Consider the following 112305-nt stretch of genomic DNA (forward strand, 5'->3'; position numbering starts at 1 on the left):
GTTGATAGGCCAGATGTGGAAGCCCGGTAACGGGTGGAGCTGACTGGTACTAATAGGCCGAGGGCTTGTCCTCAGTTGCTCGCGTCCACTGTGTTAGTTCTGAAATAACGAACAGCTGTGTTTTCATCCGGTTGGTTCTAATTTCATAGTGTTTCGGTGGTCATTGCGTTAGGGAAACGCCCGGTTACATTCCGAACCCGGAAGCTAAGCCTTTCAGCGCCGATGGTACTGCAGGGGGGACCCTGTGGGAGAGTAGGACGCCGCCGAACTCCTTTTAGGAAGAGCCCCGTGCCCTTGTGGCACGGGGCTTTTTCGCGTTCCAACCCTTTAAAGTCGTGCCATGCGCTACGAACTTGTCATCTTCGACAACGACGGTGTGCTCGTGGACAGCGAGCCGATCTCCAACACCATCCTGGCCGGCTACCTCACGGAGCTGGGCCACCCCACCTCGTACGAGGAATCCCTGCGGGACTACATGGGGTCCGCCGTGCACCGCGTCCACGACCTCGTCCAGGAGCGGACCGGGACCAAGCTGCCCGAGGACTTCGACGTCACCCTCCACTCGCGGATCTTCGCCGCGTTCGAAGTGGAGTTGGAGCCCGTCCCCGGCGTCGACGACCTCCTGGGCAAGCTGGTCGCCGATGGCGTCCCCTACTGCGTCGCCTCCTCCAGCAGCCATCAGCGCATCCGGGTCAGCCACCGGAAGACCGGGCTCGACCAGTGGTTCGAGGAGGAGTGGATCTTCAGCGCCGAGGACGTCGGCCGGGGCAAGCCGGCGCCCGACCTCTTCCTGCTCGCCGCCGAGCGCATGGGCGTCGCGCCCGAGCGGTGCGCCGTCATCGAGGACAGCCCGCTCGGGGTCGAGGCGGCCCGGGCGGCGGGCATGGACGTCTACGGATTCACCTCGATGATGCCGGCGGACCGGCTGGCCGATGCGACCAGGTGTTTCTCCGACATGAGTCAGCTGCCGGAATTGCTTGCCTGACGCGTCTACCCACGGGTAGAAACTGGCTCTACGCTCGCCGCCATGACAGATGCACGGTTGCGGCACGGCAGGGCGTCCCTCGCGTTGAGCTTCTTCGTGCAGGGGGCCACCTTCGCCCTTCTGGTGACGCGGATCCCCGCCATCCAGGACCGGTACGGGATATCCGACGGCCTGCTGCCCGTGTTCCTCGCCGCCGTCCCGATCCTGGCCGGGGTGGGCAGCGTGCTCACCGAGAAGGTGGTCGCCCGGGTACGGCCGCGCGTGGTCCTGCGGTGGACGCAGCCCGTCGTCCTCCTCGCGCTCCTCGGCGTCGGCTCCGGCAGCGAGCTCTGGCAGGCCGCCGTCGCGCTCGGGGCGTTCGGTCTTGCCGTCGGCGCGCTGGACGCGTCCATGAACATGATGGGCGTCAGCCTCCAGCGGGCGTACGGGCGCTCCATCATGCTCGGCTTCCACGCCGCGTACAGCCTCGGCGGGATCGCGGGGGCCTCGATGGCCTGGGCCGGGGCGCACTGGGACCTCTCGTTGCTGGTCTCGTACCTTCCGGCGGTCGTGGTGATGCTGCCCGCGGCGTTCGCCGCGAGCCGGTGGTACGTCGAGGGCGCCGAGGAGACACCGGAGAAGGAGAAGGAGGCTGCCGGCGGTGCGGTCACGTTCCGGCTGCTGCTGCCCCTGTGCCTGGTCATGGCGTTCGCGTACATCGGGGACTCGACGGTCTCCAACTGGAGCGCGAAGTACCTCCAGGACGTCCTGGGCAGTTCGGAGCAACTGTCCACCGTCCCGTACAACGTCTACATGGTGACGACGCTGCTGGGGCGGGCCGTCGGGGACCTCGGGGTGCGGCGGTTCGGGGCGGTGGCCGTCGTGCGGGGCGGGACCGTGCTCGCGGCCGGCGGGTTCGCCGTGGTGGCCGTGGCCGGCGGGGCGTGGACCGGGATGCTCGGCTTCACGCTGCTGGGGCTCGGGCTGTGCGTGATCGTGCCGCAGACCTTCGCGGCGGCCGGGCGGATGTTCCCCGGGGCGAGCGACACCGCCATCGCCCGGCTGAACATCTTCAACTACGTGGGCTTCCTGGTCGGCTCCCCGCTCGTCGGGGCGCTCGGGGACGCCTGGAGCTACCGGGGCGCCATGCTCGTCCCCATGGTGCTGGTGCTGGCCACCCTCCTGTACGCCAAGTCGTTCGGCGCGGAACCCGCCCGATACGGTGGCGGGCATGAGCGGCCGCGCACAGCTGATGTGGGATGACGCAGTAACGGGCTACGACTTCGGGGAGAGCCACCCGATGGACCCGGTCAGGCTCGCCCTGACGATGGGCTTGGTGCGGGCGTTCGGGCTCGACCGGGCCGTCGATGTGGTCGCGGCCAAGCCGGCCGGGGACTCCACGCTGCGGCTCGTGCACCGCCCGGACTATGTGGCTGCGGTGAAGGCCGCCTCCGCCGACCCCCGCGCGGCCGACCAGAAGTACGGCATCGGGACCGTCGACGACCCCGCGTTCGCCGGGATGCACGAGGTGTCCGCGCTGATCGCCGGGCAGTCCGTGGCCGCCGCCGAGGCGGTCTGGCGCGGCGAGACCCGGCACGCGGTGAACTTCACCGGCGGGCTGCACCACGCGATGCCCGGCGGCGCGGCCGGATTCTGCGTCTACAACGACCCCGCGCTCGCCATCGCCCGGCTCCTGGAGCTGGGCGCCGAGCGCGTCGCGTACGTCGACGTCGACGTCCACCACGGTGACGGCGTGCAGGCGGCCTTCTGGGAGGACCCCCGCGTCCTGACGATCTCCCTGCACGAGCACCCGCGCACTCTCTTCCCGCAGACCGGCTGGCCGGAGGAGACCGGCGCCGGGCCCGGCGAGGGCGGCGCGGTGAACGTGGCGCTGCCGGCCGGGACCGGGGACGCGGGGTGGCTGCGGGCGTTCCACGCGGTGGTGCCCGAGCTGCTGGCGGACTTCCGGCCGCAGGTCCTGGTGACCCAGCACGGGGCGGATACGCACTTCGAGGACCCCCTGGCGCACCTGGCGGTCTCGCTGGACGCGCAGCGCTCGGTGATGGCCGCGTGCCACGACCTGGCGCACACGTACGCGGACGACGGGCGCTGGGTGGCGCTCGGCGGCGGGGGTTACGCGGTGGTGGACGTGGTGCCCAGGTCCTGGACGCACCTGGTGGGCATCGCCGCGCACGCCCCGGTGGACCCGGAGTCGGTGATCCCGTCGTCGTGGCGGGACGAGGTGTACGCGCGGACGCGGCAGTTGGGGCCCGCGCGGATGACGGACGGGCGGACGCCCTCGTGGTCGGCCTGGGAGGACGGGTACGACCCGGCGGACCGGCTGGACCAGGCGGTGCTCGCGACGCGGCGGGCGGCCTTTCCGCTGCGCGGGCTGCTGACCTGACGCCGGCGCGGAGGGCCTGATCCGGGCAGGGAGGGCACTCGGGGTTACGGGGGCGAGCACGGTTTACGCCGACTGTGGGGCGTAATCGGGCTTTTGGCCCCTGGGCGGGCCGGTTCGGGCAGCATCGGTGGGGTGTTGAGCACCGGAGCGCTGCGTGCGCATCTGCTGGCGGCCCGCCTGGCCGGGCCCGTGGCCACCTCGCGTGAGGTGAGCCTGCGGAGTTATCGGCTGTTCGCGGCCGGGGACCCCCGGGTGACGCTCGGCCTCCATCCCGAACGGGGCTGGGGCGAGGGCGAGTTGCTGGAGCTGATGGCGGACAGGTGCGGGGTCTCGGACGATCCCGCGCAGGTGTCCGGGTCCGATGTCATCGATCCGGAGCGGACGGTGGCGGGGCTCGACGCGTTCGCCGTACGGCTCGCGGATGCGGCGGCCCGGCGGGTGCCGGTGCTGTTCGGGACGGGGCACCCGCACCGGCTGATCGGTTTCTATGCGGCGCTGGCAGACGCTTTGTCGTCGGCGGGCTGCCCCGTTCTCACCCCCGCGCAGGGGCGATGTATCGACATAACGACTCGGTTTGGCGTACGCACGTACAGCCTCGACTACGTACAGGGTGTCGCGCTGGTGCGTGAACCCGGCGCGGGGGCGGCCGGTGGTGGCACCGGCGCACACTCCCATTCGCCGCTGCCCGTCCGGGTCGCGCTGGAGGCCGCCGCGGCCGGGCGCGGGCCCGTTCCGGAGTTGGTCGTCGGGGATCACGGATGGGTCTGCGGGGCAGGTCAGCTGGGCATCGAGGCGATGGGCCTCGCCGATACGGACGATCCCGCGCTGTTCGTCGGGGAGGCCGAGGGGCGGGTCGCGGTGGCCGTTCCGCTGGACGACGCGGTGCGGTCCGCGTACTACTTGCCGCTCACGCGCTATGTACTCAATCGCGCCCGTCTGTCACAGTAGCGGCCGATCGTCTCTCCTCTTCCCCACTCGCACCACCCGCCCCTAATCTGGGGAGTGAGCGCACAACGACGAAGAGTCACCGGAGGGGAAGCCGGTGCGCGTCTCGTGCGGAAGGTACAGGTGAGTCATGGCTGCTGACAGCGAGAGTCCTCTGAGCGAGGTCAAGTTTCTGACCGTGGCGGAAGTCGCCTCGGTCATGAGGGTGTCGAAGATGACCGTGTACCGCCTGGTGCACAGCGGTCATCTGCCGGCGATCCGGGTGGGCAGGTCCTTCCGGGTGCCGGAGCAAGCGGTTCACGAGTATCTGCGCGAGTCCTTCGTGGGGGTGGCATCGGCCTGACATTCCCCTCGGATTACGTCCCTCACGCGGTGGCGGGTAGGCTAGGCCGACGTAGGTCGTGTGGGCCCAGACGCCCCGCACCAGTGAAGAAGAAGTGAGCGAGGGTAGTCGTGGGCTCTGTTATCAAGAAGCGGCGTAAGCGGATGGCCAAGAAGAAGCACCGCAAGCTGCTCAAGCGCACGCGCGTTCAGCGTCGCAACAAGAAGTAAGCGAACGCAGTTCGTGAATCCGCAGCCCTCCCGCCGTTCCGGCGGGAGGGCTGCGGTGCTGTATGCGGGGGTGTCCACCGGTTACGGTGACGTCCTGACCGACCGAATACGGGAGACCGACGGAAGGCGCTGATCTTGGGGAAGGTCGTGCTCGTCACGGGAGCGGCCCGGCAGCTGGGCGGCCGTTTCGTCCGGCGCGTCCAGCGTGATCCGGACGTGGGGCGGGTGATCGCCCTCGACGCGGTGGAGCCGGAGCACGAGCTGGGCGACGCCGTCTTCGTACGGGAGGACATCCGCGGGCCCGCCGTCGCCAGAGTGCTCGCCGAGCACGACGTGGACACGGTCGTCCACCTGGACGTCAGCGGTTTCGCGCTCGGGGCCCAGGGGCGTACGGCGGTCAAGGAGACCAACGTCATCGGCACCATGCAGCTGCTCGGCGCCTGCCAGAAGGCCCCGGCGGTGCAGCGGCTCGTGGTGAAGTCCAGCACCGGGGTGTACGGTTCGGCGCCCCGCGACCCGGCGGTGTTCCACGAGAACACCCCGCCCAAGTCGCTGCCCGGCGGCGGCTTCGCGAAGGACGCGGCCGAGGTCGAGGGGTATGTACGGGGCTTCGCCCGCCGCCGGCCGGACGTGGCCGTGTGTGTGCTGCGGTTCGCGAACATCCTGGGGCCCGACGCGGATTCGCCGCTCGCCGACTATCTGTCGCTGCCGGTGCTGCCGACCGTCTTCGGGTACGACCCCCGGCTCCAGTTCGTCCACGAGGACGATGTGATGGACGTCCTGTCCATCGCGGCGAGCGAGCCGAGGCGCGGGACGCTCAACAGCGGCACGTTCAACATCGCGGGCGACGGGGTGCTGCTGCTCTCCCAGTGCGCGCGGCGGCTGGGGCGGCCGACGGTACCGATGCTGCTGCCCGCCGTCACCTGGGTCGGGCAGGCGCTGCGGGCGGTCGGCATGACGGACTTCTCGCCGGAGCAGATCCGGCTGCTCACCCACGGCAGGGTGGTCTCCACGGTCCAGATGCGCGAGACGCTGGGCTTCTCGCCGCAGTACACGACGGGGGAGACGTTCGCGGCCTTCGCGCGCAGCCGGGCGCCGGGCCTGCTGCCACCCCGTGCGGTGGGCAGAGCCGTGGACCGCGTGGCCGCGAGCGTGCCCCGGATCGCCGGGCCCGGCTCCGGCGACGACACCCACCCGACCCCGAGCGCCAGGTAGAGGAGCGCAGCGACGATGGCGGATGCCAAGGTCATTCCGTTCGACGACGACCGTTCGCGGCCGGGAGGCGTGCCGCGCGCCGCGCGCCGGAGGTCTCCGGTACGCGGCACGGGGTCGGTGAGCGCCCTGCCGGGGCCCTCGGGGGCCCAGGACGCCTCGCGGGAGCCGGAGGAGCCGCGTGCGGCCGGGGCGTCCGGCCGGGGCGACTGGGACCGGCGGATCGCGGGCGGGCTCGCCTTCCTGCGACGGCGGGTCACCGGTGAGTACGACGTGGACGAGTTCGGCTACGACGAGGAGCTGACCGACCAGGTCCTGATGTCGCTGCTGCGGCCGGTGTACGAGAAGTACTTCAGGGTCGAGGTGAAGGGCGTCGAGAACATCCCGGCCGAGGGCGGGGCGCTCATCGTGTCCAACCACTCCGGGACGCTGCCGCTGGACGGGCTGATGCTCCAGGTCGCGGTGCACGACCACCACCCGGCGGACCGGCATCTGCGGCTGCTCGCGGCGGACCTGGTCTTCATGCTGCCCGTGGTCAACGAGCTGGCCCGGAAGGCCGGGCACACCCTGGCGTGCGCGGAGGACGCGGAGCGGCTGCTGCGCAAGGGCGAGGTCGTCGGGGTGATGCCGGAGGGCTTCAAGGGGATCGGCAAGCCGTTCGGCGAGCGGTACAAGCTCCAGCGCTTCGGGCGGGGCGGCTTCGTGTCGACGGCGCTGCGGGCCGGGGTGCCGATCGTGCCGTGCTCGATCGTGGGCGCGGAGGAGATCTACCCGATGATCGGGAACGCGAAGACGCTGGCGCGGCTGCTCGGCTTCCCGTACTTCCCGATCACGCCGACGTTCCCGTGGCTGGGGCCGCTGGGGGCGGTGCCGCTGCCGACGAAGTGGACGATCCAGTTCGGTGAGCCGATCCCGACGGACGGCTATCCGCTGGAGGCGGCGGAGGACCCGATGCTGATGTTCAACCTGACGGACCAGGTGCGGGAGCAGATCCAGCACACGCTGTACAAGCTCCTGGTGCAGCGGCGGTCGGTCTTCTTCTGACGGCCGCCGCCGCACCGTTCCGTCCGGGCCCGGGGTCAGCCCTTCTCGTTCTCCGCGTCGATGCCGAGACCGCCGATGAGGCCCGGGAGCAGCGGCGGGATGGTGATGTCCGGCGACGGCGTCGAGCTCGGTGCCTGCTTCGACGGGCTGGTCGCGTCCGGGGACGGCGGGTCGAAGAGGCCGTCCGTACCGCCGCCGATCAGGCCGTCGGCCGGGCTGGATCCGGCGTCCGAGGGGCGCGGCGAGCTGCTGGAGCCCGTACCGCCGTCCTCGTGGCGGCTGCTGGACGACGAGGGCGACGGGGTGCGCGCGTCGGTGGAGGGGCCCGCTCCGGTGCCGGTGGATGCGGAGCGGCGGGACTCGGGGCCCTTCTGCGGAGCGCGCGGGAACAGCGACTGGAGCGGTGCGACCTCTTCGTCTATGGCGTCGAAGACCGAGCTGACCTCGTTGCCCACGTCGGTCAGCTGGACGGGGAGGCGGTCGCGGAGGCTGCTCCAGGTGTCGCGGTGGGAGCGGGAGAAGGAGTCCAGGGTCTGGATCGGACCGAGGGCGCCGTCCCGTTCGTACGCGGCGTGGAGGAGGCGGTGGCCCTCGGTGGCGTCGTGCGACATGCCGTTGAGGGTGCGCCTGATCTCGGCGAGCTGTTCGTGGTCGAGGTGGCCCGTGCGGGCGCGCTCCATGAGCCGGCGGGCCTCGCCGAGGCGCGTGGACGCCTGGTCGAGGTAGATCTCGCCGCGGTCGGTGTCGTCGCGGGTGAGGCCGAGGTGGAGGTCCTCCATGCCGCGCTTCAGGCCGTAGAGCGAGTCACCGGGGAGGGCGTCGGAGCTGGCCGCGGCCACTCCGCCGAAGGCGCCGGCGGCCACCCCGACGGTGAGCCCGCCGGCAGCGAGGCCCTTGGTCCAGCGGGATCTGGGGCGGAGTTTGCGGAGCGGGGAGGCGCGGTGGCTGCCCCTGCTCCGTTGTACGGGCACCGTAGGGCCCGCGGACGCGCCTCCCTCGGCGAACATGGCTTCCATGGCGGCGACGAGCTGGGCTCGCTGCACCACTTTGACCTCGGGGTCCAACTCCGGCTTCGGCAGCTCACCGAGGCCGTTCGCCAGGGCCAACAGCGGTCCTTGGTCGGCCTGTTCGGCCGGGTCCTCGGGCTGTACGGCCGCCGCACCGCGGAGCGACTGCTCCTCCAGGGCCTGGGCGAAGGCGTTCGCCCGCCGGTGTGCCGAAACGTTTGCGATCACTGGCGGCACCTCCTCTCGTCATGACGGTCGACTCCCCTGGGGATCCGGAAGGTTGCACACCTTGAGCGCTTCCACACGAATGAGTGAGCGTCTGCGGACATGGTGTGACGACAGGGGGCCTGCAACCGGCACAACGAGTGGCGCGGCACTTGGGTTACGCACGAAAGATGATCGGACCAGTGCGTGATGAACACAACGCCGGGACCGGCCCGGCGGAGGGAGGCGTCAGCGGGCATCGTCCGGAAGGAGCCGGGCGAGGGTGCGGACGGCGCGGTACTGGAGGGTCTTGATCGCACCCTCGTTCTTGCCCATGACACGGGCGGTCTCGGCGACCGAGAGCCCTTGCAGGAAGCGCAGGGTCACGCACTCCTGCTGCTGGGGGTTGAGGCGGCGTACCGCCTGGAGGAGCGCCGCGTTGGAGAGGGACTCCAGGACGGAGTCCTCGGGGCTGCGGGCGACCTCGTTGGCGTCGAGCATTTCGCCGGTGGTCACTTCCAGCCGGAACCGACTGGATTTGAAGTGGTCGGCGACCAGGTTCCGCGCGATCGTGACCAGCCAGGCGCCGAAGTCGCGGCCCTGCCAGGTGAACGTCGAGATGCGGCGCAGGGCGCGCAGGAAGGTCTCGCTGGTGAGGTCCTCCGCCGTCGCCTTGCTGCCCACGCGGTAGTAGATGTAGCGGTAGACGGTGTCGCTGTACTGGTCGTAGAGGCGTCCGAAGGCGTCCGCCTCGCCGGCCTGGGCGCGCTCGACGAGCTCCATCATGCGCGCGCTGTCGCTGTCGGCGGCGGGCCGCCGGACGGGGGCGGCGGTGGTCGCCGCCCCGCGGTTGCCGCGTCTTCCCACCGCCGCGGCGCGTTCGGCCAGGGCGTAGCAGGGGCCGGCAGGTACAGGGGCGGCGAATGCGGGTACGGCGTACGCGGTGGGGACGAAGCCGCGCATGCGTTCGGCTACTGATGCGCGCAGCGTAGCCAGGCCCGAGGCGTCAACCCCGACGTGTGGGTACACGGGACTCCCAGAGGCAGAGCTTCCATCACGAGCAGTGCGAAACCATCACTCGTCGTAGTGAGTGGCGGGTCCGGAATGCGTCTGAGGAGAATAACGCTTCGTACAGGCCGCACTACGCCCAGTTGCACAAATCATCGATTGCGTCGCTTCTGTGGCGGCTTTACGGCACATCAAGTCGCACGCTGTGATCACTTGTTGATCGAATTGCTTCGGAATCTGTCTACGGGGGCGACGGGTTGTGGCCGGTGAAAAGGGTGTGCCGCGTTGACGCGCGCGGGCACGGAGAGTCGGCGGACGCGGCGGACGGTCAGCGGCGTCGGCGGTGCAGGGCGACGGCCGCGGCCGTGCCGCCGGCGAGGGCGCCGACACCTGCGGCGGCCGGGATGCCGACCTTGGCCGCCTTGCGGCCGGTGCGGTAGTCGCGCAGCCGCCAGTCGCGGGCGCGGGCGTGCTTGCGGAGCTTGGTGTCCGGGTTGATCGCGTACGGGTGGCCCACCAGGGACAGCATCGGGATGTCGTTGTGCGAGTCGCTGTACGCGGCGCAGCGCGCCAGGTCCAGGCCCTCCGCCGCCGCCAGGGCGCGCACCGCCTCGGCCTTCGCGGGGCCGTGCAGGGGTTCGCCGACCAGGCGCCCGGTGTAGACGCCGTCGACCGATTCGGCGACGGTGCCGAGCGCGCCGGTCAGGCCGAGCCGGCGGGCGATGATCGTGGCGGTCTCCACCGGCGCCGCGGTGACCAGCCAGACGCGCTGGCCGGCGTCCAGGTGGGCCTGGGCCAGGGCGCGGGTGCCGGGCCAGATGCGGTCGGCCATGTACTCGTCGTAGATCTCCTCGCCGATGGACATCAGCTCGGAGACGCGGTGGCCCTTGACGATGGACAGGGCGCTGTCGCGGGCGTCCTGCATATGTTCCGGATCCTCGACACCGGCCAGCCGGAACCACGCCTGCTGCCAGGCGAACCGGGTGAGCTCGCGGCGCTCGAAGAACTTCCGCTTGTACAGGCCGCGGCCGAAGTGGAAGATCGCGGCGCCCTGCATCACGGTGTTGTCGAGGTCGAAGAAGGCGGCGGCCCGGTCGTCGCCGACGACGGGGAACTCGGGCTCCTCCGGCTCGGCCTCCGCGACGGCGGATTCGGCTTCCAGCGAGGACTTCCGCGCGGCTTCCGCCGCCGCCTCGCCTGCCAGCACGCTGCGAGCGGTGGCGGAACGCCTGCGGGGGGTGAGCCATCCAAGAGCGGCCATGCGGTCGAGCATAGTCAGTCCGCCCGGCCGTTCAGGTTCCACCGTGGTGCCGTGGTGTGAACTCCTGGTGTCCGCGGGCTCCGGAGCGGGGGCCGAGAATGAGAGGTATGAGTGCCTTGCTGCGTCGAAGGAAGAAGAATCCCGCCGAGCGCGTGGTGACCCTGGTGGGGAAGCCCGGCTGTCACCTCTGTGACGACGCCCGGGAAGTGGTGCGTGCCGTGTGCGAGGAGACCGGCGCCTCCTGGGAGGAGAAGGACATCACCCGGGACGAGGAGCTGTACCGGGAGTACTGGGAGCAGATCCCGGTGGTGCTCGTGGATAACGAACAGCACACGTTCTGGCGGGTCGACCCGGCGAGACTGCGCAGCGCGCTGCTTTCCTGACGGAAACCCGGTTACCATCGTGGGCGTTTTGAGTGGTCTCGGGGGCGTAGTCGTGAGGAGTGTGTACCGCTTTGCCCCCTTCGGGCCTGCAACGGGCTGATGCGATCCATGGTTCCTGGATCGCGCGACGGATGTGCGTGACCCCGGTCACTTTGACCGGACAAACCGGACACAATCTTTGTGCACGCGTTCACAAAGGCATAGCCTGCAATCGACGGGGCGGTCTTGGGACATACGGCCGCCTAAAGCCCCGCTCATCCCGCAGGAGCACCGTGGCAACTGGCCGAAATCACCGACCGGCGACCCGTAGCCGAGGAATTCCCGAGGCCACCGTCGCCCGACTTCCGCTGTATCTCCGCGCGCTGACCGCGCTCTCCGAGCGCTCGGTCCCCACGGTCTCCTCCGAGGAGCTCGCCGCGGCGGCGGGGGTCAACTCCGCGAAGCTGCGCAAGGACTTCAGCTATCTCGGCTCGTACGGGACGCGCGGCGTCGGCTACGACGTCGAATACCTCGTCTACCAGATCTCGCGGGAGCTCGGCCTCACCCAGGACTGGCCGGTCGCCATCGTCGGCATCGGAAACCTCGGCGCGGCCCTCGCCAACTACGGCGGCTTCGCCTCGCGCGGCTTCCGGGTCGCCGCGCTCATCGACGCCGACCCGGCGATGGCCGGTACGCCCGTCGCGGGCATCCCGGTCCAGCACGCCGACGACCTCGACCGCATCATCAGCGAGAACGGCGTCTCCATCGGCGTGATCACCACCCCGCCCGGCGCCGCCCAGCAGGTGTGCGACCGGCTCGTCGCCGCCGGGGTCACCTCGATCCTCAACTTCGCGCCGACCGTCCTCTCCGTGCCCGAGGGCGTCGACGTGCGCAAGGTGGACCTCTCCATCGAGCTCCAGATCCTCGCCTTCCACGAGCAGCGCAAGGCCGGTGAGGAGGGCGTCGACACCGCGCCCGACCCGGCGGCGCCGCCCGTGCGCGCCACCAGCACCGGCCGGAAGGGACCCGACGGGGACATGCCCGCCGTGATGCCGGCATGAGCCTGCTCCTCGTGGGTCTGAGCCACCGCAGCGCCCCCGTCTCCGTACTGGAACGCGCCTCGCTGGCCGCCGACACCCAGGCCAAGCTGCTCCAGGACACCCTGGCGGCCGAGCCGGCCGCCGAGGCCGCCGTCCTCGCCACCTGCAACCGCATCGAGCTGTACGCCGACGTGGACAAGTTCCACGCGGGCGTCGCCGAGCTGTCCACGCTCCTCGCCCAGCACAGCGGCGTCGGTCTGGACGAGCTCACTCCGTATCTCTATGTGCACTACGAGGACCGGGCCGTCCACCACCTGTTCTCGGTGGCCTGCGGGCTCGACTCGATGGTCGTCGGCGAGGGCCAGATCCTCGGCCAGATCAAGGACGCGCTCGCCCTCGGCCAGGAGCTGCACACCGCGGGCCGGCTGCTCAACGACCTCTTCCAGCAGGCCCTGCGCGTCGGCAAGCGCGCCCACAGCGAGACCGGGATCGACCGGGCCGGGCAGTCGCTCGTCACCTTCGGCCTGGAACAGCTCGCCGACGGCCCCGACACCGCCGCCTGGGCCAAGGGCAAGCGCGCCCTCGTCATCGGCGCCGGCTCGATGTCCTCGCTGGCCGCCGCGACCCTGGCCCGCTCCGGCGTCGCCGAGATCGCCGTCGCCAACCGCACCCGGGCCCGCGCCGACCGCCTGGTCGAGATCCTGAACCAGCCCGGCGGTACGGGGGTGCGCGCCCGGGCCGTGGAGATGGCCGAGGTGACCGGCGAACTGACACGTGCCGACATCGCCGTCTCCTGCACCGGCGCCACCGGACTCGTGCTCACCGCCGAGACCGTCGCCGGGGCGATCGGCCTGGACCACGTGCCCGATCCGGCGAGCGGCCTGATCCCGGCGCAGTCCACCGGCCCCGAGCGCCTGGCGCTGCTGGACCTCGCCATGCCGCGCGACATCGACGCGGCGGCCGGACGCCTCGACGGTGTGCGCCTCGTCGACATCGAGTCGCTCGCGGAGGCGTCGGCCGACGCCCCGATGGCCGCCGATGTGGACCAGGTGCGCACCATCGTCTCCGACGAGGTCGCCGCCTTCGGCGCCGCCCAGCGCGCCGCCCACATCACCCCGACCGTCGTCGCCCTGCGCACGATGGCCGCCGGCGTGGTGGCGGACGAGATCGCCCGGCTCGACGGACGCCTCCCCGACCTGGACGAGAAGCAGCGCGCCGAGATCACGCAGACGGTGCGACGCGTGGTCGACAAGCTCCTGCACGCGCCCACCGTGCGGGTCAAACAGCTCGCCAGCGAGCCCGGCGGCGCCGGGTACGCGGACGCGCTGCGCGAACTCTTCGACCTCGACCCGCAGACGGTCGCCGCCGTCTCCCGGGCAGACCTGAACGACCCGAATAGAGGGCGGTCATGACCGACAACTCACCCCTGCGACTGGGGACCAGGCGCAGCAAGCTCGCCATGGCCCAGTCCGGGCACGTCGCCGACGCGGTCAGCGAGGTGACCGGGCGCGCCGTCGAACTCGTGGAGATCACCACGTACGGGGACACCTCCCGGGAGCACCTGGCGCAGATCGGCGGGACCGGCGTCTTCGTCGCCGCGCTGCGCGATGCGCTGCTGCGCGGCGAGGTGGACTTCGCCGTCCACTCGCTGAAGGACCTGCCGACCGCGCAGCCCGAGGGCCTGGTGCTGGCCGCGGTGCCGGTGCGCGAGGACCCGCGCGACGTGCTGATCGCCCGGGACGGGCTGACCTTCGCGCAGCTGCCGTCGGGCGCCCGCGTCGGCACCGGCTCGCCGCGCCGCATGGCCCAGCTGAACGCGTACGCCCGAAGCCACGGCCTCGACATCGAGACTGTTCCGATCCGCGGCAACGTCGACACCCGGATCGGGTTCGTACGCGACGGCGAGCTGGACGCGGTGGTTCTCGCCGCGGCCGGGCTCAGCCGCCTGGGCCGCAGTGGTGAGGTGACCGACTTCCTGTCGGTCGACACCGTGCTGCCCGCTCCCGGCCAGGGAGCACTGGCGATCGAGTGCGCTGCCGGCAGCGCCGACCTCGCCGCCGCGCTCGCCGAGCTCGACGACCCGTACACCCGGGCCGCCGTGACCGCCGAGCGTGCCCTGCTCGCCGCCCTGGAGGCCGGCTGCTCCGCACCCGTGGGTGCGCTGGCCGACCTCCTGGCCGACGGTCAGGCTGTCAACGAACTGCGCCTGCGCGGTGTCGTCGGTTCCACCGACGGTGCCTCGCTGGTGCAGATGTCCACCACCGGTCCCGTTCCCACGTCGCACGACGACGCGGCGGCGCTCGGTCGCGAACTCGCGGCCGACATGCTTGCCAAGGGTGCGGCCGGTCTTATGGGGGAGCGAGCACTTTGAGCCCCACCGGCCCCGCCGCATCCGATTTCCCGGTCCACTCCGCAGGGCACGTCACCTTCCTCGGCGCCGGTCCCGGCGACCCGGGACTGCTGACCCTGCGCGCCGTCGAGGCGCTCGCGAGCGCGGACGTCCTTGTCGCCGAACCGGATGTTCTCGGCGTCGTCCGCTGCCATGCGCGGGCAGGGGTAAGCACCCCTGAGCTAGCGGTTGTTGACGCGCAGTCAACAGCCGCCGGGGTACCCGTTCTCAGGGATGCGACCAATCTTGTCATGGAGGCCGCGAAGGGCGGCAGGCGGGTCGTCCGTGCCGTGGCCGGCGACCCCGGCCTGGACGGGAACGCCGCCGCCGAGATGCTGGCCTGCGCCTCCGCCGGCATCCCCTTCGAGGTCGTCCCGGGCGTCGCGAACGCCGTCGGGGTGCCCGCGTACGCCGGGGTGCCGCTGCGGGACGCGCAGGGCGCGGACGTACGGTTCGTCGACGCCCGTACGGCCACCGACCGCTGCTGGAGCGAGGTGGGCACGAGCGACGCGACGTGCGTCATCTCGACGTCGCTCGACGCGGTGGCCGCCGCCGCCGGTGAGCTGGTCGCGGCGGGCCGCAAGCCCGACACCCCGCTGACCGTGACGGCCGGCGGTACGACGACCCGCCAGCGCACCTGGACGGCGACCCTCGGGACGATCGCCCAGGTCTTCAAGCAGGGCAAGGTGCTCCCCTCGCCTGAGGGGCACCAGCCGGTCATAGCCGTGGTCGGGGAGCGCAGCTCCGCCGCCCAGCGCGACCAGCTCGCGTGGTTCGAGTCCAAGCCGATGTTCGGCTGGAAGGTCCTCGTGCCGCGGACGAAGGAGCAGGCGGCCTCGCTCTCCGACCAGCTGCGGTCCTACGGCGCCGTGCCGCACGAGGTGCCGACGATCGCCGTCGAGCCGCCGCGCACGCCCCAGCAGATGGAGCGGGCGGTCAAGGGCCTGGTCACCGGCCGCTACGAGTGGATCGCCTTCACCAGCGTCAACGCCGTGAAGGCCGTCCGGGAGAAGTTCGAGGAGTACGGGCTCGACGCCCGGGCCTTCGCGGGGATCAAGGTCGCCGCGGTCGGCGAGCAGACCGCCGCCGCGCTGATCGACTTCGGTGTGAAGCCGGACCTGGTCCCGTCGGGCGAGCAGTCCGCCGCCGGGCTGCTTGAGGACTGGCCGCCGTACGACCCGGTCTTCGACCCGATCGACCGCGTCTTCCTGCCGCGCGCCGACATCGCCACCGAGACCCTGGTGGCCGGGCTGATCGAGCTCGGCTGGGAAGTCGACGACGTCACCGCGTACCGCACGGTCCGCGCCTCGCCGCCGCCGGCCGAGACCCGCGAGGCGATCAAGGGCGGCGGCTTCGACGCGGTGCTCTTCACCTCGTCCTCGACCGTGCGCAACCTGGTCGGCATCGCGGGCAAGCCGCACAATGTGACGGTCATCGCCTGCATCGGCCCCGCCACGGCGAAGACCGCCGAGGAGCACGGGCTGCGCGTGGACGTCCTGTCGCCGGAGCCCTCGGTGCACAGGCTGGCCGAGGCGCTGGCGGAGTTCGGCGCGCGGCGCCGGGATGCGGCGCGGGAGGCCGGTGACCCGGTGACCCGGCCCAGCGAGCGGCGTCCGGGTGCGCGCAGGCGGCGTACGACGACCTGATCCGGTGCTGTGACGGGGCCCGGCCACCTCTTCGGAGGGGGTCGGGCCCGGTGCTTTCCCGGCACCGGTGTCGGTAAGAGCGCGGGGCGCGCGGGTCTACGCTCGAAGGATGACTGTGTACGGAAACTTCCCCGGCTCGCGGCCCCGTCGGCTGCGGACGACCCCCGCGATGCGCCGGATGGTCGCCGAGACACGGCTCGATCCGGCCAACCTGATCCTGCCCGCGTTCGTCCGCGAGGGCATCGACGCACCGGTCCCGGTCTCGGCCATGCCCGGCGTGCAGCAGCACACCCTGGACACCCTGCGGAAGGCGGCCGTCGAAGCGGTCTCGGCCGGGGTCTCGGGGATCATGCTGTTCGGCGTACCGCTGGACGAGAAGAAGGACGGCCGGGGCACGGCGGGCACCGACCCTGACGGCATCCTCCAGGTCGCGCTGCGCGCGGTGCGCGAGGAGGTGGGCGACGATCTCATCGTCATGTCGGACCTGTGCCTCGACGAGTTCACCGACCACGGCCACTGCGGCGTGCTGTCCGCCGACGGCCGCGTCGACAACGACGCCACCCTGGAGCGGTACGCGGAGATGGCCCAGGTCCAGGCCGACGCGGGCGCCCATGTGGTCGGCCCCAGCGGGATGATGGACGGCCAGGTCGGCGTCATCCGCGACGCGCTCGACCAGACGGGCCACGAGGACGTCTCGGTCCTCGCGTACACCGTGAAGTACTCCTCGGCGTTCTACGGCCCGTTCCGCGAGGCCGTCGGCTCCTCGCTCCGGGGTGACCGCAAGACGTACCAACAGGACCCGGCCAACGTCCGCGAGTCCCTGCGCGAGCTGGCGCTCGACCTCGAAGAGGGCGCGGACATGGTCATGGTCAAGCCGGCCGGCCCCTACCTGGACGTCCTGGCGAAGGTCGCGGAGGCGTCGGACGTGCCGGTGGCCGCGTACCAGATCAGCGGCGAGTACTCGATGATCGAGGCCGCCGCCGAGAAGGGCTGGATCGACCGCGACGCGGCGATCCTGGAGAGCCTGACGGGCATCCGCCGCGCGGGCGCCCAGCTGATCCTGACGTACTGGGCGACGGAGGTCGCGCAGCGGCTGGGTCGTTGACGTCGGAGGGGTACGTAAGCGGGTCGCGATTGGTCGCGGCCCGCTTTTCACTGCGGTGCCCGTGAACGCCAAGCTAGTGAGAACCCTGCTTCTCACTAGCTACTCGTCTTTCATGCTTCACTTCTGCGAGAGGAGGCGCTAGGTTTAACTCATCGCGGTGAGGGGGCGTCAGCTCGACTCTCACGGCGCCAAACAGTGACGCCCTGCACTGCCTAATTGCGGTGGGCAGTACAGGGCGTAACACCAGGCTCTGCCCTGGGCTGTGTGCTATGCGGCGAAGCAAGCGGTGACAGGACTCCAAGGCGTACTAGGGAACCGTAACACGGTGGCCCGAACGAAGGAAGTGGGCGATGACGGCGAACGGCGAGAAGGAATTAATCGAGGCCATCTCCCAGGAACGGTTCCAGCCGTTCCTGGAGGAGTGCCATGGCGACGTGGCGGTGGCACTGCGGCTGTACGCCTGGGACGCGGAGGCGGCCCGGGCGCTGCACAGCCCTCTGCGTGACCTGGAGGTGAGCCTGCGCAACAGGATTCACCGGCAGCTCACCGGCAAGTTCGGACAGGACGACTGGTGGAACCTGCGGCGCGCGGAGCCGAACGACTGGGCGATGAAGGAAATCCGGAACGCCCGGGCGAAGCTGGTCGAACATGGCAAGAGCACCGCCCCGTGCGACATCGTCGCCGCTCTCTCGTTCGGCTTCTGGGTCGGACTGGTCAGCAAGGGTGGTTCCGGGAACTACGAGATGAAGTACTGGAACCCGGCGTTGCGGCACTGTTTCAAGGGGGTGAGCCGGACGGATCTCCACAGGCAGCTGGGTGTCATGCGGACCCTGCGCAACCGTGTCGCTCACCACGAGCGCGTCTATCACCGCCGGTTGGAGGAGGACTTCAGGACGGCCGTCGCGCTGACGGCCCTCGTCGCTCCCGCGCTGGCGGCCCGCCACGAGAAGTACAGCCAGGTCCCCGCGGTTCTGGCGCGCAGGGCCCGGGTCCTTTCGGGCGAGGAGGAGATTGTGCTGTGACGGAGCGGCGGCAGTACGAGCCGGTGACGCTCGGCGAGATCAAGGAGCTCGCCGAGGTCGGCCGGCCTACGGTCAGCAATTGGCGACGCCGTCACGCTTCCTTTCCCGAGGCGGTCGGCGGCTCCGAGAGTAAGCCGTTGTTCGACGCGGAGGAGATCGCGGGCTGGCTGGACGAGCGGCCCGTGCCCGATGGTGAACGGCACCCGGACGGCACCCTGCCGACATACGGCGAGCGCTTTCGCGAGGGACTCCGGCTGCGGCGATTGGTGACGCTCGGGCATGGCACGTTGCGCCCGGAGGAACTGATCGTCCGTGCGCTGGCAGTGGCCGCCATGGAGGGAGAAGGCGGCGGCAGCACGGAGGAGAGCCTGCCGTCGTCTCTGCTCCGCGACTTCGACATGGCCGGTAACGAGATCCTCCGTACGTTGCGCGAGCTGATGGAGGAACTGGGCGGCGCCGGAGCCGCCGCCGAGGCGGTGCTCCGGCTGGCAGGGCGTCTGGAGTCCGATCTCATGATGGACGCGACGCCCGGGCCGGTGACCGAACTGATGGATGCCTTGGCCCGGCCGGTGCTGTCGATCACGGGGCCCGTGACCGTGGTGAACCTGTGCGCCGGTACGGGGGACGTGCTTCTGAAGCTCGCCGCCGATGACGGGGAGAACCGGGTCGCCGCCGTGGAGCCGGACGAGTTGCGTCGCACCGTGCTGCGGTACCGGCTGCTCGCGCACTGGGCGGCCGGGGAGACCCTGGTGTGCTCGGACCCGGCGGAGCTGAATGAACAGGGATTCCCACGGGCGGATCTGGTCGTGGCCGATCCGCCCTATGCCGCCGGCGAACGGGAGCGGGACGAGGACGGTCCGCTGCGATGGGCGGTCGAGGCGGTCGAGCGTCTGAAGGAAGGGGGCAAGGGACTGGTGGTCGTCCCGTCCTGGACGCTGTCCCGCCCCCGCGGCGGAACCGGCACGGCGAACACCCGGATGCGGGACGACTTGCTCAAGTCCAGTGCGGTGGAGGCGATCGTCCAGCTGCCCCGTCGTATCCACACGTTCCGTACGGGGGCCGAGCACGCTTTGCTGGTGTTGCGGAGCACGCGGTCGGCGCCGACGGTCCCCGGTGTCCTGCTGATCGACGCCGACCGGCTGGCGCGCAGGGTGGGCGATGTGTGGCAGCAGAACGTCGAGGCGTTGCTGCGCAGTACGGGTACGCCCGTGCCTGAGGAGGCCCAGCGTGTGCCCGTGGCCAGCACCGGTCCCGGCAGTTCGTATCTGCTCGACGGACGCTCTCTGTTGCCCGCACACCGGCTCGCGTCCCCGGAGAAGGGCCTCGATCACTTCGCCGCAACGGTGGAGGCCCGGCAGAACGCGTACGTGGCGTTGCCGCACCTGAAACGGTGGATCGGTGACCTCGGCGTCGGGAAGAGGGAGCACCGTGCCGAGCACTTCAAGGTCGGTGGGCAGCTGAGGGCCGGGCAGCTCAGGCTCTTGCCTGGCCACCGCATCAAGGAGAGCGACATCGGTGACGCGGGCGTGCCCGTGATCGGCAGGGAAGAGATGCTGGGAGCCCTGCCGGTCGGGGGGCGGCGCATCATGCTGGAGGACCTCGCCGCCTACCCGCAGAGCCTGATGACGGAACGAGGCGATGTCTTCATGCTCACCGAGCACGGTGTCCGCACGCAGGTGGATGACGCCGGCGGTTGCGTCCTGCTGGCGCCGGTGCAAGGGCTGCGGATCGCTGCGTACCGGAAGTATCTGATGGACTTGGCGGCAGGCCGGACGGTCCGTCCGGAGGGCCTGTGGATGCGTCCGCACGCGTTGGCCCGCCTGCTGGCCGCACCGCGCAATCAACAGCGGGGCAGCGGATCGCTCGTGCGGCGGGTGAGCGTGAAGGACATGGACCTGCCGCAGCTTCCGCCGGAGGAGATTGCCGACCTTGAAGCGGTGCTGGCCGAGACGGAACGGCACCGTGCCGAGGTACGCAGACAACTGTGGGCGCTGGACACCCTGGCTGAGCGGCTGGCGGCGGGCGTCGCAGACGGCGACCTGCGCCTGCGTAAGCGGTCCAGTCCAGGCCCTGGGGCCTGACGGCGCCCTTTGTGAACGACGAGAGGAACGAGTGCTCCGTGCCACCCCGTAGCAAGAAGAAGACCGAACCCGCCGACATGAAGCAGATCCTGTGGCAGGCCGCGGACAAGCTGCGCGGCAGTCTGGATGCCGCCGCCTACAAGCACTTCGTGCTGGGCCTGGTCTTCCTCAAGTACGTCTCCGCCGCGATGGGCGAGAAGCGTGCACAGTTGGAGGCCGAGCTGCGGGAGGAGGGCGGCTGGAGCGAGGAGGACATCCTCGTCACGCTGGAGGAGCGGCGCGAGTACACGGGTGCGGGCATCTTCTACGTACCTCCGACCGCCCGTTGGGAAGCTGTTCTCGAACGGGCCGGCGCGACCGTGGAGGGGCAGACGGTTGGCGAGGCGATCGACGCGGCGATGCTGGCGATCGAGGCGCAGAACCCGGCGCTGAAGAAGACCCTGCCGAAGATCTACGCCGCCGGCCGGGTCGATGACGAGCGCCTCGTCGGGCTGATCCGTCTGCTGGACCGGCTCGCCTTCCAGGAGCAGCTGGGCGACGACGGCCGCCGCAAGGGTGCGCGGGACATCATGGGGGAGGTGTACGAGTACTTCCTGGCCGAGTTCGCGCTGAAGGAGGGCCGCAAGGGCGGGGAGTACTTCACCCCGGAGAGCGTGGTGCAGCTGCTGGTGGAGGTGCTGGAGCCGAAGCCGGGGGAGCGGGTGTACGACCCGGCCTGCGGGTCGGGCGGCATGTTCGTGCAGGCGGAGAGGTTCATCGAGTCGCACGGCGGGAATCCGCTGAACGTCGCGGTCTACGGACAGGAGCTCAACCAGACCACCTGGCAGCTGGCGCATATGAACCTGGCCATCCACGGGGTTGAGGCCAACCTCGGCGACGAGCCGGCCGACACTTTCCGCAATGACCAGCACCCCACGCTCAAGGCGGACGTGGTGATGGCCAACCCGCCGTTCAACATCTCCGACTGGGGCGGGGAGATGCTCGGCGTGGACAAGCGGTGGGTGTACGGGGCTCCGCCCGTCGGCAACGCGAACTACGCCTGGCTCCAGCACATGATCAGCAAGCTCGCGCCGAGCGGGCGTGCGGGCGTCGTCCTTGCGAACGGCTCGATGAGCAGTAAGCAGTCCGGGGAAGGCGACATCCGTCGGGGCATGGTCGAGGACGACCTGGTGATGTGCATGATCGCGCTCCCCGGGCAGCTGTTCCGGTCCACGCAGATCCCGGCGTGCCTGTGGTTCCTCGCGGAGGGGAAGGGGCGGCACTCGGAATGGGTGCGGGGGCGTAAGGGTGAGGTCCTGTTCATCGACGCGCGCGAGTTCGGTGTGATGAAGAACCGGACGCTGCGGGAGCTGACGCCCGACGAGATCGTCGGCCGCATCGGTGACACGGTGCGGGCTTGGCGGGGAGCGGGCGCGTACGAGGACGTGCCCGGGTTCTGCGCGAGCGTGGGCGTGGAGGCGATCGCTGAGCACGACTTCGTGCTGACGCCGGGGCGGTACGTGGGGACGGCGGAGGCGGAGGTCGACCCGGACGCGGAGCCGGTGGAGGAGAAGATCGCGCGGCTGACTGCGTTGTTGCGGGAGCAGTTCGCGGAGTCGGAGCGGTTGGCGAAGGTTGTGGATGAGCAGTTGGGGAGGGTGTGATGGCACAGCCCGAGCGTCTGGGAGACCACGTCGAAGTGGTCACGGGGTTCCCTTTCCGGAGTGACGAGTACGCCGAGAGTGGCACTCGTCTGCTGCGGGGAGACAATATCGGGCAGGGAAAGCTCCGATGGGCCGGAGCGAAGCGATGGCCGAATGACCGGGTCGCTGAGAGCGCTCGTTTCGCACTGAGTGCTGGTGACGTCGTTCTGGCCATGGACCGCCCGTGGATCGAGGCCGGTCTGAAATATGCGGCAGTTACGGAACGCGATCTCCCTTGCTTGCTCGTGCAGCGCGTCGCACGGCTTCGGGCGAAGGGGGATCTGGTCCAACCTTTCCTGCGCTATTTGATCGGCGGTCGCTCATTCACGGATTATGTCCTCGGAGTTCAGACCGGAACCGGAATCCCACACATCAGTGTGGGGCAGATTCGCGACTACCGTTTCACGTGGGTGCCGGTCGATGAGCAACGGGGCATCGCCGAGGTGCTCGGTGCGCTGGACGAAAAGATCGCGCTCAACGAGCGGATCCGCAGTACCGCTCTGGGCCTCGCCAGCGCCTGTTATGAATCGGCGGGAAAGAGCAGCCAGTCAGAGGCCGTCGGTGACCTGGCTGCCCTCTTCGATGGCCCGCACGCAACGCCTCGGAAGACGTCGGAAGGCCCCTGCTTCCTCAGTATCAGCAGTCTCAAGAGTGGTTACCTGGACCTGGCCGAATCCGCTCACCTCTCCGAGGACGACTTTCCCCGCTGGACCCGTCGAGTCCAGCCGCAAGCGGGAGATGTGCTTTTCTCCTACGAGACACGCCTGGGCGACGCGGCTCTCATGCCGGCCGGAATCCGGGCAAGCCTGGGACGCCGCATGGCGTTGCTGCGAAGTAAATCGGGCGCGGTCAGTGGGGCTCTGCTCCTCCATGCCTACCTGGCGCCCGCGTTCCAGGAGGAGATCAAGCGCCGTACCATCCACGGCGCAACCGTCGACCGGTTGCCGCTCAAGGAAATGCCTGGCTGGCGCATCAACCTTCCCGCAGTCGGTGAACGTGAACGCCTGTCAGCCAAGCTCGACGCTCTGCACAGCACCGTGATGCAGACGGCCGCCGAAAGCCGCACCCTCGCCGACCTCCGCGACACCCTCCTCCCCCAGCTCGTCACCGGCCAGATCCGCGTCAAGGACGCCACCCGCGTTGTAGAGGAGGCCGTATGAGAAGCACCCACCCCGCCGGCGAGCCCCCCCTCGACCGTCTCACCGAGAAGGAGCTGGAGTTGCACGCCCTCGGCGTCCTCGGCGAGATCGGGTGGCGCCACGTGCCCGGGGCCGAGCTGGGGCCCGCGTACGGCGGACGGAAGGGGTGGGGGGACCTCGTCCTGTACCCCCACCTCCGCAAGGCGATCCGGCGGCGTTACCCCCAACTGCCCGAGAGCGTGGCCGACGACGCCATACCGGCGCTCCTCGCTCAGCTCACGCAGCACGACCTCCGCGAGAACCACCGGTTCTACGAGCGGCTCACCGGCGGGGTCTCCGTCCCGTACGACGACCCCGCCACCGGCGACGAGCGTCATGCGGTCATCCGGCCGGTCGACTTCGGCGATCCCCACGCCAACGACTTGATCGCAGCCAGCCAGGTACGGATCAACAGCGTCAAGGACCGGACGTTCATATTCGACATCGTCCTGTACGTGAACGGCCTGCCACTTGCCGTCATGGAGCTGAAGAAGGCCGACAGCAAGGACAGTGCCCGGACCGCCTACGACCAGCTCCAGGGTTACCGCCGCGAGTTGAAGCAGACGGGCACGTTCGCCACGTTCCTCGTGATGCTCGCCTCCGACGGGATCACCGCCCGCATGGGCACGCCGTTCACGCCCTGGCAGCACATGGCCCCGTGGCACGCCGACGACCAGGACCGCATGCTGCGCAAGGACCAGCGCGAGGACGGGCGAGCGCTGGAGCGCATGCTGTACGGGGCGTTCGAGCCGGCCCGCCTCCTCGACCTGATCGGCAACTTCCTCTCGTACTCCGCCGAGAAGTCCGGCGACGTCAACACGGTGAAGCTCGCCAAGGCCCATCAGTACATCGCCGTGAACGCCGCCGTCCGGGCGACCGAGGCGGCCCTCGCGACCGACGGCCGGGCGGGTGTCGTCTGGCACACGCAGGGCGCGGGGAAGAGCGAGGAGATGCTTTTCTACGTGGGAAAGGCCGCCTCGACGCCAGAGCTGTCGAGTCCGACCTTCGTCATGCTGACGGACCGCATCGACCTCGATGACCAGCTGTACCGGACGTTCGCCGCCAGCGAGACCCTGCGCAAGCGGATCAAGGAGGAGCCACAGACCGCCGAAGACGCCGGGGAACTGCGCCGACTGCTGAACAGCCCGGAGCACAACGGCGGGGTCGTCTTCGCGACGCTCCAGAAGTTCCGGCTGACCGAGGAGGAGCGCACAGCCGGTGTCCGGCATCCGCAGATCTCGCCGCGCCGTGACGTGATCGTCGTCGTCGACGAGGCACACCGCAGCCACTACGACTTCATCGACGGCTACGCCCGCAACCTGCGCGACGCCCTCCCGAACGCCACGTTCATCGCCTTCACCGGCACCCCCATCAACAACAGCACGGGCAGCACGCAAGGCGTCTTCGGCGGGAACATCCACACGTACGACCTCACGCAGGCCGTCGACGACGGAGCGACCGTGCCCGTCTTCTACGAACCTCACCTCGTCAAGGTCGACATGATCAGAGGTGCCGACCTGGACGATCTGAATGCCCGCGCCGAGGGGCTGATCGAAGGGCTGAGCGACGACGAGAAGCGTGTCGCACGCCGGCAGTTCGGCCGGTACGAGGAACTGATCGGTTCTCCCTCCCGCATCCGGGAACTGGCCGGGGGCCTGCTGGAGCACTGGGATGCGCGCAGCACGGAGATGGAGAAGCTGACGGGCTACAAGGGCAAGGGCATGGTCGTCTGCGCCTCCCGCGCCATCGCCGCGCGACTGTTCGAGGAGGTGATCCGTCGTAGGCCGGACTGGAAGGGGGAACGTGACCCGAGGACGGGGCTGTTGACCGACACCACCGGGCGGATCCGAGTGGTCTTCACCGGGAACGCCGCCACCGACACCGCAGAAGTCGCCGACTACATCCGCACGCCCACCCAGCTGAAGAAGATCCAGGCGCGGGTGACCGACGCCGAGGACGAACTGCAGCTGGTGATCGTCCAGTCCCTGTGGCTGACCGGTTTCGACGCACCGCCCCTGCACACGCTTTACCTGGACAAACGCATGCGCGGAGCTGCGCTCATGCAGGCCATCGCCCGCGTCAACCGCACCTGGCCCGGCAAGCCCTCCGGGCTGGTCGTCGACTTTCAGGGCGTCATACGGGAGATCAAGGAAGCCCTCGCCGAGTACTCCGAGCAGGACCAGGCGGACCCCATGCTGGGCGCTGACCTCGCGGGCGCGGTCCAGATCGTCCGGGAGAGCCACCAGCAGATCGTGGACCTCCTGCATGGGTGCCGGTGGAGGAAGACGCTCGCAGTAGGCGGTCCCCGTTCATACCGCGAGGCCCTGGTCGAGGTGCTGGAGTTTCTGATCGCGCCCGAGGCGGGTCTGGGACCCGAACAGTCAACGCGCAAGCAGCGTTTCATGTATCACTCCGGGCTGCTCCGGCAGGCTTTCTCGCTCTGCCCGACCGACCAGCGCGTACAGGACCTGCTGCCCGACATCCGGTTCTTCGAGTCCGTGCGGAAGTCGCGGGAGAAGTACACGGCCGATGAGCGACAGGAGCAGGGCGCAGCCACGGCGGCGGACACGGAACTGCTCATCGCGCAACTTCACGCCTCGGTCATCGCAGCCGACGGTGTCGTGGACATCTACGACGCGGCCGGCCTGACCAAACCGGAACTGTCGCACCTGGACGAGTCCCTCCTGCGCAAGCTCCAGTCGTCGAAGCACCCCAACCTGGCCATCGAGGCTCTTCGGCGGGCTCTGCTCAAGGAGATCCGGGACGCCCACCCCCGTAACCTGACCCGGCAGGAGAGCTTCACGAGACGTGTACGTGCCGCGATGAACCGGTACACGAACGGGCTCCTGACAGCCGCCGAGTTCATGAAGTTCCTCGTCGAACTGGCGCAGGAGGTGTCAGCCGACCGGGGACGGGCCGAGGACCTCGGGCTGACCGAGGACGAGCTGGCCTTCTACGATGCGCTGGCCGCCGATCCCTCGGCGGTCGAGCAGATGGAGGACTCGGTCCTCGCGCGGATCGCGCACGAGCTCTACGAGCAGATCCGCAAGGACGTCACCGTCGACTGGAAGCTCAAGGAACAGGCCAGGGACCGGATCATGGCCCGCGTGCTCCGGCTCCTGCGGAAGTACGGATATCCGCCGGACAAGCAGCCTGCGGCGATCGAGCGGGTGCTGAAGCAGGCGGAGGACCTGGCCGAGGCGATGGCCTGAGCCGGGTTGCCTCCCCGGCGCGGGTCGCGTCCCGGGTCTCGGGGCTCGGGAGCCGGGAGTCGGGGTTCGGGCTTCGAGGGTCGAGCGCTGTTGTACAACCGGTAGGTAGAAGAAGGGGTTGGAGGAAACCTTCCCGCCCTCCCTACCCCGTCACGACGAGCAAGTGTGACTATGTGTGACCGCCTTTTGGTGCAGAGTCGCGGCTGCTTACGGTGCCGCCAGACGAAGCGACCCCGGTGCGGTGTGTCACCACCAGCCGGGGTCTCACCTCAAGATCGACGCCTGACACCGGGTGCGACGCCCGAGGCCACGTACGACGGCTCCGCGAGCAGCTGAAGGCGCGCTGAACCCGCCGTCTGGACCCGGCCAAGGTCACCTACGGCGTGTCCACCAGGCCCATGAAGAGCATCCAGGTGAACAGCACGGAGATGGGGGCGGTCACGGCGAGGAAGACCGAGGCCGCCGGCCTCTTGCGCATGCACACCCAGCTCGCGAGCAGTACGCAGAGGCTCAGGGCGAGGCCGCAGCAGGAGACCACGAAGGCCGGGCCGAAGCTCGCGTCGAAGCGGTGGGCCTCCTCTTCCGTGCACGAGTCGCAGGCCATCGGCATGAGCATGCTGGTGAGCAGCGCGTAGAACGCGACCGGGAGCGTGATGACCGTGGAGGCCAGCGGCGCGATCCAGGAGGTCCGGGGGAACTCGTCCCGGTCGTCGTTCAGGGCGTCGTCCTGAGCTTCGGCTTGTGACATGGGCACGATTCCACCAGGTGTGCGACGGCCGCACATGAGTTGTTCTACCTAGAGCCGCAACTGTCGTACCCCGTGCCTACGATCGCGGCATGAGAGCTTCCGGCACCTTCACCGTCAACTCCTTCGTCCCCTCCGAGCTGAAGCCCGAGCCCGAGGTGGTCACCGCGCTGCCCGTCGGGGTGGCGACCATCGTGAAGACCTTCGAGGGGGAGGTGGCGGGCCGGTCCACGACGCTGTTCACCGCCGCCTTCGACCAGGCGTCGGGGGTCGGTACGTACGTCGCCATGGAGTCCTTCGAGGGCGCGCTCGCCGGGCACGAGGGGACGTTCAACTTCGTGCACTCCGCCGCCACCAGCGGCAGCGACCGGGCGAACGAGTTCTTCTCGATCGCGCCGGGGAGCGGGACCGCCGCCCTCGCCGGGATCAGCGGGGGCGGCGGTCTCGCCGTCGACGAGGACGGTACGCACCGGATCTGGTTCGACTTCGAGCTCGGCGGTCAGTAGACGAGCGCCTGGTCCATCTCGCTCTGCCAGTAGGTGACGAAGCCGTTGTCGTCCCAGTAGGTCCCGGCGGGCAGCGTCAGCTCGGTCGACGCGGAGTTGATGGGCCCGTCGTTGCGGTCGGCGAAGGTGACGCCCAGGTGCTTGCTCGGGTACGGCTTCCGACCGTTCGGCTCGCCCGTCAGGCCGATCGCTGCGTACGCGGAGCTGCCCGGGTCCAGCGTCACCACGGCCTGCGGCCGGCTGTCCTGGAGCACCCGGAACACCGCCTGCGCGCCGTCGAAGCGGAGCATCGGCGCGTGGTACGCGTAGCAGGGGCGGTCGCCCGTGTTGGTGACGGTGAGCAGCAGGTGGTTGATCGGGCGGGTCACCTTGGTGACGGTGACCTTCGTGTTCGCGCCGGTGCAGGTGACCGGCGACTTGGGCTTCGGCGCGGGCTTCGGCTCGGACGCGGGCTTCCCGGCGGAATCGCCGGACTCCCCGGGCTTCCCGGCCGGCTGCGTCGCGGGCTTTCCGGCGGGCTTCGTGGTGTCGGATGCCGGTTCGGTGTCCGTGGGGGACGTCGAGTCCTTGTCCGGCGCGGTCGTCGGCGCGTCGTCGGTGGCCCGGACGGACGCCGCCGGCTTCTTCGCGTCGGTGCCGTCGTCCCCGCCGCACGCCGTGAGCGAGAACGCGGCGAGGGCGGCGGTCGCCGCGAGGACGGTGGTGCGGATGCGGTTGCTGCGCATGGTGGTACTCCCCGTGAGTGTGTTCCGTGCTGTGTGTTCGGTCGTGATGCGTGTTCGGTCGTGCCGGTGTGGTCAGTTCCGGCAGATCAGGAGCAGGACGATCGCGGTCGTCACGATCAAGACCCCGATCGCCAGCGCATCGGTCAGTTCGATGCGGAAGAGGGTTCGCACTGGTCGGCCCCCGTGGTCGCTGTGGTGTGGTCCGAGCTTGTGGCACGGCGGATTCCGGCCGCAACGCCCGACACACCATTGGGGATGCTGGAATGCCTGCGCGTACTGTGACCTGGGCAGATTCCACGTCCCTGGAACGGTGATCCGGGACGACCAGGAGGGGGAACGCCGCAGTGGCGACGCCGGAGGCCGAGGAACTAGCGGGCCTGCTGAAGAAACTGAAGGGCCGTTCGGGGCGCAGCTACGGGGTGCTCGCGGGCCGCTTGCACGTCAGTACGTCGACGCTCCACCGGTACTGCAACGGGGACGCGGTGCCGGGCGAGTTCGCGCCCGTGGAGCGGTTCGCGCGCCTCTGCGGGGCGAGCGCCGACGAGTTGGTGGAGGTCCACCGGCGGTGGATCCTCGCGGACGCGGCGCGGGGGCGGGGAAAGGCGGAAGCAGCTGTTCCGGCGCCGGTCGTGGAGCCCGAAGCCGTGCAGCCGGTGCCGGTGCCTGAGCCGGTGCCTGAGCCGACCGAGTCCGAGGCCGCCGAGCCCGAGCCCGTCGCGCCCGAGGCCGCCGAGCCGGAGCCCGTAAGGCCCGAGCCCGATCCCGATCCCGAACCCGTACGCGAGCACCCCGCCCCCACCCGCTGGCGCCGGGCCTCCGCCCGTACGCGCGTCCTCCTCGCCGCCGCGGCCGTCGTCGCGCTCACCGTGCCCACCGCCGTCGTCATCGGCCACCTCAAGCAGACCGGTTCCGACGCGGCCGCGGGCGCCCCGGGCGGGCACGGCACGACAGCCGGAAAGGGAGAGGACTTCGTCTCCCCGTCCCCGTACAGCCCCTCGCCCTCGGTCAGCGTGTCCGAGGGGCGGCCCAGCGCCTCCGCGAGCACAGGCTCGGCCGGTCCCTCCGCGCGCACCTCGCCGTCCGCCTCGCGCACCACCGGCGCGCCCGGGGGCGGGCCGGGGAAGCCGCCCACGGTGACCATCAGTTCGTACAACTGGGAGGAGCCCTGCGGGCAGTACTACCTGCTGGGCCAGGACCCGGCGACCGTGCCGCCCCCGCCGCCGCCCAACAGCACCCGGGGCTGGGCGCGGGCGCTCGGCGGGGTGGACGGCGGCGCCATGAAGCTGGAGCTGACCGTGCAGGGCACCTCCGCGCAGGCCGTCGTCCTGACCGGGCTCCGGGTGAAGGTGCTGAGCCAGCGGGCCCCCGTGCAGCAGTCGGCGTTCTCGATGGGCGAGGGGTGCGGCAGCGGCATCGAACCCCAGTCCTTCGACGTCGACCTGGACGACAGCCGCCCGGCGCTCAGGCCGGTCGCCGGGAAGCAGGGCGACGAGACCGTGCCCGCCAAGAACTTCCCGTTCCGGGTGTCGTCCAGCGATGTGGAGGTCTTCGACCTCGACGCGCACGTGGAGGGCCACGACGTCAGCTGGTACCTGGAGCTGGACTGGTCCAGCGGCGGCCGTACGGGCACCCTGCGCGTGGACGAGAGCGGCGAGCCGTTCCGTACGAGCAGCATCGCGGGGCGCCCGGAGTACTACTACCGCTACGACACCTCGGTCTGGGAAAAGCGCTGAGCGGTACGCGGCCCTTCCCGGGCCGCGTACCGCTCGAACGGGTCAGGCGCGCTTGCGGCGGCGGGCCATGACCACGAGGCCCGCACCGGCGGCGACGACCACGGCGCCTCCCACGGTGACGGGGACCATGTTGCCGCTCCCGGTCGTCGCCAGGTCGCCCTCGGGCTGCGAGGGGCCGGCGGACGGGGCCGGGGCGCCCGGGGTCGTCGTGCCCGACGGGGTGGCGGACGGGGTCGCGTCGCCGGACGGCGGGACCGACGCCGACGGGGTGGCGGTCGCCGGGGGCGTCGTGGAGGGCGTCCCGCTTGGGGTCGTGCCCGGCTTCGGGGTGCCGGGCACCTCGGGCAGGCAGCCGGTGAACGGGAAGTGGTGCGTCTCCGCGCCGCCCGAGCCGTGCAGCGAGGCCACCCAGACCGAGCCGTTGACCGGGGCGGCCGTGCCCAGCTCCAGGTGTGCGTACGGGGCGAGGACGCTGCCCGGCCAGGCGGCCTGGCTGTTCTTGACGACCTTCGTGGCGTTCGGGAAGTTCCAGAGCAGCTTGGCGCGGACCGCGCCGTCGTCCGCGCTCTGCGTTTTGTCGTCCAGGACGAAGTCCCGACCGCCCGACAGGAAGAAGCCCGTCGTGCCGGCCGTCTGCATGTCGTACGTCTGGCCGGTGACGTTGACGATCGTCGTCGCCCCGGCCGGGACCTTGACGAAGACCTCCTTCGCCTTCTCCAGCCGCGACGCCTCGACCGAGAACACGTTCCGGCCGGTGTCCGTGCCGGTCAGCGTCAGCCGGTTGCCGTCGAGGTCCGCGGTGGCGCCGGAGGTCGCCGGCTCCTCGGCCAGCGCGTCGGAGTACGACCGGAGCTTCGCGAACTCGCCGTCGAAGTCGATCAGGTCGGCCTTCTTGCCGAATGTGCCGTCGTGCATCTCGACCGCGCGGTCCTTGACCTCGCCGCCGACGACGGCGTTGCCCTTCATGACGACGGTGGCGGAACCGCCGTTGACGAGGTCGCCGCGCACGACGAGCGAGGCCCGGCCGGGCAGCGCGTCGACCTGGGCGGCCGTCAGCTCGTTGCCGACGCTGAACCCGCCCTTGAAGTCGGCGTTGCCGCCGACCGCCACGGCACCTTCGGCATCGGGGGAGTGGACGTCGTCCCCGAGGACGAACTCGCCGTACTTCCCGGCGATTCCGAAGGCGTCGGTCGTGCAGTCCGCCGGGGCGGGGGCGGCCTGGACGGCCGGAGCGACGGTGAGCCCGAGAACGAGGGCACCGCCGAGTGCCGCGAGGGCGGCGGAGGTCGGTATGCGCATGGTGCGTGGGTCTCCTGCGGAGCAGATATGAAGGTTCTGTGGCGACTTGGGCCATGATTCTCACAGTTACCGAAATTGGTCAAGACCAATGAGGGTATTTCTGTGCGGCGTTGATCCGAGGGAGTCGGGGAAGGTGGTCAGCCATGACGAGCGGCACGGACGACAGACCGGAACTTCACCACGGGCTCCCGGAGGAGCCCGTCCTCCACGAGGACACGGTCCTCGTGGATCGCGCCCACCGGCTCAGGCGGCGCCTGGAACGGCTCATCGGGATCGCCGCGACGGAAGGGAACGAACTGGTCCCGCTACGGAACGGGGACGCGATCTTCGCCGCGATGCTGGACAGCATCCGGCACGCCGAGCACACCGTGGACATGATGACGTTCGTCTACTGGCGCGGCGACATAGCGCGGGAGTTCGCGGCCACCCTGGCCGAACGGGCCCGCGCCGGGGTGCGGGTGCGGCTGCTGCTCGACGGGTTCGGCAGCAGGCTCATAGAGAAGAAGCAGCTGCGCGCCATGGAGGACGCGGGCGTCCAGGTCGCGTGGTTCCGCAAGCCGCTGTACCTCTCGCCCCTGAAGCAGAACCACCGCTGCCACCGCAAGGTCCTCGTGGTGGACGAGGAGACCGCGTACACCGGCGGCGTCGGCATAGCCGAGGAGTGGTGCGGCGACGCGCGGAACGAGACCGAGTGGCGTGACACGCACGTACGCCTACGGGGCCCGGCCGTCGACGGACTCGCCGCGGCCTTCGCGCAGAACTGGGCCGAGTGCCACGACGAACTGTTCGACGCGCGCGACCGGTTCCGGAACATCCCGCCGCAGGGCGACGCCGTGGTGCAGGTGGTACGGGGCTCGGCCAGCGTGGGCTGGCAGGACATGCAGACCCTGCTCCGGGTCGTCCTGGAGACCGCCGAGGAACGCGTCAGGATCGCCACGGCCTATTTCGCCCCGGACGCCTTCTTCGTGGAGCTGATGTGCGCGGCGGCGCGGCGCGGGGTCGAGGTCGAGATCCTGCTGCCGGGCCCGCACACGGACAAGCGGGTCTGCCAGCTCGCCGGACAGCTGTACTACGAGCGGCTGACGGCGTGCGGCGTGAAGATCTACCACTACCAGCCGACGATGATGCACGCCAAGGTCGTCACCGTCGACCGGGTCGCCGCGCTCATCGGGTCCACCAACATCAACCGCCGTTCCCTGGACCACGACGAGGAGGTCATGCTCGCGGTCCTGGACCGGGAGCTCACCGCCACGCTCGACGCCCACTTCACGGAGGACCTGAAGGCGAGCGAGCGCATCGAGGGCCGGAGGTGGCGGCGCAGGCCCGTCGTGCAGCGGCTCCGTGAGGCGTCGGTGCGGCCGTTGCGCCGTTTCCTTTGAGCGCACGTCCCTTTCAGCGCGCCATGGAAACGCGAATGACTTTTCCGCGCGGGGCGTGATCGCGGATGTCGGCCTTCTCGGTCAGCTTCAGGATCACGGGCCAGCCGAAACCCCCGGTACCGCCGCGGAGGTCGGGCGTTCGCTGCTGCGGGCGGTCCGGACTGGGGTCGGCGACGTGCACGTACAGCGTGGCATCGTCCGCCCCGAAGGCCAGCGCGGTCACCGCGCCGGCGTGCCGGAGCGCGTTCGTCACCAGTTCGGACACCAGGAGCAGCAGGTCCTGGATGGTCGCCGCAGCCGGACGCGGGTCGAGCGTCGCCACGAACGCCTTGGCCGCGGCGCGCGCGTCGGCCGCCTTGGAGGGCGGCGGGTCGGTCACCGTCATCGTGTGCGGCGCGGGAGACACCGCCGCAGAATCGAGGTCAGTCATTTTCTCCCCCGGAGAAATGATCGTCGAACGGTCTGAATTCTTCTTCTTCCCTCAGGTCCCAGGCGTATCCGGCTTTTTTCCAGTACGCGGGGCAGGCGATTGAGCACGTCGCCTCGGGGCATACGGGCAGGGAAATTCCGGCCCGGCGCCGGAAAGAGGCCATGGCCGAAGGGGACACCAGATGACCGACTCCGCCGACTCCGTCCGCGACGCACTCCTGGTCGGCAGGCCGGTGCCCGACCTCCAGCTCCAGCTGCTGATCCAGCTCCTCGACCGGGAGACCCGGTCCGGGCTGCCACTGACGATGGCCGTCCCCTCCGGGGTGCTCCACGGCGAGGTGATCGGCCACGAGTCCTGGAAGGCGGAATGGGCGCGGAGCCTGCGCCAGGTGGAGGGCGAAGGCGCGAACCTGCTGGCGGAGTTCCCCGAGACGGTGGACCAGGGGATCAAGGAGGCGCAGGCGGACGAGGAGACGGCCTTCCTGCCCCGGTGGATCCATCTGCGGGACGCGACCCTCGTCTGCGGCGGCGCGGCCCCGCTGCGGCTGCCGCTGTGGCGCGGCCGGCTGTCCGACGTATCGGGATGGACGCTGGGGCGGCCGGAGTAGCGGAAAGGGGCGGGGCCGCGACGGCCCCGCCCCTCCCGGCGCCTCAGAGCCGCTCGGGCGTCCGGATGCCGAGCAGCGCCATGCCCCGGTGCAGGGTCCGGGCGGTGAGGTCGCAGAGGAACAGCCGGTTCTCGACGACCTCGGACGGGTTGTCCTCGCTCAGCACGTGGCACTGGTCGTAGAACGTCGTGTAGAGCGACGCCAGCTGGTAGAGGTACGCGGCCAGCTTGTGCGGCTCGTACTGCGCGGCCACCTCGGCCAGCACCTCGCCGAACTGGTCCAGATGCAGGCCCAGCGTCCGCTCGGCCGGGGCCAGCTCCAGCTCCGGGTGCGCGACCGGCCTCGCGTCGCCCGCCTTGCGCAGGATCGACTGGATACGCGCGTACGCGTACTGGAGGTACACCGAGGTGTCGCCGCTCAGCGACACCATCTGGTCCAGGTCGAACTTGTAGTCCCGCACGGCGGAGGTCGACAGGTCCGCGTACTTCACGGCGCCCACGCCGACGTACCGGCCGTTCTCCACGATCTCCTGCTCGGACAGACCGACCTTCCCGGCCTTCTCCCGGACCACGGCGGTCGCCCGTTCGACGGCCTCGTCCAGCAGGTCCTCCAGCCGGACCGTGACGCCCTCACGGGTCTTGAACGGCTTGCCGTCCTTGCCGAGCACCGTGCCGAACGCGAGCTGGTGCGCCTTCACGCCCTCGTTCAGCCAGCCCGCCCGCCGGGCCGTCTCGAAGACCATCTTGAAGTGCAGGGACTGCCGCACGTCCACCACGTACAGCAGGGCGTCCGCCTTGAGGTTCTGCACCCGGTCCCGGATCGCGGAGAGGTCGGTCGCCGCGTAGCCGTAGCCGCCGTTCGTCTTCTTGACGATCAGCGGGACCTTGTTGCCGTCGGGGCCCAGCACGTCGTCGAAGAAGACGCAGAGCGCACCCTCGGAGCGGACGGCGACGCCCGTCTCCTCCAGGATCCGGCAGGTCTCCTCCAGCATGTCGTTGTACCCGGACTCGCCGACGATGTCGGGATCGCTGATCTCCATGTCCAGCTTGTCGAAGACCGAGTAGAAGTAGATCTTCGACTCGTCCACGAACCGCTGCCACATGGCCAGCGTCTCCGCGTCGCCCGCCTGGAGCGCGACCACCCGGTCCCGGGACCGCGCCTTGAACTCCTCGTCCGAGTCGAACAGGGCCCGCGACGCCTTGTAGAGCCGGTTCAGCGAGGACATCGCGGCCTCGCCGTCCTCCTGGCCGCCCTCGTGGTCCAGCTCGTGCGGGTGCTCCACGAGGTACTGGATGAGCATGCCGAACTGGGTGCCCCAGTCGCCGATGTGGTGGCGCCGGACCACGGACTCGCCGGTGAACTCCAGGATCCGCACCATCGCGTCACCGATCACGGCGGACCGCAGGTGGCCGACGTGCATCTCCTTGGCCACGTTGGGCTGGGCGTAGTCGATGACCGTGGTGCCCGCCGCCCCGTTCGCCGGGACGCCGAGCCGGTCGCCGTCGGCGGCGCGCGCGGCCAGGGTCCCAGTGATCGCGCGGTCGGTCAGCGTGACGTTCAGGAAGCCGGGGCCCGAGACCTCGATCTCCTTGATCAGGTCCGAGGCCGGCAGCGCGTCGGTGACCTTGGCGGCCAGCTCGCGCGGGTTGCCCTTGAGCTTTTTGGCGAGCGCCAGGATGCCGTTGGCCTGGAAATCGGCCCGGTCGCTTCGGCGCAGCAGCGGATCGGCGGTGCCCGCATCCGGCAGTGCTGCCGTCAGGGCGTCCGCCAGCTGCTGCTGGAGCGTGGAAGCGAGGGAATTGACCGAGGCCATGAGTCTGGCTGCCGTTTCCGTAGGGGACTGAGGATCGGTCCAGTATCCCACGGGGCGTAAAGCCGTTTTCGTACTGCGGCCCGCACCTGGGAGAATGGGCGGTGCCCCTACGAGTCCTACACGAGAGAAGGACGTGCCGACCGTGGCTCAGAGTCAGAGCAGCACCGAGACCGACTGGGTCTCCCGCTTCGCGGACGAGGTCATCGCCGAATCGGAGCGTCGTGCGCCTGGCAAACCGGTCGTCGTCGCCTCCGGCCTCTCCCCGTCCGGCCCGATCCACCTGGGCAACCTCCGCGAGGTCATGACCCCGCACCTGGTCGCCGACGAGATCCGCCGCCGGGGCCACACCGTGCGCCACCTGATCTCCTGGGACGACTACGACCGCTACCGCAAGGTGCCGAACGGCGTCCCCGGCATCGACGCGTCCTGGGCCGAGCACATCGGCAAGCCGCTGACCTCGGTGCCCGCCCCGGCCGGGTCCGCGTACCCGAACTGGGCCGAGCACTTCAAGGCCGCCATGACCGCGTCCCTGGACGAGCTCGGCGTCGACTACGACCCCATCAGCCAGACCGAGCAGTACCTCGCGGGCACCTACCGCGAGCAGATCCTGCACGCCATGCGCCACCGCGCGGACATCGACGCCATCCTCGACCGCTACCGCACCAAGAAGGACCCGGCGGCGGCGGGCAAGGGCGGCAAGAAGCCCCAGCAGAAGAAGGTCGACGAGGCCGAGCTGGAGGCCGAGGCCGGTTCCGGCGCGGCCGGCGAGGACGACGGCTCCGGCGGCTCCGGCGGCTACTTCCCGTACAAGCCCTACTGCGGCAACTGCGAGAAGGACCTCACCACCGTCACCTCGTACGACGACGACACCACCGAGCTGAACTACACCTGTACCGCCTGCGGCTTCGCCGAGACGGTCCGGCTCAGCGAGTTCAACCGGGGCAAGCTGGTCTGGAAGGTCGACTGGCCCATGCGCTGGGCCTACGAGGGCGTGATCTTCGAGCCCAGCGGCGTCGACCACTCCTCGCCCGGCTCCTCCTTCGTCGTCGGCGGCCAGATCGTCCGCGAGGTCTTCGACGGCGTCCAGCCGATCGGGCCCATGTACGCCTTCGTCGGCATCTCCGGCATGGCCAAGATGTCCTCCTCCAAGGGCGGCGTGCCCACCCCGGCCGACGCCCTGAAGATCATGGAGGCCCCGCTGCTGCGCTGGCTCTACGCCCGCCGCAAGCCCAACCAGTCCTTCAAGATCGCCTTCGACCAGGAGATCCAGCGGCTCTACGACGAGTGGGACTCGCTGGCCCGCAAGGTCGCCGACGGCACGGTCCTCCCGGCCGACGCCGCCGCGTACAGCCGCGCGATCGGCACGGCCGCCGGTGCGCTCCCGAGCACGCCGCGCCCGCTGCCGTACCGCACGCTCGCCTCGGTCGCGGACATCACGGCCGGTGCGGAGGACCAGACGCTGCGCATCCTCAGCGAGCTGGACCCGGCGAACCCGCTCGCCTCGCTGGACGAGGCCCGCCCGCGCCTCGACCGCGCCGAGAGCTGGATCACCACCCAGGTCCCGGCCGAGGCCCGCACGGTCGTGCGCGACGAGCCGGACGAGGAACTGCTCGGCTCGCTGGACGACCAGGGCCGCGAGTCGCTGCGGCTGCTCCTGGCGGGCCTGGACACGCACTGGTCCCTGGACGGCCTGACCACGCTCGTCTACGGCGTGCCGAAGGTCCTCGCGGGCCTGGAGCCCGACGCCAAGCCGACGCCCGAGCTGAAGACCGCCCAGCGGTCCTTCTTCGCCCTGCTCTACCGGCTGCTCGTCAGCCGCGACACGGGGCCGCGCCTGCCCACGCTGCTGCTCGCGGTGGGGGCGGACCGGGTGCGGAAGCTCCTGGGCGCGTAGTCCGGATGCGTCTAGGGGCCGTCTCCCGGGTGGGAGGCGGCCCCTCGTGCGTGACGCACTTACGCGATGTGGTCGGCTTCCAGCTCCGCGTGGAAGCGCTGCTTGAACTTCGGCATCAGCTGCCGGATCAGCGCCTCGCCGCGCGGGTGGCGGACGTTGTGCCCGTCCGACAGGTGTATGTCCAGCACCGCGACGCTCGGGTAGTCGTTGTTCTCGGCGATGAACGCCGAGAACACCTCGTACGCGATCTCGGCGAACTCCTCGTCCTCCTGCGTCCACTGCTGCGCGGACTCCTGGACCGGCTCCGGCAGGGGCTCCGGTACGGGGATCTGCTCGGGCTGCCCGCCGGGGACGGTGCTCCCGACCGTGCCCACGTTGCCCAGCGGCCGGGTGCGGCCGGGGCCCGTGGGGACCTGGTGCGGGACCGGGCCCTCGACCTCGAAGTCCGGGTCGTAGGTGCCCTCGTACACCTTGGCGGTCGCCTGCGCCGGGAACCAGGGGTTGTCGTTCTCGTCGGCGACGGGCTGGGCGGGGCCGTGCTGCGGCACCTCCGGGGTCGCCGTCTGCGGCAGCTCCGGGTGCTGCTGGGCCGTCTCCACGGCGGGGGCGGCCTGGGGCAGCGGCTCAGGCACGGGCTCCGGCACCGGCATCGCGGCCGGTTCGGGGGCCGGGGGCAGGAGCGCCGGTTCGATGCCGGCGGCGGCCAGGCCGGCCGGGCCGGTGTCGGCGAGCGGGACGCCGTACTTCGCGAGGCGCAGCGGCATCAGGGACTCGACGGGCGCCCTGCGCCGCCAGGCGCGGCCGTAGCGGGCCTGGAGGCGGGCCTGGTAGATCAGACGGTCCTGCTCCAGCTTGATGACCTGCTCGTAGCTGCGGAGCTCCCACAGCTTCATCCGGCGCCAGAGCCGGAAGGTGGGGACCGGCGAGAGCAGCCACCGGGTGAGGCGGACGCCCTCCATGTGCTTGTCGGCCGTGATGTCCGCGATCCGGCCCACCGCGTGACGGGCGGCCTCGACGGCGACGACGAAGAGGACGGGGATGACCGCGTGCATGCCGACGCCGAGCGGGTCGGGCCAGGCGGCGGCGCCGTTGAACGCGATCGTCGCGGCCGTCAGCAGCCAGGCCGTCTGGCGCAGCAGCGGGAACGGGATGCGCAGCCAGGTGAGCAGCAGGTCCAGGGCCAGCAGCACACAGATGCCCGCGTCGATGCCGATCGGGAAGACCAGCGAGAAGTCGCCGAACCCCTTGCTCAGGGCCAGCTCGCGCACCGCGGCGTACGAACCGGCGAAGCCGATCGCGGCGATCAGCACCGCACCGGCCACGACCAGACCGATCAGCACCCGATGCGTGCGCGTCAGCTGCATCGCAGCCACCCCCCATCCCCTCCCTGTTCCCTTGTCCTCGTCCGTTCTCGTCGCCGGTGGCTAGTTTCCGGCGGGCACAGCCTGGCACATGCGTACGAGAGGTGTCGCGGGGGGAGGGGCCGGGGCGGCCGCGGGTGTCGCTGTCAGGAGGCGGCCTTCGCCGACGAACTGGGCTTCTTGGACGGCTTCTTGGAGGAGTCGTCCGACGGCTTGTCAGTTGCCTTCGGGCTCTCGGTGCCACCGGCATTCGCCTCGGCGACGGCGGCGACCGCGTCCTTGGCGGCCATCGTGGCGCCCTTCAGAATCGTCTCGGCGTCCGGTGTCTTCGAACCGGCGTAACCCGCTCCGTTGTAGTTGACGACCACGACGACGTTCCCCGTACGGGCGACGATCGTCGTGAACCGGAAGTCCTCGTCCGTCTTGGACTGGTCGTACGTGATCTTCGTCGCCTGGTCGCCGATGCCGCTGACGGACCCGGCCTTGACGTTCTTCGCGCCGTCGGTCGCCTCGGACTTCTTGACCTGCTTGTCGAACCCGTCGCCCGCGCGGGCGGCCCCGCTGCCCAGGGTCTGGTCCGATGCGAAGCGGGTGAAGCCGACGTCCAGCCAGCGGTACTGGGAGCCCTTGACGCCCTTGTCGGCCAGTCCGTTCCAGGAGCAGCCGCCCCGGACGGACGCGTCGCTGGACTTGCTGCGCGTGCCGTTCTTGCTCTTGGCGGAGGGGACCAGGGACGTGACGGTCTTCGCCTCGACGGACGAGCAGGGATCGGGCAGCTCGGCGAACTTCGCCGCCTCGACGGCCGGTTCCGACTTCGTCGCGTCCGGCGAGGCGGAGGCTGAGGTGGCGGAGTCCGCGTCCTTCTTGTCGCCGGAGTCCGACGAGCAGCCGGCGACGACGAGCATCACCGGGACGGCGGCGCAGGCGAGTATGCGGGTGAGTCGCGGGGCTGATCGGTGCATGGTTCCTTCACTCGGATGGCGCGGCGGTCGGGGGACGGTGGTGCGGCGGTAGCCGTACGGAGACAGGCGGCCGCGGTCGGCCGCCGGTGGCTCCGGAGGGCCACGGTACGACGGACGGCGCCCGGATGCCGCCTTCGCCCGCGGGCGCGGGGAGCGGCGCGCGGGCGGGACCGGCGGGGTGCGGGCCGCCTCAGTCGTTGAACGATTCGACCAGCTGACGGGCCATTGCCTGGGCCTTCTCCTGGAGTTCCTGGCTGTCGGGGACCTCGGTGGGCATGGCCGGCTGGGCGGTGTACTCGACGGTCACGATGACGTTGGATGTGCGGAACACCACGCTGACGGTGCGGTGACGGGCGGGGGCGCCGGCCCGGCTGAGCGCGTCGTCCAGGAACGCGCTGTCGCCCAGCTTGTCGAGCAGCCGGGGCTGGAGGCTGCCGGCGGGGCTGCCGGGGGTGGTGCCGTCGGTGTCGCCGGCCGCGTCCTTGTCCGCCGCGCCGTCCGCGCTCTCGGCGCCGTCCGTGCTCTCCGTGCCCGCGTCCGGGGAGCCGGAGCCGGACGGGGAGGCGTCGGGGGTCTCCGGCGGCAGGGCGGTGTCGGGCAGGTCGGCGGCGGTCTCCTTCTTCGCGTACACCTCGCGGGCGCGGTCGTCGTCGCTCACGGCGGTGTCGTAGGAGACGACGCGCTCGAAGTCCAGGTGGATGCTGCGGGTGCCCTCGGGAGCGTCGGACTTCCAGCGGCAGCCGATCCGCCGGTCGGTGTCGTACGTGACCGTGGCGGAGCCCTCGAACACCTTGTCCTGCTGGGCCTCGGGCAGGTCCGCGGTGCCGGGCAGGAGGTCCTTGAGGGTGGCCAGCGGGACGGCCCGGCAGGCGTCGGGGAGCGTGCGGTACTTGCCGGGGGGCGCGGCGGAGATGGTGGGGGTGTTGCCCGGCTTGCCGTCGGGGGCGGCTTCGCCGCCTCCGGTATCGCTGGTGCAGCCGGCGGCGAGCGCTGCGATGAGCACGGCGCCGGTCGCGTACGCCATTCGTCGCACGGTCCTGGGCTCCCTTCGTGCGAAAAACGGTTGCCGCCCGATGGCGGCCGATGGACACAATGTGTATCGCACGCGCCGCTGTGAACGCCGGTCGGCCGACCTATTTGGCCGATCCTGGCGCCGGTTTTGCGCTTCAGACTTTTTCGGGGGAATCGAGGGGTTATGTCGTATGTAGAGGTACCGGGTGCGAAGGTTCCCATCCGGATGTGGACCGACCCGGCGTCGGTCGAGGACGTGGCGATGCAGCAGCTGCGCAATGTCGCCACGCTGCCCTGGATCAAGGGCCTGGCCGTCATGCCCGACGTCCACTTCGGCAAGGGCGCCACGGTCGGCTCGGTCATCGCGATGCACGGCGCGGTCTGCCCGGCGGCGGTGGGCGTGGACATCGGCTGCGGCATGTCCGCGGTGAAGACCTCGCTGACCGCGAACGACCTTCCCGGCGACCTGTCCGGCCTGCGCTCGAAGATCGAGCAGGCGATCCCGGTCGGCCGGGGCATGCACGACGATCCGGTCGACCCGTCCGACCTGTACGGCCTGGCGGCCGGCGGCTGGGACGACTTCTGGTCGCGGTTCGACGGAGTGGCCGAAGCGGTCAAATTCCGTCAGGAACGGGCCACGAAGCAGATGGGAACGCTCGGATCGGGAAACCACTTCATCGAGTTCTGTCTCGATGAGTCGGGTTCCGTCTGGCTGATGCTGCACTCCGGGTCGCGGAACATCGGCAAGGAGCTGGCCGATTTCCACATCGGCCGGGCGCAGGGACTGGCGCACAACCAGGGCCTGGTCGACCGTGACCTCGCGGTCTTCCTCGCGGACACCGAGCCGATGCGCGAGTACCGCAACGACCTGTTCTGGGCGCAGGAGTACGCGAAGCACAACCGCGCGGTCATGATGGCGCTGTTCCAGAACGTCGTCCGCAAGGAGTTCAAGAAGGCCAAGGTCACCTTCGAACCGGTCATCTCCTGCCACCACAACTACGTGGCGGAGGAGCGGTACGACGGGATGGACCTGCTCGTCACCCGCAAGGGCGCGATCCGGGCCGGCTCCGGCGACTACGGGATCATCCCGGGCTCCATGGGCACCGGTTCGTACATCGTGAAGGGCCTCGGCAACGAGAAGTCCTTCAACTCGGCCTCGCACGGCGCCGGCCGCAAGATGAGCCGGAACGCCGCGAAGAAGCGGTTCTCCACGAAGGATCTGGAGGACCAGACGCGGGGCGTCGAGTGCCGCAAGGACTCCGGGGTCGTGGACGAGATCCCGGGCGCCTACAAGCCGATCGAGAAGGTCATCGACCAGCAGCGCGACCTGGTCGAGGTCGTCGCGAAGCTGAAGCAGGTCATCTGCGTGAAGGGCTGAGGCAGGGGCCGGGGCGACCCGGCCCCGCCGTCCTCATGCCGTGCGGTGCACCTTCGAGTTGCTGGCCTGGGCACGGGGGCGGACCACCAGGAGGTCGATGTTGACGTGGCTGGGGCGGGTGACCGCCCAGTTGATCGTGTCGGCCACGTCGTCGGCGGTGAGGGGGGCGTCCACGCCCGCGTAGACCTTGGCGGCCTTGTCCGTGTCGCCGCGGAAGCGGGTGGTGGCGAACTCCTCGGTCTTGACCATGCCCGGGGCGATCTCGATGACGCGGACCGGGGTGCCGACGATCTCCAGGCGCAGGGTCTCGGCCAGCACGTGTTCGCCGTGCTTGGCGGCCACGTAACCGCCGCCGCCCTCGTACGTGGACAGGCCGGCGGTCGAGGAGAGGATGACCACCGTCCCGTCGCCGCTCGCGGTGAGGGCGGGGAGCAGGGCCTGGGTCACGTTGAGCGTGCCGATGACGTTCGTCTCGTACATCTGGCGCCAGTCCTGCGGGTCACCCGTGGCGACCGGGTCGGCCCCGAGCGCGCCGCCCGCGTTGTTGACCAGGACGGCCAGGCTGCGGAACGCGGTGGCGAACTCGTCCACGGCCGCGCGGTCGGTGACGTCCAGCGCGTAGGCCGTCGCCTGGTGGCCGGCCCCGGTGAGCTCGGCGGCCAGGGCCTCGATGCGGTCCTTGCGGCGGGCGGTGAGCACGACGCGGTAGCCGGAGGCCGCCAGCTGCCGAGCGGTCGCGGCGCCGATGCCGCTGCTCGCTCCGGTGACGACGGCGATGGGGGTTGCGGCCATGGTCGGGCTCTCCTCGGACGGCTGAACGGTACGGTCGAACGGGGCCAGGATAGGCAGGTCGGGCCGGGGTCAGTGGTTGCGGGGGGCGTACATGATCACGGCCATCCCGGCCAGGCAGACCAGCGCGCCGGTCACGTCCCAGCGGTCCGGCCGGTAGCCGTCGGCGGCCATGCCCCAGGCGATCGAGCCCGCCACGAAGACCCCGCCGTACGCCGCCAGCACCCGCCCGAACTCGCCGTCCGGCTGGAGCGTCGCCACGAAGCCGTACGTGCCCAGCGCGACGATCCCCGCGCCGATCCAGGCCCACCCCCGGTGTTCGCGCACGCCCTGCCAGACGAGCCAGGCGCCGCCGATCTCGAAGAGCGCGGCGAGGACGAACAGGGCGATGGAACGGAGCACGGACATGGGAGCAGGGTGCCATGGGCGGCGCGCCGCGAGACGCGCCGAACCGATCGGTAAATATGTGCAATTCGGGGTGATCGGTATCTTCAGGGCGTGTTTCTGACGCGCAGGGCTCTGCCGGGGGTGTCCGCCGCGGCGGCGATGGTGGCGGCCTCGGTGCCGCTCGCGGGCGGGACGGCCTCGGCGCACGGCGCGCCCGTGGCCCGGAGGCCCTCGGACGTCTCCGACGCGACCGTGCGGGTGCGGGCCTCCGTGCCGCTGGCCGCCCGCCAGGAGCTGCCCGGCGACTGCCTCCAGGAGGACCCGCGGACCGTCCTGTGCCGGACGGGCCCGCTGCGTGCCGACGGCCGCCGGCAGCGCCGGATCGCGCTCGGGCTCCGGCTGGCGGGGCTGCCCGACGAGGTCGTCGTCCGGGTCGGCACCGCGTACAACGGCGGGACGACGGACCGGGACGCCGGCAACAACGAACACGAGGTGCTGGCGCCGGCGACCGGGGACCCGTAGGTGTTCTGAGCGGTGACCAGGACGTCCCGGGGGATTCGAGGGATTCGTACACTCTCCGCATGCCGCCGAAGCCGTCCCCCCGCCGCAGCACCCTGCTGGCCGAGATGTCCGTGGTGTCGCGGCGCTACATGGCCGCGTACGCGCTGTTCAACCAGGCCGTCGCCGACCGGCTGGGGCTGCACCCGACCGACCTCCAGTGCCTCAACCTGCTCAGCCTGGAGGCGGGGCCCGTCACCACGGGCCGCGTCGCCGAGCTGACCGGGCTCACCACCGGTTCGGCGACCCGGCTGGTGGACCGCCTGGTCCGGGCCGGTTACGTGACCCGGGCGCGGGACACCGCGGACCGGCGGCGGGTGCTCGTGGCGACGGTGCCGGAGCGCATGGCGGAGTTCGGCGCGGTGTGGCAGCGGCTGAACGGCGGCTGGGACGCGCTGTTCGACGCGTACGACGACGACGAGGTCGCCCTGCTGCTCGGCCACATGCGGCGGACGGTGGAGCTGAGCACGGCGCAGATCGCGCGGCTTCGGGAGGGCGAGGCCTGAGGCGGCGCAGCCCTCAGCCCGCCACCGGCCCGAAGTCGCGCACCGCTTCCGCGACGATCGCCTCAAGCCGGGCGTGGTGCGCGCCCCGCCAGTAGACCCGCCCGCACTCGACGCACTGTGCGAACACGTCGTACGTACGGCGCGTCCCGTGCTCCAGGTGCGGACCCACCGTGTCCTTGTCGGCCGCCGCCAGCGGGCCGTTGCACGCGGTGCACCGGGTCCACGGGGCGAGCGCCGGGGCGAACCGCTCCAGGACGTCCCGCAGCTGTTCGTCGGGCCGGTCGCTGTAGACGTACGCCCCCGCCCAGAGCTCGCGGCGGTGCAGCAGCCCCCGGTCCCGGGAGAGCAGGACGCGCCGCTCCTTCGCGGAGAGCGCGGCCAGGGCCGGGTCGCCGATGTCCTCGCTCTCGTACGCGGCGTCGACGCCGAGCAGCCGCAGCCGCCGGGCGAGGGTGCCGAGGTGGACGTCGAGCAGGAAGCGCAGGGGCGCCCCCGGCACCTGCTGCGGGCGGGGCACCGGGCGGACCTCCACCAGCTCCCCGGCGGCCGGGACGTGCGAGGCGGGGGCCGGGCGGCCGTCCACGAGGAGCTCGCCGGCCTCGGTGAGCGGGATGCCCAGGGACTCCACGACATGGCCGAGCGTGGACGAACCGTCGGTGATCACCGGTGTCCGTCCCTGCCGGCGCCCGTGGGCCACGAAAAGCCTGAGCTCGGGGGCGACTTCGAGGTGGATCTCCGGTCCGTTCACCCGGTCAGGATGCCATCGGGGGCGGGCGCGCCGCCTGCGGATTTCAGGGGCGGAAGGCGGCGGCGTGCTCGGCGGCCCAGGTGGCGAAGGGGCGGGCCGGGTGGCCGGTCAGCTTCTCCACCCCGTCGGCCACCTCGGCGGGGACGCCGTCGGTGGCCGCCCAGTAGTCGAGCAGCCCGTCGGCGACCTCGGCGGGCATGAAGGACGCCATGGACTCCTTCCAGGCGGCCGGGCTCACCTCGTGGACCGCGGCCGGGGTGCCGGAGGCGTCGGCCAGGATGCGGACCTGCTCGGCGGCGCTGAGGGACGCGGGGCCGGTGAGGTGGTATGCGGCGCCCTGGAGCGCCGGGTCGGTGAGCGCGGCGAGGGCGGCCTCGGCGATGTCGGCCTCGTGGACGGGGCTGCCCTCGCTGCGGGGGTGGGGCAGGTCGACGGGGCGCCCGGAGCGGAAGGCCCCGGACCACCCGTAGGCGTTGGTGGCGAAGGCGCCGGGGCGCAGCAGGGTCGCGGTGAGCGGTGAGGCGAGCAGCGCCCGCTCCACCGCGTGGTGCGAGGCGGCGATCGGGTTGGCCGCCGGGTCGGGTACCAGGACCGAGCTGGAGGACAGCAGCACGATGTGGCGTACTCCGGCGGCCCGGGCGGCGGTGAGGAAGGCGTCGATGTGCGCGGGCTCCGCGTACAGGAAGACGGAGTCCACGCCCTCCAGGGCGGCGGGGAACGTGCCGGGGTCGCCGAGGTCGCAGGTGACGGCGGGGACGCCGGGCGGCGGGGTCAGCTCGGCGGCGTTGCGCGAGGCGGCACGGACGGGGTGGCCGCCCTGGTGCAGGAGGGTGGTGAGCGCGGCGCCGACGCGGCCGCGGCATCCGGTGACGAGCGTGAGCATGGGTCTCCTCGGGCATGCTTGAGTGCGTCGCGCATAAGTTGCGCGACGCAGGTAAATATCCAGGAGGCGGCGACGCCCGTCAAACGCATAAGTCTGTCTCCGGCCTCAGGCGTCCGGGTGCAGGTCCAGCCGCCAGTCGTGGGTGAGGAGCGGGTGGCCCGGCGGGTACTCGATCTCGCACTCGCCGAGCAGCGTGAAGCCGGCCCTGCGGCAGACGCCGTTCGACGGGCCGTTCTCCACGGACGGGTAGGCGTGCAGATAGCGGTGCTTGCGCTCGGCGCGCGCCGCGTCGGCCACCGCGCGCGTCGCCGCCGAGGCGATGCCCCGGCCCTGGAACTCCGGCAGGACCGTCCAGCCCGTCTCGTACACCTCCTGGTCCCGCCAGGGCCGTTCCCAGAAGCCGATGGTGCCCACGGCCTCCGACCCGTCGGCCAGGGCGACGCGGAACATCCGGCCCCGGCCCGTCCGGTCGGCGCTGAGCGCCACGTACCGCGCGTGGCGCGCTGTCAGCTGCGCCTCCGTCTCGGGCCCGCCCAGATGGGCCATCAGCTCCGGCGCGTTGGTGCGGCGGAGGAGGTCCAGGTCGTCGTCCGACCAGGGCTCGATCCGTACGGATGAGGCTGTGGTGCGCTTCACATCGGCCATGACCGCACTGTAGGACGCGGCGCTGACAGTGGGCGCCTCAGCGGGCGGACAGCGCCGTGGGCGGTACGCCGAGCGTCGCCGTGAAGTCCCGGACCAGGTGCGCCTGATCGCTGTAACCGAGGTCGGCGGCGAGGCCCGCCCAGTCCACGTCCGGGTCCGCCCCGGCACGCTCCAGCGCCTCGTGGATGCGGTAGCGCAGGATGACCCACTTGGGGCCGACCCCCACGTACGCGGCGAACAGCCGTTGCAGCGAGCGCGCCGACACGCCCTCGGCGCGGGCGAGTCCGTCGACGCGCAGGATCGTCCGGTCGGTGCGGACCAGGTCCACGAGGGCCATCGCCCGGTCGGCGCGCGGGTCGGGCCCGGGACCGAGCGCCAGCAGATACGCGTCCATCGCGGCGACCCGGTCGTCCTCGTCCGCCGGGTCCAGCACGGCGGCGGGCGGGGCGGGCGGCCCCGGTGGCGTGAACACGTCGGCGGCCGGGAGCCGCCGGCCGGTCCAGCGCGAGACGGGTGCCCCGGGCGCGAATGGCCGGAATCCACCCGGCCGGAACTGCACCCCGCAGACGCGCCCGCGCCCCTCCAGCTTCTGCGTGAACAGCTCCAGGCCGATGCCCGAGACCTCGGCGTACCCGGCGTCCTCGTCGCCGCAGCCCGGGTACCGCTCGAAGACGAGGTTGACACTCGGGTGCGGGACGAGGTGCGAGGCGTACGGCTGGGAGAGGTCCCAGTCGATCAGCCAGTAGTGCTCCAGATACCGCCGCAGCCCGGGCGCGGGCTCGCGGCGCCGGAACTGTACGTGCGCGAACAGCTCGGGCGCGTCGACGATCCCCCGGGTGTCGCGCCGAGGACCTTCGTGACCGGCCACGACGCGAGATCCTAGGGGGTGTCCTGTCGGTCGGGCGCGGACCCGGCCAAGATCGGCAAGACACCCCCTAGGGCTGCTCCCGGCCCTCGGCCAGCCGGGCGGCCTGCTGGGTGTACGGGGACGGCGGCGCGGGATGCCTGCGCCGCCACCACGTGCTCAGGGCCGTGTAGAGGCCGCTGGCGAGGAGCAGCGCGGGGATGGACAGGGTCAGGAGTGTGTCGCCCATGGCAGCCTCCTTCGGGAGGGCGGTGCCTCCTGCATCGGCAGGGCGGACGGGCCTCCTGAAGATCACTCTTCGGCCATTGAATGGCCGGATATGGCTGGCCTACATGTGTCCTTCGAGCACATGACCGCAGACGGGCCGGAGCCCGGCTCAGCCGCCGCTCACCACGTCCCGGACCGGGGCACCCCGGCGTCGCGCTGCCGTCAGCGCGACGGTTCGGCCCCCACCACCCCGGTCAGGGCCACACCAAGCAATACGCCTGGTGCCCCGCGTCGTGCAGCCGGTGACTGAAGTCCTGCCACTCGTGGAGGAGTTGGTAGACGTTGAACGCGTCGCTCGGGCCGCCGCGGTCCGGGACCGTGGACCAGATGAAGGCGGCGGCGCCCACCGACTCCTCGCCGACGCCGCGCAGGGGGTCGACCACGGTCATGGGGAGCTTGACCACCGCGTAGTCGGGGTGCAGGACGACCAGTTCCAGCGGGGGGACCTTGTGCAGAGGTATGCCCTGTATGCCGGTGAGGACCATCGCGGCCACCGTCTCCGGCTTGATCTTGGTGAACATGCCGCCCATGCCGAGCTCGTCGCCGCCGAGCTCCTCGGGGCGCATGGAGATGGGCACGCGTGCCGCGGTGGCTCCGTCGGGAGCACCGAAATACTTGTAGGTCACCCCCACCCGGCCACCACTTCCGCTCCCGGCTCCGTCGCCTGTCCGCGCCTCACCGGCCTGTATGCCCTGCGTGTGCTCGGCCTCGCGCCGCCGGTGCCGGCCCCGCCGGGCAGGCTCGGGCCCCGGGCCGTCCATCCCTTCGCCCACTCCGCCACCGCGATGCATATCTCATCCACCCGACTACTCACTAGGAGGCACAGCCCCCGCCGCGCAACCCGATCATCGTGTCAGTGACCTCCCCCACGGGCGTGCGGTGAAACACCTGTCCGCAAAGACCGTCCGTGGCTCTGACACCATGGCATGTGTGAGCTTTCCCTATGACGCCCCAGTTTCGCAGACGCTTTTCGACCGCGCGTCCCTCGTGACGCCCGGCGGCGTGAACTCTCCCGTCCGTGCTTTCCGGGCCGTGGGCGGTACGCCCCGGTTCATGGTGTCCGGTACCGGTCCGTACCTGACCGACGCCGACGGGCGGGAGTACGTCGACCTCGTGTGCTCGTGGGGGCCGATGATCCTCGGCCACTCCCACCCCGAGGTGATCGCCGCAGTCCAGGAGGCCGTCGCACGCGGCACCTCGTTCGGTACGCCCGGCGAGGGCGAGGTCGCGCTCGCCGAGGAGATCGTCGCGCGCGTCGAGCCCGTGGAGCAGGTGCGGCTGGTGTCGTCGGGGACCGAGGCGACGATGTCCGCGATCCGCCTCGCCCGCGGGTTCACCGGCCGGGCCAAGGTCGTGAAGTTCGCCGGCTGCTACCACGGCCATGTGGACGCCCTGCTCGCCGCGGCCGGGTCCGGCGTCGCGACCTTCGGGCTTCCGGACACCCCCGGGGTCACCGGCGCGCAGGCGGGCGACACGATCGTGCTGCCGTACAACGACCTGGAGGCCGTGCGCGCCGCGTTCGCCGCGCAGCCCGGCGAGATCGCGTGCGTGATCACCGAGGCCTCGCCCGGCAACATGGGCGTCGTCCCGCCGCTGGACGGGTTCAACGCGGGGCTCAAGGAGCTCTGCGCCGCCAACGGGGCCCTGTACATCTCCGACGAGGTGATGACCGGATTCCGTACGTCGAAGGCCGGCTGGTACGGCGTCGACGGGGTCCGCCCGGACCTGATGACCTTCGGCAAGGTCATGGGCGGCGGCTTCCCGGCCGCTGCGTTCGGCGGGCGCGCCGACGTGATGGCGCACCTGGCCCCGGCCGGCCCGGTCTACCAGGCGGGCACGCTGTCCGGGAACCCGGTCGCCACCGCCGCCGGGCTCGCGCAGCTGCGGCTGCTGGACGACGCCGCGTACGCGAAGGTGAGCGCGGTCTCCGCCGAGATCCGGGGTCTGGTGAGCGCCGCCCTGGACAAGGAGGGCGTCGCGCACACCGTGCAGGCGGCCAGCAACATGTTCTCCGTGTTCTTCACGGACGGACCCGTCCGCGACTACGAGGACGCCAAGCGGCAGGAGGCCTTCCGCTTCACCCCGTTCTTCCACTCGATGCTGGCGCAGGGCGTCTACCTCCCGCCGTCCGCGTTCGAGTCGTGGTTCGTGTCCACCGCCCACGACACGCAGGCCGTCGAGCGCATCGCCGCCGCCCTGCCCGCCGCCGCCCGCGCCGCCTCGGAGGCCACCGCATGAGCGAGAAGAATCCCGACGACATCACCGTGGTCCACCTGATGCGCCACGGCGAGGTGCACAACCCGGAGGGCGTGCTGTACGGCCGCCGGCCCGGGTACCACCTCTCCGAGCTGGGCCGGCAGATGGCCGACCGGGTGGCCGAGCACCTGGAGAAGCGCGACATCACGTACGCCGTCGCCTCCCCGCTGGAGCGCGCCCAGGAGACCGCGACCCCGATCGCCAAGTCGCACGGCCTGGACCTCGCCACGGACGAACGGCTCATCGAGGCCGCCAACGTCTTCGAGGGCAAGACCTTCGGCGTCGGCGACGGCGCCCTGCGCAAGCCGGACAACTGGAAGCACCTGACGAACCCGTTCCGCCCGTCCTGGGGCGAGCCGTACATCGAGCAGGTCGTCCGCATGATGGGCGCGCTCGACGCGGCGCGGGACGCGGCCCGGGGCCACGAGGCGGTCTGCGTCAGCCACCAGCTGCCGATCTGGATCGTCCGCAGCTTCGTGGAGCGGCGCCGGCTCTGGCACGACCCGCGCAAGCGGCAGTGCACCCTCGCCTCGCTGACCAGCTTCACGTACCGGGGCGACAAGATCGTCTCCGTCGGGTACTCGGAGCCGGCCCGCGATCTGGTCCCCGCGCACCTGCGGGCGGGCGCCAAGCCGGTGAAGGGCGCCTCGAAGGGCTTCGGGGCGTAGCGGGCCCGCGGGCCGGAGCCCCGCCCGGGTTGACCTGGTCGGGCGTTTTGTCGCCAATCGCCGGACCGAGCCGGAGTTAGTACCTCTGTTCGGTCAACGTCTGGGGCTGGTTTCGTAAAGAATTTTGTGCTATCCGGGGGAACCTCCGTGTGGCTCCTCCCATCTAAGCGATTGCCAGTTTGTATGGACTTCAGGCAAAACGACCGCAGATGGGAAGCCGCATGCGTGAGATCAGCCGAAGGGGATTGCTCGGAGCCGGTCTCGGCGCCGCGGCCGCCGCCGGAATGGCGGGGTGCGGCACCACCGGCGCCTCCGGCCCCGCCGCCGGGGACGGAAGCCCGAGCCCGGACAAGGGCGCCGCGGGACAGAAGGCGGCCGGCGGAACCTCGAAGGGCACCGGGAAGAAGAAGGACGTCCGCGCCATCGGCGACGGTTCCACCGCCTACACCGGCAAGCAGCCGAAGCAGCCGCAGGCCCCCGTCCCCCTGGAACCCGGGCAGAAGCCGCCGCAGTTCGTGATCTTCTCCTGGGACGGGGCCGGTGAGGTCGGCAACGGGCTCTTCCCGCGCTTTCTGGAACTCGCCCGCGAACACGACGCGTCGATGACCTTCTTCCTCTCCGGCCTCTATCTCCTCCCGGAATCGAAGAAAACGCTCTACCGTCCGCCGAACAACCCCCTCGGCGCCTCCGACATCGGCTATCTCACCGACGGTCACCTCAAGGAGACACTGAAGAACGTCCGGCAGGCGTGGCTCGACGGCCACGAGATCGGCACCCACTTCAACGGGCATTTCTGCGCCGGATCCGGATCGGTCGCCAACTGGACCCCCGCCCAATGGCAGAGCGAAATCGACCAGGCGATCTCCTTCGTCACCCAATGGCGCACCAACACCGGCTGGAACGACGAGGAATCGCTCCCCTTCGATTACCGCAAGGAACTCGTCGGCGGCCGCACCCCGTGTCTCCTCGGCCAGGACAATCTGCTGCCCACCGCCAAGAAGCTCGGCTGGCGCTACGACGCCAGCTCGCCCGGCGGCACCCAGGTCTGGCCCGTCAAGCGCCAGGGCGTCTGGGACCTGCCCCTCCAGGGCATCCCCTTCCCCGGGCACACCTTCGAGGTCCTCTCCATGGACTACAACATCCTCGCCAACCAGTCGCAGAACTCCACCAAGGGAATGCCATCCCGCTATCCCGGCTGGCGCGAACAGGCCACGCAGTCCTACCTCAGCGGATTCAAGCGCGCCTACGAGACGAACCGCGCACCCTTCTACATCGGAAACCACTTCGAGGAGTGGAACGGCGGCATCTATATGGACGCCGTCGAAGACACGCTCAAGCACATCGCCGGGAAACCGGATGTGCGCCTCGTCTCCTTCCGGCAGTTCGTCGACTGGCTCGACGTCCAGGACCCGGCGGTCCTCGACAAGCTCCGCACACTCCAGGTCGGCGAAGCACCCGCGGGCGGCTGGAACACCTTCTTTAAACAAGCCTGACAACGGGCTTTACGGGCACCGAGGGGGGCGCCCAAGATCCCCGGAACGGCCATGCGAAACTTTTCACATGAGCCATGGCCGCGCACCCCGACGCCGCTTCACGCTGCTCGCCGCCCCCCTGGCGGCCGCCGCGCTCGCACTGACGCTGACCGCGTGCGACTCCGGCAGCAAGACCAGCGGCGGCGGCGACACCAACTTCGTCACGGGCAACGGCGGCATCGCCACCGCGCCCCAGGGCGAGCGCGCCGACGCGCCGGACCTCGACGGCGAGACCGTCGACGGCAAGCAGCTCGATCTCGCCGACTACAAGGGCAAGATCATCGTCCTCAACGCCTGGGGCTCCTGGTGCGCCCCCTGCCGGCTCGAAGCGAAGTACTTCAAGCAGGTCGCCGAGGCCACCAAGGACAAGGGCGTGCAGTTCGTGGGCATCAACACCCGCGACAACTCCAAGAGCAACGCCGTGGAGTTCGAGAAGAACCACGGCACGCCCTACCCCAGCTTCTACGACCGGACGGGGAAGCTCCTGCTGCGCTTCCCCAAGGGCACCTTCAGGCTCCAGTCCATCCCGTCGACCGTCGTCATCGACCGGGACGGCAAGCTCGCCGCCCGCTTCGTCGGCCCGATGGACGACACCGATCTGCACAAGATGCTCGACCCGCTGATCGCGGAGAAGTGATCAGGTGAGCACCCTCGCCGCCGCCATGCAGAACAACACCGTGCTCAACGGTGCCCTGCTGGTCGCCCTGCCCATCGCCCTGCTCGGCGGACTCGTCTCGTTCTTCTCGCCCTGCGTCCTGCCGCTCGTCCCCGGCTACCTCAGCTACGTCACCGGGGTCAGCGGCGCCGACCTCGCCGAGGCACGGCGCGGCCGGATGGTCGCGGGCGCCTCGCTGTTCGTCGCCGGCTTCACTGCCGTCTTCGTCTCCGGCGGTGCCCTCTTCGGCTACTTCGGCGACACCCTCCAGGCCAACAGCGGCCCCCTCACCAAGGTGCTGGGCGTGCTGATGATCCTCATGGGCGCCTTCTTCATGGGCCTCATGCCGTGGATGACGCAGCGCGAGTTCCGTATCCACCGGAAGCCGGTGACCGGACTGGTCGGCGCTCCGCTGCTCGGCGCCCTCTTCGGCATCGGCTGGACCCCGTGCCTCGGGCCCACGCTCAGCTCGGTGTCCATCCTCGCGATGAACCAGGGCACCGCCGGGCGCGGCGCCATACTGACCGTGGCCTACTGCCTGGGCCTGGGCATCCCCTTCGTGCTCGCCGCCGTCGCCTTCCGCAAGGCGCTCGGCGCGTTCGGATGGGTCAAGCGCCACTACGCCTGGGTCATGCGCATCGGCGGCGGAATGATGATCGTGACCGGGCTGCTCCTGCTCACAGGCGCGTGGGGCAGCATGATGCAGGAACTACAGGGCTGGTCGGACGGCTTCCAGGTGGGGATCTGAGTACCAATGAGCAACACCACCTCCAACCGCTCCCAGGAGCGGGACCAGGAGAACGCAGCTGAGCTCGGCGCCGCCGGCTCCCAGCTCTCCACCGCCCCCCGCGAGGAGACCCTGGCGAACCTCCCCGCCATGGGCGTCATCGGATGGATCCGCTGGTTCTGGCGCCAGCTCACCTCCATGCGGGTCGCGCTGATCCTGCTCTTCCTGCTCTCGCTCGGCGCCATCCCCGGCTCGCTGATCCCGCAGAACAGCGTGGACGAGCTGAAGGTGCAGACGTTCAAGAACGCGCACACCGTCGTCACGCCGATCTACGAGAAGCTCCAGTTCTTCGACGTCTACAGCTCGGTGTGGTTCTCCGCGATCTACATCCTGCTGTTCGTCTCGCTCATCGGCTGCATCGTCCCGCGCACCGCCACCTTCGTCGGCCAGCTCCGCAGCCGCCCGCCCGGCGCCCCCAAGCGCCTCACCCGGCTGCCCGCGTACACCACCTGGCGCACCGAGGCCGACCCGGAGAAGGTCCACGAGGCCGCGCTCGCGATCGTCCGCAGGCGCCGCTACCGGGCCCACCTCGCCGGGGACGCCGTCGCCGCCGAGAAGGGCTACCTCCGCGAGGCCGGCAACCTGGTCTTCCACATCGCGCTCATCGTGATGCTCGTCGCCTTCGCCTGGGGCCAGCTCTTCAAGTACGAGGGCGCCAAGCTGGTCGTCGAGGGCGACGGGTTCTCCAACACGATCACCCAGTACGACAACTTCAAGTCCGGCTCGCTCTACGACGACGAGTCGCTGACCCCGTTCAGCTTCACCCTGGACGACTTCATCGGCACGTACGAGCGCAAGGGGCCGCAGATCGGCACCCCGCGTACGTACGAGGCGCGCGTGACCTTCTCGGACGGCGCGTACGGCAAGCCGGAGAAGCGGGTCATCAAGGTCAACGAACCCCTCGTCGTCCACGGCACCAAGGTCTACCTCAACGCCCACGGCTACGCCCCCGTCGTCTCCGTCAAGGACGGCCGGGGCAAGGAGGTCTACAAGGCCGCCGTCCCGCTGCTGCCGATCGACAACAACGTCACGTCGAGCGGCGCCATCAAGGTGCTCGACGGCTACCGGAACAAGAACGGCAAGATCGAGCAGCTGGGCTTCCAGGCGTTCTTCGTGCCGACCTTCGCCGGCAAGGGCCAGGGCACCATGTGGTCCCAGTTCCCCGCCGCCGACTTCCCCGTGCTCGCGCTCAACGGCTTCCACGGCTCCATCGGCGTCGACTCCGGCATCGCGCAGAACGTGTACCAGCTGGACACGAGCAAGATGAAGGAGTTCAAGGACGCCGACGGCAAGCAGCTGAAGCAGCGCCTCCTCGTCGGCGAGACGATGAAGCTGCCCGACGGGGCCGGCTCCATCACCTTCGAGGGCCTCCAGGAGTGGGCGAGCTTCCAGATCTCCGAACAGCCCGCCAGCGGCTGGGCGCTCACCGGCGCCGTCGCCGCCATCGCCGGCCTCGCCGGCTCCCTGTTCATCCAGCGCCGACGCGTCTGGATCCGGGCCGTGCGCGGCGCCGACGGCGTCACCGTGGTCGAGATGGCCGGGCTCGGCCGCAGCGAGTCCGCGAAGCTTCCCGAGGAGCTGGCCGACCTCGCGGTCACGCTCAACGCCGAGGCGCCCACCGCGCCCGGCACCGACAGCGACGTCGCCGAGGCGTCCTCCGTAGAACCCGCCGAAGGGGCTGAGAAGTGAATCTCGCCGCCGCAACCAACGAGAACCTGGCACACACCAGCAATGTGCTGATCTATTCGTCGATGGCCGTGTACACCCTGGCCTTCTTCGCGCACATCGCGGAGTGGGTGTTCGGCAGCCGCAGCAAGGTCGGCCGCACCGCCGCCGAGCTGACCGCCGAGCAGGGCTCCGCCGGCACGGTGAAGGTCCAGGTCGCCACCCGGGGCGGCGGCACCGCCGTCCTGGAGAAGCCCAAAGTCATCACCCGGTCCGCGACCGGCTCGCGGGACGTCCCGGACGGGCCCGGCGCCGCCGGCGGCACCTTCAAGGGCGACCTCTACGGGCGGATGGCGGTCTCGCTGACCATTCTCGCGTTCCTGGTCGAGGCCGGCGGCGTCGTCGCCCGCGCGCTGTCCGTGCAGCGCGCGCCCTGGGGCAACATGTACGAGTTCTCCATCACCTTCTCCACGGTGGCGGTCGGCGCGTACCTGATCCTGCTCGCGCTGAAGAAGAACGTCCGCTGGATGGGCCTGATCCTGGTCACGGCCATCCTGCTGGACCTCGGCCTCGCGACCACGGTGCTCTACACCTCCAGCGACCAGCTGGTGCCCGCGCTCCACTCGTACTGGCTGTGGATCCACGTCTCCACCGCCATCATCTGCGGCGCCGTGTTCTTCATCGGCGGCATCGGTACCCTGATCTACCTCTTCCGCGACAGCTACGAGAACAAGATCGCGAACGGCGGGGAGCCGGGCTCCTTCGCCCGCTCCGTGCTCTCCCGGATGCCGTCCGCGTCGAACCTCGACAAGTTCTCGTACCGGATCAACGCGGCGGTCTTCCCGCTCTGGACGTTCACGATCATCGCGGGCGCGATCTGGGCGGGCGACGCCTGGGGCCGCTACTGGGGCTGGGACCCCAAGGAGGTCTGGTCCTTCATCACCTGGGTCGCGTACGCCGCCTACCTGCACGCCCGCGCCACCGCCGGCTGGAAGGGCCGCAAGGCCGCGTACCTGGCCCTGATCGCCTTCGCCTGCTGGATCTTCAACTACTACGGCGTCAACATCTTCGTCACCGGCAAGCACTCGTACGCCGGCGTCTGACGTACACCACGACGTCCCTGCCCGCCACCGGTCCGCCGGGGCGGGCAGCGGTCTTTCCCCGGGGGAGGGGCAGCGCATGACCATGCACGACGACCAGGTGGACGTGACCGCGGAGACCGTCGCGGCCCTGATCCGCGACCAGTTCCCGCAGTGGGCCGGCGAGGCCGTCCGCCCCCTGGCCTCCACCGGCACGATGAACACCATCTTCCGCATCGGCGACGGCCTCTCCGCACGCTTCCCGCTGCACCGGGCCGCCCCCGCCGAGACGCTGGCGGCCCTCGAACAGGAGGCCCGGGCTGCCGCCGAGCTGGCACGGGCCACCCGCTTCCCCGTCCCGGAACCGGTCGCCCTGGGCGCGCCCGGCCCCGGCTACCCCATGCCCTGGGCCGTCCAGACCTGGCTCCCGGGGACCAACGCCTTCGACGCCGATCCGGCCGCCTCCGACGCCTTCGCCCGGGACCTCGCGGACTTCGTCGCCGGCCTCCGGGACGCGGACACGCACGGGCGCTCCTTCGGCGGCGGGGGGCGCGGCGGGGTGATCGCCGACCACGACGGCTGGATGGCCACGTGCTTCGAGGGGAGCGAGGGCCTGCTCGACGTGGCCCCGCTGCGCGCCCTGTGGGCCGGCTTCCGGGAGCTGCCGCGTACCAGCCCCGACGTGATGAGCCACGGGGACCTGATCCCCGGCAACGTCCTGGTCCTGGACGGCCGCCTCGGCGGCGTCCTCGACACCGGCGGCTTCGGCCCGGCCGACCCGGCCCTGGACCTGGTCGGCGCCTGGCACCTGCTGGGCCCGGGCCCGCGCGAGGTGTTCCGCCGGGCGCTGGGCTGCGACGACCTCGAATGGGAGCGGGGCCGGGCCTGGGCGTTCGAGCAGGCGATGGGCCTGGTCTGGTACTACGCGGAGAGCAACCCGCCGATGAGCACCCTGGGCCACCGCACGCTGGCCCGGATCCTGGACCCGGCGGGCGCGGCCTAGGAAGCTTCCTCCGTGCCGTTCTCGCGGCGCTTCAGCTCCTCCTCGCGGCGGCGGAGGTCCGCCTCCCAGTCCTTGAGGAGCGCCTCGTCCTTCTTGTTCTCCTCCTTCAGCGACTTCAGGAAGTCCGGGTTGTCGTCCGGAGCGACCCACTGCTGACGGTGGTTGCGGTGCCACTCGGAGGGCGTACGGCCTCCGGCGGGCGGCTGCCGGACCTTGCCCGCGGCCAGCCAGACGATCGGGCCGACGATCCAGAACAGCAGGATGATGAAGACCCAGGCGATCTTCGGCAGGTGCTTGGCCTCGTCCTCCGGGGTGTTCAGGCAGTCGATGAACGCGAAGATCGTCAACGCCAGCGGCAGAAGGTAGATCAGGGCCCGGAGCATGGTGGAGAGGTCCCCCCGAGGAGAGTTGGCGGGGCTTTGCCCCGCCCCGGTGACGGGCCCAGAGTAGCGGGTGTCATTTACGCCCCACGGCGAGCAGGTGGGAACTGGCGGCGAGCAGGTCCGGGTACGGTTCGGCCATGCGGGCGGCCGCCAGCGCGGAGGCGAACAGGCGCGATCCGGCCAGGGATTCCCCTGTGTGGCGCTCGGTCGCTTTCAGGAGGGCCCAGGTGGGTCCCTCGACGCCGTACACCCGGGTCTCGGTGAGCCCGGCCCCGCGCATTTCGGCGTCCAGCTCGGCGCCCGTGTGGAAGTGGGCCTCGGTGAAACCCTTCTTCCCGTCGTGGGATCCGGTGTCCAGGATCTTGGCGATGCCCTGCTGGAGCGAGTCGCGGTCGAGGTGGGCGAGTGCGGTGTGCTCGAAGAGCGAGGCGTAGCGGTTGATCCCGGCGGCGGCGACGAGCCCGCCGGGCCGGACCACGCGGTACGCCTCCGCCAGGGCCGTCTTCCGGTCGGCGGCCTCCACGAGGTGGTAGAGCGGGCCGAGGACCAGAACCACGTCGTACGAGTCGTCGGCCGCGCTCAGGTCCCGGGCATCCCCCAGCTCTACGCTGCAGCCGGATCCCTCGGCCTCGGCGAGGTGTCGCCTTACGGGGTCCACGAGGTGCACGCGGTATCCGTCGGCGGAGAGCCAGCGGGCGTGGGCGCCGGGGCCACCGCCGACATCGAGTACGGAAGCGGGTGCGGGTGGCAGGTGCCGGCGCAGCAGTTCCTGGGTGCGGACCATCTCCAGGACGCCGTCGGCAGGGCCGGAGAGCCGGTCGGACTCGTTGATGGTGGCCGAGTAGAACTCGATGATTCCTGCCGGGACTTGGTAAGCCGTCATGAGACCGTCCTGTTCCGGGCCGAAGCCGAGGCGGGTGTATCCCTCGGCTAACCTAACCGGTTGACCTGTCCAGCTACCAGGAGATCGCAATGCCGCAATTGAAGTACGAGCAGATCGCGGAGTCCCTGCGCGCCAGGATCTCGGACGGCGAGTTCGGGCCGGGTGACCTGCTGCCTTCCGGGCGCGACCTGTGCGAGCAGTGGTCGGTCTCGCGCGCCACCGTCATCAAGGCGATGGACGTACTGCGCGGTGACGGGCTTGTCGTCGCCCGGCAGGGGTCGGGCTTCACGGTGGTGGAGACTCCGGTGGCCCGGCCGGCCGGGCGCCGTTCCGCCGGATCGACGCGGGTGTCCGGCGGGCGGCCGTTCAGGCGTCTGGGAGTGCCGGAGAAGGAGAAGCCGCCCACGAGGATCGCGGACGCGATGGGGCTCGGTCCCGGGCAACTCGCCCTCCGCCGGGACCGGCTGATGCTCCTCGACGACGGCTCGCCGCTGTCGCTGGTCACGGCCTGGTTCCCGGAGGAGGTGGCGGACGCCTGCCCGAAGCTGGCGCAGAAGGGGCCGATCCCGGAAGGGACTACGCACTATGTGACGCGGATGACGGGCAGGTCCCCCGCTCGCGGAACGGACGTGACCTCGGTGCGTCTCGCCTCCGAGGGGGACGCCAGGAGTCTCGGGCTCGACGTACCGGCCGCGCTTGCGGTCGTCCTGCACGTAGCGAGCGACGGCGACGGCCGTGTCCTCGTGTGCGAGGAGGGCGTGACACCGTCTCACCTCTGGGAGCAGGTGGAGAGCTACCCGATGGGTGGAAGTGACGGCGATTAGCCTGACTGGACCGGTCAACCGGTCCAGTCTCGGCTCATGAGTACTTCGGAGCACACCGATTTCCTCCATGCCCGGTTACTTCCGTGGACCCGGCCCGACGGCGGACCCTGCTACCTGCAGACCGACGGCCACGGCTACGTGTCGCGCGTCGCGGACGAGATGGAGGCCGTGCAGCTCAGCATGGGCGCGGAAGTCCTCGACTGCGCCAAGCCGATCATCGCCGCCGCCGGATCGACGGTCGCAGAGCTGCGCTTCGCCGCCGCGAGACCGGCCGAGTGCCTGACGGACGCGCTGCGCGTTTCGGAAAGCAGGGGCATGCGGCTGCGGTGCGGCGAGGCGGCGGCGGAGTCTGCCGGGCAGGCGTTCAACGGCTGACGCGGGGAGCCCCGGCGGCCGCCGCCGGGGAGGATGTCAAACTTGTTCTCATGGCTTACGACGATCTTCGATCCCTCCTCCGGGCTCTGGAGCGCGAGGGCGAGCTCAAGCGCATCAAGGCCGAGGTCGACCCCTACCTGGAGGTCGGTGAGATCGTCGACCGGGTGAACAAGGCCGGCGGGCCCGCGCTGCTCTTCGAGAACGTCAAGGGGTCCTCGATGCCCCTGGCCATGAACGTCTTCGGGACCGACAAGCGGCTGCTCAAGGCGCTCGGGCTGAAGTCCTACGGTGAGATCGGCGAGAAGATCGGCGGGCTGCTCAGGCCCGAGCTGCCGCACGGGTTCGTCGGGGTGCGGGAGGCCTTCGGGAAGCTCGGCTCGATGGTGCACGTGCCGCCGAAGAAGGTGAAGGGCGAGAACGCGCCGGTCCAGGAGGTCGTCCTCACCGGCGACGACGTGGACCTGGACCAGCTGCCCGCGCTGTTCACCTGGCCCAAGGACGGCGGCTCCTTCTTCAACCTGGGGCTCACGCACACCAAGCACCCCGAGACCGGCATCCGCAACCTCGGGCTCTACCGGCTCCAGCGCCACGACCGGCGCACCATCGGGATGCACTGGCAGATCCACAAGGACAGCCGCAACCACTACCAGGTCGCCGCCCGGCGCGGGGAGCGGCTGCCCGTCGCCATCGCGTTCGGCGCCCCGCCCGCCGTCACGTACGCCTCCACCGCGCCGCTGCCCGAGGACATCGACGAGTACATGTTCGCCGGGTTCCTCCAGGGCAAGCGGATCGAGATGGTCGACTGCAGGACCGTGCCGCTCCAGGTGCCGGCCAACGCCGAGGTCGTCATCGAGGGCTGGCTGGAGCCCGGCAAGACGCTGCCCGAGGGGCCGTTCGGCGACCACACCGGCTTCTACACCCCGCAGGAACCGTTCCCCGCACTGACGATCGACTGCGTGACCATGCGGAAGCGGCCGCTGCTCCAGTCCATCGTGGTCGGCCGGCCGCCGACCGAGGACGGGCCGCTCGGGCGGGCCACCGAGCGCTTCTTCCTGCCGCTGCTCAAGATCATCGTCCCGGACATCGTGGACTACCACCTGCCGGAGTCCGGCGGCTTCCACAACTGCGCGATCGTCTCGATCGACAAGAAGTACCCGAAGCACGCGCAGAAGGTGATGAGCGCGATCTGGGGCGCGCACATGATGTCGCTGACGAAGCTGATCGTCGTCGTGGACTCGGACTGCGACGTCCACGACCTGCACGAGGTGTCCTGGCGGGCCCTCGGCAACACGGACTACGCCCGCGACCTGGTGGTCACCGAGGGCCCCGTCGACCACCTCGACCACGCCTCGTACCAGCAGTTCTGGGGCGGCAAGGCGGGCATCGACGCGACGCGGAAGTGGCCCGAGGAGGGGTACACGCGGGACGGGGGCTGGCCCGACATGGTCGAGTCGGACCCGGAGACGGCGGCGACGGTCGACCGCCGGTGGAAGGAATACGGATTGTGAGCGCCGCCGAAGCAACCCTGGGTTCAGGGCCCGCGCAGCCGAGCAGCAAGGTGAAAGCCTTCCTGCGGCTCGTGATGATCGAGCACTCCGTCTTCGCGCTGCCCTTCGCGTACATCGCCGCGCTGACCGCGATGTTCCGGGACGGCGGGTCGGTCCAGTGGGGCACGCTGCTGCTGGTCACGGTCGCGATGGTCGGGCTGCGGACGTTCGCGATGGCCGCGAACCGGATCATCGACCGCGAGATCGACGCCCGCAATCCGCGCACCGCGGGCCGTGAGCTGGTGACCGGCGCGGTGTCGGTGAAGTCGGCGTGGACGGGGGCGCTCGTCGCCGTCGTCGTGTTCCTCGGGGCCGCCGCCCTGCTGAACCCGCTCTGCCTGGCGCTGGCGCCGGTCGCGGTGATCCCGATGGTGGTCTACCCGTACGGGAAGCGGTTCACGAACTTCCCGCACGCCATCCTGGGGCTCGCCCAGGCGATGGGCCCGGTCGGGGCCTGGCTCGCGGTGACCGGCAGCTGGTCGTGGGACGCGGTGATCCTCGGGCTCGCCGTCGGCATCTGGATCGGCGGCTTCGACCTGATCTTCGCCTGCCAGGACGTGCAGGCCGACCGGGCGCACGGGGTGCTGTCCTTCCCGGCGCGCTTCGGGATCCCGGCCGCGCTGTGGGGCGCGCGGGTGTGCCACGTGGTGACGACGGGCCTGCTGGTCTGGTTCGGACTCGCCACGGACGCGGAGGTCTTCTACTGGATCGGCATGGTGATCGTCTCGGTCGCCTTCGTGTACGAGCACCGGGTGGTGCGCCCGCACGACCTGTCCCGGCTGAACCGGGCGTTCTTCTCGGTCAACGGATTCATCGGGATAGCGCTGTTCGTGTGCGCGCTGCTGGATCTGGTGGTGCGCGGGCTCACGGTGTGAGCGCGCGCGGGGCGGTGGGGCGGCGCAGCGCGAAGGCCGCCACCACCCCGCCTGTCAGCCCGAAGAGGTGGCCCTGCCAGCTGACGCCGGGGTCCGTGGGCAGGACGCCCAGGAGCAGCGAGCCGTACACCGCGGCGACGGCCAGGCCGACGACCACGTCGAGCGGGCGGCGGTCCACGAAGCCGCGGACCAGCAGGTAGCCGAAGAGGCCGAAGACCACGCCCGACGCGCCGAGCGTCACGGTGTTCTCCGGAGCGATGAGCCAGACGCCGAGGCCGCTGATCAGGATCACGATGAGCACGGCACCGGCGAAGCGGCGCAGCCCGCCGAGGGCGGCTATGAAGCCCAGGACCAGCAGCGGGACGCTGTTGGAGGCGACATGGCCCCAGCCGTCGTGGAGGAACGCGGCGGGCACGATGTCGAGCAGTTCGCCGGGCTCGCGGGGGGAGATGCCGTGGTCGTCCAGGCCGTGGCCGGTGGCGAGGTCGACGGCCTCCAGGATCCAGAGCAGCGCGATCCAGCCGAGCACGAGCGCCCCGGCCGCGAGGGCCCGGTCGCCGGTTCTCATCCGTACGTCGTCCATGGCAGGACACCCCCCTTCACCCAACGGAACGCGCCAAGGGCCTCGGACAGTTCCGGGTACCGCGCGCCGGATAGGCTCAGGGGTGTGGATTCCCGGTCTTCAGTGAGTCAGCAGCGGCGAATGCCTTGGATTGTCGGGGTTTCCGGCGCTTCGGGCACGCCTTTCGCCGCCGCGGTGCTGCGCGGCCTGCTGGCGGCGGGGGAGAGCGTGGACCTGGTCGTGAGCCGGGCCTCGCGGCTGACGCTCCTGGACGAGACGGGGATCTCCTACCGCGACGCGCACTGGCGCGAGGACCTGGCTGCCTGGCTGGCGCGGGGTGCGGACGGCAAGCCGGAGACGTTCGACGTGGACCTGTCGGGCGTACGCCACTGGGCGGCCGGTGATCTGGCCGCGGGTCCGTCCTCGGGGTCGTACCCGGCGAAGGGGATGCTGATCGTCCCGGCCTCGACGGCGTGCGTGGCGGGGGTGGCGCTCGGGCTCTCGAAGGACCTGTTGCAGCGGGCGGCGAGCGTGACGCTCAAGGAGCGGCGCAAGCTGGTGGTCGCGGTCCGGGAGACGCCGTTGAGCGGGCAGACGCTGAAGCAGTTGGTGGCCCTGGACGAGGCGGGCGCGGTCGTGCTGCCCGCCTCGCCGGGCTTTTACGCGGGGGCGACGCACATCCAGGATCTGGTGGACTTCGTCGCGGGGCGGGTGCTGGACGCGGCGGGTGTGCCGCACCGGCTGTACCGCCGTTGGGAGGGGGAGCTGGGTGGCGGCTCCCCGGGCTGACCGGGTGCGATCCGGTGAGGGTCAGCGCTTCTTGGGCGCGCGCCGGGGGCCGCGGGTGCGGTCGACCCGGAGGGCGGCGGCGGGGTGGTGGGCACGCGAGCGGTTGGCCAGGTCCTGAAGCTCGCGCATCCGGGCGTAGGCCATCTCGATCGTGTACACGGTGTCGTCACTCCTGAAGATTCGTAAGCGATTTTTGGTTGTGCGGGAAGATTTGCAGGCTCCAATGCCTGCATGCCTTGGATTCTACACGTAGACTTGCGGTACTGCTGAACAATGGAAGGTTTCAGTCATATGGACGCGGTGGACAGGCAGCTCATCCAGGCCCTCCGGGAGAACGGCAGGGCCTCGTACGCCGAGCTCGGGCGGCTCGTCGGGCTCTCCGGGCCCAGCGTCACCGACCGCATCAACCGGCTGGAAACCGCCGGTGTCATCACGGGCTACCGCGCCACCGTCAACGCGGCCTCGCTCGGCCTGGGCGTCACGGCCCTCATCGGTATCTCGCTCTCCGACGCCGCCGACCACGAGGACGTGGCGCACCGGCTGAAGGACCTCGCGGAGATCGAGGACGCCTGGTTCATCGCGGGCGACGACTCGTACATGCTCAAGGTCCGCGTGGGCGACGTGGACGGCCTGGAGAAGACGATCCGCCGCCTCAGCTCCACCAAGGGCGTCTCGCGCACCCGTACCACCATCGTGCTCTCCACCAAGTGGGAGAACCGGGTCGGAGACCTCCCCGAGGAGAGCTAGGCGTACGGTGGCGGGGTTCGGTACGGCGAGGAATTGAGGAGCACTGGTGGACGCGGGACTCAAGCGCGAACTGGAGCAGAAGGTCGAAGCCGGTGAGCGGCTGAGCCGTGAGGACGGGATCGCGCTCTACGAGTCCGACGACCTGGCCTGGCTCGGGGGGCTGGCCCACCAGGTGCGGACGCGCAAGAACGGTGACGTCGTCCACTTCAACGTCAACCGTCACCTCAACATGACGAACGTGTGCACCGCCTCGTGCGCGTACTGCTCCTTCCAGCGCAAGCCGGGGGAGAAGGACGCGTACACCATGCGCATCGAGGAGGCGGTGAAGCTCGCCAAGGCGATGGAGGGCGAGAACCTCACCGAGCTGCACATCGTCAACGGGCTGCACCCCTCCCTGCCGTGGCGCTACTACCCGCGCTCGCTCAGCGCGCTGAAGGAAGCCCTGCCACAGGTCTCCCTGAAGGCGTTCACCGCCACCGAGATCCACCACTTCGAGACCATCTCCAAGCTCTCCGCCTCGGAGATCCTGGACGAGCTGATCGAGGCCGGTCTCGAATCGCTGACCGGCGGCGGCGCGGAGATCTTCGACTGGGAGGTCCGCCAGCACATCGTGGACCACAACACCCACTGGGAGGACTGGTCGCGCATCCACAGGCTCGCCCACGAGAAGGGGCTCAAGACCCCGGCGACCATGCTGTACGGGCACATCGAGGAGCCCCGGCACCGCGTCGACCACGTGCTGCGGCTGCGTGAGCTCCAGGACGAGACCGGCGGCTTCCAGGTCTTCATCCCGCTGCGCTACCAGCACGACTTCGTGGACATGAAGGACGGCAAGGTCCGCAACAAGCTCCAGGCGCGGACCACGATGGCGACCGGCGCCGAGGCGCTGAAGACCTTCGCCGTCTCCCGGCTGCTGTTCGACAACGTGCCGCACGTCAAGGTGTTCTGGGTGATGCACGGCGTGCAGACCGCGCAGCTCGCGCTCCAGCACGGCGCGGACGACATGGACGGCTCGGTCGTCGAGTACAAGATCACGCACGACGCGGACAACTACGGCACTCCGAACAAGCTGACCCGCGAGGACCTGCTCGACCTGATCCGGGACGCCGGCTTCCGGCCCGTCGAGCGCAACACCCGGTACGAGATCATCCGCGAGTACCCGGGCCCGGACGCGGAGCGGCGCGAGTCGCCGCAGCCGATGCGGGTCTGAACCGGCGCGCGCCGCGCGCGATGCCGCACGTACGAAAGCTCCGGCCACCGTCCCCGGCCGGAGCTTTCTCGCGTTCCGGACACTGGTTGAGCCTGCGGGCTGTAATAGTTAATCTGCGTCTATGGCTCTTACATTCGAGGTGGACCCGGCGTTCGACCGCTCGGTGCGCGACGGCATAGTCACGCTCTGGGCCGATGTCTCCAACGCGGGCGGTGCGGTGGGCTTCGTACCGCCGGTGTCGGAGGAGGACGTCCGGCCGGAACTGCTCAAGCACCAGGTGGCCCTGACCGAGGGGCGGACCCGGCTGGTCGTCGGTCACGACGAGGAGGGGCGCGTCGCCGCCACCGCGTTCCTGACGTTCAACACGCACCGGCTGATGCGGCACTGGCTGTGGGCGTACACCGTGATGGTCCACCCCCGCCACCAGGGCAAGGGGTACGGCCGCGACCTGATGGCCGTCGTCGCGGACGCGGCGCGCGCGACCGAGGGCATCGAGGCGATCCGGCTCACCTGCCGGGGCGGCACCGGCGCCGACCGCTTCTACGCCGCCTGCGGCTACAAGGAGGTCGGGCGCGTCCCCGGTGCGATCCGGGTGGCCGAGGGCGACGACCGGGACGACATCTTCATGCTGCTGCCGCTGGGCTGAGCGCCCGGGGCGCGGCCCAGCGAATCGATCGATTGCGGGGCATGCTTCACTGGTCGGGCAGGACTGTCGTACGTAGAGAGAAGGCCAGCTGTGTCCGCTGCCAAGCCGAGCGCAACGATCCGGTACACCGCGATGCGTCTCAGCATCTTCGTCGGCTGCTTCGTCGTCGCCGCCGTCGCCGTCCGCCTCGGAGTGGTGCCGTCCGGGGTCGGGGGGTCCAACATCGTCTGGGTCATCCTGCTCGCCCTGGTGCTGTCCGCGCCGCTCAGCTTCGTCCTGCTGCGCAAGCAGCGCGACGAGATGTCCGAGCAGATCGTCTCCTCGGTCGACCGTGCCAAGGCCCGCCTGGAGTCCAACCGCACGCGCGAGGACGGCGTCACCTCGTAAAGGGAACGTAAGCTCCGTCACACCCCGCACCTTTTTTCCGTCGAACCCCAGCGCGGGAGCATCCGCTCCTGTACTGGGGTTTTTCGTGTTCCCAGGCGGAGTTGGGGATTCCGGGGCGGCCATCGGGGGTGCGGGGCGCTTTCCCGTACCAAAGAAGACCTTTGAGGTTCTCAAAGTTCAAGTGTTAACGTGTTCGACATGAAGACTGATGTGCGCCTGCGATCTGCCACGAGCGTCCCGCTCGTGGAGCGCCTTCATGTCGACCTCTGCCGCTGTATGTCCGCGGTCTGTTGCCGCAACGTCTGATACCGGCACCATGCAGCGGCGCCGCCCCCGACGCGGGCGCCGCACCCCCGTCCCCCGCACTGAGTCCCCGTGCGTCCCGATGCGTCACATCTGGAGTGTGTCCGTGTCCGCGAACCCCGCGTCCACCGCCGAGAAGCCCGCGGGCTCCGGCTTCCGCATACCGAAGGTCCCGTTCTGGGCCCAGATCGTCGCCGGTCTGGTGCTCGGCGTCCTGCTCGGCTGGCTCGCCCGTAGCCAGGACATCGACTGGCTGTACACCACGCTCGACAAGGTCGGCCACATCTTCGTCCAGCTGCTGAAGCTGGCCGTCGCGCCCCTCGTCTTCTTCGCGATCCTGGTGTCGATCACCAACCTGCGCAAGGTCAACAACGCCGCCCGGCTGGCCACCCGCACCCTGCTCTGGTTCATGATCACCTCGCTGATCGCGGTGGCCATCGGCCTCACGATCGGCCTGATCACCAACCCGGGCTCCGGCACCGGCCTCACTCCGAAGGACGGCAAGCTCCCCGAGCATGCCGGCTCCTGGCTCGACTTCCTGACCGGCATCATCCCGGACAACGTCGTCACGCCGTTCGCCGAGCTGAACGTCCTGCAGATCGTCTTCATGGCCGCCGTCGCCGGTATCGCCGCCCTCAAGCTCGGCGAGAAGGCGCAGCCGATCCTCACCCTCAGCGAAGCCGCCCTGGAACTCCTCCAGAAGGCCCTGTGGTGGGTCATCCGCCTCGCCCCGCTCGGCACCGTCGGCCTCATCGGCTACGCCATCGCCGACTACGGCTGGGACCTGATCGGCAAGTACGCGACGTTCACCGCCGACGTCTACATCGGCTGCGCGCTGGTGCTGTTCGTCGTCTACCCCGTGCTGCTCGCCACCGTCGCCAAGCTGAGCCCGGTCCAGTTCTTCAAGGGCGCCTGGCCCGCGATCCAGCTGGCGTTCGTCTCGCGCTCCTCGGTCGGCACCATGCCGGTCACCCAGAAGGTCACCGAGCGCCTGGGCGTCCCGAAGGAGTACGCCTCCTTCTCCGTCCCGTTCGGCGCCACCACCAAGATGGACGGCTGCGCCGCGATCTACCCGGCGCTCGCCGCGATCTTCATCGCGCAGATCTTCGACGTGCAGCTGGGTGTCGGTGACTACATCCTGATCGCGTTCGTCTCGGTCATCGGTTCGGCGGCCACCGCCGGTCTGACCGGCGCCACGGTCATGCTGACGCTGACCCTGTCGACCCTGGGCCTCCCGCTGGAGGGCGTCGGCCTGCTGATGGCCATCGACCCGATCCTGGACATGATGCGCACCGCCACCAACGTGGCCGGCCAGGCGCTCGTCCCGGTGATCGTCTCCGCCCGCGAGAAGATCCTCGACCACGACGCGTACAACTCGGCCTCCGCCTCCCCGGTGGACGAGGACGAGGAGATCCGCGACACGGAGCCGGAGCGCGTTCCGGTCGCCGTCTGATCCCGCCCGGCATCACCCGAGGGCCCCTTCTCCCGCGCGGAGGAGGGGCCCTCGGGCGTGCTCAGGCGCCGTGCCCGCCGCGAGGAAGAACGGGACCGCTAGATAGAGCCGCCCGGTACGGGCGCGGGTGCGCTGCTCGTCGGCCCACGCCTCGATCCGGGCGGCGGGCTCCCCGCGCACGTCCTGCGCCACTGGGAGTCCGTCGGGCTGCTGGACCCGGCCCGGGACACGGCCGGGCGGCGCCGGTACGGGGCGCGCGATCTGGAACGGGTGGCGACGGTCGTCCAGGCCAAGCGGGCGGGGCTGGCGCTCGACACGATCCGGCTGCTGGTCTCCGTGTCCGAGCCGGACCGGCGGCGGGCGGTGCTCGGCGCGGAGGCGGAGCGGCTGCGGGCCGTCATCGACGCCGCGCGGGCCTCGCTGGAACTGGTCGAGTGCGCCCTGAGCTGCGGCCACGAGGACATCACCCGCTGCCCGCACTACCGGGCGGTGATCGCGGCGGGCGGCTGAGCGGGACGAGCGCGCGTACCCTTACCCGGGAGTAGTGCGGCGGGGGCGGGAGGAGTCGACGTGGGTGCTGTGCGGAACAAGCGGATGCCGCGCGCCGTGCGCGAGCAGCAGATGATGGACGCCGCGGTGCAGACGTTCGGGCAGCGGGGATACCGGGCCGCCTCGATGGACGAGATCGCCGAGCTGGCCGGGGTGTCGAAGCCCCTGGTCTATCTGTACCTGAATTCAAAGGACGAGCTGTTCACCGCGTGCATCCGGCGCGAGGCGCGGGCCCTGCTGGCCGCCGTGCAGGGGGGCGTGGAGCCCGGACTCCCGGCCGACCGGCAACTCTGGGAGGGGCTGCGGGCGTTCTTCACGCACACCGCGGAGAACCCGGACGGCTGGGCGGTGCTGTACCGGCAGGCGCGGACGCACGGGGAGCCGTTCGCGACCGAGGTCAACGCGATGCGCGAGGAGATCGTCGCGTTCGTGACCGGTCTGATCGGCGCCGCCGCCCGCGAGGCGCACCACGACCCGGCGCTCCCGGACCGGGACGTGGCGGGCCTCGCGCAGGCCCTGGTGGGGGCGGCGGAGGCGCTGGCGGGCTGGGCCAACGAGACCCCGGGCGTCTCGGCCCGGGAGGCGGCGGCCACGATGATGAACTTCTCCTGGGCGGGCCTGGAGAACCTGATGAACGGCCGCCCGTGGCAGGTGCCTAGCCCGTAGTCCCGGTCAGGTGCAGCCGCTCGCCGTGCTCGCCGCCGCGCAGTTCGAAGGCGGCGCCGTCGGTGGCGTACGTGACCGTGCCGGGCAGCAGGACCGGGGCACGGAAGTCGGCCCGTACGGTGCGCAGGGTGGCCGGGTCGGGGATCTCGGCCAGGCAGCGGGCGACGGTCCACATGCCGTGGGCGATGGCCCGGGGGAAGCCGAAGAGGCGGGCGGTCAGCGGGTGGAGGTGGATCGGGTTGCGGTCGCCGGAGGCCGCCGCGTACCGCCGTCCGAGGTTGCCGGGAAGCCGCCACTCGGCGACGGTCGGGAGCGGCGCGGAGGGCTTTCCCGGTGCCGGTGCCTCCGTACGCGTCGCGTGCCGGGACAGATAGCCGCTGCGGGACTCCCACACCAGCTCGCCCGCGAGGCGCGCCTCGGTCACCACGGTGACCTCGGTGCCGCGCCGGTGCAGGCTCAACTCCTGCGCGTACACCGTGAGTTCGAGCGAGTCCTCCGGCCGGAGGGTGCGGTGGGCGGTGATCTCGATCCAGGTGTGGACGAGGCCGGTGACCGGGAGCGGGAAGTCGCGGCGCGTCATCAGCCGCATGGCCAGCGGGAACGCCAGGACGTGCGGGTACGTCACCGGTAGCGGCCCGGTCGCCGGGAAGCCGCAGATCGTGCGGTACGCGGCCAGGCGTCCCGGTGCCGCGGGTGCGGCGGGCAGGCGGAGCCGGCCGGCGGGGAGGGTGGCGCCGGGGCGTCCGGCGCGCTTGAAGGGCGAGGTGACGGCACCCCGGGCCAGCGAGAGGGCCAGGCTCATCGGGTCACGCTCCCAGCAGGCTCTGGCCGCAGACCCGGACGACCTGGCCGTTGACGGCGGTGGACGCGGGCTGGGCGAACCAGGCGGTGGTCTCGGCGACGTCGACCGGGAGACCGCCCTGCGCAAGGGAGTTCATCCGGCGGCCCGCCTCGCGGATGAACAGCGGGACGGCGGCGGTCATCTTCGTCTCGATGAAGCCGGGGGCGACCGCGTTCACCGTGACGCCGTGGTCGGCGGCGGCGCGCGGGGCCAGGGAGCGGACGAGGCCGATGATGCCGGCCTTGCTGGCCGCGTAGTTGGTCTGGCCGTTGTTGCCGGCGATGCCCGCGATGGAGGCGGTGGCGACGATCCGGCCGCCCCGGTTGACGGTGCCCGCCTTCAGCAGCGCGTCGGTGGTGCGCAGGACGCTGTCCAGGTTGACCTCGATGACCTGGGCCCAGCGGTCCGCGGCCATGTTGGCGAGGCGCCGGTCGCGGGTGATACCGGCGTTGTGGACGAGGACGTCGAGCCCGTCGGGCGCGGCGGCGGCGATGCGTTCGGCGGCGTCCTCGGCGGTGATGTCGAGGGGGAGCGCGGTAGCGCCGAGCCGGTCGGCGGTGCGGACCAGGTCCTCCTGGGCCCGGGGCACGTCCAGGCAGATGACCCGGGCGCCGTCGCGGGCCAGGACCGAGGCGACGGAGGCGCCGATGCCCCGGGCGGCGCCGGTGACCAGGGCGGTCCGCCCGGCCAGCGGGGCGGCCCAGTCGCGGACCTGGCCGGGGGCGGCGTCGGTGACCTCGACGACCTGGCCGCTGACGTACGCGGACCGGGGCGAGAGCAGGAAGCGCAGGGTGGACTCGGCGGAGGCGACGGCGGCCGGGGCGATGCGGACCAGCTGCACGGTGGCGCCCTTGCCGATCTCCTTGCCGAGCGAGCGCGTGAAGCCCTCCAGGGCCTGCTGGGCGGCGGCCTGGTGGTGATCCTCCGGTGAGGGCCGCACCCCGAGGACGACGACCCGGCCGCCGGGGGCCAGCGAGCGGACGACCGGGTGGAGGGCCGCGTGTACGGCGCCCAGCCCGGCGGCGGTGTCCACGGCGGTCGCGTCGAGCACGAGCGCGGCGGGCCGGTCCGCGCGGGCGGTGACCTCCAGGCCGGTGGCGGTGAGGATTGCGGCCAGCTCCTCGGTGATCGCGGAATCCCCTGCGGTGAGGTGGAGGACGGGGCCGGTGAGCGTCGGCGTCTCCAGGCTCCAGCGGCGCAGCCGGGCGGGCTGCGGGAGACCGAGTTTCCGGGTGAGGAACTTGCCGGGTGCCGTGCCGGTCAGGTGCAGATAGCGGTCGGCCATTGTCCAGACTCCCTGCTCGGTCGTAGATTTACTCCGGAGTAAGGTTACTCAAGAGTCAGGAGCTGGTCGAGATGAGTTGGTCGAGTTGATTCCCCTCGCACTCCCGCAGCCCCGCCGGGTCGCGGTCATCGGCGGCAGCCGCATCCCGTTTGCCCGGTCCGACGGGCCCTACGCCCAGGTCTCCAACCAGCAGATGCTGACCGCCGCGCTCGACGGCCTGGTCGAGCGGTTCGGGCTCCAGGGGGAGCGCGTCGGCGAGTTCGCGGCGGGCGCGGTCCTCAAGCACAGCCGCGACTTCAACCTGGCCCGCGAGACGGTGCTCGGCTCGCGGCTCGACCCGCGCACCCCCGCGTACGACGTCCAGCAGGCGTGCGGCACGGGCCTCCAGGCGGTGATCGCCGCCGCGAACAAGATCATGCTGGGGGCGGTCGACTCGGCCGTCGCGGGCGGTACGGACACCACCAGCGACGCCCCGCTCGGCGTCAACGACGAACTGCGCCGGCTGCTGCTCTCCGTCCGGCGCGCCACGTCGGCGGGCGCCCGCGCGAAGGCCCTCACGGGCGTACGGCCCCGGCACCTCGTCCCGGACATCCCGCGCAACGCCGAACCCCGCACCGGCCTCTCGATGGGCGACCACGCGGCGCTCACCGCCCGGCAGTGGGACATCGGCCGCGCCGAGCAGGACCTCCTGGCCGCCACCAGCCACCAGCGGCTCGCCGCCGCGTACGAACGGGGCTTCCTGGACGACCTCGTCGTCCCGTACCAGGGCCTGGAGCGGGACCAGAACCTGCGCCCCGGCTCCACGGTGGAGAAACTCGCCACGCTGAAGCCGGTGTTCGGCACGGACCACCCCGACGCGACGATGACCGCGGGCAATTCGACGCCGCTCACGGACGGCGCCGCGACCGTGCTCCTGGCGAGCGAGGAGTGGGCCGAGGCGCACGGCCTCGAACCGCAGGCGTACCTCTCGCTGTACGAGACCGCCGCGGTGGACTACGTGAAGGGCGAGGACGGGCTGCTGATGGCGCCCGCGTACGCCGTGCCGAGGCTGCTGGAGCGGGCCGGGCTCGGGATCGAGGACTTCGACCTCTTCGAGATCCACGAGGCGTTCGCCTCCCAGGTCCTGGCCACGCTGGCCGCCTGGGAGAAGCAGGGGCTCGCGCCCGTCGACCGGGACCGGCTGAACGTCGCGGGCTCCTCGCTCGCCACCGGCCACCCCTTCGCCGCGACGGGCGCCCGCATCGTCGCGACCCTGGCGGGGCTCCTCGCGGAACGGGACGCCCCGGGCCGCGGGCTGATCTCGATCTGTGCGGCGGGCGGCCAGGGAGTCACGGCGATCCTCGAACGCGCTTGAGCGGGGCGCGGGCGCGGGCGCGGCGGGGCCGCGCGGGAGCGGTCCGTCCTCGCGCCGGCGTCCGCCGCGCCCCGCGTGGGAGGGGCCCGTCCTCCGGCCGGCGTCCGCCGCGCCCCGCCCGGGACAGGCCCGTTTTCCGGGCGGCGCCCGCCGCCCCCCCCGTACGACAGCAGTGAACCCGCCCGTCCCCCTTGCCAGAGGAGCCGCACGTGTCCACGCCACCCGCCCCTTCCCCCGCCGTCCCCGCCCTGGTCGAGCCGACGCTTGAACGGGATGCCCACGGGACCGTCCGGCAGGTCTCCGTACCGGCGTTCGCGCCGCCCGTCCGGCGCGGATCGCTCGCCGAGATTCCGTTCGACAACGCGCGCGAGGCGCCCGGCGACGCCGTGCTCAGCCGGAAGCAGCCGGACGGGAGCTGGCAGGACGTGTCGGCGGCCGAGTTCGCCGCCGAGGTGCTGGCCGTCGCCAAGGGCCTGATCGCGGAGGGGCTGCGGGCCGGTGAGCGGATCGCGATCATGGCGCGTACGACGTACGAGTGGACGCTGCTCGACTTCGCTGCCTGGGCGGCCGGCCTGATCACCGTGCCCGTCTACCCGACCTCGTCCGCCTTCCAGGCCCGCTGGATCCTCCAGGACTCCGGGGCCGTGGCCTGCGCGGTCGAGACGGCCGACCAGGGCCGGATCATCAGCCAGGAACGCAAGCAGCTCCCCGGGCTCGCCCACCTCTGGCAGTTCGACACCGGCGCGCTCGGCCGGCTGAAGAAGCTCGGGCAGCACCTTCCGGACGACGTCGTCGCCCAGCGCCGCGCGACCCTGGAGCCGGAGACCCCGGCGACCCTGATCTACACCTCCGGGACCACGGGCCGCCCGAAGGGGTGCGTGCTGACCCACGGCAACTTCTTCGCCGAGGTCGACAACGCCATCGAATTGCTGCACCCGGTCTTCAAGTCGGTGAGCAAGTACCCCGCTTCGACCCTGCTGTTCCTGCCGCTGTCGCACGTCTTCGGCCGGATGGTCGCGATCGGCTGTCTGCGCGCCCGGGTCCGCCTCGGCCACGCGCCGTCGATCCGGACGGAGGACCTGCTCGCCGATCTGGCCGGTTTCAAGCCGTCGTTCCTGCTGGCGATCCCGTACGTCCTGGAGAAGGTCTACAACACGGGCCGGGCCACCGCCGAGAAGATGGGCCGCGCCTCCTCCTTCGACCGGGCGGCGCGGATCGCCCAGCGGTACGGTCAGGCCGTGGAGGCCGCCGAACACGGCACGGGCCCGGGGCCCGGCCTCGGGCTGCGCGCCGCGCGGGCGCTGTACGACCCGCTGGTCTACCGCCGCATCCGGGCGGCGCTCGGCGGGCACGTCCGGTACGCGATCTGCGGCGGCTCCCCGCTGGGGCGGCGGCTCGCGGCGTTCTACGCGGGCGCCGGCATCGAGATCTTCGAGGGCTACGGCCTGACCGAGACGACCGCCGCCGCCACGGTCACCCCGCCGCTCAGGCCCCGCCTGGGCACGGTCGGCTGGCCGATGCCCGGCACCGCCGTACGCATAGCCGACGACGGGGAGGTGCTGCTCAGCGGCGGCCAGGTGTTCCAGGGGTACTGGGACGCGGAGCGCGGCGTGCCCGTGCCGGCCGGCGGCTGGTTCGCCACCGGGGACCTGGGCGCGCTCGACGAGGACGGCTACCTCACGATCACCGGCCGCAAGAAGGACATCATCATCACGTCGGGCGGCAAGAACGTCACCCCGGCCCCGCTGGAGGACTGGTTGCGCGCCCACCCGCTGGTCAGCCAGTGCATGGTCGTCGGCGACAACCGCTCCTTCATCACGGCCCTGATCACGCTGGAGGCGGACGGGCTCGCGCACTGGTGCCGGATGCGCAAGAAGCAGGACGTCCCGATGCGCGAACTCGTCCACGACGAGGAGCTGCACTCCGCGCTCCAGCGCGCCGTGGACGAGGCCAACCGCCTGGTCTCCCGCGCGGAGTCGATCCGCAAGTTCACCGTGCTCCCGGTGGACTTCACGGAGGAGGCCGGCCACCTGACCCCGTCCCTGAAGCTGAAGCGGGACGCGATCGCGCGGGACTTCGCGGGGGAGATCGAGGCGCTGTACCGGAAGTAGCGCGGCGGAGGCGTCCGGGGGAGCCTCAGCAGTCGTCCAGCGGCTGCCTTGCCGTGTGACTGCTGCGGCACCCCGCGCGTTCCGGTGGCCCGAACCGGTCAGCCATCTGCCGCCTGTTCGGTGAGTGCACGTGAAATCGTTTCGGCGTCGACCGTGCCGGCCAGGATGCGGATCGTCTCCCCCTCGCGAGACCGGTAGGAGAGCAGAGAATTCCCGGCGCGCCAGCTGGGCTCGGACTCCACGGTGCCACCGGCAGGGAGTTCGATGAGCCGCGCGGACCGCCTGCCGAAAAGTACCGTGCCGCCGGAGATGTGAAGCTTCCCGTAGACGAACGCCTTTCGCCCGTTCTCTGCGGGCCACGATATGCGGCAGGGGATGGCTGCCGCTCCCGCGTGCGCGACATCGGTGGCGCGCTTCCGGGCCCTGCGCTGCGTCAGGGCGACGACAGCCTTCACGGTTCCGGCGGCCACGGCGACTCCGACGGCAAGCTCAATGAGAGAACCCGCGTTCCTGAATTTCCTTTCAGGTCATCAAGACAGCTCGTTGACCCGGACCGTCAGGGTCCGGGGTCCGGGGCCTTCGTGTGGAGGATGGCCCGGGCCTGGTCGGCGGCTCGGGCTATTGATTCGGAGACGAAGTCCAGGTAGCGGGCCATGTTCTCCAGGCGGGTGCCCGCCGCCGTGTCCGCGCCCAGGACGGGGACGCCCTTGCGGGCGGTCTCGGCGAGCTGCGCCGTGGAGTGGGCGCTCGCCATCATCGAGTCGTGCATGAGGTCGTTGTCGACGACATAGCGTTCGCGGCGTCCCTCGCGTTCGCGGCGGACCATGCTCTGGGTCTCCAGGAACGCGACCGCCTTGGACACGGAGGCCGGGCTGACCTTCAGATGCGCGGCGAGTTCGCCGGCGGTCAGGCTGCCGGTGTCGCTGAGGGTCAGGGCCGCGAGAACCCTCGACATCATCGGGGGTGCGCCCGAGGCCGTCATGGCCGTCGTGAACATCTCCTCGTACGCGCGCACCGCCTCGGCGTCCCGGCCGTGGGGCTGCGGGTCCGGGCGCGCGTCGCGGGGCGCGGGGCTCTTGCGGCGGTGGGCGCGTTGCTCGGCGGTGCGGTGGGCGACGTCGGCGCGATAGCCGGTGGGGCCGCCGTTGCGCGTCACCTCGCGGGTGATGGTCGAGGTGGGGCGGTCCAGCTGCCTCGCGATCTCGGCGTAGGCCAGGCCGTCGGCCAGACCCCGGGCGATCTGGCGGCGTTCCTGCTGGGTGAGCCTGCCTCCCGGCATCGCGTACTCCTTCGTGGCGCGGGTGCGGCCGTGCGGTGGCCGGTGCGCCGACTATAGCGTTCGCCAGCAAGTCATTGCAACGAAACGCGGAGCGTGCGTTGCGTTATCCCGGAGCTCATTGCTCCAACTTCTCTGTTTTGACGTGCGATTACGCGAATCTGATGCAACAAGTGTGTTGCCTGGTTCGTGAATGCAACGTAGCGTTTCACTCATCGGAAAGCGCGAGCCACCCCGGTTCGCACCACCCCTGAAGGAGCACACCATGCCGAAGTTCGACACCCCCGCCGTCGTCACCGCCCGCGTCGACATCGCCGCCGGTCTCATCCGCTTCATCGCCGCCGACCGCGCCGACACCGTGGTCGAGGTCCTGCCCGCCGACCCCTCCAAGAGCCGCGACAGCAAGGCCGCCGAGCGCGTGGAGGTCGCCTACGCCGACGGCGTCCTGGACATCCGGGCCCCCAAGGAGGGGCGCAACCGGCTCCTCGGTGACTCCGGGTCCGTCGAGATCACCGTCCAGCTGCCCGCCGGCTCCCACGTCGACGCGAAGGCGGGCGCCGCGGAATTCCGGGGCGTCGGACGCCTCGGGGACGTCGTGTTCGAGGGCGGCCACCGCTCGGTCAAGGTGGACGAGGCCGCGAGCGCCAGGCTCTCCGCGCACGACGGTCCCGTCGTCGTCCGCCGCCTCACCGGCCCCGGCGAGCTCAGCACCCAGCGCGGCGACGTGACGGTCGACGAGGCCACCCGCGGCGAGCTCACCCTCAGCACCCAGCTCGGCGACATCACCGTCGTCGCGGCGCGCGGTGTCCCGGCCGTGCTCGACGCGGGCACCGTCCTCGGCCGCATCGACAACGCCCTCGTGAACGACGGCGCCCCCGCCCTGACCATCCGGGCGACCACCACCAAGGGCGACATCACCGCCCGCAGCCTCTGATCGCTTCCCCCCACCCCGTACAGCAGAAGGAGCCACCCCCATGACGAACCCGGCCATCGCGGCGAACGGACTGCGCAAGGCGTACGGCGAGAAGACCGTGCTCGACGGGATCGACTTCAGCATCCCGGCCGGAACGGTGTTCGCACTGCTCGGCCCGAACGGCGCCGGCAAGACGACCGCCGTCAAGATCCTCTCCACCCTCATCCCACCCGGCGAAGGGTCCGGCGCGATCAGCGTCGGAGGCCACGACCTGGCCACCGACGCGCAGGCGGTGCGCGCCGCTATCGGCGTCACCGGGCAGTTCTCCGCCGTCGACGGGCTGATCACCGGCGAGGAGAACCTGCTCCTGATGGCGGACCTGCACCACCTGTCCAAGGCCGAGGGCCGGCGGGTCACCGCCGAGCTCCTGGAGCGCTTCGACCTCACGGAGGCGGCGAAGAAGCCCGCGTCCACCTACTCCGGCGGCATGAAGCGCCGCCTCGACATCGCGATGACCCTCGTCGGGAGCCCGCGCGTCATCTTCCTGGACGAGCCGACCACCGGGCTCGACCCGCGCAGCCGGCACGGCATGTGGCAGATGATCCGCGGCCTGGTCGGCGACGGGGTGACCGTCTTCCTCACCACCCAGTACCTCGAAGAGGCCGACGAACTCGCCGACCGCATCGCCGTCCTGCACAACGGGAAGCTGGTGGCCGAGGGCAGCGCCGAGGAGCTGAAGCGGATCGTGCCCGGCGGACACGTCCGGCTGCGGTTCAGCGACCCCGCCGCCTACCGGGACGCGGCGGCCCACCTCGGCGGCGACGCCGTCCGCGACGACGCCGCGCTGGCCCTGCAGCTCCCCAGCGACGGTACCCAGAGCATCCTGCGCTCCATCCTCGACCGGCTGGACGCCGCCGGGATCGAGGCGGACGAGCTCACCGTCCACACCCCCGACCTGGACGACGTCTTCTTCGCGCTGACCGAAACCGAAGCCGGCACCGACGCCGTCATCCCCGCCCCGACCAAGGAGTCCGTCCGATGAGCACCTTCTCCCTCGCCGTGCGCGACTCGTCCACGATGCTCCGCCGCAACCTCCTGCACGCCAGGCGCTACCCCTCGCTCACCCTCAACCTGCTGCTCACTCCGGTGATGATGCTGCTGCTCTTCGTCTACATCTTCGGTGACACCATGAGCGGCGGCGCGGGCCGCGACGCGTACATCGCGTACATCGTGCCCGGCATCCTGCTCATGACGATCGGCTCGACCACCGTCGGCACCGCCGTCTCGGTCTCCATGGACATGAGCGAGGGCATCATCGCCCGCTTCCGCACCATGGCCATCCACCGGGGCTCGATCCTCTTCGGCCATGTGGTGGGCAGCCTTCTGCGGACGCTGATGAGTGTGGTCGTCGTCGGGGCGGTCGGGGTGGCCATGGGCTTCCGCTCCACCGACGCCACCGTCCTGGAGTGGCTCGGCGCCCTCGGCCTGCTCGCCCTCTTCACCCTGGCCTTCACCTGGATCGCCGTGGGCATGGGCCTGGGCAGCCCCAACGCGGAGGCCGCCAGCAACAACGCCACCCCGCTGATCCTGCTGCCGCTGATCTCCAGCGCGTTCGTCCCGCTGGACTCGATGCCCGGCTGGTTCCAGCCGATCGCCGAGTACCAGCCCTTCACCCCGGCGATCGAGACCCTGCGCGGACTGCTGCTCGGTACGGAGATCGGCAACAGCGGCTGGATCGCGATCGGCTGGTGCCTGGGCCTCACGGTCCTCGGCTACTACTGGTCCCGGTCGCAGTTCGACCGCGAAGCGAAGTAGGGCGTGGCCGGCGGAGACCGCCGGTACCGCCTCAGGGCGGCGCACACCGACAGGACGTCGGCTGTGCGCCGCCCTCTTCGTGCGCGGGCGCACGTCTGTCGATATCAAGCATCTTGACATCAAGAGAATGTCCGGGCAGGCTTCGCGGGTCGATGGATCTCTTGATGTCGAGATACTTGGGGGTACGGCGTGGGGCGGGTCCGGAAACAGGCGGGGTTGCTGGCCCAGTTGCGGAATCCGCCGGGCGGCAGGGATGCCCGGATCATGCTCCGGGCCCTGGCCGTCGACCGCACCGGCACCGGGCTGTGGGCGGCCTCCTCGGTCCTCTATCTCACCTTCGTCACCCACCTCAGCGCCCAGCAGATCGGCGTCCTCCTCGGCACGGCGGGCGTCGCCGGGATCGCGGGCTCACCCCTCGCCGGACGACTCGCGAGCCGCTTTCCGGTGCGCCCGCTGCTGATCGGCTGCCACCTGCTGCGCCTCGTCACGCTGACGCTGGTGCTGGTCTGTACGCGGTTCGACGCGCTGCTCGTCGTGGTCGCCGTGACCTATCTGGGGGACAGGGCGGCCAAGACCCTGGAGATGCTGTTCGCCACGCGCGCGGCGGGCGAACGCCGGGCCGCCTACCAGGCGTTGTCCCGCAGCGCCGCCAACGCGGGCTACGGGCTGGGCGCCGGGCTCGCCGCGATCGGCCTGGCGGCCGGCACGGCGGAGGCGTACCGTGCGCTGATCCTCGGCAACGCGCTCTCCTTCCTCGTCGCCGCCGCGCTGGTGTGGCGTACGGGTGAGCCGGGCGGGGTGGTCGCGCCGAAGCGCCCCGAGGCGCCCCTTCCGGGCACCAAGAGCCCCTGGCGGGACCGCGGTTACCTCCGCTTCGTCCTCCTCGACATCCCGATGAATCTGGACGACTCGGTGCTCGGCGTCGGCCTCCCGCTCTGGCTCGTCGACCGCACCTCCGCCCCGCACGCCCTCGTCCCGGCCTTCCTGGTCATCAACACCGTGCTGGTCGTCCTGCTCCAACTGGCCGTCTCCCGACGGGCCGAGGGCCCGCGCAAGGCGGTGCGGGCGGTGCTGGTGTACGGCGTCCTGCTCTTCGTCACCTGCGCCCTGCCGGCCGTGTCCACCGGTTGCGGCACCTGGACGGCGGCCGGGATCCTGCTCGCGGCGGCCGTCCTGGTCACGATGGCCGAGCTGATGCGCTCGATCAGCTCCTGGGAACTGGCCGTCCTGCTCGCCCCGCCGGATGAACGGGCCGCCTACCTGGGCGTGGCCGGCATGTCCCAGTCCATCCAGAAGTCGGCGGGCCCACCGCTGCTCACGGGCGTGGTCATGGCCGCGGGGCCGGCGGGCTGGCTGGCCCTGGGGGTCGCGGTGGCGGGCGTGGCGGTGTGGCAAAGCCGCTGCTGCGAGCGGCGGTTGGGCGCGATGCAGGCGCCCGAGCCGGTGGCCGGGGCGGCCTGACCCCGGGCGCTCGCCCCGTCGCGGGCCCCTCCGGCGGACGGCCCGCGCCCCGGCTCTACGCTGTGCCGACGCGGCCGCCCCGGGAGCCGGAGCGGGACGCGATGAGGAGGGGACATATGCGAAGACACGTGCTGTGGGGCACGGTGGCCGCCGTGGCGGCCATGACGGTGCTCGGCACGACGGCGGCCAACGCCGAGGGGCGGGGCGACATCCGGATCACGAAGGGGGTGACGAACAACGGCAAGAGCGTGGTCGTGGGCGTCAGCGGACATGTGACCTTCCCGGTCAAGCTGACGATCAAGGACAACTCCGGCGTGAAGAGCCTGGGCAAGATCTGGGCGAACAGCTCCACGACGCACTGGGGCGCCCCGCCCGAGTGGGATGGAGCCACCTGCCGGAAGGTGAGTGCCACCACGTCGGAATGCACGGCGACGATGCGTTTCGTACCGGCGTACCTGCCCGGCTACAGCGAGGAGAACGCCAATGACGCGACCGGTCGTTGGTGCGCATACGGGAACGTGCAGGCCAACGACGGCGACTACTGGATCTTCGACTGCGTCGCCCCGTTCAACCTCAAACGCGCCTCGACCCTGACCACCGCCGCGACCGGCCCGAGCCCGCTCTCCGGCGGCAAGCAGGTCAAGGTCACCGGCACGCTGAGCCGGGCCGACTGGGAGGCGCTGAAGTACCGGGGGTACGCCGGTCAGAGCGTCCAGCTCCAGTTCCGGAAGGCGGGCGCGAGCGCGTACAGGACCGTGAAGACGGTCGAGTCGAACAGCTCGGGCCGTCTCTCCGCGACCGTGACCGCGAGCGGTTCGGGCAGCTGGCGCTGGTTCTACCCCGGCACGTCCAGCACCGCGCAGATCGCCTCGGCCGGTGCCATGGTGACGCTGGGCCCGGCGACGATGCGCGCTCCGTACACCATGCACGCGGTCGCTCGGGGCTGACGCTCAGCCCGCGCGCCAGTAACCCAGGGCGTGCACGCGTTCCTTGGGGACGGCCAGGTCCCTGCGCACGTACGCCGACAGGGCCCTGGTCGTCGCCGTGTCGCAGGCGATCCGGACGTACGCGCCCGAGGCGTCCTCGCCGAGCACGCCCGGCAGCCCGGACTTCACCGCGTCGATGAGCGCCCCGCCCCGGCCGTGGCGGGCGGCGAGCGCCCAGTCCGTGGCCGGGCCCTCGTGCAGCGCGAACTCCAGCGTGAACGTGCCGGCTTCCGGGTCCGGGTCGACCAGGGTGTACGCGCGCTGGTGCGGTTTGCCGGCCCGGTTGAACCAGAGCCTGACCCACATCGTCGGAGACGCCCCTCCGTGCCCCCGACCGCATACGTTTGGGGGCGTCACGGGACAACCACGGAGGTGCCTTCGTATGCGGATCGCCACCACGATCTTCCTCACCGACGAGACGATCACCCCGGTGCGGCTGGCGCACCAGCTCGAACAGCGCGGGTTCGCCGGGCTCTACCTGCCCGAGCACACCCACATCCCGGTGAGCAGGGACACCCCCTACCCGGCGGGCGGTGAGCTGCCTCGCGAGTACGGACGCACCCTGGACCCCTTCGTCGCGCTCGCCCAGGCCGCGGCCGTCACCGAGCGGCTGGCCCTGGGCACGGGCATCACCCTGATCGCCCAGCACGACCCCATCGACCTGGCCAAGCGGATCGCCACCCTGGACCACCTCTCCGGCGGCCGCTTCACCCTGGGCCTCGGCTACGGCTGGAACGTCGAGGAGGCCGCCGACCACGGCGTCGAGTGGTCGACCCGCCGCCGCCTCGGCCGCGAGCGGCTTGCGCTGATGCGGGCGCTGTGGGCTGCGGAACCCACGGCGTACGAGGGGGAGTTCGGCTCCGTACGCGCCAGCGAGGCCCACCCGAAGCCGCACCGGCCGCAGGGCCCCCGCACCCTGATCGGCGGCGCGGCCGGCCCCAAGCTGTTCGACCGGATCGCGGCGTCGGCCGACGGCTGGCTCCCCATCGGCGGCGGGGGCCTCACGGAGTCCCTGCCCCGTCTCCGTACCGCCTGGGAGGCGGCCGGCCGCGACCCGGAGGACCTCCACGTCGTCCCGTACGCGGTCCTCCCGTCCCCCGGCAAGCTGACCCGCTTCGCGGACCTGGGCATCGAGGAGGTCGTCCTCCAGCTTCCCCCGGCCCCGGAACCGGAGGTGCTGCGGACGCTGGACGCGTACGCGGCGTACCTGTAGGACCTGCTGCTCCGACCCACGAGAGGGACCCGTGGACACCACGTACGACGAACGGCTCGCCGCGTTCAGCCGTGAGCGGCTGGACGGCCGCCCGGTGCCGGACGATCTGCGCGTGCTGCTGCTCGCGCACTGGGAGGGGCGTGACGACTTCACCCACCTGCTGGGGCTTGAGTTCTTCGAGGAGGGCGAGCTCCACCCGTTCCTGGACACCGGCTATCTGAGCGAGGCGGAGCTGGCCGACCCGGAGATGCAGGCCGTCAACGCCGGGGTCGCGCGGCTGACCGAGTACGTGAAGCTCGTCGCCAAGGGCGGCAAGGGGTGGGTCGGATACTGGGTCCATCCGGACGAACCGGCCGTCCGGCCGATCGAACTGGACACGGAGTTCACCCTCTGGCAGATGACCGGCTCCACCCTGGCGGAGGCCGTCGCCTTCGAACGGTCCGCCTACCTGGACGAGCCGGACGAGCGCGTGGCATACGGACAGCTGGCCGCCGAACTGGCCGCGCTGGGACTCCCGCTGGGCACGGCGGACTACGACGCGCTGGACGACAGCGACTACACCGTGGACCCGGAGAAGCTGATGGAGACCCTGATCGAGGCGGAGCGCGCCGCGCGCGGGCTGAGGTGAGGGGCGCGCGGGACGCCCGCGCTTTCGGAGTGCGGGAGGGGCTGACCCGGTCGGCTGTTCGAGCCCCGGTGGTAGCTTGGCAAGCCAGTTCTTGGCGGGTACATCGATGCTTGGGGGACCCATGAAGCAGTCCGTACGGAGTCGGATGGTGTCCGGAGCGGCGGCCGGGACGCTGGCCCTGTTCTTCGTCTCGGGCTGCTCGTTCAGCTTCGGCGGCGACCTGGTCGTCAAGAAGGAGGAGGTCGCCAAGCAGGTCTCCGCCGCTGTGGAGAAGCAGGCCGGGCGCGCGCCCGAGGACGTGACCTGCGAGGACGACCTCAAGGGGAAGGTCGGTGAGTCGGTGCGCTGCACGATCACCGACAGCGGCAGGAAGCTCGGTATGACGGCGACCGTGAAGTCCGTCGACGGCAAGAAGGTGAACATGGACTTCAAGGGGGACGGCAACACCGGAGCGGGCAGCGGCGCCTCCGCCGACCCCCAGCCCAGCGATTCGGCGCAGCCGTCCGACTCCGCGAGCGCGGACAGCGCCTCCGGCTCCGTGGACAAGGCCGAGGTCGCCCGCCAGGGCAAGGCCGCCCTCGCCGCCCAGGTGGGCAAGCAGCCCGACGCCTTCTCCTGCCCGGAGAACCTGCCCGCCAAGGCCGGCGCCACGGTGCGCTGCCAACTGGCCGACAGCGGAAAGCAGTACGGAGTGACGGTCACCGCGAAGTCGGTTGTCGGCGGCAAGGTGAACATGGACTTCAAGGTGGACGAGACCCCGGGCGGCTGAGGCGCCGGTCGGACGGCGAGCGCCCGGGTGGGGCTCGCCGTCCGGCTTCTCAGCCCTGGCGCGCGTACGTGACGAACGCGGACCAGGCCGTGGGCGCCACGTCGAAGTGGGGGCCGGGGATGTTCTTCGAGTCGCGGACGTGGATCGCGGACGCGCAGGTCGCGACCTCGATGCACTCGCCGCCCTCGCCGCTGCTGTAGCTGGACTTGCGCCAGTTATAGGCGACCTCGATGCAGTTGCCGCCTTCGCCGCCGCTGTGGCTGCTCTTGAACCAGTGGAGTTGCTCAGTGTTCATCGGTCTCCCAACATCTTTTCGAGGAGTGCCAGGGACTCCCTGGGGGAGAGAGCCTGCGCCCGCAGAATTCCATAGCGTTCGGTGAAGACTCGCACCTCAGCAGGGTCCGTGATCAGCCTTGCATACCCGTAAGTCTCGGTGTACGCGGCCTCCTGGCGCCCCTTCGGTGTGACCAGGGTGAACGAGGTGTCCAAGCTGGGGTGCTCTGTCCGGTCGGTCGTCACGACCTGGAGTTCGACATTGCGCATCCGTCCTACGGTCAACAGCCTCTGCAACTGGGCACGGTGAACCTGCTCCCCGCCAATCGGGCGCTGGAGGATGGACTCCTCCAAGAGGAAGCTGATCGTCGGCGCAGGCCAGCATTCGAAGAGTTGCTGTCGGGCCATACGGTCGGCCACGCGCTTCTCGATGGTCTGCTCGTCCAGCAGCGGTCGCCGTTGAGTGAAGACCGCGCGTGCGTACTCCTCCGTTTGGAGAAGGCCGGGGACCGCCTGAGTGCTGTAGATGTGCAGTGCGACAGCCTCCGCCTCCGTCCGTGCGTAGTCCCGGAACCATCCCGGATGCCGCGCACGCGACCGTGCCAGCGCCTCCCGCACCTCCTCCGCCGCTACCGACAGAAATCCCCCCGTGTCCAGGGCCCGGTCCGCCGAGGCCAGGAAGTCCACCTGTGGGGTGCGGACGCCCCGTTCGATCGCGGAGACCAAGTCCTCGCCGCAATGGACCAGCGAAGCCAGCTCCCTCTGGTTCATCCCCGCGCGTTCGCGCAGGAACTTCAACTGGCGGCCCAGCGCCCTGAAGAGGTGCGCCGTGCCGTCCGACTCGGCCGGGCGCTCCGGCCGTTCCTCACGTTGCGTGTTCGTCATCTGCCCCGTACCGCCTCTGTCCGTCCGGTCACGGCCGACGCCCCGTACAGCCGGTCGGGCAGGCCCGTACAGCTAGCTGGAGTCGTGTGGTCACTCCTGGTCAGCGTATGAGCAGGCGGACACGCTGGGTCACATGAACGCCGAAATCACCCGTGCGGGTACCGACTTCGTCCAGCGCTTCAGCGCGACCCGGCGGGGCGCCCGCCTCGCCCGACGCCTCGCCGTGCAGCAACTCGACGCCTGGGGCGTGCCGTACGGGTGCGAGCTGTCCGACGACGTCGCGGTGGTCGTGGCCGAGCTGGCCGCCAACGCGGTGCTGCACGGCCACGTCACCGGCCGGGACTTCGAGCTGCGCGTGCTCCCCGAGGCGGACGGCATCCGCGTCGAGGTGTCGGACGCGCGCGGCGAGCGGCGCCCGGAGCTGCGCGCGGGCGGGCCCGTTGCCGAGAGCGGGCACGGGCTGCGGCTGGTCGAGGCGCTGGCGGCGGAGTGGGGCGTCGCCGAGCGCGTCGTCGGCAAGACGGTGTGGGCGCGGGTGGCGCCTAGGCCCAGGCGTCAAGGAGGTCCTGGGGTGTGAGAGCGGGGACACCGGCTGTGCAGCCGCTGCGGGTGACGGCGAGCAAGGGGGTGGTCTCGTCGGCGCCTGGAAGCTGGGAGCGGTGGGTGACGAGGCGGCCGAGGTCGCGGTGGTCGAAGGGCTTCTTCTCCAGCCACTTGACCGAACCCACGAGGGTGATCTTCTTGGCGATGGGGGCGCGGTCGGCGCCGACGATGTCGATCTCCGGGTCGTTGGTACGGGTCCAGTAGCCACCGATCGCATCGGTGCCCGCGGGCAGTTGCCCGTCATCGGAGCCGATTCGCCACAGGGCTTCACGGATGACGGGCTCGATGGCCCTGCCCCGCCACGACGTCCAATTGGTGCGGATGGTGTCGAGAACGCGGTCGCCCCGGCCGCGTTCGATCGCGGGGATGCCTGGGCCGATGAAGGAGAGCCAGAAGCGCAGGTAGGGGTCATCGATGCGATAGCGGGTCTCCCGGCTGGGCTTGGTGGAGAGCGGGAGTTCTGCGGCAACCATGCCGCGAGAGGAGAGGAGCGCCAGCGAGCGGGAAACCGAGCTGGGGTTGAGACCCCCAGCGGCCCTGCCGATCAGGGTGAAGGTGCGCTCGCCGTGACCGATGGCACCCAGGACGGTGCGGGCCTGAGCCTCGACGGGAAACTCGGCAGCCAAAGACCTTTCGCCGCTGACCAGTAGCGCAGACGTCGGTCTGCGCAGGGCCAGTTCCAGGTATTCCCACAGCCCGGCACCCTGTGGCCACTCCTCAAGGATGAGCGGGAGGCCGCCGGACACCAGATAGGCGTCGAAGGCGTCGGCGGGCGACAGATCGAGCATCGAGGCGACCTCGGCGGGATTCAGCGGCGGTACGACCATTTCGGTTCCCCGCTGATGCTTGCATGCAAGATACATTCATCAATGCAAGTAACGGGTGGGAGCGGAGAGTGATCGGGTCCGCTGGGAAGACACCGAGGCGCCCCAGCGCGCCCCCTCACGCCCCCGTCAGCACCACCAGCTCCCGCGTGGCCCGGGTCATCGCCACGTACCGGTCCACCGCCCCGCCGACCCCCGTCCCGAAGGACTCCGGCTCGACCAGGACCACGAGGTCGAACTCCAGGCCCTTCGAGAGTGTGGGGGTCAGTGCGCGGACCCGGGGCGACGGCGGGCGGAAGGACGCAGGCGCGCCGATGACGCACGCCGTGCCCTCGGGGTGGGTCGTCAGCCAGGTGTCGAGGACGGCTGGGAGGTCCGTGACCGGGCCGTGCGCGACGGGGATACCGCTGCTCCTGATGGACACCGGGACGTTGGCGTTGGGCAGGGCGGCCCGGATCACCGGCTCCGCCGCCGTCATGATCTCCTCCGGCGTGCGGTAGTTGACGGTCAGCGCGGACAGCGTGATCCGGTCCAGGCCGACCCGTTCCAGCCGCTCCCGCCACGACTCCGTGAAGCCGCGCCGGGCCTGCGCGCGGTCGCCGACGATCGTGAAGCTGCGCGAGGGGCACCGCTGGATCAGCATCTGCCACTCCGCGTCGGCCAGTTCCTGCGCCTCGTCCACCACCACATGCGCGAACGGTCCCGCCAGCTCGTCCGGTTCGGCGGTGGACAGCGCGTCCGGGTCGAGCAGCGTGTCCTGGAGGTCCCGGCCGCGCAGCATCCCCACCGCGCCCTGGCTCTCGTCGATCTCCGCGTTCTCCAGGAGGCTGTCGATCGCCTCGGCCCGGCGGGCGCGCTCGGCGGCCGCCGTCGCCTCGTTGCGGCGTCGGCGGCGAGCCGCGTCCGGGTCGCCGAGCCGCTGCCGGGCCGCGTCCAGGACCGGCAGGTCGGAAACCGTCCACGCCTGGGGCGCGGCACGCTGGAGCAGGGCCACCTCATCGCGGGTGAGCCAGGGCGCGCACGTCCGCAGATAGGCCGGGACCGACCACAGGTCGCCGACCAGGTCCGCCGCGTCCAGCAGGGGCCACGCCCGGTCGAAGGCCGTCATCAGCTCCCGGTCGCGCAGCAGCGCCTGCCGCACCAGGTGCTCCGGGACCTCCTCGTCCTGCCGGTCCGCGTGCTTGTCGGCGAGGATGGTCAGGATCTCCTCCAGGACCGCGTCGCGCGCCTCGTTGTGCGGGACGCCCGGCGCCGACTCGAAGGCCACGGCCCACTCGGCGGCGGTCAGCCGGACGTCCGCCCAGGCCGTCGTCACGGTCAGGCCCTTCGACGGCGGCTCCTCGTAGAACGCGGCGGCCGCCTCGACCGCCCGCACCAGCTCCGCCGACGCCTTCAGCCGGGCGACCTCCGGATCGGCCTCGGGCACGGCCGCCGCGCCCTCCGGGACGAGGTCGCGCAGCGTGCACGTGCGCACCCCGTCCTCGCCGAGGCTCGGCAGCACATCGGCGACGTACCCCAGGTACGGCTGGTGCGGGCCGACGAAGAGGACGCCGCCGCGCCGCTGCCCGAGGCGCGGGTCCGCGTACAGGAGGTACGCGGCGCGGTGCAGGGCCACGACCGTCTTGCCGGTGCCCGGGCCGCCGTCCACGACGAGCGCCCCGCGCGAACCGGCGCGGACGATCGCGTCCTGGTCCGCCTGGATGGTGCCCAGCACGTCCCGCATCCGGGGCGACCGGTTGGAGCCCAGGCTCGCGATGAACGCCGACTGGTCGTCCAGCGCGGCGTGCCCGGCGAAGGCGTCCGGGGCGAACACCTCGTCCCAGTAGTCGCTGACCCGCCCGCCCGACCACCGGTAGCGGCGGCGGCTCGCGAGGCCCATCGGGTTGCCGTGCGTCGCCCCGAAGAACGGCTCGGCGGCCGGGGAGCGCCAGTCCGTCAGCAGCCGGCGGCCCTCGCGGTCGGTGAGGCCGAGCCGTCCCACGTACACCGGCTCGGAGCCGTCCGCGCCGGCCATGTGGCCGAGGCACAGGTCCAGGCCGAAGCGGCGCAGGGTGCGCAGCCGGGCGGTCAGCCGGTGGATCTCGGCGTCCCGGTCCAGCCCCTGCCTGCCCAGGCCGCCCGGGGCGCGGCGGGCGGCGTCGAGGGCGGCGGTCAGTTCGGCGACGGTCTCCTCCAGGCAGCGCGCGATGGCCGAGAAGTGGCGCTCGTCCCCGGCGGTCAGGGCGGGGTCCGCCTTGGCCTCGGCGCGGTCGCCGGTCAGCGCGAAGGCGCTCGTGGTGACAGGGGTGTGCATCGGTTCGGGCACTACGTGAAACTCCCAAATGCCGCAGGTGGCTGGCTCGGATCAGCGATTGTGCGGGACGAGGGGGGCCTTGCGGCAAGGCCCCCCTTGCGCTATACGTTGAGAGTGGCCGGAGGTGGCAGTCCTTTCCCGGCCGGCCGGTGAACACCCCCGGCACCCCTTTCACCCGCCCCACCCGGCCCTGCCGCGTATGGGCGGGCACACGGCATACTGGGCCGCCGGATCACCGGGGGGAGCGCCGAGCGCATGGCGTACGGAACGCACGGGGCGGACCTGCCCGAGAGGGTCGGCGGATACGAACGGCAGCTCGGCGCCGGTGGCATGGGCGTCGTCTATCTGGCGCGGTCCCGGGGCGGCCGCGCGGTCGCCGTGAAGGTGGCCCGCTCCGAACTGGCCGTCGATCCGCACTTCCGCGAGCGGTTCCGGGCCGAGGTCGAGGCCGCCCGGAGCGTCGGCGGCTTCCACACGGCTCCGGTGGTCGACGCGGACCCCGACGCGCCCGCGCCCTGGCTGGCGACGGCCTACATCCCCGGGCCCACGCTCGCCGCGCTCGTGCAGGCCGAGGGCCCGATGGACGAGGCGCGGCTGCGGCAGCTGGGCGCGGCCCTCGCCGAGGCGCTGGCAGCCATCCACCGTTGCGGGCTCGTCCACCGCGACCTGAAGCCGGGCAACATCATCATGGCGGCGGACGGACCGCGCGTCCTGGACTTCGGCATCGCCCGCGCCCTGGAATCGACCCGGCTCACCGCGACCGGGATGGCCTTCGGTACGCCGGGCTTCCTCGCCCCCGAACAGGCCCAGGGCCTCGAAGTCGGCTCCCCTGCCGATGTGTTCGCCCTGGGCGCCGTGCTCGTCGCGGCGGCGGGCGGCAGCGCGTTCGGGGCCGGGACGCCCATGGGGATGATGTACCGGTCGGTGCACGAGGCGCCGGACCTGGGCGCGGTGCCGGAGGGCGTACGGGACGTGGTGGCGGCCTGCCTGGCGAAGGAGCCGGGCGAGCGGCCCCTGCCGGAGGCGCTGTTGGACCTGTTCGCGCCCGGGGGTCCGGCGTACGTGCCGCCCGTGCCCCTACCGGCGCGGAGCCCGGGCCACCCGGCCGACGCGACCCCGCCGAGCCTCACCAAGCCCCCGGCGCCGCAGCACTCCCAGCCGCCCGCGCCCCCGGCCTACCCGCCGGGCTCCGGGACCCCGTCCCCGTACCCGCCGATGGCCGCGTCCCCCTACGGCCCGTCCCCGTACACCCCCTCGCCCTACCCACCCGCCGCCGCGATCCCCGACAACCCCTACGCGCGGGGGCCCGCAGGCGGCCCGTGGCAGCAGGCGCCCGCCGAGCCGGTCACCGACATCGGGTTCGTCGGGGTGGGCACCGACAGCTCGCTGGTGATCGACGCGCTCGGGATCGAGTTCCAGGCGGGCAACGGCCTTGAGCTCCAGTTCGCCTGGGCGGAGATCGGCCGGATCGAATACGTGGTGCACGGGCCCAAGCTCCTGGTGGTCACCGTCCGCCTGCGCGCGGGAGCCGTCCACACCTGGACGCTGGCCGCCCGCAACCGCTCCCGCCTGCGGGAATGGACCCAGGACCTGCCGCTGATCCTGGAGTACTACGCGTAATCCGGGCTCCGGCTACCCGCTCGTATGCTCGGGGCATGACCGATCCTCAGAGCGGACCCCCCACGACCAATTCGATGCGGCGCGCGCTCAAGCGCGCGCGTGACGGAGTCGCACTCGACCGGGCGGAGGCCGCCGTGCTGCTCCAGGCGCGCGGCGAGGACCTGACGGATCTCGCGGCCTCCGCCGCCCGGGTGCGGGACGCGGGCCTGGAGGCGGCGGGGCGCCCGGGGGTCATCACGTACTCCCGCAAGGTCTTCATCCCGCTGACCCGGCTCTGCCGCGACAAGTGCCACTACTGCACGTTCGTCACCGTGCCCGGCAAGCTCCGCCGGGCCGGGCACGGCATGTTCCTGTCGCCCGACGAGGTGCTGGCCATCGCCCGCGAGGGGGCGGCGATGGGCTGCAAGGAGGCCCTGTTCACGCTCGGGGACCGGCCGGAGGACCGCTGGCCCGAGGCACGGGAGTGGCTGGAGGCCGAGGGGTACGACGACACCCTCGCGTACGTACGCGCCATGGCGATCCGGGTCCTTGAGGAGACGGGGCTGCTGCCGCACCTCAACCCCGGGGTCATGAGCTGGACGGACCTCCAGCGGCTGAAGCCCGTCGCGCCGTCCATGGGCATGATGCTGGAGACGACCGCGACCCGGCTGTGGTCCGAGCCCGGCGGCCCGCACCACGGCTCCCCGGACAAGGAACCGGCCGTGCGCCTGCGGGTCCTGGAGGACGCGGGCCGGTCCAACGTGCCGTTCACCACGGGCATCCTGATCGGCATCGGCGAGTCGTACGAGGAGCGCGCGGACTCCCTCTTCGAGCTGCGCCGCACCGCCCGGGCCTATCACGGCATCCAGGAGGTCATCGTCCAGAACTTCCGGGCCAAGCCGGACACCGCGATGCGCGGGATGCCGGACGCGGAGCTGGAGGAGCTGGCCGCCGCGATCGCCGTCGCCCGGCACATCCTCGGCCCGTCCGCCCGCATCCAGGCACCGCCGAACCTGGTCGACGCGGAGTACGCGCTGCTCATCGGCGCGGGCATCGACGACTGGGGCGGGGTCTCGCCGCTCACCCCCGACCATGTGAACCCCGAGCGCCCGTGGCCGCACATCGACGAACTCGCGGCACGCACCGCCGAGTCGGGCTTCACGCTGCGCGAACGGCTCACGATCTACCCGGAGTTCATCCAGCGCGGCGAACCCTGGCTGGACCCGCGCCTGCTGCCGCACGTACGGGCACTCGCCGACCCGGAGACCGGGCTCGCCCGCGAGGGCGCGATCCCGGAGGGGCTGCCCTGGCAGGAGCCGGACGAGGGGTTCAACGCCTCCGGCCGCACCGACCTGCACCTCACCATCGACACGGAGGGCCGCACCGGCGACCGCCGCGACGACTTCGACGTCGTCTACGGCGACTGGGAGGCGCTGCGCGAGGCGGCGGCCCCCGGGATGGTGCCGTCCCGGATCGACGGGGACGTGCGCGCGGCGCTGAGCCGGGCGGCGGACGACCCGACGAAGCTCACCGATGACCAGGCACTCACCCTCCTGCACGCGGACGGCCCGGCCCTGGACGAGCTGTGCCGGATCGCGGACGCGCTGCGGCGGGACGTGGTCGGCGACGACGTCACGTACATCGTCACGCGGAACATCAACTTCACCAACGTCTGCTACACCGGCTGCCGCTTCTGCGCCTTCGCCCAGCGCCGCACCGACGCCGACGCGTACACCCTCTCCCTCGACCAGGTCGCGGACCGGGCCGCGCAGGCGTGGGACGTGGGCGCGGTCGAGGTCTGCATGCAGGGCGGCATCCACCCGGATCTGCCCGGCACGGCCTACTTCGACATCGCGCGGGCGGTGAAGGAACGCGTCCCCGGCATCCACGTCCACGCGTTCTCGCCGATGGAGGTCGTCAACGGGGCCACCCGCACCGGCATGTCGATCCGCGACTGGCTGACCGCCGCCGAGGAGGCCGGGCTCGGCTCGATCCCCGGCACGGCCGCCGAGATCCTGGACGACGACGTCCGCTGGGTCCTCACCAAGGGCAAGCTGCCCACGGCGACCTGGCTGGAGGTCATCAGGACCGCCCACGAGGTGGGCCTGCGCTCCTCCTCGACCATGATGTACGGCCACGTCGATCAGCCCCGCCACTGGCTGGGCCACCTGCGCACCCTGGCCGCGCTCCAGCAGGAGACCGGCGGCTTCACGGAGTTCGTGACCCTGCCCTTCATCCACACCAACGCCCCGGTCTACCTCGCGGGGATCGCCCGCCCCGGCCCCACCGACCGCGACAACAGGGCCGTCACCGCGATGGCCCGCCTCCTCCTGCACCCCCACATCACCAACATCCAGACCAGCTGGGTCAAGCTCGGCACGGAGGGCGCCGCCGAGATGCTCCGCTCCGGCGCGAACGACCTGGGCGGCACGCTGATGGAGGAGACCATCTCCCGCATGGCCGGTTCGAGTTACGGCTCCTACCGCTCGGTCCGCGACCTGGAGGCCATCGCGGAACTCGCCGGCCGCCCGGCCAGGCCGCGTACGACGCTGTACGGGGAGGTCCCGGCGGAACGCGTGGCGGCGGCGGGCGCGTCGGACGGACAGCTGCCGGAGCTGCTGCCGGTGCTGGGGGACTGACCGATACGGCCCGCCCGCCGGGCCGTACAGAGAGGATGTGTCCATGACCAGAAAACTCGGAATCGCCCTGCTCCCGTGCCCGGAGCACACGCGCGCCGCCGTCCGGCTGCAGCGGGATCTGGGTGCGGCGGCTGAGCCGCTGAGGCCCGCACTGAGCGAGGACGGCAACCTGCCCCACCTGACGGTGTTCCAGGGGTGGTTGGACGACCGGCTGCAACCCGGCCCGGTGCTGGAGCACATAGCCGTCTCCCTGAGCCTGCCCGCCGCGTTATCCCTTGCCTCGACAGGGCTCGTCCACCAGCCCTCCGGCTGGCTGTTCGCCTCCGTCGAGCGGCCGGCCCTCCTGGAGAGGCTCCAGGAAATCGTTATCGGCTCGTGGAACCCCACTTGGACCGGGCGGCTTTCGACACCGCTCAGGACATGTCGCACTTCACGGACGCGGAGCGCGCGAGCTACGCCCGTTTCGGGTATCGCTACACCGGCGAGGCGTACACGCCGCATCTCACGCTGGGCCGCACCGACGAAGAGACCGCGCTGGCTCTGGCCCGGAGCGGCCCGGGACGCACCGCCGTGCCCCGCACCTGGCTGTTCGACCGGCTCAGCTGCTACCTGATGGGCGAGCACGGTGCGCACGCCCGGACGCTGGCCGTACGGCCCCTGGGGTAGGACGCTCGGGTCTCACCCCAGCCCCTCGTGCTCCCCCACCACCGCCTCCACCACCCGCAGCTCGTTCGCCGCGCGGGCCGGGTCCTTCCCCGCGTCCCCCGTCAGATTCAGCAGGGCCTTCCACAGCGCCCAGCCCCGGGCCCTGGCCCAGGTCCCGGGGTCCTGGGCGACGGCGGCCCGGAAGGCCTCGCGGCTGTCTCCGTCGAAGAGGCCCCAGGCGATGACGAGGTCGCAGGCCGGGTCGCCCACGCCCGAGGTGCCGAAGTCGATCACGGCGGCCAGTTCGCCGCCCTGGACCAGGAGGTTGCCGGAGGCGATGTCGCCGTGGAACCACACCGGGTCCCCGTGCCACTCGGCGGCGAGGGCCGCCTCCCAGACCGCCCGCGCCCGCTCCGTGTCCACGCGGCCCGCCAGGACGGCCAGGCAGCGGCGGGTCTCCTCGTCGTAGTACGCGGGGGAGGCGCCCCGGTGCCAGCTGTGCGCGCCCGCCGCCGGGCCGTCCGCCGGGTCGCAGCGCTGGAGGGCGCGGACGAACCCGGCGACCGAGACCGCGAAGCCGGGCAGGTCCGCGATATGCCCGCGCGCCGCCGTCTCGCCGGGGAGCCAGCGCCGGACCGACCAGGGGAAGGGGTAGCCCTCGCCGGGCGCGCCCAGGGCGAGGACCGGGGGGACCGGGACCGGCAGCGAGGGGGCCAGGCGGGGCAGCCAGACGTGCTCCTTCTCCACGGCGGGGACGTAGCCCGCGGCGGTGGGCAGCCGGACCGTCATCGCGTCGCCGAGGCGGTAGGTGCGGTTGTCCCAGCCGTCGACCTCGACGGGGATCACGGGCAGGCCGCTCCACTGCGGGAACTGCGCGGCGATCAGCCGCTCCACGAGCGCGGCGTCGATGCCCGCGCGGCCGTCGGGATGTGCGTGGGGGAGGGATGAGGGCATCGGGCGATCATCGCCCCCGGCCCCGCGCGCCGCAACGGAATTCGATGCGCCTCGGAGCCGTACGGAATGCCTCGTCCCCCCGGCGTCCCGCAGCCGTTCGATTACAGTGCTGGGCAGTTACCGCACAGTCGCACAGGGGAACGAAGACACGGCATACGGGAGTGGCGCGGTGGGTACAGGGATCCTGGCCGTCTGGGGGCGGGCCGAGCAGCAGGACTTCCGCAGCCGGATACGCGGCACCCTCCTCGGCGGCGCCATCGGTGACGCGCTCGGCGCCGGCGTCACCGCCCTCACCCTGGAGGAGATCCGCGCCGCCCACGGACCCGACGCCGTCACCGACTTCGTCCCCGCCCACGGCGCGCGCGGCACGGTCACCGCCGCCACCCAGCTCACCCTGTTCACCGTCGACGGGCTGATCCGCGCCCAGGTCCGCCGCGACACCGGCGCCTGGCACCCGCCCACCGACGTCCACCGCGCCCATCTGCGCTGGGCCGCGACCCAGCACGACTGGGGGCCCGACGAGCGCCGCAAGGACAACGGCTGGCTCGCCGCGCAGGAATGGCTCTACGCCCGCCGCGCCCCCACCCGGGAATGTCTGAACGGCCTCGGCGACGACATCATGGGCACCCTGGACAGGCCCAAGCACCCCGCCGCGCACGACGCCGCCGCCCTCACCCGGTCCGCCCCCTTCGGACTGCTCGTCGGCTGGGAGCCGCAGCTGGTGTTCCAGCTCGCCGTCGAGTGCGCCGCGCACACCCACGGCCACCCCACCGCCCTGCTCGCCGCCGGTGCCTTCGCGGTCGTCGTGCACGGGCTCGCGCGCGGCGAGAACCTGGACGGCTCCGTGCAGCACGCGCTCGGGCTGCTCGCGGACCGCCCCGGCCACGAGCCCGTCACCGAGGCGCTGCGCCGCGCTCTCGGTGCCGTGCGCCAGGGCATCCCGGGGCCCGCGCTCATCGAGTCCCTGGGCGTCACGGACTCCGCCGAGGAGGTGCTGGCGGTCGCGGTGTACTGCGCGCTCGTCGGGGAGGACGTGCGGCAGGGGCTGCGGCTCGCCGTGAACCACGGCGGCCCGTCCGCCGCGACCGGGGCGCTGTGCGGGGCGCTGCTGGGCGCCATGCACGGGGAGACCGCGCTGCCCCCGGCCTGGCTCGCCGAGCTGGAGGGGCGGGCCACCCTCCTCGAACTCGCCGACGACTTCGCCATGGAGATGACCCAGGGGCCCGCCCTGCACAGCCCGGCCACCGCGGCGCCGGGCTGGCTGGCCCGCTACCCGCGCTGATCCGTTCCGGGCGCGCCCTCCACCGCGGCCGCTTCGCCCGGTCCGGCCTGGGCGGGCACCGCCGGGCCGTCGCCGTCCGTGTTGATCCGCTCGATCAGCGCGTCGCGTTCCGGGGTGTCCTCCGGTCGTACGAAGCCGATCACCACGTACAGCACCAGCGAGATCGCCAGCGGCAGCGCCACCTGGTACTGGAGCGCCACGCCCTCCTTCACGGAGCCGTCCAGCTCGTAGTTGGTGAAGTAGAACGCCAGCAGCCCCGCCGCCCAGCTGACGAGCGCGGCCGTCGGGCCCGACCTGCGGAAGCTGCGCAGCAGCCCCAGCATGAACGGGATCGCGATCGGGCCCATCAGACCGGCGACCCACTTGATGACGACGGAGATGATGTCCTTGAACGTCGGCGAGTTGATCTGTGTCGCCAGCGCCATGGACAGTGCGAGGAAGCCCAGCGTGGACAGCCGCGCGGCCAGCAGCCCGGCCCGGCCGCTCCACTCGCGGGCCGCCTTGGAGAAGACCGGGGCGATGTCCCGGGTGAAGACGGCGGAGATCGCGTTGGCGTCGGAGGAGCACATGGCCATCGTGTGCGAGAAGAACCCGACGACGACCAGGCCCAGCAGCCCGTGCGGCAGCAGCTGTTCGGTCATCAGCGCGTAGCTGTCGGAGGCGTCCGGCTTCTCGGCGTGGACCAGCAGCGGGGCGCACCACATCGGGAAGAACAGGACCGTGGGCCACACCAGCCACAGCACGGCGGAGAGCCGCGCCGAACGGGTCGCGGAGGCGGCGGAGTCCGTGGCCATGTAGCGCTGGGCCTGGTTCCACATGCCGCCGTTGTACTCGAAGGTCTTGATGAACAGGTACGCCAGCAGGAACGTCACGGTGTACGGACCGGCCGTCGGCTCCCCGTGGCCCTCGGGCAGCTTGTCCCAGACCGTCCACAGGGTGCTGAAGCCGTCCAGCTCGTGCATCGCGGTCACGAGCATCGCGAGACCGGCGAACAACTGGATGACGAACTGACCCAGTTCGGTGAGCGCGTCGGCCCACAGGCCGCCGACCGTGCAGTAGACGGCCGTGATGATGCCGGTGATGAAGATGCCCTGGGTGAGGGTGATCCCGGTGAACACGGACAACAGGGTGGCGATGGCGGCCCACTTGGCGCCGACGTCCACGATCTTCAGCAGCAGCCCGGACCAGGCGAGCGCCTGCTGGGTCGGCACGTTGTAGCGGTTCTTCAGGTATTCCAGCGGGGATGCCACGTACAGCCGCGAGCGCAGCCGGTTGAGCCGGGGCGCGAACAGCTTCGCGCCGATGCCGATGCCGATCGCGATCGGCAGCGACCAGGTCACGAAGGACGTGACGCCGTACTGGTACGCGATGCCGGCGTAGCCCGTGAACATCACGGCGCTGTACCCGGACATGTGGTGCGAGATGCCGGACAGCCACCAGGGCATCCGGCCGCCCGCCGTGAAGAAGTCGCTGACGTTGTCGACACGCTTGTGGGACCAGAGCCCGATCGCGATCATCACGCCGAAGTAGCCGATGAGCACGACCCAGTCGAGACTGTTCATATGTCCCCTCCCGGGGTCCGCCTTGTGAACGGGGTGCGCACTTCGCCAGTACGGCCGCTCAGCGGCGCCCCGTGCGGGAGCGGGGACTTCGGGGATTGAACCGTCTGCGTGGTACCCCGGTCAAGAGCCCCTACGGTCACGGATGTGAACACGGATCAGCAAGAGGAACGATTTTACTCGTTCTTGACCCGTGGAAGCGTTGTCGCGAACGTGACGGCGGCCACACGATGAGCGGGCGCTTCGCCAGGCTGTGAGCGCAGGGAAGCACGAAGAAGACCGCACGGGATGCGGGTCCCGTGCGGTCGAGAAGGAGGGGAACTGCCAGAGAATCCGGCCCGGGAACGGCGAAAGCCCTCTCGGCCAGGACGGCGGGCCGGTCGAGAGGGCCTGGTGCGGGCCGCGGCGCGAGTGCGCGGCCGGTTCGCGCGGGTCTCAGAACCCGGTGGTGCGGGAGACGTCCAGGACGAACGCCGACCAGGTCTTCGCGGAGAAGTCGAGGATCCCGCTGCTCACGCTCTTCGAGTCGCGGACCAGCAGCGCGCGACCCTCCGCCGCCTTGACCTCCACGCAGTTCCCATTCGCGGAATAGGAGGACTTGGTCCACTCCGTCAGTGCGTCCTGCCGAATCGCCATAATGACTCCGATGGTTGTGCCGGTCGTTGGGCGGTGCGCCCAGCCGCTGCGCCCAGCGACTTGTGAGGGACGCTACGCCGCAACATCATTGGCCGTGAGTGGCGTTCACCCGTTCGGATGACTTATGTCTTGGAGGTCTTCCGGCACAACCTGGCGCAGGTGTACCTTCCGCGCCGCACCTGAAATACCTTTGGGCGGCGCGGAATTCGTCACGCTCCGCAGTTCTCCGCCGCCTGCAGAATGTAGGCCCGCGACTGCTCCGCGCTGAGCGCCTTCGCGCGCAGGTGTTCGTACATCACGGCATAACTCTGGACGTCGGGCGCCTTCTCCAGATACAGGTCGCTGGTGATGCCTTCGAGATAGACGACGCTCGCGTCCATGTCCTCCTGGAATTCGAGGATCGTGTAACTCCCGTACATCCCCGGGTGCGCCCCGACGGTGTACGGCAGGACCTGGAGCGTCACGTGGGGCAGCTGGCTCAGCTCCGCCAGGTGTCTCAACTGGTCGGCCATGACCTGCGGGTTGCCCACGACGCGCCGCAGCACGGCCTCGTCGATCACGGCCCAGAACCGCAGCGGTTCGACCGGGTCGGTCAGCCGGTCCTGGCGCTTGATGCGGATCTGGATGCGCTTGTCGATCTCGGTGGGCGTGGCCTCCGGCCACATCCCCTCGATCGCCGCCTGCGCGTACTCCCGCGTCTGCAACAGGCCGGGGACGATCAGCGACTCGTACACCCGCAGGGACGCCGCGTCGGTCTCCAGACCGATGTACACGCTGTACGGGATGTCACCGAACGCGTGCCACCAGCCCTGCTGGCGGGAGTCCTTGGCCATCTGCATCAGCGACTCGACGACCCGGCGGTCCTCGACCTCGTACACCCCGCAGAGATCGCGGACGTCGCGCTGGCTGATGGAGCGGCGGCCGTTCTCCAGGCGGCTGATCTTCGACTGCGAGACCAGCAGCCGCTCCGCCACCTCCTCGGCGGTCATTCCCTTGATCTCGCGCAGTCGGCGCAATTCCTGACCCAACCGGCGTCGCCTGACGGTGGGATTGACGTTGGACGGCACGGAAACGGCACCTCCGGCTGTGTAGCTGTGCGTATCTACTGCTGAGCAGATTGCCACCCTCGTGCCCGGCCGCGCTGGGAAACGGCCACACACAGCGGCGCGGGGCAGTCGGTGGTATCGACTGCCCCGCGCCTGGTGCGGCTCCCGGACCGGGTCTGCATGACAACGGTGCGGCTGTGTTCGGTTGTTGAAGCAGTGGTGCGGGTGGTGACGGTGGTGCTGCGTGGTGCGGGCGCGGTCCTAGTGGGCCGCGGTGTGCGCCATGCTGCCGCGCCGTGAGGGCGACGGCACTTGCGGTTGCAACGGAACGCCGGCCGCCTGAGCGCGGCGCGGCTGTGCGACCGCCCCGTTCTGTACGTCCATCACGGCGTGCGCCACGAGGCCGCCCATCGGGTCGTGCCTGATCAGGTCCCGGAGCCGGGAGCGCGATGAACGCCCCTCGTTCCCGGGATACAGGTGCTTGCCGAGACCGACCGCGTGGGCCAGTGCGGCAAGCGCCGCGGTCCGCGGGTCCGGCGGTACGCCGGTGCGGATCGCACTGTCCAGCCTGGCCCTGATGTCCCGGCTGATCGCCGTGTCCGTCGCCTGGTAGCGAGTCGTCGGCAGCACTCCGCACATCTGGCCCTCGACGGCATGCACCATGCCGCACCGCTCCAGATGAGCGAGGTAAATCTGGCGGAGCCCCAGCCGGGGTCCGCCGATCCAGTGGACCGCCCGGACCGGACTGCCGCGCCTGCGCAGCAGTTCCAGTGCGGAGTCCAGGGTCGGATCTCCTGTCGGCCGTGGCATCACCACGGCGATACGATCCCCGTCTGGGGCTATCCGTCCTGCCAGGGCCAGCTCCACTAGCTGGGCTCCGGCGAGGCCGAGGTCGAGCGACTGCGGCTGCGCTGTGGTACCCGTGGTCGGGTCCAGAGCGAGCAGCAGAAGCTCCTCCGGAATTGTTCTGCGGCTCCTGCCCATCCATGCCTCCCCGCGTGGATGAATGACAGGGTGACCCCTCTCACATCTTCCTGTCGAGGGCGCCTGGTGGCTTTGTACGGGAACCAGTAGGTATGTCGTTCTCGTCTAGCAGCCCGGCCAAGGGTTCACACGGGACACTGGTAGATGGTTCGGACAGCGCGGGTGGTTCCCCGCGCCGCATGGAGGAGGCATCGGTGGCGGGCGAGTCCCCCGACAAGTCGGAGCAGCAGCAGTCGTCGGGAACGACTCGGAACGAGCGCGATCCGCGGCTCGGCGTCTTCCGCGACCCCGAACCGGAAGCGGATTCCGGCTCTGCCGGTACGGGGTCCGGTTCGGCCGGTCCGGATTCCGGCTCTGCGCGTACGGGTTCCGGCTCGGCCGGTCCGGAGACGCCGGCGCCCACCGACGACGCCGCCGGGGAGCCGGGGGCGTCCCCGGAGACCGCCGAGGATGCCCGGGAGACGGCCGGGGACGCTCCGGAGACCGCCGAGGACGCTCGGGAGACGGCCAAGGACGCTCCGGGGACCGCCGAGGGCAATCCGGGGGACGCCGAGACGCCGTCGGACGCTCCCGAGGCCGCTCCGGGCTCCCCCGAGGCCCCTTCGGGCGCTCCCGAGGCCGCTTCGGACGCTCCCGAGGCCGCTTCGGACGCTCCGGAGGCCGCTCCGGGCTCCCCCGAGGCCGCCTCGGACGCTCCGCAGGTCTCTTCGGACGCCCCCGAGCGCGCCGGGGCTGCGGAGGCCCCCCAGGAGGCCGGGACCGGCGCCGAGCCGGAGGCTGCCGGGCCCGAGGGGGGCGACGCGCGCCTCCGTGCGGCCGTGGCCGCCTGGGTCTCGACGGCCGATGAGGCCGGCAAGGGCACGGACGAGGCCGACGCCCCGGAGGAGCCGGGCGTCACCGGCTCCGGCGGCGACGGCCCGGACGCCAAGCCGGAAGCCGCCGCGAAGCCGGAGGCCGAGCCCGAGGCTGCCGTGAAGCCCGAGCCCGCCGCCGAGGCCGAGGCTCCCGTCGCCGACGCGAAGGAATCGGCCGACGACGAGCCCGCCGCCGACAGGAACGAACCGGCCACCGCCGAGCCCGCCGAGGCGAAGGTTCCCGCCCACGGCGACGCCCCCGGCGGAAAGACGCCCGCCGCCGAGCCGCAGGCCGAACCGGCCACCCGGACGGAGGCGTCCGCGGACGACAAGCCGGCTGCCGACGACAACGCCCCCACCGAGGAGCCGCCCGCCGCCGAGGCGAAGGCGCCCGCCGACGGTGACGAACCGGCCACCGGCAAGCGCACCCCGGCCCAGGAGCCGCCCGCCGCCGAGGCGCCGGTCGATCAGCCCACCGCCGTCTTCAAGGCCCCCCGGCTGCCCAAGGTCGACCAGCCGACGACCGCGCTGAAGATCACCAGGTCGCCGTCGGGTCAGCCCGTCGCCGCCGAGACCGAGTCGCTCACCGAGCGGACCAGCCAGTTCGTACCGCTGCGCGCCGACGACGTACGCCAGGCGCCCGCCCCGCGCAGGCCCGAGAGCCCCGTCGCCGGTCAGCCCGCCGCCCTCAGCGGCGCCGAGCGCACCCGGCAGCAGCCCATGCCGCCGAAGCCGCCGCTCGACCTGCTCGCCGAGCTGACGAACACCCCGCCGCCCCCGGAGACCCCGGTCCGCACGGCCGTGCGCAGGGTCAAGATCTGGACACCACTGGTCATCCTCCTGCTCATCGTCTTTGCGATCGCGCAGATGGTGCGCCCGCTCCCGGACCCGTCGCTCGCGATGACCGCGAAGGAGACGTACGGCTTCGAGGGCGGCGCCCCGAAGCTGCCCTGGCCCGAGCAGGGCCAGGGCTACATGGCCGCCACCGGCCTCGGCAAGGTCGACTCGTTCGGCGAGCAGAAGCCCGTGCCGATCGCGAGCGTCGCCAAGGCGATGACGGCTTACCTCGTGCTCAAGAGCCACCCGCTCAAGCGCGGCGAGAACGGCCCGAACATCAAGATCGACGCCAAGGCCGAGGCGGACGGCAAGCTCTACACCGAGGGCGAGTCCACGCTCAGCACGGTGAAGGAGGGCGACATACTCACCGAGCGTGACGCGCTCGCCGCGATCATGATCCCCTCCGCCAACAACATCGCCCGGCTGCTGGCCCGCTGGGAGGCGGGCTCGGAGAAGGCGTTCGTCGCGAAGATGAACGCCACCGCCGACGAGCTGGGCATGAAGAACACCACGTACACCGACCCCTCCGGGCTGACCGCCTCCACGGTCTCCACCGCCGAGGACCTGGTGAAGCTCGGCGAGAAGCTGGTCGAGTTCCCGGCGCTGATGGACATCACGAAGCTGCCGGAGTGGAAGGACCCCTCGGGTCACAAGTGGCGCAACTACAACACCCTCGTGCCGTACGACGGCGCCCTGGGCATCAAGACCGGCTCCACCTCCAAGGCCGGCGGCAACCTGCTCTTCGCGGCGCACAAGATGATCGACGGCACCGACCAGCTGATCGTCGGGGCGATCCTGGGGCAGTACGACGACGTCTCGATCATCGACGAGGTGAACCGGGTCAGCAAGAAGGTGATGGTCGCCACGCTGGACCTGCTGCAGGGCGCCAAGATCGTCAAGAAGGGCGACGTCGTCGGTGAGGTGGACGACGGCATGGGCCACACCACCCCCGTCGTCGCGACGAAGGACGTCAAGGCGGTCGGCTGGTCCGGCCTCACGGTCAAGCTCGAACTGACCGACGACGGCAGGACCATCCCGCACGAGGCGGTCGCCGGCACGCACGTCGGCACCCTCACCGTGGGCGAGGGCCGCAGCCAGGTGAAGGTCGCGGTCGCGCTCCAGAGCGACCTCGCGAAGCCGTCGTTCGGCGACAAGCTGACCCGCATCGGCTGAGGACGCGAGGAGGGGGCGCCCACGCGGAGCGCCCCCTCCGCCCCCGCGCCGCAAGCGCCCCGCGTGTTAGCGTCCCGGGGGCAACGCGCGGACCCCGGGGCGCGTCTTTCGGCCCATGAGACCCGAGCAGGAGAGCCGGCCGAAACCACGCGTCCGGGAAGGGACGGGGAGAGACGCAGTGACCACTGCCGAGCCGACACGGGCGGACGCCGACACCGCCGGCGCGGACCCCGCGCAGGCGAAGCGCCGAGACGACGGCGCGGCCACCCCGGAGACGCCCGGCGGGTTCGACGGTCTGAAGCAGCGCTGCCTGCGCCACCCGGTCCTGCTGACGACAGCGGTCGCCGCGGTCGCCCACATCCTGTGGTTCCTCTTCTTCGCCAACAGCGGCGGCGACATCGCGGCCCAGGACGCCTGGGCCGAATTCGTCGGCCGGCACCCGGGCACGGCGTACAACCTCGCCTGGTACGGGGGCATGCACCCCGTCTCGTACAGCGTGGTCTCGCCGTATCTGATGTCCCTGCTCGGCGTGCGGACGACGATGATGATCGCCGGCACGGTCTCGGCCGGGCTGACCTCGCTGATCCTGTACCGGGTCAAGGCGGTCCGTAACCCTCTGGCCTGCTCGATGGCGGGCGTCTTCGCGTATCTGTGCAACGCGCTGTCGGGGCGGGTGACGTTCGGTCTCGGCATGATGTTCGCCGTCGGCGCGGCGGCGGCCGTGTTCTGCTGGCCGTACCGGTGGCGCTACAAGCGGTGGGCGAAGGCGGCCGTCGCCGCGCCGCTCGCCGGACTCGCGACGGCCGGAAGCCCGGTCGCGGGGCTCTTCCTCGGCGTCGTCGCGGCCGCGCTGTTCCTGAACAAGCGGCGCCCCGGCGCGTACGCCCTGGGGCTCGCCCCGGTCGTGGTGGTCGCGCTGTCCGCCTGGCTGTTCCCGTTCTCCGGCACCCAGCCGATGTCGGTCGCGACGCTGTCCGGACCGTTCGTCTTCGCGTGGCTCGTCTTCTTCCTCGTACCGTCCGAGTGGAAGACGGTCCGCGTGGCCTCGGCCGTGTACGGAGCCGGGACACTGGCGACGTACGTGGTCGACTCGCAGATCGGCTCCAACGTCTCGCGGATGGCGATGCTGTACGCGGGCGTCGTCCTGCTGGCAGCGCTGCCGTACACCAGGCCCCGCTCGCAACGCTGGTACGCGCTGGTCATCGCGTTCGTCTCGCTGAACGTCTGGATCGGCTTCAAGGGCGTCGACGACATCGTCCGTACCGCCCCGACCGCCTCCTGGACCCGCTCGCTGGCTCCCCTGGTCAACCAGCTCCAGAAGGTCGGCGCCGAACGGGGCAGGGTCGAGGTCGTCCCGCCGAGCAGCCACCGCGAGGCGTCCGCGCTCCCGCGCTCGGTCAACCTGGCCCGTGGCTGGAACCGCCAGGCCGACATGAAGCGGAACCCGCTCTTCTACGACGACACCCTGGACCCCATCAACTACCGCCAGTGGCTCGACCGCTGGGCGGTGCATTACGTGGTGCTGCCGCAGGGCGACCCCGACTACAGCGGCGCCCGCAAGGAGGCCGAACTCGTCGGCAAGGGCCTCTCCTACCTGAAGCTGATCTGGTCCAACCAGGACTGGCGGCTCTTCGAGGTGGACAGCCCGGTCCCGCTGGCCGACCCGCCGGCCACGGTGGAGCGCGCGGGCGAGGGCGAGCTGACGATCCGCGTCAGGAAGGCGGGCCGGGTCCTGATCCGCGTCCCGTACTCGCGCTGGCTCGCCGTGGTGGACGAGGACGGCAACGGCGTGGAACGCCCCCAGGAGACCGAGGCGTCCAAGCAGCGGGCGGACGAGAGCACCCCGAGGACCTTCGTCAACGAGAACGGCTGCCTGATCAAGGTGGACGAGGACGAGGAGGGCGACGAGTGGACGGAACTCCTGGCCCCGCGCCCCGGCACCTACCGCCTCGGCGCCCCGTACCAGCTCCCGCCCGGGACGCCCTGCCCGGACGAACTGCGATGACGGTCGCCGTACGAATCAGCCCGTCCGACCGGCCGGATCACCGCGCCGTCGGGGTCGAGCGCCGAGGAGCGCGCCCCGCACCGCCGTCGACCGCGTCGCCCCGCGGCAGCTCCACCGGGGCGAGGTCGTACACCGCGAAGTCCGTCACGGGCCGGTAGCCGACGCGCTGGTAGACCCCGTTGCTCGTCGGGTTGGCCAGATCCGCGAAGAGCAGCACCTCCTCCGCCCCCTCGGCGAGCGCGGCGCGGGAGGCGTGGGCGGTCGCGGCGGCCCCGTACCCCCGGCCCCGTAGTCCGGCCGGGGTGTAGACGGTGGCGACCCGGATCTGCCCGGCGACCCGGGGCGTGAGCGCCGCCATGGAGACGGGGACGCCGTCCGGGGTCTCCCAGAGGCCGACCCGGCGTTCCGCGATCCGCGCGTCGGCCCAGTCCCCGGAGTCCCGGTGGCCGGCGCCGCCGATGGCCCGCACGAACTCCACGTACCACCGCGCGACCAGCTCCCGGTCCCGCGCCTCCGCGACCCGGCCGCGCCCCTCCGGCGCCGGATCCGGCCACCGCAGCTCCCCGAGCCGGTAGAGCCGCAGCCGCTCATGGAGCCGGGGCGCCGCCCCCGTACGCGCCCGCCACGCCTCGGCGAACGCGGCGGCGGTGGCTTCGTCCGCGTTGACCCCGGGGACGGGGTCGCCCACGGCACGCAGATGCGCGGCCAGCGAACCGGCCTCCTCGGGAGTGAGGGGCGTGACGATCAGCCGGTAGGGCGGGGTCCGGAAGTACGCGGCGCGCACCGCGCCGTCCCGCTCCAGCACACCGAACACGGGAGCCTCGTCCCCGTACGCCTGCGGCCCCCGGGCACGCAGCCCCTCGCACACGGTCAGGGTGACGGTGTGCAGCGCGGGCCGCGAGCGCAGGAAGTCCCCGGCGCGGGCGAGGAAGGAATGAACGTCGGGAAGGGGGAGCCAGGCTGAGGTATCCATGGCTCATCCTCCCGTGACGGGCGAGGGGTGCGCGTGCGGTTTTCGGCTGCCTACTCGACGTCGATCCCGTACTCCGTCACCAACTCCTCCAGACCGCCCCGGTATCCCTTGCCGCCGGTGACGAACTCCCAGTCACCGTTGGCCCGTCGGCGGAACGAGCCCAGGACGAGCGCGGTCTCGCCCGGCCGCCCGTCCGAGACGTCCAGCTGGTCGAGCGGGGCGCGCTCGGCGTCGAGCAGCCGGATTCCGGCGTCGGTGAAGCCGGACAGATCGGCGTCGGGGTTGGCGACGGGATCGATCGCGGCGATGATCACCAGCCGGTCCGCACGCGCCGGGAGCGCGTCGAAGGCGACCTGGACCGCGGCCTTGTCGGGCGCGACGGGGATCAGCGCACGGACCGAACCGTCCGGGGTGCGCGGGTTGTTGTAGAACACGAAGTGGTCGTCGTCCAGCACGCGGTTGCCCTGGCAGACGAGCGCGCAGACGTCCAGGGCGACGGAGCCCGACCAGTACATGCCGAGCACGTTGTGGTCGCCGCTCCCCGACCCGTCGTCGGGGCTTTCGGTATCCGGGGCGGTCCGCTGGGCCGGGACGGGACGGTCACCGCCGCCGCCCAGCCGCCCGCGCAGCCCGTGCCGGTGCAGCAGATCGACCAGCTCGGAACCGGGGACCAGCTCCAGCGGCTTGCCGTTGGCGAAGGTGTGCGAGCCGGGGCCGAACGCGGACGTGGTGACCAGGACGCCCTTGTTGGCGCCGGTGTCCTGGACCGTCCCGTACAGATCGCGGACGGCCGTGGGCGGCACGGTGTTGCGGTAGCGCTTCACCTGGACGACGATCTTGCCGCCGCGGATCGGCGCCGGGTCCAGCGCGTCGACATCGACGCCGCCGTCGTTGGAGCGCTGCGTGGTGACGGCCTGCATGCCCATGGCCCGGAACAGCTCGGCGACCAGGGCCTCGAAGGCGAGCGGGTCCATCTCGTACAGGTCCGGCTCCTCGTCGCCGCCGTGCGTCACGACCCCGTTGCCGACGTCCTCGGGGACCCGGCCGGGGCGCACCGCGGCGTACTGGTCGGGACGCGTGGACAACTGCCCGCGCAACCCGTCCACCAGGCAGTTCACCGCGTTCACCTGCTCCAGGTGCAGCTCGGCGAAGTCCGCCCGGGCCGCCATGACCGTGCCGAGGAACATGGGCATCCGCCGCCCGGTCGCCGGATCGTGGTCGTCCACGAAGCCGTTCAGCGCGACGGACTCCAGGGCCCCGAACTCGTCGGCGGCGAAGAGATCGCGCAGGACGAGCAGCAGGCACTGGGCGAGCACGTCCCGGTACAGGGCCCGGCGCTGCGTGACCGGCCGGGGCGACTCCTTCTCCTGGTCCGCGTTGATCATGTACCGCACGGACTTCGCCTCGGGGACGACGTCGTACCGGGGCAGCTCCCAGTTCAGCACCAGCTGCCGCGCGCCCGAGTCGTACGCCGCCGCCACCTGCCGGGGCAGCTCGTCGGGCCAGCCGGTGGAGGCGTAGAGCGCGGCGGAGAAATACTCGACGGCGGCCCCGGCGTCCCCGGCGCGCAGTCCGGCGGTCATATCGGCGATCCCGGCGTTGTGGCTCCGGATCTCCGCCAGCCGGGCGTCGGCCCACTGCTGGTACTGCCGCTGGTAGCCGGCGAACTGCGCCTGCCGCTGCGCCTCGGCCGCCTGCGCCGCCTGCCGGTCCCGTTCGAACCTGGCCCGCGCCTCGGCCTGCGCCTGGGCCCGGCGCCCGGCGGTCCACCCGCCGCCCTGTGCCTCGTACCGCGCGGGGTCGGGCATGGGTACGGGATGCGCCAGCGGCCCCGGCGCGAACGGCTCGACCCGCTCCGCCCGCGTCAGCGCCGAGGCCCGGAACGCCGGCGCCCGGCACCCGGCCGCCAGCAGCCCCTGCAACGCCTCGACCCGGGCATCCAACTCCCGCGTACGCCGCCGCGCCTCGGCCTCGCGCTGCTCCCGGTAGGCGGCCTTCTGCTCACGCTGACTCCGGGCGACTTCCCGTTGGTACGCCCGCTGCGCCCGCTCCTGATCCCGCTGATACCGGGCTTGCGCCTCCTGCTGCCGCTGCTGCTGCCGCTGCGCCTCGGCCCACACGGCAACCAACCCATTGGAGCGACGACTCATCCCGCCCAGGCCCTCCCCACAGCAGTGATGGCGGCAACTTTAATGCGAAGGGGCCCCGGCGCCCATGGAGTTGGCGATGCGAGGATGAACCCGTCCTTCACGTGGACCTCATGGAGGCTCTGATGCCACAGGCTCCGCTGCCGTACATCGACGAGCACGAGACGGTCATCGGGGCGTCGGCCGAGGCGGTCTGGCGCGCCCTGAGCGAGACCCTGGACCACTCCTTCGCGGGCCGGGCCGCGACCGCCTACGCCCGCCTGATCGCCGCCGGCGACCGCACGGCCTCCGGCCCCCGCCCCCTGGCGGAGGGCTCGACGCTCCCCGGCTTCCGGGTCACGGCCGCCACCCCGCCCCACGAACTGACCCTCTCGGGCCACCACCGCTTCTCGACGTACACCCTGACCTTCCACCTGTCCGAGCCGGCCCCGGCCCGCTCCCGCCTGAGCGCGGAAAGCCGAGCCACGTTCCCCGGCCTGCCCGGCACCACGTACCGCCACCTGATCCTCACCACGGGCGGCCACGCCCTGGGCATGCGCCGCCTCCTCGCGGCGGTCCGCCGCCGCGCCGAGTAGCCCGGCACTCAAACGGCCCCGGCACGCAAACGGCCCCGGACCGTGACCGGTCCGGGGCCGCTGCTCGGTGCCCCCGGCAGGATTCGAACCTGCGACACCCGCTTTAGGAGTGGGATTGGGTCCTTGCCGGGGGGTGCCTGGCGCTGCCGCGCGGTGCTGTTTCCCCTGGTCAGGATCGCGCGGCGAGCCACTTGATCCGGCTCGTGCCGCCCTGTGTCGGGCAGTCCGCTCACGCATCGCTCACGCGCCTGAGGTGCTTCGGTGTCGTGCTGGCGCATCTCCATCTCACCGTAGTGGAGTCTGCCGCGCCCGGTTCGCTTTGCCACTTTCGCCTTGCGGAGTTGCTGCCCCGGCAACACGTGCAAGCACCTGGGGCCGATTCGGCAAGAGCACGTCGAGAGGGTCCCATGGTTGAACCATGGGACGGTGGCTGCTGCCTCTGGCAAAGTGATCGGCACTGCTAAACGATTCTCGTGAGGAACTTGTGAGCACGCTCGGTAGCTTCATCTGGTCGATCGCTGACCAGCTTCGGGGCCCCTATCGCCCCAACCAGTACGGGACAGTGATCCTTCCGTTCACGATCCTGAGACGGCTCGACTGCGTACTCGAGCCGGACCGCGCGGCGGTGCGGGAGCTGGCTGCGCTGTACGAGAACCCGAACCGGCTCAAGATCGAGGTCAAGAAGGCCACGGGGCGGACCTTCTACAACACCTCCAACTACGAGTTCGCGAATCTGCTGGCCGATGCGGACGGGCTGGCGGACAACCTCGCTGACTACATCGACCGGTTCTCCGCCGACGTGGACGTGTTTGAGTACTTCGACTTCAAGCAGGAGATCCTGGCCCTGGAGAAGGCCGGGCTCCTGCGCGAGGTGGTTAAGTCCTTCGGCGCCGTCGATCTCCACCCCGATGTGGTGTCGAACTCCGACATGGGTGATGCCTTCGAGTACATCATCCGCAAGTTCAATGAAGCCGCGAACGAGACCTCCGGAGACCACTACACGCCGCGCGACGCGATCCGGTTGCTGGTCGACCTGCTCTTCGCAGAGAAGGACGTCGACCTCTCCGAGGGGGGCATCATCCGGTCGCTGTACGACCCCACCGCCGGCACCGGCGGCATGCTCTCCCTGGCAGAGGAGCACCTGCTCGCGCAGAACCCCGAGGCGAAGCTGAGCCTGTACGGCCAGGAGTACAACCCGCAGTCGTACGCCATCTGCAAGTCCGACCTGCTCGCCAAGGGCCACGACGCGACCAACATCGCTTTCGGTAACACACTCACCGATGACGCCTTCAAGGGGCGCCAGTTCGACTACTGCATGTCCAACCCGCCCTACGGAGTGGACTGGAAGCAGTACGCCAAAGCGATCACCGCCGAGCGCGACTCTGCTGGCCCCTACGGCCGCTTCGCGCCCGGCCTCCCGGCGACCTCCGACGGCCAGATGCTCTTCCTGCTCCACCTGGCCCACAAGATGCGCGCACCTGAGGACGGTGGAGGCCGCGTCGGCATCGTCATGAACGGCTCCCCCCTGTTCACCGGCGCCGCTGAATCCGGCCCTAGTAATATCCGCAAGTGGCTGCTGGAGAACGACCTCGTCGAGGCGATCGTCGCGCTGCCGACCAACATGTTCTTCAACACCGGCCTTGCCACCTACATCTGGATCCTTGACAACACCAAGCACCCCGACCGCCAAGGCAAGGTCCAACTCATCGACGGCACGTCGTTCTGGACCAAGATGCGTAAGAACCTCGGCTCCAAGGGACGGGAGATCAGCGACGACGACCGCGCGAAGGTCGTCAAGCTGTACGCCGACTTCACCAACGCCGACCCCGGCACCTCCAAGGTGCTGCGCAACGACGAGTTCGGCTACTGGACCATCACCGTCGAGCGGCCCCTGCTGGATGAGGACGGCAAACCGATCACCGACCGCAAGGGCAAACCGAAACCGGACACCAAGAAACGCGACACGGAGAACGTGCCCTTCACCTACGGCGGCTCCACCGCCGGCCCGGCGGGCAAGGTCGAGGTCATCCAGGCGTACTTCGACACCGAGGTGAAGCCGCACGTCCCCGATGACGCCTGGATCGACTGGGCCAAGGTCAAGACAGGATACGAAATTCCCTTCACTCGCCACTTCTATAAATACATTCCGCCCCGGCCACTCGCCGAGATCGACGCCGATCTAGAAAAGCAGGTCGCGAAAATCCTGGACCTCTTGCGGGAGGTCGAGGGATGACCCGGTTGGGCGTAGCAGTTCAGAAGATCGATGAGCGGATTCCTGGCGTTGATCTCCCGCTGATGTCTGTGTCGCAGACCAAGGGTGTGGTACGGCGCAGCGAGCTGACAGACGCACCTCAACGTGCAGAGTCGCTCGATGCCTACAAGGTATGCCGCAAAGGGGACATTGTCTTCAACAAGATGAAGATCCGTTCTGGCGCGATGGGCGTCGCTCATGAGGACGGACTGGTCACCTACCACTACGAAGTGATGCGCCCTCGGAAGGGCATGGATCCGCGCTACATCGTTCATCTTATGAAGTCTTCGTGGTTCACCAGCGAGCTCATCGCACGTGAGCGTGGGATCTCAGCCGGAGGTGAGCACGGCGGCATTCGCACGACGGAGGTCCCATTTACCGTCCTTCGGACGATCGACGTGCTCCTTCCAGAGATCGACGAGCAGCGAGCCATTGCCGGCTACCTCGACCGCGAGACGTCCCGCATCGACACGCTCATCGAGGAGCAGCAGCGCCTGATCGAGATGCTCCGCGAACGGCGTGCAGCTGTAATCGCGAGCACCTTGGCCAAGCTGAGCGACACCATGACCAGACTGAAGTACGTTTCGACGATTCAGACAGGGGTGACATTGAGTGGTGCGGGCGACTCAGCTGATGCCGAGTGGCCGTACCTGCGCGTCGCAAATGTCCAGGTTGGATACGTGGACCTAGGTGAGATCAAGACGGTCCGCGTTCCTGCTGAGCGCGCTGTTCGCTCTATGCTCCAGCGCGGGGACGTCCTGATGACCGAGGGCGGGGACATCAATAAGTTGGGGCGAGGAGCGCTCTGGCGCGGTGACTTGCCCAACATGCTGCATCAAAACCACATCTTCGCAGTCAGGCCGAATGAAAGTCTCGACTCGGAGTTTCTGGTTTATTGGCTCGATGGTCCGGTCGCCCGGGCCTATTTCCGTACTACGGCAAAGCAGACGACGAACCTTGCTG

105 protein-coding genes, 2 rRNA genes and 2 pseudogenes (1 of these 109 only partly in view) are annotated in these 112305 nt (G+C 70.9%); 69 read left to right on the top strand and 40 right to left on the bottom strand.

Annotation, left to right across the window (positions count from 1 at the left end; genetic code table 11):
* The 10 genes from ACFZAT_RS18620 to ACFZAT_RS18665 form a co-directional block, all read left to right on the top strand.
* Positions 1–73 (top strand): 23S ribosomal RNA (locus ACFZAT_RS18620); the annotation flags it as partial.
* A gap of 79 nt (positions 74–152) precedes the next feature.
* Positions 153–269, top strand: a 5S ribosomal RNA gene (rrf, locus tag ACFZAT_RS18625).
* A gap of 71 nt (positions 270–340) precedes the next feature.
* Complete coding sequence (locus tag ACFZAT_RS18630) at positions 341–985, top strand: HAD-IA family hydrolase (RefSeq protein WP_391265312.1); 645 nt, start codon at positions 341–343, stop codon at positions 983–985.
* 42 nt (positions 986–1027) lie between these two features.
* On the top strand, positions 1028–2227 hold the full coding sequence (locus ACFZAT_RS18635; RefSeq protein ID WP_391265313.1) for an MFS transporter: 1200 nt from the start codon (positions 1028–1030) through the stop codon (positions 2225–2227).
* A complete protein-coding gene (locus tag ACFZAT_RS18640) occupies positions 2196–3368 on the top strand; it encodes an acetoin utilization protein AcuC (protein WP_391265314.1) in 1173 nt (390 codons plus the stop codon). The genes ACFZAT_RS18635 and ACFZAT_RS18640 overlap by 32 nt, the downstream gene beginning before the upstream one ends.
* A gap of 132 nt (positions 3369–3500) precedes the next feature.
* Positions 3501–4316, top strand: coding sequence for a phosphatase (locus ACFZAT_RS18645; protein WP_391265315.1), 816 nt, complete (start codon positions 3501–3503; stop codon positions 4314–4316).
* A gap of 127 nt (positions 4317–4443) precedes the next feature.
* A complete protein-coding gene (locus tag ACFZAT_RS18650; protein ID WP_018104376.1) occupies positions 4444–4656 on the top strand; it encodes a helix-turn-helix domain-containing protein in 213 nt (70 codons plus the stop codon).
* A 110-nt stretch (positions 4657–4766) separates the two neighbouring features.
* On the top strand, positions 4767–4865 hold the full coding sequence (locus ACFZAT_RS18655) for a 30S ribosomal protein bS22 (RefSeq protein WP_003948845.1): 99 nt from the start codon (positions 4767–4769) through the stop codon (positions 4863–4865).
* Between the two features lie 135 nt (positions 4866–5000).
* Complete coding sequence (locus ACFZAT_RS18660; RefSeq protein ID WP_391265316.1) at positions 5001–6080, top strand: NAD-dependent epimerase/dehydratase family protein; 1080 nt, start codon at positions 5001–5003, stop codon at positions 6078–6080.
* A 15-nt stretch (positions 6081–6095) separates the two neighbouring features.
* Positions 6096–7121, top strand: a complete 1026-nt coding sequence (locus ACFZAT_RS18665; RefSeq protein ID WP_391265317.1) for a 1-acyl-sn-glycerol-3-phosphate acyltransferase — start codon at positions 6096–6098, stop codon at positions 7119–7121.
* Between the two features lie 35 nt (positions 7122–7156).
* Here ACFZAT_RS18665 and ACFZAT_RS18670 read toward each other — a convergent pair whose 3' ends face one another.
* The 3 genes from ACFZAT_RS18670 to ACFZAT_RS18680 all read right to left on the bottom strand — a co-directional run bounded on the left by ACFZAT_RS18670 (position 7157) and on the right by ACFZAT_RS18680 (position 10601).
* Positions 7157–8356, bottom strand: coding sequence for a DUF5667 domain-containing protein (locus tag ACFZAT_RS18670; RefSeq protein WP_391265318.1), 1200 nt, complete (start codon positions 8354–8356; stop codon positions 7157–7159).
* A gap of 225 nt (positions 8357–8581) precedes the next feature.
* A complete protein-coding gene (locus ACFZAT_RS18675; protein WP_391265319.1) occupies positions 8582–9361 on the bottom strand; it encodes an ECF subfamily RNA polymerase sigma factor, BldN family in 780 nt (259 codons plus the stop codon).
* 307 nt (positions 9362–9668) lie between these two features.
* Complete coding sequence (locus ACFZAT_RS18680; RefSeq protein WP_391265320.1) at positions 9669–10601, bottom strand: HAD-IB family hydrolase; 933 nt, start codon at positions 10599–10601, stop codon at positions 9669–9671.
* Positions 10602–10708: 107 nt separating this feature from the next.
* On the opposite strand from ACFZAT_RS18680, the gene ACFZAT_RS18685 reads away from it, so the two are divergent.
* The 11 genes from ACFZAT_RS18685 to ACFZAT_RS18735 all read left to right on the top strand — a co-directional run bounded on the left by ACFZAT_RS18685 (position 10709) and on the right by ACFZAT_RS18735 (position 26318).
* Entirely contained in the window at positions 10709–10984 is a 276-nt protein-coding gene (locus ACFZAT_RS18685; protein WP_073968766.1) for a glutaredoxin family protein, read from the top strand.
* 272 nt (positions 10985–11256) lie between these two features.
* Positions 11257–12024, top strand: coding sequence for a redox-sensing transcriptional repressor Rex (locus ACFZAT_RS18690; RefSeq protein ID WP_391265321.1), 768 nt, complete (start codon positions 11257–11259; stop codon positions 12022–12024).
* Entirely contained in the window at positions 12021–13415 is a 1395-nt protein-coding gene (locus ACFZAT_RS18695; RefSeq protein WP_391265322.1) for a glutamyl-tRNA reductase, read from the top strand. Before ACFZAT_RS18690 ends, ACFZAT_RS18695 begins: the two co-directional genes overlap by 4 nt.
* Complete coding sequence (gene hemC / locus ACFZAT_RS18700; RefSeq protein ID WP_391265323.1) at positions 13412–14374, top strand: hydroxymethylbilane synthase; 963 nt, start codon at positions 13412–13414, stop codon at positions 14372–14374. The genes ACFZAT_RS18695 and hemC overlap by 4 nt, the downstream gene beginning before the upstream one ends.
* Positions 14371–16038 carry a uroporphyrinogen-III synthase gene (locus tag ACFZAT_RS18705; protein ID WP_391265324.1) on the top strand — a complete coding sequence of 556 codons (1668 nt, stop codon included), beginning with the start codon at positions 14371–14373 and terminating at the stop codon, positions 16036–16038. The genes hemC and ACFZAT_RS18705 overlap by 4 nt, the downstream gene beginning before the upstream one ends.
* Before the next feature lie 109 nt (positions 16039–16147).
* Entirely contained in the window at positions 16148–17143 is a 996-nt protein-coding gene (hemB, locus tag ACFZAT_RS18710) for a porphobilinogen synthase (protein WP_391265325.1), read from the top strand.
* 350 nt (positions 17144–17493) lie between these two features.
* Positions 17494–18165 (top strand): Abi family protein, encoded by a 672-nt coding sequence (locus ACFZAT_RS18715; protein ID WP_391265326.1) that lies wholly within the window; start codon positions 17494–17496, stop codon positions 18163–18165.
* Positions 18162–20246, top strand: a complete 2085-nt coding sequence (locus ACFZAT_RS18720) for an N-6 DNA methylase (RefSeq protein WP_391265327.1) — start codon at positions 18162–18164, stop codon at positions 20244–20246. Before ACFZAT_RS18715 ends, ACFZAT_RS18720 begins: the two co-directional genes overlap by 4 nt.
* A 38-nt stretch (positions 20247–20284) precedes the next feature.
* Positions 20285–21889, top strand: a complete 1605-nt coding sequence (locus ACFZAT_RS18725) for an N-6 DNA methylase (protein ID WP_391265328.1) — start codon at positions 20285–20287, stop codon at positions 21887–21889.
* Positions 21889–23088 (top strand): restriction endonuclease subunit S, encoded by a 1200-nt coding sequence (locus tag ACFZAT_RS18730; RefSeq protein ID WP_391265329.1) that lies wholly within the window; start codon positions 21889–21891, stop codon positions 23086–23088. Before ACFZAT_RS18725 ends, ACFZAT_RS18730 begins: the two co-directional genes overlap by 1 nt.
* On the top strand, positions 23085–26318 hold the full coding sequence (locus tag ACFZAT_RS18735) for an HsdR family type I site-specific deoxyribonuclease (protein WP_391265330.1): 3234 nt from the start codon (positions 23085–23087) through the stop codon (positions 26316–26318). Before ACFZAT_RS18730 ends, ACFZAT_RS18735 begins: the two co-directional genes overlap by 4 nt.
* 376 nt (positions 26319–26694) lie before the next feature.
* Here the strand turns inward: ACFZAT_RS18735 and ACFZAT_RS18740 are convergent, their stop codons facing one another.
* Positions 26695–27066 carry a DUF983 domain-containing protein gene (locus ACFZAT_RS18740; protein WP_391265331.1) on the bottom strand — a complete coding sequence of 124 codons (372 nt, stop codon included), beginning with the start codon at positions 27064–27066 and terminating at the stop codon, positions 26695–26697.
* 89 nt (positions 27067–27155) lie between these two features.
* Here ACFZAT_RS18740 and ACFZAT_RS18745 point away from each other — a divergent pair, with 89 nt between their 5' ends.
* The gene (locus tag ACFZAT_RS18745; protein WP_391265332.1) at positions 27156–27569 is read left to right on the top strand and encodes a DUF3224 domain-containing protein; all 414 of its coding nucleotides are present in this window, start codon (positions 27156–27158) and stop codon (positions 27567–27569) included.
* On the opposite strand, the gene ACFZAT_RS18750 is transcribed toward ACFZAT_RS18745, so the two are convergent.
* A complete protein-coding gene (locus ACFZAT_RS18750; protein ID WP_391265333.1) occupies positions 27563–28294 on the bottom strand; it encodes a DUF4232 domain-containing protein in 732 nt (243 codons plus the stop codon). The genes ACFZAT_RS18745 and ACFZAT_RS18750 overlap by 7 nt on opposite strands.
* A 344-nt stretch (positions 28295–28638) precedes the next feature.
* On the opposite strand from ACFZAT_RS18750, the gene ACFZAT_RS18755 reads away from it, so the two are divergent.
* Positions 28639–30027 (top strand): helix-turn-helix domain-containing protein, encoded by a 1389-nt coding sequence (locus tag ACFZAT_RS18755; RefSeq protein ID WP_391265334.1) that lies wholly within the window; start codon positions 28639–28641, stop codon positions 30025–30027.
* Positions 30028–30069: 42 nt separating this feature from the next.
* Here the strand turns inward: ACFZAT_RS18755 and ACFZAT_RS18760 are convergent, their stop codons facing one another.
* The gene (locus ACFZAT_RS18760) at positions 30070–31326 is read right to left on the bottom strand and encodes a choice-of-anchor A family protein (RefSeq protein ID WP_391265335.1); all 1257 of its coding nucleotides are present in this window, start codon (positions 31324–31326) and stop codon (positions 30070–30072) included.
* Between the two features lie 143 nt (positions 31327–31469).
* On the opposite strand from ACFZAT_RS18760, the gene ACFZAT_RS18765 reads away from it, so the two are divergent.
* The gene (locus ACFZAT_RS18765; RefSeq protein WP_391265336.1) at positions 31470–32705 is read left to right on the top strand and encodes a phospholipase D-like domain-containing protein; all 1236 of its coding nucleotides are present in this window, start codon (positions 31470–31472) and stop codon (positions 32703–32705) included.
* Positions 32706–32718: 13 nt separating this feature from the next.
* Here the strand turns inward: ACFZAT_RS18765 and ACFZAT_RS18770 are convergent, their stop codons facing one another.
* Entirely contained in the window at positions 32719–33090 is a 372-nt protein-coding gene (locus tag ACFZAT_RS18770; protein WP_391265337.1) for an ATP-binding protein, read from the bottom strand.
* Positions 33091–33316: 226 nt separating this feature from the next.
* On the opposite strand from ACFZAT_RS18770, the gene ACFZAT_RS18775 reads away from it, so the two are divergent.
* Positions 33317–33742 (top strand): hypothetical protein, encoded by a 426-nt coding sequence (locus ACFZAT_RS18775; protein ID WP_391265338.1) that lies wholly within the window; start codon positions 33317–33319, stop codon positions 33740–33742.
* 43 nt (positions 33743–33785) lie between these two features.
* On the opposite strand, the gene argS is transcribed toward ACFZAT_RS18775, so the two are convergent.
* Positions 33786–35555, bottom strand: coding sequence for an arginine--tRNA ligase (gene argS, locus ACFZAT_RS18780; RefSeq protein ID WP_391265339.1), 1770 nt, complete (start codon positions 35553–35555; stop codon positions 33786–33788).
* 133 nt (positions 35556–35688) lie between these two features.
* Here argS and lysS point away from each other — a divergent pair, with 133 nt between their 5' ends.
* On the top strand, positions 35689–37449 hold the full coding sequence (lysS, locus tag ACFZAT_RS18785; protein WP_391265340.1) for a lysine--tRNA ligase: 1761 nt from the start codon (positions 35689–35691) through the stop codon (positions 37447–37449).
* Positions 37450–37508: 59 nt separating this feature from the next.
* Here the strand turns inward: lysS and ACFZAT_RS18790 are convergent, their stop codons facing one another.
* The 3 genes from ACFZAT_RS18790 to ACFZAT_RS18800 all read right to left on the bottom strand — a co-directional run bounded on the left by ACFZAT_RS18790 (position 37509) and on the right by ACFZAT_RS18800 (position 40796).
* Entirely contained in the window at positions 37509–38813 is a 1305-nt protein-coding gene (locus ACFZAT_RS18790) for a DUF2637 domain-containing protein (RefSeq protein WP_391265606.1), read from the bottom strand.
* A 143-nt stretch (positions 38814–38956) separates the two neighbouring features.
* On the bottom strand, positions 38957–39772 hold the full coding sequence (locus ACFZAT_RS18795) for a DUF3558 domain-containing protein (RefSeq protein ID WP_391265341.1): 816 nt from the start codon (positions 39770–39772) through the stop codon (positions 38957–38959).
* Positions 39773–39962: 190 nt separating this feature from the next.
* On the bottom strand, positions 39963–40796 hold the full coding sequence (locus ACFZAT_RS18800; RefSeq protein WP_391265342.1) for a DUF3558 domain-containing protein: 834 nt from the start codon (positions 40794–40796) through the stop codon (positions 39963–39965).
* A 171-nt stretch (positions 40797–40967) separates the two neighbouring features.
* Between ACFZAT_RS18800 and ACFZAT_RS18805 the strand changes: the two genes are divergently transcribed.
* Positions 40968–42161, top strand: coding sequence for an RtcB family protein (locus tag ACFZAT_RS18805; protein ID WP_391265343.1), 1194 nt, complete (start codon positions 40968–40970; stop codon positions 42159–42161).
* Positions 42162–42194: 33 nt separating this feature from the next.
* Here ACFZAT_RS18805 and ACFZAT_RS18810 read toward each other — a convergent pair whose 3' ends face one another.
* Together ACFZAT_RS18810 and ACFZAT_RS18815 are read right to left on the bottom strand one after the other, a co-directional pair.
* Complete coding sequence (locus ACFZAT_RS18810; protein WP_391265344.1) at positions 42195–42953, bottom strand: SDR family NAD(P)-dependent oxidoreductase; 759 nt, start codon at positions 42951–42953, stop codon at positions 42195–42197.
* Positions 42954–43022: 69 nt separating this feature from the next.
* The gene (locus ACFZAT_RS18815) at positions 43023–43358 is read right to left on the bottom strand and encodes a YnfA family protein (protein WP_391265345.1); all 336 of its coding nucleotides are present in this window, start codon (positions 43356–43358) and stop codon (positions 43023–43025) included.
* Positions 43359–43448: 90 nt separating this feature from the next.
* Here ACFZAT_RS18815 and ACFZAT_RS18820 point away from each other — a divergent pair, with 90 nt between their 5' ends.
* Together ACFZAT_RS18820 and ACFZAT_RS18825 are read left to right on the top strand one after the other, a co-directional pair.
* A complete protein-coding gene (locus ACFZAT_RS18820; protein ID WP_391265346.1) occupies positions 43449–43859 on the top strand; it encodes a hypothetical protein in 411 nt (136 codons plus the stop codon).
* 59 nt (positions 43860–43918) lie between these two features.
* A complete protein-coding gene (locus tag ACFZAT_RS18825; protein WP_391265347.1) occupies positions 43919–44401 on the top strand; it encodes a MarR family transcriptional regulator in 483 nt (160 codons plus the stop codon).
* A 13-nt stretch (positions 44402–44414) separates the two neighbouring features.
* Here the strand turns inward: ACFZAT_RS18825 and ACFZAT_RS18830 are convergent, their stop codons facing one another.
* The 6 genes from ACFZAT_RS18830 to ACFZAT_RS18855 all read right to left on the bottom strand — a co-directional run bounded on the left by ACFZAT_RS18830 (position 44415) and on the right by ACFZAT_RS18855 (position 48600).
* The gene (locus ACFZAT_RS18830; RefSeq protein ID WP_391265348.1) at positions 44415–45149 is read right to left on the bottom strand and encodes a Mut7-C RNAse domain-containing protein; all 735 of its coding nucleotides are present in this window, start codon (positions 45147–45149) and stop codon (positions 44415–44417) included.
* A gap of 43 nt (positions 45150–45192) precedes the next feature.
* A complete protein-coding gene (locus ACFZAT_RS18835; RefSeq protein WP_391265349.1) occupies positions 45193–46032 on the bottom strand; it encodes an NAD(P)H-binding protein in 840 nt (279 codons plus the stop codon).
* Positions 46033–46137: 105 nt separating this feature from the next.
* Positions 46138–46677, bottom strand: a complete 540-nt coding sequence (locus ACFZAT_RS18840; RefSeq protein WP_391265350.1) for a GNAT family N-acetyltransferase — start codon at positions 46675–46677, stop codon at positions 46138–46140.
* A 37-nt stretch (positions 46678–46714) separates the two neighbouring features.
* Complete coding sequence (locus ACFZAT_RS18845; protein ID WP_391265351.1) at positions 46715–47545, bottom strand: DUF6597 domain-containing transcriptional factor; 831 nt, start codon at positions 47543–47545, stop codon at positions 46715–46717.
* A 67-nt stretch (positions 47546–47612) separates the two neighbouring features.
* The gene (locus ACFZAT_RS18850) at positions 47613–47771 is read right to left on the bottom strand and encodes a hypothetical protein (RefSeq protein ID WP_391265352.1); all 159 of its coding nucleotides are present in this window, start codon (positions 47769–47771) and stop codon (positions 47613–47615) included.
* Between the two features lie 232 nt (positions 47772–48003).
* Positions 48004–48600 (bottom strand): hypothetical protein, encoded by a 597-nt coding sequence (locus ACFZAT_RS18855; protein WP_391265353.1) that lies wholly within the window; start codon positions 48598–48600, stop codon positions 48004–48006.
* Positions 48601–48730: 130 nt separating this feature from the next.
* Between ACFZAT_RS18855 and hemL the strand changes: the two genes are divergently transcribed.
* From hemL to ACFZAT_RS18895, 8 genes are all read left to right on the top strand, one after another.
* Positions 48731–50047 (top strand): glutamate-1-semialdehyde 2,1-aminomutase, encoded by a 1317-nt coding sequence (hemL, locus tag ACFZAT_RS18860; protein WP_391265607.1) that lies wholly within the window; start codon positions 48731–48733, stop codon positions 50045–50047.
* On the top strand, positions 50044–50733 hold the full coding sequence (locus ACFZAT_RS18865) for a histidine phosphatase family protein (protein ID WP_391265354.1): 690 nt from the start codon (positions 50044–50046) through the stop codon (positions 50731–50733). Before hemL ends, ACFZAT_RS18865 begins: the two co-directional genes overlap by 4 nt.
* Positions 50734–50954: 221 nt before the next feature.
* On the top strand, positions 50955–52226 hold the full coding sequence (locus ACFZAT_RS18870; RefSeq protein WP_391265355.1) for a hypothetical protein: 1272 nt from the start codon (positions 50955–50957) through the stop codon (positions 52224–52226).
* Between the two features lie 67 nt (positions 52227–52293).
* Complete coding sequence (locus ACFZAT_RS18875; RefSeq protein WP_391265356.1) at positions 52294–52902, top strand: redoxin family protein; 609 nt, start codon at positions 52294–52296, stop codon at positions 52900–52902.
* 25 nt (positions 52903–52927) lie between these two features.
* Positions 52928–53668 (top strand): cytochrome c biogenesis CcdA family protein, encoded by a 741-nt coding sequence (locus tag ACFZAT_RS18880; protein WP_037786247.1) that lies wholly within the window; start codon positions 52928–52930, stop codon positions 53666–53668.
* A 6-nt stretch (positions 53669–53674) separates the two neighbouring features.
* Positions 53675–55396: a cytochrome c biogenesis protein ResB gene (locus tag ACFZAT_RS18885; RefSeq protein WP_391265357.1), complete on the top strand. Its 1722-nt coding sequence runs from the start codon at positions 53675–53677 to the stop codon at positions 55394–55396.
* Positions 55393–56475 carry a c-type cytochrome biogenesis protein CcsB gene (gene ccsB, locus ACFZAT_RS18890; RefSeq protein WP_391265358.1) on the top strand — a complete coding sequence of 361 codons (1083 nt, stop codon included), beginning with the start codon at positions 55393–55395 and terminating at the stop codon, positions 56473–56475. The genes ACFZAT_RS18885 and ccsB overlap by 4 nt, the downstream gene beginning before the upstream one ends.
* Before the next feature lie 76 nt (positions 56476–56551).
* A complete protein-coding gene (locus tag ACFZAT_RS18895; protein ID WP_391265359.1) occupies positions 56552–57454 on the top strand; it encodes a phosphotransferase in 903 nt (300 codons plus the stop codon).
* On the opposite strand, the gene ACFZAT_RS18900 is transcribed toward ACFZAT_RS18895, so the two are convergent.
* Positions 57451–57837, bottom strand: coding sequence for a PLDc N-terminal domain-containing protein (locus tag ACFZAT_RS18900; protein WP_391265360.1), 387 nt, complete (start codon positions 57835–57837; stop codon positions 57451–57453). The two genes, ACFZAT_RS18895 and ACFZAT_RS18900, sit on opposite strands and share 4 nt — an antisense overlap.
* 73 nt (positions 57838–57910) lie before the next feature.
* The gene (locus tag ACFZAT_RS18905) at positions 57911–58720 is read right to left on the bottom strand and encodes a methyltransferase domain-containing protein (protein ID WP_391265361.1); all 810 of its coding nucleotides are present in this window, start codon (positions 58718–58720) and stop codon (positions 57911–57913) included.
* 89 nt (positions 58721–58809) lie between these two features.
* Here ACFZAT_RS18905 and ACFZAT_RS18910 point away from each other — a divergent pair, with 89 nt between their 5' ends.
* From ACFZAT_RS18910 to mqnP, 4 genes are read left to right on the top strand one after another with little or no spacing between them, the layout of a single operon-like run.
* Positions 58810–59544 (top strand): GntR family transcriptional regulator, encoded by a 735-nt coding sequence (locus ACFZAT_RS18910; protein ID WP_391265362.1) that lies wholly within the window; start codon positions 58810–58812, stop codon positions 59542–59544.
* Between the two features lie 36 nt (positions 59545–59580).
* Positions 59581–59919: a hypothetical protein gene (locus ACFZAT_RS18915; protein ID WP_391265363.1), complete on the top strand. Its 339-nt coding sequence runs from the start codon at positions 59581–59583 to the stop codon at positions 59917–59919.
* 50 nt (positions 59920–59969) lie between these two features.
* Positions 59970–61427 (top strand): menaquinone biosynthesis decarboxylase, encoded by a 1458-nt coding sequence (locus ACFZAT_RS18920; protein WP_391265364.1) that lies wholly within the window; start codon positions 59970–59972, stop codon positions 61425–61427.
* A complete protein-coding gene (mqnP, locus tag ACFZAT_RS18925; RefSeq protein ID WP_391265608.1) occupies positions 61421–62341 on the top strand; it encodes a menaquinone biosynthesis prenyltransferase MqnP in 921 nt (306 codons plus the stop codon). The genes ACFZAT_RS18920 and mqnP overlap by 7 nt, the downstream gene beginning before the upstream one ends.
* Here mqnP and ACFZAT_RS18930 read toward each other — a convergent pair.
* Positions 62331–62924 (bottom strand): rhomboid family intramembrane serine protease, encoded by a 594-nt coding sequence (locus ACFZAT_RS18930; RefSeq protein ID WP_391265365.1) that lies wholly within the window; start codon positions 62922–62924, stop codon positions 62331–62333. The two genes, mqnP and ACFZAT_RS18930, sit on opposite strands and share 11 nt — an antisense overlap.
* Before the next feature lie 120 nt (positions 62925–63044).
* Between ACFZAT_RS18930 and ACFZAT_RS18935 the strand changes: the two genes are divergently transcribed.
* Positions 63045–63692 (top strand): UbiX family flavin prenyltransferase, encoded by a 648-nt coding sequence (locus ACFZAT_RS18935; RefSeq protein ID WP_391265366.1) that lies wholly within the window; start codon positions 63045–63047, stop codon positions 63690–63692.
* A 21-nt stretch (positions 63693–63713) separates the two neighbouring features.
* Here ACFZAT_RS18935 and ACFZAT_RS18940 read toward each other — a convergent pair whose 3' ends face one another.
* Positions 63714–63851: a hypothetical protein gene (locus tag ACFZAT_RS18940; protein WP_199879188.1), complete on the bottom strand. Its 138-nt coding sequence runs from the start codon at positions 63849–63851 to the stop codon at positions 63714–63716.
* Between the two features lie 132 nt (positions 63852–63983).
* Between ACFZAT_RS18940 and ACFZAT_RS18945 the strand changes: the two genes are divergently transcribed.
* From ACFZAT_RS18945 to ACFZAT_RS18965, 5 genes are all read left to right on the top strand, one after another.
* The gene (locus ACFZAT_RS18945) at positions 63984–64439 is read left to right on the top strand and encodes an Lrp/AsnC ligand binding domain-containing protein (RefSeq protein WP_391265367.1); all 456 of its coding nucleotides are present in this window, start codon (positions 63984–63986) and stop codon (positions 64437–64439) included.
* Positions 64440–64485: 46 nt separating this feature from the next.
* Positions 64486–65649, top strand: a complete 1164-nt coding sequence (gene mqnE, locus ACFZAT_RS18950) for an aminofutalosine synthase MqnE (RefSeq protein WP_018104321.1) — start codon at positions 64486–64488, stop codon at positions 65647–65649.
* 121 nt (positions 65650–65770) lie between these two features.
* A complete protein-coding gene (locus tag ACFZAT_RS18955) occupies positions 65771–66295 on the top strand; it encodes a GNAT family N-acetyltransferase (protein ID WP_391265368.1) in 525 nt (174 codons plus the stop codon).
* Between the two features lie 132 nt (positions 66296–66427).
* A complete protein-coding gene (locus tag ACFZAT_RS18960) occupies positions 66428–66682 on the top strand; it encodes a DUF4229 domain-containing protein (RefSeq protein ID WP_391265369.1) in 255 nt (84 codons plus the stop codon).
* A 409-nt stretch (positions 66683–67091) separates the two neighbouring features.
* Positions 67092–68438, top strand: coding sequence for a cation:dicarboxylate symporter family transporter (locus ACFZAT_RS18965; protein ID WP_391265370.1), 1347 nt, complete (start codon positions 67092–67094; stop codon positions 68436–68438).
* Between the two features lie 12 nt (positions 68439–68450).
* Here ACFZAT_RS18965 and ACFZAT_RS18970 read toward each other — a convergent pair whose 3' ends face one another.
* Positions 68451–68630, bottom strand: coding sequence for a hypothetical protein (locus ACFZAT_RS18970; protein ID WP_391265371.1), 180 nt, complete (start codon positions 68628–68630; stop codon positions 68451–68453).
* Between ACFZAT_RS18970 and ACFZAT_RS18975 the strand changes: the two genes are divergently transcribed.
* Both ACFZAT_RS18975 and ACFZAT_RS18980 read left to right on the top strand, forming a co-directional pair.
* Positions 68622–68948, top strand: coding sequence for a MerR family transcriptional regulator (locus ACFZAT_RS18975; RefSeq protein ID WP_391265609.1), 327 nt, complete (start codon positions 68622–68624; stop codon positions 68946–68948). The two genes, ACFZAT_RS18970 and ACFZAT_RS18975, sit on opposite strands and share 9 nt — an antisense overlap.
* Positions 68949–69032: 84 nt before the next feature.
* Positions 69033–69653: a TetR family transcriptional regulator gene (locus tag ACFZAT_RS18980; RefSeq protein ID WP_391265610.1), complete on the top strand. Its 621-nt coding sequence runs from the start codon at positions 69033–69035 to the stop codon at positions 69651–69653.
* Here the strand turns inward: ACFZAT_RS18980 and ACFZAT_RS18985 are convergent.
* A complete protein-coding gene (locus ACFZAT_RS18985; RefSeq protein WP_391265372.1) occupies positions 69643–70455 on the bottom strand; it encodes a MaoC/PaaZ C-terminal domain-containing protein in 813 nt (270 codons plus the stop codon). The genes ACFZAT_RS18980 and ACFZAT_RS18985 overlap by 11 nt on opposite strands.
* Positions 70456–70459: 4 nt before the next feature.
* Positions 70460–71779 (bottom strand): 3-oxoacyl-ACP reductase, encoded by a 1320-nt coding sequence (locus ACFZAT_RS18990; protein ID WP_391265373.1) that lies wholly within the window; start codon positions 71777–71779, stop codon positions 70460–70462.
* Positions 71780–71855: 76 nt separating this feature from the next.
* On the opposite strand from ACFZAT_RS18990, the gene ACFZAT_RS18995 reads away from it, so the two are divergent.
* Entirely contained in the window at positions 71856–73133 is a 1278-nt protein-coding gene (locus tag ACFZAT_RS18995; RefSeq protein ID WP_391265374.1) for an acetyl-CoA C-acetyltransferase, read from the top strand.
* 209 nt (positions 73134–73342) lie between these two features.
* The gene (locus tag ACFZAT_RS19000; RefSeq protein WP_391265375.1) at positions 73343–75244 is read left to right on the top strand and encodes an AMP-binding protein; all 1902 of its coding nucleotides are present in this window, start codon (positions 73343–73345) and stop codon (positions 75242–75244) included.
* A gap of 98 nt (positions 75245–75342) precedes the next feature.
* On the opposite strand, the gene ACFZAT_RS19005 is transcribed toward ACFZAT_RS19000, so the two are convergent.
* Together ACFZAT_RS19005 and ACFZAT_RS19010 are read right to left on the bottom strand one after the other, a co-directional pair.
* Positions 75343–75714 (bottom strand): hypothetical protein, encoded by a 372-nt coding sequence (locus ACFZAT_RS19005; RefSeq protein WP_391265376.1) that lies wholly within the window; start codon positions 75712–75714, stop codon positions 75343–75345.
* An 86-nt stretch (positions 75715–75800) separates the two neighbouring features.
* Positions 75801–76523, bottom strand: coding sequence for a helix-turn-helix domain-containing protein (locus ACFZAT_RS19010; protein WP_391265377.1), 723 nt, complete (start codon positions 76521–76523; stop codon positions 75801–75803).
* A 262-nt stretch (positions 76524–76785) separates the two neighbouring features.
* On the opposite strand from ACFZAT_RS19010, the gene ACFZAT_RS19015 reads away from it, so the two are divergent.
* The 5 genes from ACFZAT_RS19015 (at position 76786) to ACFZAT_RS19035 (ending at position 81656) form a co-directional block, all read left to right on the top strand.
* On the top strand, positions 76786–77454 hold the full coding sequence (locus tag ACFZAT_RS19015; RefSeq protein ID WP_391265378.1) for a hypothetical protein: 669 nt from the start codon (positions 76786–76788) through the stop codon (positions 77452–77454).
* A gap of 40 nt (positions 77455–77494) precedes the next feature.
* Complete coding sequence (locus ACFZAT_RS19020) at positions 77495–78475, top strand: ATP-binding cassette domain-containing protein (RefSeq protein ID WP_391265379.1); 981 nt, start codon at positions 77495–77497, stop codon at positions 78473–78475.
* The gene (locus ACFZAT_RS19025) at positions 78472–79248 is read left to right on the top strand and encodes an ABC transporter permease (protein WP_391265380.1); all 777 of its coding nucleotides are present in this window, start codon (positions 78472–78474) and stop codon (positions 79246–79248) included. Before ACFZAT_RS19020 ends, ACFZAT_RS19025 begins: the two co-directional genes overlap by 4 nt.
* A 264-nt stretch (positions 79249–79512) precedes the next feature.
* Entirely contained in the window at positions 79513–80709 is a 1197-nt protein-coding gene (locus ACFZAT_RS19030) for an MFS transporter (RefSeq protein ID WP_391265381.1), read from the top strand.
* A 116-nt stretch (positions 80710–80825) separates the two neighbouring features.
* Positions 80826–81656, top strand: a complete 831-nt coding sequence (locus tag ACFZAT_RS19035; protein WP_391265382.1) for a hypothetical protein — start codon at positions 80826–80828, stop codon at positions 81654–81656.
* A 3-nt stretch (positions 81657–81659) separates the two neighbouring features.
* Here ACFZAT_RS19035 and ACFZAT_RS19040 read toward each other — a convergent pair.
* Positions 81660–82019: pseudogene (locus ACFZAT_RS19040) on the bottom strand (siderophore-interacting protein); the annotation flags it as partial.
* Positions 82020–82077: 58 nt separating this feature from the next.
* Between ACFZAT_RS19040 and ACFZAT_RS19045 the strand changes: the two are divergent.
* From ACFZAT_RS19045 to ACFZAT_RS19055, 3 genes are all read left to right on the top strand, one after another.
* The gene (locus ACFZAT_RS19045) at positions 82078–82908 is read left to right on the top strand and encodes a TIGR03619 family F420-dependent LLM class oxidoreductase (RefSeq protein WP_391265383.1); all 831 of its coding nucleotides are present in this window, start codon (positions 82078–82080) and stop codon (positions 82906–82908) included.
* A 31-nt stretch (positions 82909–82939) separates the two neighbouring features.
* A complete protein-coding gene (locus ACFZAT_RS19050; protein WP_391265384.1) occupies positions 82940–83536 on the top strand; it encodes a hypothetical protein in 597 nt (198 codons plus the stop codon).
* A 145-nt stretch (positions 83537–83681) separates the two neighbouring features.
* A complete protein-coding gene (locus ACFZAT_RS19055; protein WP_391265385.1) occupies positions 83682–84305 on the top strand; it encodes a DUF4333 domain-containing protein in 624 nt (207 codons plus the stop codon).
* Between the two features lie 49 nt (positions 84306–84354).
* On the opposite strand, the gene ACFZAT_RS19060 is transcribed toward ACFZAT_RS19055, so the two are convergent.
* Positions 84355–84600 carry a DUF397 domain-containing protein gene (locus ACFZAT_RS19060; RefSeq protein ID WP_132903114.1) on the bottom strand — a complete coding sequence of 82 codons (246 nt, stop codon included), beginning with the start codon at positions 84598–84600 and terminating at the stop codon, positions 84355–84357.
* Positions 84597–85463, bottom strand: coding sequence for a Scr1 family TA system antitoxin-like transcriptional regulator (locus tag ACFZAT_RS19065; protein ID WP_391265386.1), 867 nt, complete (start codon positions 85461–85463; stop codon positions 84597–84599). The genes ACFZAT_RS19060 and ACFZAT_RS19065 overlap by 4 nt, the downstream gene beginning before the upstream one ends.
* Positions 85464–85596: 133 nt before the next feature.
* Between ACFZAT_RS19065 and ACFZAT_RS19070 the strand changes: the two genes are divergently transcribed.
* Positions 85597–86040 carry an ATP-binding protein gene (locus tag ACFZAT_RS19070; RefSeq protein ID WP_391265387.1) on the top strand — a complete coding sequence of 148 codons (444 nt, stop codon included), beginning with the start codon at positions 85597–85599 and terminating at the stop codon, positions 86038–86040.
* On the opposite strand, the pseudogene ACFZAT_RS19075 reads toward ACFZAT_RS19070, so the two are convergent.
* Together ACFZAT_RS19075 and helR are read right to left on the bottom strand one after the other, a co-directional pair.
* Positions 86006–86911: pseudogene (locus ACFZAT_RS19075) on the bottom strand (ATP-binding protein); the annotation flags it as partial. The gene ACFZAT_RS19070 and the pseudogene ACFZAT_RS19075 overlap by 35 nt on opposite strands.
* Positions 86912–87008: 97 nt before the next feature.
* Positions 87009–89183 carry an RNA polymerase recycling motor ATPase HelR gene (helR, locus tag ACFZAT_RS19080; RefSeq protein WP_391265611.1) on the bottom strand — a complete coding sequence of 725 codons (2175 nt, stop codon included), beginning with the start codon at positions 89181–89183 and terminating at the stop codon, positions 87009–87011.
* A 255-nt stretch (positions 89184–89438) separates the two neighbouring features.
* Here helR and ACFZAT_RS19085 point away from each other — a divergent pair, with 255 nt between their 5' ends.
* The 3 genes from ACFZAT_RS19085 to ACFZAT_RS19095 all read left to right on the top strand — a co-directional run bounded on the left by ACFZAT_RS19085 (position 89439) and on the right by ACFZAT_RS19095 (position 94087).
* On the top strand, positions 89439–90803 hold the full coding sequence (locus ACFZAT_RS19085; protein ID WP_391265388.1) for a protein kinase: 1365 nt from the start codon (positions 89439–89441) through the stop codon (positions 90801–90803).
* A gap of 35 nt (positions 90804–90838) precedes the next feature.
* On the top strand, positions 90839–93421 hold the full coding sequence (locus ACFZAT_RS19090) for a bifunctional FO biosynthesis protein CofGH (protein WP_391265389.1): 2583 nt from the start codon (positions 90839–90841) through the stop codon (positions 93419–93421).
* Between the two features lie 375 nt (positions 93422–93796).
* Complete coding sequence (locus tag ACFZAT_RS19095; protein ID WP_391265390.1) at positions 93797–94087, top strand: hypothetical protein; 291 nt, start codon at positions 93797–93799, stop codon at positions 94085–94087.
* Between the two features lie 12 nt (positions 94088–94099).
* Here ACFZAT_RS19095 and ACFZAT_RS19100 read toward each other — a convergent pair whose 3' ends face one another.
* Positions 94100–95020 (bottom strand): phosphotransferase, encoded by a 921-nt coding sequence (locus tag ACFZAT_RS19100; RefSeq protein WP_391265391.1) that lies wholly within the window; start codon positions 95018–95020, stop codon positions 94100–94102.
* 169 nt (positions 95021–95189) lie between these two features.
* Between ACFZAT_RS19100 and ACFZAT_RS19105 the strand changes: the two genes are divergently transcribed.
* The gene (locus ACFZAT_RS19105) at positions 95190–96302 is read left to right on the top strand and encodes an ADP-ribosylglycohydrolase family protein (protein WP_391265392.1); all 1113 of its coding nucleotides are present in this window, start codon (positions 95190–95192) and stop codon (positions 96300–96302) included.
* On the opposite strand, the gene ACFZAT_RS19110 is transcribed toward ACFZAT_RS19105, so the two are convergent.
* The 4 genes from ACFZAT_RS19110 to ACFZAT_RS19125 all read right to left on the bottom strand — a co-directional run bounded on the left by ACFZAT_RS19110 (position 96290) and on the right by ACFZAT_RS19125 (position 100527).
* A complete protein-coding gene (locus tag ACFZAT_RS19110; RefSeq protein ID WP_391265393.1) occupies positions 96290–97864 on the bottom strand; it encodes a sodium:solute symporter family protein in 1575 nt (524 codons plus the stop codon). The two genes, ACFZAT_RS19105 and ACFZAT_RS19110, sit on opposite strands and share 13 nt — an antisense overlap.
* Positions 97865–98296: 432 nt before the next feature.
* Positions 98297–98497: a DUF397 domain-containing protein gene (locus ACFZAT_RS19115; RefSeq protein ID WP_391265394.1), complete on the bottom strand. Its 201-nt coding sequence runs from the start codon at positions 98495–98497 to the stop codon at positions 98297–98299.
* Positions 98498–98706: 209 nt separating this feature from the next.
* Positions 98707–99564 (bottom strand): Scr1 family TA system antitoxin-like transcriptional regulator, encoded by an 858-nt coding sequence (locus tag ACFZAT_RS19120; RefSeq protein WP_391265395.1) that lies wholly within the window; start codon positions 99562–99564, stop codon positions 98707–98709.
* 240 nt (positions 99565–99804) lie between these two features.
* Positions 99805–100527, bottom strand: coding sequence for a GPP34 family phosphoprotein (locus tag ACFZAT_RS19125; protein ID WP_073968696.1), 723 nt, complete (start codon positions 100525–100527; stop codon positions 99805–99807).
* A 179-nt stretch (positions 100528–100706) separates the two neighbouring features.
* On the opposite strand from ACFZAT_RS19125, the gene ACFZAT_RS19130 reads away from it, so the two are divergent.
* Together ACFZAT_RS19130 and ACFZAT_RS19135 are read left to right on the top strand one after the other, a co-directional pair.
* Positions 100707–103391, top strand: coding sequence for a serine hydrolase (locus tag ACFZAT_RS19130; RefSeq protein WP_391265396.1), 2685 nt, complete (start codon positions 100707–100709; stop codon positions 103389–103391).
* A 178-nt stretch (positions 103392–103569) separates the two neighbouring features.
* The gene (locus tag ACFZAT_RS19135; protein WP_391265397.1) at positions 103570–105396 is read left to right on the top strand and encodes an MFS transporter; all 1827 of its coding nucleotides are present in this window, start codon (positions 103570–103572) and stop codon (positions 105394–105396) included.
* Between the two features lie 37 nt (positions 105397–105433).
* Here ACFZAT_RS19135 and ACFZAT_RS19140 read toward each other — a convergent pair whose 3' ends face one another.
* Positions 105434–106369: a GNAT family N-acetyltransferase gene (locus ACFZAT_RS19140; RefSeq protein WP_391265398.1), complete on the bottom strand. Its 936-nt coding sequence runs from the start codon at positions 106367–106369 to the stop codon at positions 105434–105436.
* A gap of 50 nt (positions 106370–106419) precedes the next feature.
* Complete coding sequence (locus ACFZAT_RS19145) at positions 106420–108519, bottom strand: restriction endonuclease (RefSeq protein ID WP_391265399.1); 2100 nt, start codon at positions 108517–108519, stop codon at positions 106420–106422.
* Between the two features lie 122 nt (positions 108520–108641).
* Between ACFZAT_RS19145 and ACFZAT_RS19150 the strand changes: the two genes are divergently transcribed.
* From ACFZAT_RS19150 to ACFZAT_RS19160, 3 genes are all read left to right on the top strand, one after another.
* On the top strand, positions 108642–109091 hold the full coding sequence (locus ACFZAT_RS19150; RefSeq protein ID WP_391265400.1) for a hypothetical protein: 450 nt from the start codon (positions 108642–108644) through the stop codon (positions 109089–109091).
* Between the two features lie 484 nt (positions 109092–109575).
* Complete coding sequence (locus ACFZAT_RS19155; RefSeq protein WP_391265401.1) at positions 109576–111324, top strand: N-6 DNA methylase; 1749 nt, start codon at positions 109576–109578, stop codon at positions 111322–111324.
* Positions 111321–112305, top strand: partial view of a hypothetical protein gene (locus ACFZAT_RS19160; RefSeq protein ID WP_391265402.1) — the 5' portion only. The gene runs 212 nt beyond the window's last position; only the first 985 of its 1197 coding nucleotides appear in the window; the start codon lies at positions 111321–111323; its stop codon lies beyond the right edge, outside the window. Before ACFZAT_RS19155 ends, ACFZAT_RS19160 begins: the two co-directional genes overlap by 4 nt.

Origin of the sequence: Streptomyces sp. NPDC008163 (genome assembly GCF_042956885.1) — a bacterium.
In the GTDB taxonomy this organism is placed as follows: domain Bacteria; phylum Actinomycetota; class Actinomycetes; order Streptomycetales; family Streptomycetaceae; genus Streptomyces; species Streptomyces drozdowiczii_A.

What these genes read in the sequence shown, in the direction of transcription:
- ACFZAT_RS18885 (WP_391265357.1), top strand. Translation starts at nt 53,675, where the DNA reads ATGAGCAACACCACCTCCAACCGCTCCCAGGAGCGGGACCAGGAGAAC.
- argS (WP_391265339.1), bottom strand. Translation starts at nt 35,555, where the DNA reads ATGGCCTCGGTCAATTCCCTCGCTTCCACGCTCCAGCAGCAGCTGGCG.
- ACFZAT_RS18640 (WP_391265314.1), top strand. Translation starts at nt 2,196, where the DNA reads ATGAGCGGCCGCGCACAGCTGATGTGGGATGACGCAGTAACGGGCTAC.
- ACFZAT_RS18865 (WP_391265354.1), top strand. Translation starts at nt 50,044, where the DNA reads ATGAGCGAGAAGAATCCCGACGACATCACCGTGGTCCACCTGATGCGC.
- ACFZAT_RS19085 (WP_391265388.1), top strand. Translation starts at nt 89,439, where the DNA reads ATGGCGTACGGAACGCACGGGGCGGACCTGCCCGAGAGGGTCGGCGGA.
- ACFZAT_RS18840 (WP_391265350.1), bottom strand. Translation starts at nt 46,677, where the DNA reads ATGGCCGATGTGAAGCGCACCACAGCCTCATCCGTACGGATCGAGCCC.
- ACFZAT_RS18870 (WP_391265355.1), top strand. Translation starts at nt 50,955, where the DNA reads ATGCGTGAGATCAGCCGAAGGGGATTGCTCGGAGCCGGTCTCGGCGCC.
- ACFZAT_RS18980 (WP_391265610.1), top strand. Translation starts at nt 69,033, where the DNA reads ATGCCGCGCGCCGTGCGCGAGCAGCAGATGATGGACGCCGCGGTGCAG.
- ACFZAT_RS18935 (WP_391265366.1), top strand. Translation starts at nt 63,045, where the DNA reads ATGCCTTGGATTGTCGGGGTTTCCGGCGCTTCGGGCACGCCTTTCGCC.
- ACFZAT_RS18650 (WP_018104376.1), top strand. Translation starts at nt 4,444, where the DNA reads ATGGCTGCTGACAGCGAGAGTCCTCTGAGCGAGGTCAAGTTTCTGACC.
- ACFZAT_RS18740 (WP_391265331.1), bottom strand. Translation starts at nt 27,066, where the DNA reads ATGTCACAAGCCGAAGCTCAGGACGACGCCCTGAACGACGACCGGGAC.
- ACFZAT_RS19130 (WP_391265396.1), top strand. Translation starts at nt 100,707, where the DNA reads ATGGAGGAGGCATCGGTGGCGGGCGAGTCCCCCGACAAGTCGGAGCAG.
- ACFZAT_RS19020 (WP_391265379.1), top strand. Translation starts at nt 77,495, where the DNA reads ATGACGAACCCGGCCATCGCGGCGAACGGACTGCGCAAGGCGTACGGC.
- ACFZAT_RS18985 (WP_391265372.1), bottom strand. Translation starts at nt 70,455, where the DNA reads ATGAGCCTGGCCCTCTCGCTGGCCCGGGGTGCCGTCACCTCGCCCTTC.
- ACFZAT_RS19140 (WP_391265398.1), bottom strand. Translation starts at nt 106,369, where the DNA reads ATGGATACCTCAGCCTGGCTCCCCCTTCCCGACGTTCATTCCTTCCTC.
- ACFZAT_RS19150 (WP_391265400.1), top strand. Translation starts at nt 108,642, where the DNA reads ATGCCACAGGCTCCGCTGCCGTACATCGACGAGCACGAGACGGTCATC.
- ACFZAT_RS19125 (WP_073968696.1), bottom strand. Translation starts at nt 100,527, where the DNA reads ATGGGCAGGAGCCGCAGAACAATTCCGGAGGAGCTTCTGCTGCTCGCT.
- hemL (WP_391265607.1), top strand. Translation starts at nt 48,731, where the DNA reads ATGGCATGTGTGAGCTTTCCCTATGACGCCCCAGTTTCGCAGACGCTT.
- ACFZAT_RS19030 (WP_391265381.1), top strand. Translation starts at nt 79,513, where the DNA reads ATGCTCCGGGCCCTGGCCGTCGACCGCACCGGCACCGGGCTGTGGGCG.
- ACFZAT_RS18665 (WP_391265317.1), top strand. Translation starts at nt 6,096, where the DNA reads ATGGCGGATGCCAAGGTCATTCCGTTCGACGACGACCGTTCGCGGCCG.
- ACFZAT_RS18715 (WP_391265326.1), top strand. Translation starts at nt 17,494, where the DNA reads ATGACGGCGAACGGCGAGAAGGAATTAATCGAGGCCATCTCCCAGGAA.
- ACFZAT_RS19065 (WP_391265386.1), bottom strand. Translation starts at nt 85,463, where the DNA reads ATGACGAACACGCAACGTGAGGAACGGCCGGAGCGCCCGGCCGAGTCG.
- ACFZAT_RS19015 (WP_391265378.1), top strand. Translation starts at nt 76,786, where the DNA reads ATGCCGAAGTTCGACACCCCCGCCGTCGTCACCGCCCGCGTCGACATC.
- ACFZAT_RS18765 (WP_391265336.1), top strand. Translation starts at nt 31,470, where the DNA reads ATGACGAGCGGCACGGACGACAGACCGGAACTTCACCACGGGCTCCCG.
- ACFZAT_RS19055 (WP_391265385.1), top strand. Translation starts at nt 83,682, where the DNA reads ATGGTGTCCGGAGCGGCGGCCGGGACGCTGGCCCTGTTCTTCGTCTCG.
- ACFZAT_RS18770 (WP_391265337.1), bottom strand. Translation starts at nt 33,090, where the DNA reads ATGACGGTGACCGACCCGCCGCCCTCCAAGGCGGCCGACGCGCGCGCC.
- ACFZAT_RS18775 (WP_391265338.1), top strand. Translation starts at nt 33,317, where the DNA reads ATGACCGACTCCGCCGACTCCGTCCGCGACGCACTCCTGGTCGGCAGG.
- ACFZAT_RS18810 (WP_391265344.1), bottom strand. Translation starts at nt 42,953, where the DNA reads ATGGCCGCAACCCCCATCGCCGTCGTCACCGGAGCGAGCAGCGGCATC.
- helR (WP_391265611.1), bottom strand. Translation starts at nt 89,183, where the DNA reads ATGCACACCCCTGTCACCACGAGCGCCTTCGCGCTGACCGGCGACCGC.
- ACFZAT_RS18745 (WP_391265332.1), top strand. Translation starts at nt 27,156, where the DNA reads ATGAGAGCTTCCGGCACCTTCACCGTCAACTCCTTCGTCCCCTCCGAG.
- ACFZAT_RS18955 (WP_391265368.1), top strand. Translation starts at nt 65,771, where the DNA reads ATGGCTCTTACATTCGAGGTGGACCCGGCGTTCGACCGCTCGGTGCGC.
- ACFZAT_RS19115 (WP_391265394.1), bottom strand. Translation starts at nt 98,497, where the DNA reads ATGGCGATTCGGCAGGACGCACTGACGGAGTGGACCAAGTCCTCCTAT.
- ACFZAT_RS18760 (WP_391265335.1), bottom strand. Translation starts at nt 31,326, where the DNA reads ATGCGCATACCGACCTCCGCCGCCCTCGCGGCACTCGGCGGTGCCCTC.
- ACFZAT_RS19060 (WP_132903114.1), bottom strand. Translation starts at nt 84,600, where the DNA reads ATGAACACTGAGCAACTCCACTGGTTCAAGAGCAGCCACAGCGGCGGC.
- ACFZAT_RS19025 (WP_391265380.1), top strand. Translation starts at nt 78,472, where the DNA reads ATGAGCACCTTCTCCCTCGCCGTGCGCGACTCGTCCACGATGCTCCGC.
- ACFZAT_RS18805 (WP_391265343.1), top strand. Translation starts at nt 40,968, where the DNA reads ATGTCGTATGTAGAGGTACCGGGTGCGAAGGTTCCCATCCGGATGTGG.
- ACFZAT_RS18930 (WP_391265365.1), bottom strand. Translation starts at nt 62,924, where the DNA reads ATGGACGACGTACGGATGAGAACCGGCGACCGGGCCCTCGCGGCCGGG.
- ACFZAT_RS18735 (WP_391265330.1), top strand. Translation starts at nt 23,085, where the DNA reads ATGAGAAGCACCCACCCCGCCGGCGAGCCCCCCCTCGACCGTCTCACC.
- ACFZAT_RS19070 (WP_391265387.1), top strand. Translation starts at nt 85,597, where the DNA reads ATGAACGCCGAAATCACCCGTGCGGGTACCGACTTCGTCCAGCGCTTC.
- ACFZAT_RS18855 (WP_391265353.1), bottom strand. Translation starts at nt 48,600, where the DNA reads ATGCATCGCGGTGGCGGAGTGGGCGAAGGGATGGACGGCCCGGGGCCC.
- ACFZAT_RS18790 (WP_391265606.1), bottom strand. Translation starts at nt 38,813, where the DNA reads ATGCAGCTGACGCGCACGCATCGGGTGCTGATCGGTCTGGTCGTGGCC.
- ACFZAT_RS18905 (WP_391265361.1), bottom strand. Translation starts at nt 58,720, where the DNA reads ATGACGGCTTACCAAGTCCCGGCAGGAATCATCGAGTTCTACTCGGCC.
- ACFZAT_RS18875 (WP_391265356.1), top strand. Translation starts at nt 52,294, where the DNA reads ATGAGCCATGGCCGCGCACCCCGACGCCGCTTCACGCTGCTCGCCGCC.
- ACFZAT_RS18915 (WP_391265363.1), top strand. Translation starts at nt 59,581, where the DNA reads ATGAGTACTTCGGAGCACACCGATTTCCTCCATGCCCGGTTACTTCCG.
- ACFZAT_RS19110 (WP_391265393.1), bottom strand. Translation starts at nt 97,864, where the DNA reads ATGAACAGTCTCGACTGGGTCGTGCTCATCGGCTACTTCGGCGTGATG.
- ACFZAT_RS19100 (WP_391265391.1), bottom strand. Translation starts at nt 95,020, where the DNA reads ATGCCCTCATCCCTCCCCCACGCACATCCCGACGGCCGCGCGGGCATC.
- ACFZAT_RS18815 (WP_391265345.1), bottom strand. Translation starts at nt 43,358, where the DNA reads ATGTCCGTGCTCCGTTCCATCGCCCTGTTCGTCCTCGCCGCGCTCTTC.
- ACFZAT_RS19145 (WP_391265399.1), bottom strand. Translation starts at nt 108,519, where the DNA reads ATGAGTCGTCGCTCCAATGGGTTGGTTGCCGTGTGGGCCGAGGCGCAG.
- ACFZAT_RS18750 (WP_391265333.1), bottom strand. Translation starts at nt 28,294, where the DNA reads ATGCGCAGCAACCGCATCCGCACCACCGTCCTCGCGGCGACCGCCGCC.
- ACFZAT_RS18695 (WP_391265322.1), top strand. Translation starts at nt 12,021, where the DNA reads ATGAGCCTGCTCCTCGTGGGTCTGAGCCACCGCAGCGCCCCCGTCTCC.
- ACFZAT_RS18825 (WP_391265347.1), top strand. Translation starts at nt 43,919, where the DNA reads ATGCCGCCGAAGCCGTCCCCCCGCCGCAGCACCCTGCTGGCCGAGATG.
- ACFZAT_RS18630 (WP_391265312.1), top strand. Translation starts at nt 341, where the DNA reads ATGCGCTACGAACTTGTCATCTTCGACAACGACGGTGTGCTCGTGGAC.
- ACFZAT_RS18850 (WP_391265352.1), bottom strand. Translation starts at nt 47,771, where the DNA reads ATGGGCGACACACTCCTGACCCTGTCCATCCCCGCGCTGCTCCTCGCC.
- ACFZAT_RS18945 (WP_391265367.1), top strand. Translation starts at nt 63,984, where the DNA reads ATGGACGCGGTGGACAGGCAGCTCATCCAGGCCCTCCGGGAGAACGGC.
- ACFZAT_RS18895 (WP_391265359.1), top strand. Translation starts at nt 56,552, where the DNA reads ATGACCATGCACGACGACCAGGTGGACGTGACCGCGGAGACCGTCGCG.
- ACFZAT_RS18900 (WP_391265360.1), bottom strand. Translation starts at nt 57,837, where the DNA reads ATGCTCCGGGCCCTGATCTACCTTCTGCCGCTGGCGTTGACGATCTTC.
- ACFZAT_RS19010 (WP_391265377.1), bottom strand. Translation starts at nt 76,523, where the DNA reads ATGCCGGGAGGCAGGCTCACCCAGCAGGAACGCCGCCAGATCGCCCGG.
- ACFZAT_RS18795 (WP_391265341.1), bottom strand. Translation starts at nt 39,772, where the DNA reads ATGCACCGATCAGCCCCGCGACTCACCCGCATACTCGCCTGCGCCGCC.
- ACFZAT_RS19035 (WP_391265382.1), top strand. Translation starts at nt 80,826, where the DNA reads ATGCGAAGACACGTGCTGTGGGGCACGGTGGCCGCCGTGGCGGCCATG.
- ACFZAT_RS18920 (WP_391265364.1), top strand. Translation starts at nt 59,970, where the DNA reads ATGGCTTACGACGATCTTCGATCCCTCCTCCGGGCTCTGGAGCGCGAG.
- ACFZAT_RS18730 (WP_391265329.1), top strand. Translation starts at nt 21,889, where the DNA reads ATGGCACAGCCCGAGCGTCTGGGAGACCACGTCGAAGTGGTCACGGGG.
- hemB (WP_391265325.1), top strand. Translation starts at nt 16,148, where the DNA reads ATGACTGTGTACGGAAACTTCCCCGGCTCGCGGCCCCGTCGGCTGCGG.
- ACFZAT_RS18960 (WP_391265369.1), top strand. Translation starts at nt 66,428, where the DNA reads ATGCGTCTCAGCATCTTCGTCGGCTGCTTCGTCGTCGCCGCCGTCGCC.
- ACFZAT_RS18800 (WP_391265342.1), bottom strand. Translation starts at nt 40,796, where the DNA reads ATGGCGTACGCGACCGGCGCCGTGCTCATCGCAGCGCTCGCCGCCGGC.
- hemC (WP_391265323.1), top strand. Translation starts at nt 13,412, where the DNA reads ATGACCGACAACTCACCCCTGCGACTGGGGACCAGGCGCAGCAAGCTC.
- ACFZAT_RS18835 (WP_391265349.1), bottom strand. Translation starts at nt 46,032, where the DNA reads ATGCTCACGCTCGTCACCGGATGCCGCGGCCGCGTCGGCGCCGCGCTC.
- ACFZAT_RS18880 (WP_037786247.1), top strand. Translation starts at nt 52,928, where the DNA reads ATGCAGAACAACACCGTGCTCAACGGTGCCCTGCTGGTCGCCCTGCCC.
- ACFZAT_RS19090 (WP_391265389.1), top strand. Translation starts at nt 90,839, where the DNA reads ATGACCGATCCTCAGAGCGGACCCCCCACGACCAATTCGATGCGGCGC.
- ACFZAT_RS18680 (WP_391265320.1), bottom strand. Translation starts at nt 10,601, where the DNA reads ATGGCCGCTCTTGGATGGCTCACCCCCCGCAGGCGTTCCGCCACCGCT.
- ACFZAT_RS18635 (WP_391265313.1), top strand. Translation starts at nt 1,028, where the DNA reads ATGACAGATGCACGGTTGCGGCACGGCAGGGCGTCCCTCGCGTTGAGC.
- ACFZAT_RS18990 (WP_391265373.1), bottom strand. Translation starts at nt 71,779, where the DNA reads ATGGCCGACCGCTATCTGCACCTGACCGGCACGGCACCCGGCAAGTTC.
- ACFZAT_RS19045 (WP_391265383.1), top strand. Translation starts at nt 82,078, where the DNA reads ATGCGGATCGCCACCACGATCTTCCTCACCGACGAGACGATCACCCCG.
- ACFZAT_RS18685 (WP_073968766.1), top strand. Translation starts at nt 10,709, where the DNA reads ATGAGTGCCTTGCTGCGTCGAAGGAAGAAGAATCCCGCCGAGCGCGTG.
- ACFZAT_RS18910 (WP_391265362.1), top strand. Translation starts at nt 58,810, where the DNA reads ATGCCGCAATTGAAGTACGAGCAGATCGCGGAGTCCCTGCGCGCCAGG.